Origin of the sequence: Granulicella sibirica (assembly GCF_004115155.1) — a bacterium.
In the GTDB taxonomy this organism is placed as follows: Bacteria; Acidobacteriota; Terriglobia; order Terriglobales; family Acidobacteriaceae; genus Edaphobacter; species Edaphobacter sibiricus.
Window position 1 is genome coordinate 1,088,306 of sequence record NZ_RDSM01000002.1, and the last position, 115,343, is coordinate 1,203,648.

The following is a 115,343-nucleotide window of genomic DNA, read 5'->3' on the forward strand; positions in this document are numbered from 1 at the left end:
TGCAAAGGCCGGCCACCTGAATAAACTCCCGCGCATGGGCGAGAAGTTCACCGCCAAGCTTCTCAAAGGCATCGAGGACCACCGCAAGAACTCCTCCCGATTCCGCATCGACCACGCCCGCGACTTCGCCGAGCGCATTGCCACTCTCATTCTTGCCTTCCCGGGGATCGAAACCGTCACGCCCGCTGGCAGCCTTCGCCGTGGCCGCGAGACGGTCGGCGACCTGGACCTCCTCGCAACCGGCCCGGCCTGCGAGCCGGACGTCGTCGCCGCCGCCGTCGAGTACGTCGCCACCCTTCCCCTCATCGATAAGCTCCACGCCCGGGGCCAGAACAAAGTCACCTTCACCCTCCGCAACAACCTCCAGGTCGACGTCCGCCTCCTACCCCGCGCCAGCTATGGAGCTGCCCTCCAGTACTTCAGCGGATCCAAGATGCACAATGTCGCTCTTCGCCAGCGCGCTATCAAACGGGGCCTGACGCTCAGTGAGTACGCCCTCCTCCGCCTGGAAGACAACGTCATCGTAGCCGCCGCCAGCGAAGCTGACATCTATAACGCCCTCGACCTCGACTACATCGCCCCCGAACTTCGCGAAAACTCAGGCGAACTCGAAGCCGCCGCCACCCACACCCTCCCGAATCTCATCACCCTCGCCGACATCCGCGGCGACGTCCACATGCACACCACCGAGACCGACGGCACCCGGACCATCCGCGAGATGGCCGAAGCTGCCATCGCCCGTGGCCTCCGCTACATCGCCATCACTGACCACTCCAAGAACCTCGCCATGACCAACGGCATGGACGACGCGAGGGCCTTAGCCCACGCAAAACGCGTCCGCGAGGTGAATGACCAGCTAGCCGAAGAGTTCGCCGCAGGCAAAGGCCCCCAATGGGCCGCCTGGGAATCCTACGAAAAGAGCCAGGGTGCCCCATCCTCACCGACTGGTTCACCGTCGGTTCGGGTGGGAACGTACGAAGCCGATCCCGGGGGCCCTTCACCCTCTAACCAAACCACCCACGACCCACGCATAGCCCTGCCACCCCACTACTCCCAACTCCCCTACCACCGCCCCATGGAGCCCTTCCGCATCTTCACCGGCATCGAGGTCGACATCCTCGCCGAGGGCCAGCTCGACCTCGAAGACGAAACCCTCGCCCAGCTCGACATTGTGATCGCCAGCGTCCACTCCCGTTTCGATCAGCCCGAAGCCCAGATCACTGAGCGCATCCTCCGCGCCATCGAGAACCCCTGGACCCGAGTCCTCGGCCACCCCACAGGCCGCAAGGTGCTGAAGCGCGACCCCTACGCCGTCAACGTCGACACTATCCTCCGCCGCGCAGCCGAGCTTAGCGTAGCCGTGGAACACAACGCCGCCCCGGCCCGCGCTGACCTCATGGACACCCACCTGAAACTAGCCAAGGAGCTTGGCTGCAAGATCTCCGTTAACACCGACGCCCACGCCATTGAAGAGCTCGACTACATGCAATATGGCATCACCCAACTCCGCCGCGCGTGGCTCACGGCCGGCGACATCCTGAACACCCTCGCCACTCCAGATGACTTCCTCGCCGCCCTCCGCCCCAAGCCATAATCTGGAACCAACCTGCCACGTGTAACGTACCTACGACCGGCGCCACCACCTTCTACCCAAAACCCGCGTCCAACCACAAGCAACGCCGAACCGAGGCAAACACATGACCGCGCAAGAACAGCAACTCCTCCAGGGTCTCACCGATCGCATCAGCAAGACCCCCCTCGACGAGAAGGATCCCGAAGCCGAGCAGTACCTTCAGCAGACCCTCGGCCGCAACCCGGATGCCCTCTACATCCTCGCCCAGACCGTCCTCGTCCAGCAGTACGCCCTCGACAACGCCCAGAAGCAACTCGCCGACCTCAAAACCCAACTCGAAGACACCCGGACTCAACTCGATGAAGCCCAGCAGCAGGCTCAGCGTGCCGTCCAGCAGCAGGTCCCGCAGCCGAAGCACACCAGCTTCCTCGGCAACCTGCTCGGCATGAAGGACGACGACGCTCTGCCCCCACCGCCGCAGACCCAGTACGCGCCGGTCCAGCAAGGTCCGCGCCCCGGCTCCTTCGCTTCCAACCAGCAGCAATACAGCGCCCCACCGCCTCCGCCCTACGCCCAGCCTCAGTACGCTCCCCAATATGGAGCTCCGCAGTATGCCCCGCCGCAATACGGAGCGCCGCAGTACGGAGCCCCACAGTACGCACCACCGTCACAGGGCGGAAGCTTCCTCCGCTCGGCCGCAACCACGGCTGCGGGCGTCGCTGCCGGAGCCATCGCCTTCGAAGGCATCGAGAGCCTCGTTCACGGCTTCGAGCACAACGGTGGGCAAAGCATGGGCAGCTTCGGAGGAAATCCGTCTCCCCGAGAAGAGATCATCAATAATTACTATGGCGACTCATCCCCGTCTGAGCATCACTCCGACCATCTGTCGCCGGACATCGAAGACCGCCGCAACGACACCCGCCAGTTTGCAGACTCCGGCGCCTCGAATAACACCCCGGTCCAGGACGACGACAACAACGACTTCTCTGACAACACACCCGCGCAGGACGACGATAACAACGACTTTGCCGACACGTCATCGAATGACGACTACTCCGGCAACGATGATGACAACAACGACTTCAACAGCTAAAGAAAATAACCAGAATCACCATGCCTCATGCTTCGCAAGTCGATGCGTGAGGCATTCCTTTTGCCCGTCACGCGGCTAAATACCAGTCCCGGCCCTCAATCCCGCCCACAGGAATTCAGTAAGAAAGCGCGTGTCTTCCTCCGCCCCGCGCCCCTCGGAGAAGACCCTCCGCTCATTGACCCCGCGAATCGCATCCATGACCGCCCACGCCGCCGCGGCATAGTCCTGCTCCGGAATCTCCCCGGCCCGCGCCCCTTCCTCAAAGATCGAAGCTAGATAAACCACCACCACCCTCTGCCACCCGATGCTCCGCGCCCGATGCTCCCCATCCCGACTCGAGTTCAGGATGACTCGGTAAAGCGTCTGCTGCTCATCCCAAAACGCGATCCGCACTCGCACAAACGCCGCCAGCTTTCCCGCCACTGTCGATTCCCGCTCCACGTGTTCTGCCGTCAGCGCCGCCACCTCAGCCAGCGCACGCTCCACCGTCGTGACGTACACCTCGTCCTTTGACTCAAAGTAGAGGTAGAGAGTTCCCTTCGCGACCCCTGCCGCCGCCGCAATCTCTTCCATTTTCGTTGCTTCGAAGCCCTTTTCCCCAAAGACCCGCGTCGCCGCGGCCAGGATCTCGCCACGCCGAAACTCCACTACCATCTTCTGCTTCCTGTCCGGATCGATTGCGGTCGTCATCGACACAAGGATAAACTGCATCCAGATGACTCACCAGTCATCAAAGAGAACAGCAGGTCACAATACCCGCCCTGACACTATGACCACCGTACTCGAAGAACCCGCTCTCGTCCCCGCCGAGGATTCCCTGCGCGACATCGCGCCCCCGTTCGACAACGAGCGCACCCCCGAGCCGCGCGTCTTCAACCCCTGGATCGTCGCCCTCGTCGTCACCATCGGCACCTTCATGGAGGTCCTGGACACCTCCATCGCCAACGTCGCGCTCCCTCACATCTCCGGAAGCCTCTCCGCCTCGCAGGACGAGGGCGCCTGGGTCCTCACCAGCTATCTCGTCGCCAACGCCATCGTCCTCCCCATCAGCGGCTGGCTCTCCTCCCTCATGGGCCGCAAGAACTTCTACCTTATCTCCGTCTTCTTCTTCACCGTCTTCTCCGCCCTCTGCGGTCTCGCTCCCACCCTGGGCATGTTGATCCTCTTTCGTGTCGCCCAGGGTCTCGCCGGCGGTGGTCTCCAACCCTCCGTCCAGGCCATCCTCGCCGATACTTTCTCCCCCCAGAAACGCGGCATGGCCATGGCGCTCTACACCGTGGCCATCCTCGTAGCCCCCGTCCTCGGCCCCACCCTCGGCGGCTGGATCACCGACAACTACTCCTGGCGCTGGATCTTCTACATCAACATCCCCGTCGGCATGATCTGCGTCTTCCTCACGCGCATGGTCCTCGAAGATCCGCCCCACATGAAGGAAGCCAAGGCCAAGGCCCGCACCCAGAAGGTCGACTGGCCCGGTCTCGGCTTCATCGCCATCGGCCTTGCCACCCTCGAGATCATTCTCGACAAGGGCCAGGAGCTCGACTGGTTCGGCTCGCCCTTCATCGTCACCTTCGCCATCATCTGCGTCATCTCGCTCACCGGCTGCATCCTCTGGGAGCTCCACGTCAAGGCTCCCGTCGTCAACCTGCGCCTGCTCAAGGAGCGCAACTTCCTCTTCTGCTGTCTCATCATCCTCGGCCTCTACGCGGTCCTCTACGCGACGACTTACCTCCTGCCCCTCTACATGCAGCAGATGATGGGCTACGACGCCACCACCTCCGGCCTCGCGCTCTCACCCTCCGGCCTCTTCACCATGCTCGAAGTCCCGATCGTCGGCTACGTCCTGACGAAGGGCTACGACCCACGCAAGATGGTCTTCTCCGGCATGATCCTCATCGCCTCCTCCTGCTGGTGGATGTCGTCGATGAACCTGGACGTCGCCGAGATGAACCTGATCGTCCCCCGCATCGTGCAGGTCCTCGGCCTCGGACTCATCACCGTCCCGGTCAGCACTATGGTCTTCCGCTTCATCCCCAAAACCGAAAGCTCGCAGGGCGCAGGCCTCTACGCCCTCGTCCGCAACGAAGGCGGAAGCCTCGGCATCGCGCTCGTCAGCACCATGCTCCAGCGCCGCGCGCAGCTCTTCCAGCAGACCATAGGCCGCAACTTGACCTCATCGAGCGGAGCCGTCCAGCAGTTCGTCGCCGCGCAGGTGGCAGCCCCCGGAGCCGCCGCCGACAACCGCTACCACGCCCTCGCCCTCCTCTACACCCAGATGCAGCGCCAGGCCCTTCTCCTCGCCTATATGGACCAGTTCCGCATGCTCTGCGGCATCATGCTCTGCATGCTCCCGCTGGTCTTCTTCCTCAAGCGCCCACCAGTGCAGAAGCACATCGAGCTCGAAGCGCACTAAGCTTCTCGCCGCTGCACTTCTAGAAGGGCTGCTTGCGGTTAGACTCTTTATGGCATGACCAAATCGACGTTTTACGATCTTTTTCTGCTCTTCCTTTTTGCATTGATGCTGCCCTTTGAAGCGAGAGCCGAAGCAGATCCGAATATCCCTGTCGCGTCCGGATACGTGACGTGGCTCGATGCCTCTGGTGCGTTCGCGGTTAACGGATACAAGGTCCAGCTCGGCCCGAGCACCGTCTTTAACCGAGTCTTCGGCCCGAATTTACAGATGGTGACGCGGACGAATCCTTACCCTCCATACCTCGGAGAGAGGATCGACGTATTCGGTAAGCTGGGTAAGAAGCATAGTGTCCTCGCCGAACGAATCGTCCTTCAGGCCGGAAACTCCGACGTGAGCGGTCGAGCGATCATCGATCGTCTCCCGCAGGGAAAGGAGGCAGATGGCGCCGGAGTCCGGATAGTGCGTGCGGATGGCTACCTGCTTCGGTTGACGAACAAGACCAAACTGACGTTCAGCCCTCCATTAGCTTCAATCGGCGACCTCGACACAAATCTCTGGATCGAATATCACGGCGCACGGGATAAGTCCGGGCAAGTCATTGTGGACCACGCGCTATTGAGCACGAACTTAATCAACGCATCGGAAGACAAACTTCGGGAGAAGAACGAATACGACCCGGCAGAGATCGACGACGGTGACAGGCAGGGTTTCTTGAGTAAACACGTGCTTGGGATGGACCCGCGGCGCATTCCGGCCTATGTGGACAAACCGATGCAGGAGAGGATTGATCGGATTGGCAAGAGTCTGATTCCCGCGTACCAGCGATCGCTGCCAGCAAGCGATGAGACGAAGATAGAGTTTCGCTTTCAATTGATCGACGATCATGGTTCGTTCTCAGGTATCACACTCCCAAGCGGAGTGATCCTCATTCAGAGGACGGCAGTCGAACGGCTGACAGACGACTCGCAGCTTGCGGCAGTGATCGCCGACTACATGGCTGGAGCCATTGAGAAGGGCGAGTTCCGCTTTGCGCCTGCGAAGCAGAAGTTGCTCGCCGCAGATGCAGTGGGTGCCGGGGCCGGACTCCTCATCCCTGGGTTCTCGCTGGCAACGACCCTTACTACCGCACAAGTTGGAGCCCATCTTCTGCTTCTTCAGCAGAGACAAAGGAGCCGGGTAAGTTTGTTCCTGATGGAGGACGCCGGTTACGACAAGAGCCAGGCTCCAATCGCCTGGTGGCTCCTTGCGTCAAAAAAGACGAAGCCAATTGACGAAATCAACGTACCGGAGCGGTCCAAGACACTGTACGAGGCGCTGGGAACGACCTTTCATCCACAGACGTAGGAGGGACGATTAGTTGGAGTAAGTAACGTATATCCGCGTCCACCATAAGCAACTCGGTCTAAACCCGCGACGTCGTTACCTATCAAGATGTCTTACTCCCCCGCCGTGTTTTCCTTCGTCTCCCGAATCTTAATATTCCGGAACCAAACCGGAAACCCATGGTCCTGCAGCAGGAGGTATCCACTCGCCGACTGACCGTAGCTCGGGAAAACGTGGTATTTGCTCTCCGCAAGGATCGCCTTGAACTCCGGCGAGTCGCGGTCGTACTCCAGCACCTTCGCCCCGTTCAGCCAGTGCTCGCCATGCTTCCCGCGCACCACGATCCGGGCCGTGTTCCACTCGCCGACAGGCTTGATCGGCTTGTCGGCAGCGGCCGGAATCATGTCATACAGCGAAGCAACGGTGCGGTCACCATTCTTGCCTCGCTTCGCATCCGGGTGCAGCGCGTCGTCCAGTATCTGGTACTCGAACCCAATGGGGGAGCCGTGGCCATTCTTCCACGGCATCAGGTCCAGGTCGACGAAGTACATGATCCCCGAGTTCGCTCCCGGAGACGTCTTGAAATCCACCGACAACTCAAAGTCCGAGTAGACCCGCGTCGTCACAATGTCGCCGCCGTTGCCCGACTCTTCCCCACCCGTCTCCGTCACCGTGATGGTGCCGTCCTTCACCGCCCAACCGGTTGTCGGAAAGCCACCCCCACGCGCACTCCTCCAGCCGTCGGTCGTCTTTCCGTCGAAGAGCAGTCGCCAGCCATCAGCCTTTTCCTTCGGCGTGAGCGTGTTCGCCGTCTGTGCGGAAGCGAAAGACACGAAGAGAGAGAAACCCAGGGCAGCGAGAACAAAGGCCTTTTTCATACGCAACAGCATAGCTGTTCTTCGTTGTGCGCAGAACCTTGCTCCGCAAATCGCCTTCGGCCTACTCTTCGGCCCTACCCAAATCCTGCCCCTCAAGCGCCGCGCCCATCACGACATCCTTACCAATCCACCGCCGGTACATCCCCTCCAGATCTTCGCTATTCCCCCGCGAAAGAACCATCTCCCGCAGTCTCTGCCCGTTCTCCCGCGTCAAGCCGCCATGCTCCTCGAACCACTGAAACGCATTCATCTCAAGCGACTCGCTCCACAGATACGCATAGTACCCAGCCGCATAGCCCCCACCCCATATATGCGCGAAGTAGCTCGACCGATACCGCGGCGGAATCTCCTTCAGCGCCAGCGTCTTCTTCTCGAGCGCCATCCGCTCAAATCCACCCGGATCCTCGACCCCAACCCCCGCCGCCAGCGTGTGCCACTGCATGTCGAGCTGCGCCGCCGCCAGCACTTCGGTCTGCTGATACCCTTTGTTGAAAGCTTCCGCCTCCCGGAGCTTCCGCGCCATCTCTTCCGGCATCGCCGCGCCCGTCTCGTAGTGTCGCGCATAGTTCGCGAACACCTCCGGATACAGCGCCCAATGCTCGTTGAACTGAGAAGGAAACTCGACGAAGTCCCGAGGCACCGACGTCCCCGCCAGACTCGGATACATTACGTTCGACAGAATCCCATGCAGCCCGTGCCCGAACTCATGGAACATCGTGATCACATCATCGAAGCTGATCAGCCCGGGATCTCCCGGAGCAGGTTTCGGATAGTTGCAGACGTTATAGACCACCGGAATCGTCCCAAGCAGCTTCGACTGCCCGACGAACTCGCTCATCCATGCCCCGCCCCGCTTGTTATCCCGCTTGAAGAAGTCGACGTAGAACAGCGCCAGCGTCTTGCCCGCGTCGTCGAAAACCTCAAACACCCGCATATCCGGGTGATACAAAGGGAGGTCCTTCCGCTCCTCGAAGCGAAGCCCGTAGAGCCCCGAAGCCGCGAAGAACACCCCATCCTCGAGCACGCGGTACGCCTCGAAATAAGGCTTCACCTCCGCCTCATCGAGATCGAAGCGGGCCTTCCTCACCTGCTCGGCATAGAACTCCCAATCCCAGGGCTCAAGCTCAAATCCACCACCCTGCGCATCGATCAGAGCTTGAATCTCCGCCGCCTCGCTCCGTGCCTTCCCGGTCGCCTCGGCCACAAGTCCGTCCAGGAATTTGCCCGCCGCCCCCGGGGCCTTGGCCATCTGGTTCTCAAGCTTCCACTCCGCGTAGCTCGCCTTGCCAAGCAATGCCGCCTTCTCCGCTCGCAGCGCCGCCAGCCGGGTCACGATCGCTCGCGTGTCCGTCTCACCACCCCGCTCCGTCCGGTTCCACGCCTGCTCGAAGACTGCCCGCCGCGTCTCCCGGTTCGTCAGGTCCGCAAGAACCGGCTGCTGCGTCGTGTTGTGCAGCACAAGCACATACCCCTCGACCCCACGTTCCTTCGCAACCTCGGCGGCTCTGGCGATCTGTGCCTCACTCAACCCCGCCAGCACCTCGCGATTGAGCGTATGGAACGCACCTTCTTTATTCGCCGCCAGAAGCTTCGTCGCAAATGCATTCTGCAGCGTCGACTCCTCCTCATTCAGCTTCGTGATCCGAGCCTTCTGGTCGTCCGTCAACTTCGCGCCAGCATGAACGAAGTCCTCATGCGTCACCTCCAGCAGGCGCAGCGATTCTGCATCCAGCCCAAGCGACGCCCGCTGCGCAAACACCGCATCCACACGCGCAAACAGCTTCGCATCGAGATAAATGGCATCCCCATGCGCCGCCAGCTTCGGAGCGATCTCTTCCTGCACGGCTTGAATCAGGTCGTTGGTATTCGCCCCGGCAACCGCGCCAAACACCGACATCACCCGGGCAAACAGTCGCCCGGTCCGCTCCATCGCAACAATCGTATTCTCGAACGTAGGCGAATCGGAGCTTTCGGAGATAGCCCGAATCTCTCGCCTCTGCTCCTCCATCCCAGCCTCGATCGCCGGGAGGTAGTCCTCGTCCTTGATCCGGTCGAAGGCCGGAGCCTGAAACGGCAGCGCACTCGGCGCGGAAAACGGGTTACTCGGTTCAAACTCCACACTCTGCATCGCGCCCAAATCTCCCATCATCACCAGGTACCCTCTTCGCAAACCTCTCAGCAGACGCGATATTCAAGACTAAGCCCTTCCAGCCTCGGTAAAACCGAACATTGGTAACCGGACGAACGAGTCTGCCCGAACGCCCGCAGCATCAACGCCGCAGAAGCCAAACGCGCGTTATCCTAGAAGCCTGTGGCCATCTCCGCGACAACCGATCAGATCCTCGCGAAGCCGCACACCCTCGCAGCGGACTACGTTGCCCTGCTGAAGCCGCGCGTATCCACAATGGTCGTCATCACCGCCGGAGCCGGTTTCTACCTCGGCAGCCTCCGCAGCGGTATTTCGCCCTTCCACGCAGGCCTCATCCAGGCTCTCGCCGGTATCGCGATCGTCACCGCCGGCTCGAGCATCCTCAACCAGGCCCTCGAGCGCCGCACCGACGGCCTCATGCGCCGCACCGCCGACCGCCCCATGGCCGCCGGACGCATCGGCCTCGCCCACGGACTCATCCTCGGCTTCCTCGCCGTCTTCCTCGGCTCCCTCTATCTCGCCCTCGAAACCAACCCCATCACCGGCATGCTGACGCTCCTCACGGCCATCAGCTACGTCGCCATCTACACCCCCCTCAAGCGCGTGACGGTCATCAACACCTTCATCGGAGCCTTCCCCGGAGCCCTCCCACCCCTCATCGGCTGGACCGCCGTCCGCGGCGTCATCGAGTGGCCCGCCGTCGCCCTTTTCGCCATCCTCTTCGTCTGGCAGTTCCCCCACTTCATGGCCATCGGCTGGATGTACCGCGACGACTACCGATCCGCCGGCGTCCGCCTCACTCCCACCCTGCCCAACATTCGATGGGCCGCCCGCTCCACCGTCATCCAGGCCCTCTTCTACGCCGTCATCATGATCCCCGTTTCCCTCTGGCCCACCGCCCTGGGCATCACCGGCATCCCCTACGCCATCGCCGCGACCATCCTCTCCATCGGCTACCTCGTCTACACCGTTCGCTTTGCCCGTATCACCCGCAGCCCCGAGCTTCCCTCCTCGCGCGTCCCTGCCCGCGAACTCCTCCGCTTCTCCGTCATCTATTTACCCCTGCTCCTGGCCGCCATGATGCTCAACGCCCAGGGCCGCCTGCTGTTTTAGAGAACCACGCCAGAAAGATCTCATGCCCACCCAAAGCCTCCCCATCACGCCTTCCCGCACCCCTCTCTCGATCGTCGTCGGGATCGTCGGCGTAAGCGCGATCGCAAGCCTTTTCCTCGCCTGGCTCGTCTACTACCACCAGCCGTCCGACGTCGCCGGAACCCAGCTTGCCTTCCTTCCCGCGCTCAACGCCGTCCTCAACACCTGCTGCACCGTGGCCCTGCTCTTCGGCCTGTCCTTCATCCGCCGCCGCGCCATCACCCTGCACCGCAACAGCATGTTCGTGGCATTCGTCTTCTCGTCCCTCTTCCTCGTCTCCTACATCACCAACCACGCCCTGCACGGCGACGCCCACTTCCACGGCACCGGCCCCATCCGCCCCTTCTACTTCGCCCTCCTCATATCGCATATCCTCCTGTCCGTCATCGCTCTCCCGATGATCCTCATCACCTTCTTCTTCTCGCTGACAGGTCGTTTCCCACTGCATAGAAAAATCGCCCGCTACACCTACCCCATCTGGCTCTATGTCTCCGTCACCGGTGTCATCGTGTATGCCATGCTCGCGAGCTACCGATAGATGCCGTTACGCTCCGACACCCGCATCCTCCTCCGTACCGGCCTCTGGATCTTCGGCACCGGAGTCGTCTCCGCCGCGCTGATGCTCTTCGCCTTCGGAGGCGTCACCCGTCAGGGCCCGCATACGAATCCCGGCTGGCTCTGCCTGATGGTCGCGATGGGCTGTCTTCCCACCGGTACCCTCACCCTCGCCCTGGCAGCACTGAAGTTCGTCGGCGACCGCCACCGCGAAGACTAAGTTAGTAGATCTGATACCGCCTCGTCTGCGGAGTGGCAATCAACTTGGCCGTGTTGAAGCCTTCCGCCAAAGCCTTCCCCTCGATATTCGCCAGCAAACCGGTATCCATGGTCCCCGCCCGCGCCAGAACCCAAAGCTCCTTGTGATTCGGGCTCCCCACCAGCGCCCAGTCATAGTTCGGATCCACCGCAAGCACCCAATACTTCCGCGAGAAAGGCCAAAGAGTCGTCACTTTCAACTTGCCGCTTCCCGTCTTCTCTGCGGGCTTGCCACTCTCGTTCCGCACCTGCGTGAAGCCCTTCTTTGTCTGGCACGCAATCACAAACTGGAGGCTGTCTTTCTTGTCCCCAAGCGCAACCAGCACCACCGAGTCGTGGTCGCACACCTTGTCCCGCTTGGTTTGAAGACGCGCAATCTCGTACCAGTTCCCCGTGAACTTGGTCAGGTCCAGCATGGGCACAGCCGTCACGGTCTGACCATGCGATACCTGCCCCAAGGCCAGCAATACTATCAAGCCCAACATCGTCCCGAGCCGCGTCGACATCCGCACCACCCTCCGCTTCACCATTCGATGCACCCAGCACCGCATCCTCTGCCCCAAAAGAAAATGGCTCCCCGGAAGCCACTCCCGGGGAGCCAGAATGCCTGACCGTTACTGATCGTGTTTCCTGCTGAATGCCCGTGAGATGTCGTTATCGAACTCACGCAGCGCATAGCTCGCGGCATCGATCCCCAGGTTGAGCGCATACTGCTGGAGAACACTGCCCGCGTCCCTCTGGCTCACCGGGTAATAACGTGAGGACACCCCCGCCGCTAGTCCCGCGCCAAGAAGTTCGCTCAGGTTGACCGTTTCTTTGCCGGAGTCCGCGCGCGTGATAAAGATCCGCGTCAAGGAGTACTCGAGGCGCTTCTTCTTTCCGCCCGTGCCGAGTGTGTAGTACCGCGTGTCCTCGTGGGTCAGAGCCGGCACGAGGAACTCGACCGACATATTCTCAATCGACTGATCGGCAAGCGAGTGCCAGAAGTAGCGGCCATAAGCAACCGCGCCACCGTGGAACTCTGGCGTGGCGGCCCGGGCATCGTTATATCCCGCAAGAAGCGCTGCCAGCGCAAACGCCGACGGATCAATCGTGTCAGACGCCGCGGTTGTGAACTTATTACGAATCGTCTGTGGAGGAAGCTGAGCCCCAACTCCCACCGAGCGATAGTTCGGAATGATCCCAAGAACACGCTTCGAAGGCGTGTTTGAGACCGGCGGAGCCGTTGCGCCTTGGCCCGTCGGCCCCTGATCGATCAGCCCCGCATCCGGCGAGTCGGGAAGGCTCGAACTAACGTCGTTGGTCGCAACCAGCGTTTCGCTTTCGCCCTTGGCCCCGGTTTGAGCGCCTGCACACGCGCCGAGTGAAGTCAACATCAGCCCGATCGCCAGCAGACTGGAGAACCGGGGCACACGGGGAACGCTGAAATCTGAAGAAGTGGTCATAAGTATTTTCTGTTTTCCTTCCGATTGGACGCAGCAAAGCCCGCCTTCGACGCAGAACGTTCTCTATTCTGCACCTGCATTGCAAACGCAGGACTACTTTTGCATCTTTCAGACAAGAAAACGTTTCGCTCGCAGCATTGGATGTAGTGTGCGGGAAGCTGCCGGTTCGTTACACATTTCCGTTCTGCTGATCAGCAGATAATCTAACGCCAACGATGAAACCCAATCGCCTCGCCCTCAGCGTCCTCCTGATCCTATCCCTCGCCGCAACCAAAGCCCACTCGCAGGCGCCGCCCGACAGCCATCTCCTTTTCCAGACCGATCACCCCTGGTCTCCCCGCACGAACATCAACGCCGACACCGTCATGGTCTACGGCATCGATGACACCACAGCCTCCCGCATCAAGTCCTGGCGAGACCACGGCTATCACGTCACCGTTATGACCGGCGTCGCCTGGGGTCGCTACGCCCCCTATCTGCGCGGCGACTTCGACGGCAAGGAGCACTGGAACGAGACCCAGCAGGAGAAGTCCGGCAAGCTCATCCTCCACAGCGGCCGCGAAGTTCCCTACATCTCCCCGACGATCTCCTACGGAAACTACCTGGCAAAGGGAGTGGAAGCCGCCCTCGACGCCGGGGCCGAGGCCATCTATCTTGAGGAACCCGAGTTCTGGGCCCGCGCCGGCTGGAGCGACGCCTTCAAGAACGAGTGGCAGCGGTATTACCACGAACCCTGGCAAGCTCCCGACGCCTCCGCGGACGCACAGTACCGCGCCTCCAAACTTAAATACTTCCTCTACCAGCGAGCCCTCGCCCAGGTCTTCGCCTCCGTCAGGATCTACGCCGCAGCCAATCACCGCCGCATTCACTGCTACGTCGCCACCCACTCCCTCATCAACTACGCCCAGTGGCAGATCGTCAGCCCCGAGTCTTCCCTCCTCAACGTTGGTGCCGACGGCTACATCGCCCAGGTTTGGACCGGAACCTCCCGCGCCGTCAACACTTACCAGGGCGTCACGAAAGAGCGCACCTTCGAAACCGCCTTTCTCGAATACGGCGCATTGCAGAACATCGCTCGCTCTTCCGGCAAGCCAATCTGGTACCTCAACGATCCTATCGAGGACAATCCCAACCACTCCTGGGTCGACTATCGACGCAACTGGGAGAGCACCCTCACCGCCTCTCTGCTCCAACCCGTCGTCTCACGCTACGAGGTTCTCCCCTGGCCCGACCGCATCTTTGGCCCCAAGGGCTTCCACCTCATGTCCGACGACGCCACCGAAAAGTCCCTCATCCCCAGGTCCTACGAAACCGAACTTCAGACCGTATTCCACGCCCTCGGCCACATGGACCAGCCCGCAGACGCCATCCACTGGGAGTCCGCCGGAACCCAGGGAATCGGCATCCTCGTCTCCGACACCCTCATGTTCCAGCGTGCCGCCCCCACTCCATCCGACGAGAACCTCGGAAACTTCTACGGCCTCGCTCTCCCTCTGATCATGCGCGGTATGCCTGTGGAGCCCGTGCAGATAGAAAGCGCTACATCAACAACATCCAGCAACTTTCTCAAGCCATACAAGATCCTTCTCCTCACCTACGAGGGCCAGAAGCCGCCAACTCCCGCCTTCCACACTGCTCTGGCCGCATGGGTCCGAGCCGGAGGAGCCCTCATCGTCCTCGACGACGACAAGGATCCCTATAACCTCGCCCATGATTGGTGGAACGCTGCCCCCAACCACTTCGCCACTCCGCGCGAGCATCTTTTCCGAACCCTGGGCCTGAGCCCCAACGCCGAGGGCCTTCACCGCGCAGGCAAAGGTTACGTCCTCTTCTCCGCCCAGAGCCCCACCGCTCTCGCACACTCTCCCTCCGGCCCTGGGACCATCAACATCCTCCTCCAGCAGGCCGCCAAACCCATCCACCTCACCCTGAAGCAAACCAACGCTCTCGTCCTGCGCCGAGGCCCCTACGTCATCGCCGCCGGCCTCGAAGACGAAGCCGTCACCCCAGTCACCGTAACCGGCAACCTCATCAACCTCTTCGACCCCAATCTCGCCGAGTCCCCCTCGCTGTCCATACATCCCGGAACCCGCGCCCTCCTCCTCGACACAAATCAAATCAAGCCTTCAGCCCCCAGGGTCCTGGTCGCCTCCGCCAAGATCACCCACGAGCAGTCCACCCCCTCAAGCCTCACCTTCGACGCAGAGGGCATCGACTCGACCGAAGCCGTAGCCCGCATCTTCTCGACCAGCCCCGTCAAGGAGATCACCCTCAATGGCACCCCCATCGCCTCCGGCCAGTACCAGCAAAGCCCCCAGACCCTGCTCCTCCACTTTCCCAACAGCGCAACTCCTCAGCAAATTCATATCGTCTACCAGTAATTCCACCCCCATTCCCACATCCCGCCGTCTGCTATCCTCAACCTCTCAGACGAAACACGGAGCGAAGCAATGGCAAAAGGCGTCAACAAAGTAATCCTCCTCGGCAACGTCGGCAAAGATCCCGAGATCCGCGCCACGGCCGGCGGCATGCAGGTCGCGAGCTTCACCCTCGCCACCGCCGACCGCCAGAAAGACGCTCAGGGCAACTGGACCGACAAGACCGAATGGCACAACCTCGTCGCCTTCCAGCGCACCGCCGAGATCGTTCGCGACTACGTCAAAAAGGGCACACAGCTCTACATCGAGGGTAAAATCCAGACCCGCTCCTGGGACGACAAGGAGTCCGGCCAGAAGAAGTACCGTACCGAGATCCTCGTCAACGACCTCCAACTCCTCGGCAGCAAGGGTGGCGGAGCCTCCGAAGGAGGAAGCTACGGAGGCGAGACCCGCAACAGCTACTCCAAGCCAAGCTCCACCAGCTACGATCAGCGCCAGCCAGCCACCACCCCCGACTATGGTGATACCGGCATCACCGACGACGACATTCCCTTCTAGACCATTTCCCAATATGGTTCAAACAACGAAAGCCGCACGCTAAAGTGCGGCTTTCGTTGTAGTCAGAGCCCTTTGCGAATGACATTTGCCGATTACACTCTGCATAGCTCCGAACGGTGCAAGGGAGTAGCGCGATGGAAGGCTCTGAATTCGGCGGTCGGCGACACGTTCGGGTTGGCTACAGCGGTGGAACCGTGACGGTACGCTGCAACCTCTCAGGCCCATTCCTGCCCGGTTCCCTCATCGATATCAGCATCAGCGGCTGCCTCATCCTGATGCAGGATCCTCTGCCGGTCACACCATCGCAGGTCATCGAGCTCCACTTCGATCTCAACAGCCTCGCCTTTCGTGTCCTCGGCTTCGTTCGCCACGCCCGCAAGCCAAGACAGATCGGCGTCGAGTTCCATCACCTATCCGAACAGGCCAGGAGCGATCTCGAAGGCTTCATCGACTACTTCGCCCCTGCCGGCGTCAACGTGCTCCAGCCTTAGTTCGCCGAAGGTGCGTCGATATGGTCGACAACGAGCACTGGCACCGGCTCCTTGGCCGCATCGAGCTTCAGTCCAAGCTGCTCCTGGATCGCCGTAAACAATGGCGGTGGTGAATCCTCCCCTGCCATCGCGCTATCCGGCGTCCAATCCAGCTTCACGTCGTAGCGCTCTGACAGCCCCGTCTTATCAACCACGACGCGCCCCGCAATCTGTGAAAGCTGCTCCGCAATCAACGTCACCGTCAGCCCCTGCCCATGGAAGTACGTCCGGCCCGTCCCGATCGTCTTTCCGTCGGACTTCGTCAGCGGCAACTTCGAACCGCCCTTCGCCACCACCAGGTCATACGCCGGCAACACCCGAGTCTCCGTGTGCACCTTCATCTCATACCTTTCCTCAAGCAGCGCCCGCACCATTCCCCGTTTGATCTCTCGCCCTTCCTCACCGCTTCCCTTCCGAATTCTGCCATCCGTCTCTTCGTCGGACTTCGCCTCGATATCGAACCGCGTCGACCCCAGCCACCCCGGGCCGTCCAGGATCTGCCGCGACGGCATCCCATACGCCCACTCCATGAGCGCCACCAGCGTAATGTTGATCGCACTGAACCGCCCGTCCGGCGGATAAATGATGTGTGTATGCCCGTCAGGCGAAGGCGCCGCCGGCTTGATCGTTGCCACCTCGAACGCAGGCCCCGCCTGCGCTAAAACCATCGGCCTTACCCCTATCAGGAGTCCGGCCAGCATGAGAAATCGCCAACCCACCCGAGCCATCTGCATACCTCCAACCATAATCGTGGCCGTCCTTGAACACGACTATATTTGAGTCATCCGGATACCTGCATCTGCAGAACGTCTCGCCATCAAGGCTGCATCTCGTATGCCCGTGCTATCATGCGGCTTCCCAGGAGTCAGCCATGTTTGAATCCTCTCCCACCCCGGGCAAGCCTTCCAGGCGCGGGAAGCTGCGTTCTCAGCAAGTGGGAGACTACGCCCGGCTCAACCGCGAATATAAAACCTATCAAATCGAGCTCGATCTGCTCGCCAACCGCACATTAGCAAAAATACGCCAGCGATCGGGCGGCGCAACCACTCCCCAGGCTGAAACCAGCAGTCCAGCACAAGACATGGAGTGGCTGGCCGCCGCCAAAGCGCAGCTGGACGAAGTCTCCTACTTCCTCGATAAGGAGCACATAGACCTCGAGGGCGGCTGGGTCTGTCTTCACGCCGCGAGACGCCATGCCGTCTACGGCCTCGACTCCGACGAACTGCCTATCCAGGCGTTCGTCGTAAAAGCCGAAGCCAGGAAACTTGTCTCCTGGCGAGCCGACGCCATCGCAAATCTCCTCGACGTCAAGCACGAGCCCTTGACCGCTGAACGCATCATCCAGGCCATGGCCCTGCGGGATGAGTACTTCTCAAACCAGTACCACAAGATTTGGATGGTCGGCGAGCAGCTTGACCACCTTCTCTGGACATGCGCCTACGCGCTGGTTCTTCTTCTCCCGCTTATCTTCTTTGGCTCCAAGCATCCCTGCGACACTCCATCACCCTGGAGCCCACAGATGATAGGCGCGGTCTTCTTCTTCGGTCTCTTGGGAGCGGCCATCAGCACGGCAGGCTCCCTGATGGACGCCAATAGTAATAGCAAAATTCCGGAACGCGTAGCCAACCAGTTCGTTACCAACGCTCGTTCGCTCTTCGGAGCAGGCATCGGACTCGCCGGCTACGTCTTCTATCAGGCAAAGTTTGTGGAAATCCACCTGGTCTCAGGCGTCGGGCAGGCAGACTCTCTGACTGTCGCCTTCGCGTTCGGCTTCTTGGGTGAAAAACTTATCAGCAATGTCCTTGGTTCGCTAAGCGGAAACAAGTAACAGGATTCACCTTACATACGAGAAAGTCCCGCAAAGGTTAGTCGAATCCGCGATCGCCTCCGGAGTAAACACAGGCATCTTCGCCCCGGAAAAGAACGCAAGCTGCATGCTCTTGCCGACAACATAGGTCGCGAACCACTGCGTATCGTCATGCCCACACAGCGTGTTCTTATGCAGAAATGCCTTCGCCGCGGGAATGGTATTCAGCCGGTAAAGGTTCCCCACCCCATCTGCGCCGCCTTCGCCGTTAAACAGCGCCGTCACCTCCGGCCCTTCCAGCGTGCGAATCTGCGCAAACACAAACGGCGTGAAGTTGATCACGAGTTTCTCGTTCCAGAACGCAAGATCGCCTGTAATGCTCTTAGCCGTCGTACTCGACGCCCGCCAAATCCCCTTCTCCTGCGCCATCCCTGAGGAGCACATCATTCCCAGTATCAGGCTCACGGAGAGCAGCATCGATCGTGTCATCCCCCAAGCATGACACTCTTCGAGACACTTGATCAACTAGCGGCGGCCGTTAAGATCGATGGGCGAATGCGGAAGACGGACCAGCGCTCGAATCGGCCTCGTCCCCAAGATCCATCGCCGCGATAAGCCCCTTGCCGATAGTGAACAGGTGAACGACCTCGCTGTCCGAAAGCACATCCCCTTGAAGGCTCTTCACAAGTTGGTGCACCCTGACGCGGGTCTTGCCTCCTTCTTCGTCGCTTAGAGCAAGCGGTTCAACATGGGGATCGAACTCGCCCCATTGCCGCGTCCAATACGCCCGGATCTCTTCCTTGCCGACAACCTTCCCACCCTCCGATGCCTTCGGCCAGGTCACGTCTTCCGTCATCAGTGCCAATGCCCCGTCGATATCCCGAGCGTTAAAGGCGGCGTATGCCTGGGCGATAAGTATTTGTGTCTGCGTCATAGACCCCTCCGAGAGACATTATGTGTACTATACACATGAATGGGCCAAGTGCCTCGGCGACCTGTGAACTAAAAGAAAACGCGTGTATGGTACATACGTTGAGCAAGGCCTGCGTCATGCCAAAGAAAGCATCGTTCGATCCGCATATCCGGTCGTCGTTACCGGACCTGCACCGCTCGGTCCTCGACATCGTCGGCATCTTCAACAGTCCCGAGCGCGACGCGGCCATGCTCGAGAGCGCGGGCCTGACCCTCGAACGAGCCCTGTTCCCGCTTCTCGTGCTCATCAGCAAGTACGGCCCCATAGGCGTTGTCGACGTAGCCACGCGCGTCGGACGCGATTACACCACTGTCAGTCGCCAGGTAGCGCGTCTCGAAGAGCTCGGCCTCGTCGCCCGTCGCGCCGCTTCATCCGATCGCCGCACCCGCGAAGCGACCGTGACTCCACAGGGCAGGGCGGCGACAGACGCCGTCGATGCCGCGCGAGAGCGTCTCGCGTTGCGAATGTTCCGCAACTGGTGCCGCGCCGACTACGACCAGCTTCTTCGGCTCACCCGCATGTTGGCGGATGGCCTGGATGAGACCCCCGCGCCCGGATCGAAGCTGGCCGAGGCCATGGCTCGACGCAAACGGACTCCTTCCCCGGACACAAAGAGATAAAGTGAATCGGATATCCCGCTCCCTTCTGGAAGAACTACGAGGAGAGTCCCGGACTGTCTTTAGGAAAGATAGGGCCAGGAAGCCCCTTGCAAGACGGTACGCTTCGTCCGAAGAGAGACGTCCGTCCGGCGGGAGATAGCCGACATGATCGCCATGAAGGAAGCGGCTCGCTGAGATACGGCGCGACGCCATAAATCGCACCCGCATCGACAATCATCATGTTGCCCTCGGGCAGGATCAGGAGTGTACTGTTGCCGCGATTCGTGGCGATCTGGTGGATTTCAAGGACTCGCGGTCTCCATGCCGGGAGGGCTATCCAACCGGGCGCCGCAGCGCGGAGAAGGTTTGCAGGAAGGCTTTCAAACGCCGCAGGAGCAAGCGAACTCAGTAAGAAGCGGCGACGTGGAAACATGCGATATGGTACGACACCATTCCAACTCCTTCGTATGTGGCTGCAGGGCTACGTCGATTGGGTTGCGGGTGGTTCGGCTGGGTAGTAGAAGGCGTGGATTGCTTTAATCTTGCCGTCAACAATGTGGATTTGGTCGCAGACGTGATCGATTCCGCTAACTGTCTCCATGTCGAAGATGGTGGCGACGTAGTCTCCTTCGACGATGTTCCTCTTAAGCTGAACGCTCTTGACCATCGGTAGAATGTGGGTGAGGAACCCTTGGACCATGGAGCGCCCGGTTAGCTTTGGCATGCGCGGGCCCTCAAAGGTGACGTCTTCCGCGAAGGGGAGGTTGGACGGATCTTTGGTCGTAAAGCACTCCAGATAGGCTTCGACTGCAGCGATGCTTTGTTCTCGTGACATGAGTTATCTCCACTAGACGTGATCTTAGACGCAACAGCTTAATGCCGATCGTCCGCATGTCGAACAACGGACCGGATGAATGAGAGCTTCGCGATCTACCTTTGTGAGCCATGTCACCGGCCCCTGCCGCTTTGTACCGCCTCCAGATCGGCCTCTACCTTCGTCCGCAGCTCTTCCGGGCCAATCACGTAAGCCCGCGGGCCATATCCAAGCGTCACGAAGTGAGCCTGCGCGAAGCTCTCGAAGACTACGTCAACCACTTCGAATCCGTCTGAAATTAGAGTTCCATCCGGCAGTGCTGCGGTCGTGATCGAACACCATCGCCGGAGGTGCAAGGCCGCTGCAACCTCCATCGCAAGCCGCGCCGTATACCTCTGCTCAGTTGGATCCAGCCGCACCATGGAGTTCTTCCAATAGCGTCCAAGATCAAAGTCCGCCGGCCGCTCGAACGTCAGCGGAAGCGCCACCGCGTCCCGCATCCGCCCCACCCGGTACGTCCGCAACCCTGCGGATGCCCGAGCCACCAGGTACCAGACCCCCTGCTTGCACACGATCCCAAGCGGATCCACCGTACGCGGCCCGGTCGTTCCGTCTGCCTTCGTATAGAGGAAGGTCATCTTCGCATCTGCCGCCACCGCATCCTGTACCGCCGGCAGCGACGATAGATCCTCCGAGTGCGGGCGCCATCCGCTCGAATCGATATGCAGCCTCGCCTGGATCGAAGCCGCCCGCATCCGCATCGCTCCCGGCATCGCCGCCAGCAGCTTCGAGTAGGCCCGCTCGGCCGCCGCCACCATCTGCGGATCTCCAAGCGTGTTCGGCTGCGCCATCAGCAAGGCCCGCAGCTCGTGCTCGTCCAGCCCCGGAACCTTCGTCCGCCATCCCCGCTCCAGCTCCCACCCGCCCTTGTACCCGCGCATCGCCGACACCGGAATCCCAGCCACGCACAGCGCCTCCATATCCCGGTGCGCCGTCCGCACCGAGATCTCCAGCCGCTCCGCAAGCTCCCTCGACGAGAGCCGTCCGTGAGCCTGCAGAAGCATCAGCGCTGAAAGAAGTCGATCGGCTTTCATACCGCTAGTTTCTTTTGAGGAATAGGACACACTGTGGCATATTAGCGCTCTTACCTTGGAACTCGTGAGGCAAAAGCCTCCGACCAAGAAGGAGACCCAATGGAAGTGAAAGAACTCTTGCTCAAGCTGTTGGACCGCGAAGCCGTAGCCTCGCGCAAAGCCATCGAACGTCTTCCCGAAGGAAACAACACCTGGAAGCCCCACGAGCGTTCCATGGAGCTTGGCAGTCTCGCCTCTCTCTCCGCGACGATGCCCGGCTGGATCGCCCTTATGATTGAGACCGACGAACTCGATATCGGCACGCCAGACAACGGAGGCCTGCGCACGCACTCCGACATCACCCGCGCCGGCCTTCTTGAGCAACTCGAAGAAGGCCTCGCAAAGTCCCGCGCCGCGCTCATCGCCACCACCGACGATCATCTGATGAAGACCTGGCGCATCACCATGGGCGAACAGGTCCTCGCCGAAGACCCACGCTACATGGCGATCGCCGACAACTGCCTGTGCCACCTCGCTCACCACCGCGGTCAGCTCACCGTCTTCTACCGCCTCCTCGAAGCAAAGGTTCCCGCCCTCTACGGACCAAGCGCCGATGAAGCCCTCTAAAAACTTGTCAAGCCCCCAAAAGGCCTAACTCACTCAAAACAAAGAGAAAAATCGATGTCCTTTTAGTTATGGTGAACCAGATAGAATTAAAGAAGATCAGAAAGAGCCCGCGACCACTGTCGCGGGTTTTGTCTCTTTCAGGAAGCTAAACTCTTTCTTTACCAATATTTGCGTCTAAGTCTTTTGTTTAGAGTAATTTACAGTGGCAGGATGCGTCTAAGTCAAAGCAAACAAAAGACTTGGACGCGGGCAATGGGAGGGGGGGGTGCGCCCGGATAAGACCGCAACGAAATCGCCGCGCTAAACTAAGCCAATGATCGACGAGTCCACATTCCGCCGCGAGTCCGACCGCGCCCTCGAGTCCCTCAAGCAGTCCCTCATCACCGCCGGAGACGAGTCCGGAGTCTTCGAGTTCGAAGACAACAACGGAGTCATGAACATCATCTTCGAGGATGGATCGCCCAAGTTCGTCGTCACCCCGAACACGCCGATCCGTCAGGTCTGGATCTCCGCGCAGGCGACCAGCTACAAGCTCGAGTTTGAGGAAGCAACCACCAACTTCGTCTTGCCCAAGACCGGAGAAGCCCTTAAACCCCTAACCCAGCGCCTCCTCCGCGAACACCTCAAGGACGCAACGATCACCCTTCCCTAACCCGAAAAAAGACGCCGATCAGGAGGCCACCCGCCATGCGCCCGACTGTCTCCGTCGCGATCATCACCTGCAACGAAGAGCAGAATCTTCCGCGAACCCTTGCAAGCGTTCAGTTCGCCGACCAGATCGTAGTCGTCGACTCCGGTTCCGCTGACCGAACCGTGAAAATCGCCGAAGCCTTCAATGCAACCGTCATCCATCAAAACTGGCTCGGCTTCGCCGCCCAGAAGAACCTCGCCATCTCTCACTGCACCGGAGATTGGATCCTCTCGCTTGACGCCGACGAGGAACTCTCACCCGAACTCCAGGATCAAATCACCACCCTGATTCCTTCAAACCCTCCAGCAGACGCTTATTTCCTCAAGCGCCGCAACCTTTTCCTGGGCAAATGGATTCGCTTCGGAGGCTTTTACCCCGACCCGAAACTCCGCCTCTTTCGCCGCAACACCGCAGGCTTCACCCAAACCCCTCAGTTCGAGGATCGACTCGTCCACGAGACCATCGCCTTCGACGGCCATTCCTCAACCCTCGACTTCGACCTCATCCATCACGCCTATCCAACGCTTGAAGCCTACATCGAGCACATGGACCGCTACAGCACACTCGGAGCGAAACACCTGCTTCGCAGCAATCGCGACAGTCGCTCAACTCTCGCCTTCGTCGCCAACGTCCTCATCATCCCGTATCTGACCTTCCTCTGGAACTACATCTTCCGACTAGGCTTCCTCGACGGACGCGAAGGCCTCCTGCTGCACCTCTATCAATCCACTTACACAAGCTGGAAGTACGCAAAAGCTTGGCAAACCGCACGGAGAAAGTAATTCCACCGATCCATACAATATTCCGCTGTCTCGTCCGTTAACACCTTCATGAGGAGCGGAATGGCAATCCCGGAATGGACGATCGCGGAGCAGGACCAGTTCATTGCCGACGCATTGCGCCGCGACGAACCTCGCCTGCGAAGCTTCATCCGCAAACGCGTCCTCGACACCGGCGATGCCGAAGACGTCCTTCAGGACGTCTTCTACGAACTCATCCAGGCTTATCGCGTGGTAAAGCCAGTCGAACAGGTCACAGCCTGGCTTTATCGCGTAGCACGCAACCGAATTACAGATCTCTTCCGCAGACAGAAGTCCGTCTCGCTGAACGACACCATTTCCAGCGACGAGGATTCGCAGGCACTTGAGGATCTGATTCCATCGCAGGACGCAGGTCCGGATGCTGTCTACGCTCGAACGCTGATCTTTGACGCGCTCGACGAAGCGCTGGACGAGCTTCCCGACAACCAGCGTGAAGTCTTCATCGCCCACGAATTGATGGGACGAAGCTTCAAGGACATCTCTGACGAGACCGGCGTGAGTGTGAACACGCTTCTCTCGCGCAAACGCTATGCCGTTCTCCACTTGCGGGAGCGTCTGGCGGACATGAACGAACGATTTGATGCGAAGTGAGGTAAGAACCATGAGGCAGTACAAGCTATTCAAAGCAGGAAAGATCCTGATAATGGTCGCGGTCGCAAGTGCCGTCTTCGGCTACGTGATCATGCACCTCTGGAACTGGCTGATGCCAGTCATCTTCGGCCTGAAGCCAGTAACGTTCGCCCAGGCACTGGGCCTTTTCATCCTCGGCAAGCTCCTCTTCGGAGGCTTCCATCGTCACTCTGGAGGACGCGGATGGAAACGTCACATGGAGGCACGCTGGGAACAGATGACCCCCGAAGAGCGCGAGCGCTTTCGCGCTGGAATGCGCAGCCACCGCGGGTGTTGGAAGAGGCCATCGCCAGAAAATCCCCAGCAGGAGACCGCTGTCTAGCACTTCGCTGTAAGGTCTAACGCATCAAGAACCTCAGAGAAGGATTCGCTGTTATGCATGACAACGAACGCACGACGTATAAAGCAGGCCCAAGGCTGGTCCACAGTTCACCGTCAGCCGCTCATCAGGATTCACCGGATCTTCCGTACAAGACCTGGCCCGCGTCCGCCGTGGAGAATCGCATTCTTCAACTGGAGTTTGAGAACTCACGCCTGCAGCGTCTCGTGCTTGAGTTACTTGCGAAGAACCAGCTACTCCGGGCTGGTTCTTAGCGAGCTTTCCTTTGCGGAATCGTTACAGTTAGGGTTGCTGCCTGGGTGAGTGTGGCGCTTCTCGCTGTGATCGCGAGCGGATAGATCCTGAAACTTGCGAGTCACGACCTAGGCACACGCGGGACACCACCCGCGTGTGGGCGCGCAACCCGAAGCGCTCCCGCAGCCGAAGCCAGAAATCATTGGACCAAACCCAATTGTTGTGTTTTGATCAATCGTATATTCCCTATTTTGGCTGGCGTTTGTAGCCGGACGCAAAGCGATCAGGGCAACAGCCCTGCATAACGCAGTGCGTTCAAAACTTGTCTAACTTCGAATTGCTTGATCGCGGTCCACCTCATGGACCCGTCAGATTGACGTTCCTCGTTGGTATTTAAAGGCTCCACATGAGCCGTTCCTCAGTCTCGAACGCGCATTCTGAACTGCTTTGCTCCACACTCCCTTTTTTGAGCAATGGAATCGATTTTGAAAGGCTCTCCCTGATGACCAATTCGCATCATAAGACACCGATCTTCGCCCGTAACCTTCGGCAGATCCTGATTCAGTCCTTCGCATTGCTCCTTGTGCTGTGTTACTCCTGGTCAGAGGCAAGCGCCCAATCCCTCGCCGGACTTGGCGCCCTGAGCGGTACCGTGCACGATCCGTCGGGCGCCACAGTCGCCAAGGCGGAAGTCACTATCTCGAACACATCGATCGGCATCATCAGAACTACGCTCTCATCGTCCGACGGTGTCTTCCAGACCTCCTCCCTGCCCCCCGCGGACGGGTACGTCGTTGTCGTGAAAGTCTCTGGCTTCTCCCCCTCTACGACAACCGGAATCGTGGTTCACGTCGGTGAAATCATCAACATCCCAGTGACGCTCGCTCTCGCCGGTGTCGCGAATGATGTGACGGTCGTAGGCAATGCGGTGGACATCAACACGACCGATCCCGGTGTGTCGGCGCTTGTCTCGCAACAGGAGATCAACGACCTGCCCATCAACGGCCGTCGCGCCGACCAGTTTGTCCTTCTGACTCCCGGGGTTACGACCGACGGAGCCGGCGGTGAGGTCACCTTCCGCGGCGTACCAGGCAATAATCTCTTCCTTCAGGACGGCATGGATGTCACCCAGCAGTGGGGACAGGACAACGCAGGGAGCACAAGTGCGTTCTCCCCCCTTAGCCAGGACGCTGTGCAGGAATTCCAGGTTCTCACCTCGGGATATACCGCCGAGTTCGGCCACGCTGCCGGTGGCATCGTCAACACGCTCACAAAGAGCGGTACGAACAACTTCCACGGATCGGCCTTCGAGTTCTTCAAGAATCGTACGCTCAACGCCACGGATCCTTACTCAATCGGCACCAATGGCGAGGCATTCAACCCGCCAAACTGGCGTCATCAGTTCGGCGGAAGCGTCGGCGGCCCGGTTATCAAGGAAAAGCTCTTCTTCTTTGCCAACACCGAAGAGACCCGCGAGAGCCGTCCTCTTGTCTCGTCCTACAGTGACGCGCACCTCAATGCGAACGGAAGTCTGGTCGCGGGAGCGTGCGACACGAATACTGCCGACGCAGATCACGCTACCTCTGCCCAGTGCGCCGCGGCACAGGCCTACATCCAGCGGACCTTCGCCCTTCTTGCCCGCAAGCTCAACGAGAACATCGGCTTCCTCAAGCTCGACTACAGGCCTACCGACCGCGACAGTGTCAGCGCGAACTTCAACCTCATGCAGTTCGCCTCGCCCAACGGAACGGTCAGTGCCAGTGCTCTCAACGACGGCTCAGGCTACTACCCGAACGGCAACCAGATTGACCTTACCCGCTGGGCTCGCTTCTCCTATACGCACGTCGTTTCGAACACGGCCGTCAACGAGTTCCGCTTCGGATGGTTCAAGGACACTCGGAAGCAGTCGGTAAACCCATCCCTCGCTCCCTCTGACGGCCTCGTCTCCGGCCTCTCGGTCTCGAGCCTTGCGAACTTGGGCCTCTCGGTCAACATTCCAAACTCTCAGCCATCGGAGGACCGCTTTCTCTTCGTTGACAATTACTCAACGACCGTCAGGAAGCACCAGTTGAAGTTTGGCGCCGAAACGAACTACATGCGCGACGTTGAGAACGCGCTCTTCTACGCCAAAGGAGAGTACTTCTACGGCTCCATTACCGACTGGGCTCAGGATCTCGTCCCCAGCAACACCGATCCGCTCGCAGGAAAGCACTATTCCGGCTTTCTCCAGGCGTTCGGCCCGCTGCTCACCAGGGCGATCGTTCGCGACTACAACTTCTACGGGCAGGACCAGTGGCAGGTCAATCACAAGCTCACCCTGAACATCGGCCTGCGGTACGAGTTCAACCGCTTCACCCAGCCTCCACTCAATCCTGATTATCCGGCGACCGCGAAGCTCAACGAGCCTAAGAACAACTTCGCTCCGCGTGTTGGCTTCGCCTACTCGATGAACGAGGGAGCGACGGTCGTGCGTGGGGGCTTCGGCATCTCGTATGCGCGTCTCCCGTCCGCCAGCGTGATCCGTCTGCAGCAGAGAAACGGAGTTATCCAGAAGACGATCTTCTTCACCACGGGTACGCCAGGTGCGCCAACCTTCCCCGGCTATCTGCTTGCAACGAACATCTCCGGCAGCGGCAGCAACGTTACGTATGCTGATCCAAACCTGAAGACGCCCTATACCGAGCAGGGTGACTTCACGATCGAGCAGAAGATGGACAACAAGACGACCCTCGAAGCTTCTTATCTGTGGAACGATGGCGTCGGCTTCCTCACACGCAAGGACGATAACGTCAAAGCTCCGACGAGTACCTATACCTACAGGATCCTCAACAACGCCGGCGCACAGACAGGAACGTACACCACGCCGATCTACACCGACAACGTCAACGATCCGCGTTACGGTGTTCTCAACCACATCTACAACGGCGGCCGTCTCTACTACGATGGCCTCGCGCTCACCGTGCATCGCCGCCAGTCGCGTTACACCGAGGCCTCGCTCGCCTACACATGGTCAAAGGCGATCGATCTCGGCCAGGGAGCTGGCGCAGACAACATCTACTACACCGATCCGCCGATCTCGGTCTTCAACGGCAATCCGCGGTTTGAAAAAGGCCGTTCGCCACTCGATCAGCGCCATCGTCTCGTATTCAATGGTCTTGTCTCCGTCCCGAAGCACAGCTACGGATCTAAGCTGATGAACATCGCCGCAAACGGCTGGCAGTTCTCCGGTATCGAAACCTACGCGACGCCACAAGGTGTCGATCCGCAGGCTGTTATCAACGGCCTGCCGTTCGCCAATCCCTACTCCACCTCTACGCTCGATGGCATCGGCATCGGGTTCGCAGCAACGCAGCGGGTTCCCTTCCTGCCACGCAGCAGCGTCAACCTCGGCACGACGATCCGTACCGATGCCCGCCTGACAAAGGTCTTCGGGCTACCCAAAGAGCAGAGCGTGACCCTCAACTTCGAGGTCTTCAATGCCTTCAACTACAGCACCATCACTTCCGTCCAGACGACGGCCGCGTTCGTCAACGCCGACGGCACTATTACACCGTATGACGCCAGCGGCGGCGGCCACATTCTCGCAACCCCCGGTGTCGGCACGGCATCGGCAGGCTTCCCGGACGGCACAAACGCACGGCGTGCCCAGGTATCAGCTCGCTACACCTTCTAATTCGATCGAACGTTTTAAACTCCGCAAGACGAGGGCCTGGCAGCTTCCACTGCCAGGCCCTCACTTCTTCGGCATGAAGGCCACAACGACCCCGAAGGCCATCCACACCACGCCCAAGGCATACGCAAGCTTCTCATCCAGCGCCAGCCAATCCCGGTAGACGTTGGCGGAGGACCGAGCCGCCTCGAGTCTCTTTCTCGCAGCGGCAACCCGGTCATCTTCTGCCGCCGAAGCCAGCGCCTGCTGTTCTCTCAGGGTCGCCTGCAATTCTGACTGTTTCCTCTGATCCGCACTCAGTCGTCGTTCAGCCTCATCAACGCCGGTACCCTGAAGACGAGCGCTTTCGATCGCGACTTCGTCGTTTCGAACGTCAAAGCGGATCTTCTCAGCCTGTGACTCTGTCTTCATCGCGTCCATCCGTACAGTCTCCTGCCAACTACGAATATCGTCGCGCGCCTTCGCGGAAGCCACTACGGCTTCCTGCAGGCCGTCCCTCGCCGCAAACCAGTTCACACCGAGTGGGCAGGATCCAATCAAAGCCGTCAAGCCCAACACCCAGGCCAGAATTTTCATGGTCGCAACAGAGTACCCCAGAAATGGAGGTCGAGACGTCGGGTATGGCCGCCCCAAGAGAACGGAGGCAGCCACCCGGGCACGAGTCCTGAAATGCTGCGATGACTTGGAGGCAATAAGTGCCTTATTTGGGTTGGTGCCCGGAGGGGGACTTGAACCCCCACGGAGGGTTATCTCCTGCGGATTTTAAGTCCGCTGTGTCTGCCGATTTCACCATCCGGGCCCGTACTTCAGTCTACCTTCTAGTGCACAGGATAGAGCGCCCGGTACATCTCACGATTTCGCAGAATTGCCTGCACGTACTCCCGCGTCTCTGAATATGGAATCGACTCGACGTACTCCGCGACATCCTTGTAGTCGTTCGTTGATAGCCAGCGGCGAACAGGCGTGTCGCCCGCGTTGTAGGCTGCCAACGCGTATTCCGCCTGGCCGCCGAAGCGATCCAGCACCTCGCGCAGATTAGTCGTCCCCAGCAGCAGATTCGTCGATGGATTGAAGAGCTGCCGGGCGTCAAACCCACGCAGACCATTTTTCTTCGCAGCGGCTTTCCCGACGGATGGGAGCAATTGCATCAGTCCGTAGGCGTTTGCCGGACTGATTGCTCCAGCATTAAACTCGGACTCCTGCCGGATCAGAGACGCGACGAGGTGTGGATCAAGTCCGTTCCTTTGTGAGTCAGCGACCAGGTCGCTCCAATACGGTTGCGGGAAGAGGAGCCGCCAATAAATCGAAGGAACCTGGCTCATCGGGATCGAGAAGAACGAGATGCCGCTATGCTTCATCGACTGGAGCGCGCGCGTGTACTCGCCGAACGACGCGTAGATCTCCGCCTGCGCGAGCGCACCCCACTGCCCCGAGGTCGCACTCGCCTGGATCTCCGGACCGATGTACTCATTGAGCGCCGCATTGGCAAGCAGGCGAGCCTTGATTAAGTGCGGATCGTTCTCAGGCAACTCTCCCGTCAACTCCGGAACAGTTGGGGTCCTCACCGACGCGAGAGGCGCTGCCGCCGAAACGGTCACGGCCTTAGCCCCAATCACGGCGAGCCTCTGCCGAGCGAGCACGGCGTAGTAGAAGTTCACATAGTTGGTCGTCAGTGATCGGTAATAGTTCGCCGCCTGGCCGAAGTCCCCACCCTCATCCTCGTAGAGCCGCCCTCGCCAATACAACGCGCTAGGGGCCTCGATTCCTGCTGGATACATCGTGATCTGCTCATCCATCAACCGAGCCGCATCGGTATAGCGACGCAACCGGTAGCTCATCCATGCCGCCCGCCAATGAGCTGATGGCGCGTAAGTACTCTTCGGGAACAGACGCACCAGCGTCTGGTAGTTCGAGATCGCCTCCACCTGCTCGTGCTTCAGCAGGTGCATATTCCCGCCCGAATAGAGACCCTCTTCGGTCCACCGGCTCGCGGGGAACCGGCTCACCAACTCGGCTACCTGCCGATCGTTTCCCGTCACGTCATTCTCGTTACGAGCAAGCTCTGAAAGCAGATATAGCTTGAGCGCCGCGCTGTCATCATCCGTCTGCGGAAGCTTCTCCACGTCGTGACGGCTCAGGCGCTTCAGCTTCAAGTCGCAAACCGCAGCGTAGATCTCCAGTGCATCCTTGTCCCCCTGGCTCAGCCCTGGATCATTCTTTTCAAGTGCGTGATACTCCTGGCTTGCCTCTCCGTAGCGCTTTGCGTTGTAGAGCGCGTCCGCATGGATCTTTCGTTCGCCCGCAGTCAATGGCACATTCATGGCAGCAAGCTGGGTTCTGGCTTGTGACGCTTCAGCGGTCAGAGGCTGGCTCAGAAAGATGGTGCGAAAGACCGGCGTCGCACGAGCGGTATCGCCGTTCATCTGGTACGCGCGCCCGAGCGCATAGCGAAAGTCGGAGTGAACGGACTGCGGAGAACCATCAATCGGCGTGAGTACATTCAACGCGCCCTGGGGGTTGTTCTGCTGAAGATACAGATTGGCCAGAAGAACCGGGGCATTTGCCACGAAGATGCTTCCCGGATGCCTCTCGTCGAAGTGATCAAGCAGTCCATAGGCATCGGCTCCATGCCCGGCGGCGAGCGCGGCCTGCGCTCCCAGATAATCCGCATAATCGCTCAGCGCGTCGCCACTCGCACCCGCCTGCCGGTACGTGTTGGCAGCCTCTGGATATCGCTTATCGAGCATGTATGCATGGCCCAGAGCGAGAAACGCCGTCGCCGCCCCGTCGCCCGGATGCCCCTTTGCGTAGCTCGAGACCCCGTCGTAGGCGGCAGCCGATCGAGTCGACGCAAGTTGCTGCGCCATCGGACGAAGCTGCGACGAGGCCAGAAACGCGCTCGTCAGACGAATACTCTGCGCGGTGGCCACCGGCGCGGCGACAGGGTCTGCATGTCCAGCCAACCGTGGATGCTTGGTCGCCACACTCTTCCCTCCCTTCGTTGCGTGTTCTTTGGCGCCCGCCTTCGTAGGGCCTTTCTTTGGAGTTGAGGTCTTAGTTCCTGTCTTTGCCGTCTTCGCCTTGGAATGGGCGTGCACCGGTTTCTTGACCTCGGTGATTCCCATTGCCGGAAACGCCAGAAAAGAGATCAGCAGGGCCCCCGCCCGCATCCCAAGCCAACTTCCCAACCCAATCCTCTGCTTTCCAGCACACTGCATGATCATGACTCTAGCTGTTCTTATCGCACCGTGCGTCAACGGAACCCGTGCACGAACCACAACGGATACGCAATCCGCACGCGCATTGTCCCAGCCTACACCGGCGTTACCGTTTCGGAGCCTCCCGCGTTGCCCTAGAAGCGGTAGCCATTTAGTATGGCCTTTGAGCGATGTAATCGGTTCGGCTTTCCAGCCGCTCTCGCCAGATCCCTCTCAGTGCCACTCATGTCAGCAGCCTCGCCCACCATTCCGGTAGATACGCTCGTCCCGGTAGAGATTCATCCGGACGTCGCCCTCGTTGCGCGCGCCAAAGAAGGCGACACCGCAGCCTTCGAGCAACTCGTCCGCCAGTACGACCGTCAGGTCTTCCGCGTCGCCCAGCACATCACCCAGAACCGCGAAGACGCTGAAGACATCACGCAGGATGCCTTCCTCAAAGCCTACGAGAAGCTCGACCAGTTCCAAGGGAACTCCAAGTTTTCCACATGGCTCGTCCGCATCGCCGTAAACGAGAGCCTGATGCGCCTGCGCAAGCGTAAGACGAGCAAGACCGTCTCAATGGACGAAAATGTTCAGACCGATGAGGGTTCCATCCCGCGCGACTTTGCCGATTGGAGCCCAAATCCGGAGCAGCAATTCGGGACTTCCGAGCTCGGTGACATCCTCCGGAAGACAATTCAGGGGTTACCGCCAGGTTTTCGAACCGTTTTCACTCTCCGCGACATCGAAAACCTGTCGACCGAAGAGACCGCCGAAGCCCTTGGCCTCAGCGTTCCCGCCGTCAAGTCGAGACTTCTGAGAGCGCGTTTACAATTACGCGAACGTCTCAGCCGTTATTTCCGGCAGACTAAGACCGAGGGCCCCAAGCCGTGACCTGCACTGATTTTCTCAGCCAGCTTACCGACTACTTCGACGGACAGATTGATGCCGAGCTCCTCGCGGAAGTGCAAGGACACATCGCCGAGTGCCATCACTGTCATGTAGTCCTCGACACGACCAAGCAGACGATCGAAGTGTATCGGGATAACGAGATCTACGACTTCTCTCCCGAACTGCAGAGCCGCCTGCACGCCACGATCATGTCTCGCTGTCGCGAAGTAAAAGTTCGATAAGGCGCTCGGCCCCCTTCCTCCACGAGGAAAGAATCTGAACGAGGAGTTCTTTCGGCCAGAATCTTTAAGCCCGGACCCCAGCCCTCTTCGGCTAGGATCCGGGCTCAACTTTTTACAGCACTGACACCACAAGGACGTTGGTCGATCCGGAGATAGCGCCGGACGTCGCCGTCACTGTGCCCAGGCCGACTCCGATTGGAGAGAACGTCCCGGTCTGTGTGATCGATCCGACCACGATCCCGGTAATCGCCCAGTGCACGCTGTTCGTGATGTTCTGCATGCTTCCATCGCTGTACTGTCCCGTTGCGGTGTACTGCACGCTATTTTGAAGCAGATTGACGACCGGCTGATTCGCCGGAGTAACGACGATCGATTGCAGAACCGCGCTCGTGATCGTTACCGAGACGCTGCCAGTCACCGCTCCCTTCGTCGCCTTCGCCAGGAACGACCCGGTCGTAACACCAGTCGCTACACCGGTCGAGCTGACGACGCCGACAGCCGGTGTCTGCGAGGACCACGTCACCATCGAAGTGATGTCCTGCGTAGTCCCGTCCGTGTAGGTCCCGATCGCCTGCATCTGCTGCGACAGGCCAAGCGGAATGCTGGTACCCACCGGCAGGACCGCGATGCTCTGGAGCGCCGCCGCCGTGACCGTCGCCGGAACAGATTGGCTGATACCGTTGAGTGCAGCCGCGACCGTGGACGAGCCCGTCGCGACGCTGGTCAGCAGCCCCGTACTGCTGATCGTCGCCACAGAAGGTGCAGACGAGGTCCACTGCACCTGGGAGCTGATGTTGGCCGTACTGCCGTCGGTGTACGTTCCCGTCGCGGTCAATTGTGTGTGCAGACCAAGCGCAAGGCTCGGCGCCGCGGGCGTAATGGCGATAGAGCTGAGCACCGCCGCTGTCACCGTCACCGGTACCGCAGCCGATACCCCCTGAACCGTGGCCGTAACAGTCGTCGACCCAGCCGATACGCCCTGAACGACTCCACTTCCACTCACCGCCGCAGTCGAAGGGCTCGCGCTTGTGAAGGTGGTCGAGACCGTCAGGTTCGCCGTGCTTCCGTCGGTATAGACGCCGGTCACAGTAAGCGCCTGCGTCGTTCCTGCAGGAAGTGAGATCGACTCCGGCCTGATCGTCAGTGAACTAAGCTGCGCAGGCTGAATCGTAACCGTAGCCGACCCGGTCACTCCACCGGAGGTGGCCTGCACCGTGATCGTTCCCGCCGCACTCGACGTCAGGAAGCCCTTGCTCGCGCCCGAGTCGCCGACCGTCGCTTTGGCCGGGTTCGAAACACTCCAGTGCGCCGAGGCCGTGATCGTTTGCTGCGTGCTGTCGCTCAAGGTCGCGGTCGCGGCAAACTGCTGCGTCTGCCCGGCAGCGAGGGTCACGGATACCGGACTCACGGAGATCGATGTCACCACCGCGCTTGTTCCCGTGACCATGACCGTACCGTTAGCACCTCCGCTGGCAGCCGTAATCGTGGCGTTACCGGCCTGCGCTTGGATCACATTCCCCGTAGAGCTGACCGAGGCCGTCGCCGGAGCCGAACTGCTCCAGGTCGCGGTGTTCGTTAGATCTTCCGTGCTTCCGTCCGAGAACGTTCCGGTAGCCGTAAGCTGCTGACTTGTACCAGCCGCGAGACTGACCGGAGAAGGCGTGATCGCAATCGAGGTCAGCACCGCATTGCTGATAGTCGCGGTCAGCGTAGCCGAGGCAGACCCAAGTGTCGCCGTGATCGTCGCCATGCCCGCTCCCGCCGCGGTCAACTTCCCATTCACATCGACGGTGGCCACACCCGCATTCGACGTCGAGTAGGTCGCGCTCGTGGTCACATCCTGCGAGCTGCCATCGGTGAAGGTCGCCGTCGCCATGAGCTGCTGCACCCCACCAGCCGCCAGAGACACCGAAGACGGCGTAAGCTGCACGCTGACCACGGTCGCCGCGGTGACGTTCAGGGCAGCCGTGTTGCTCACCGTGCCCGATTGCGCCATGATCGTCGAAGAACCAACGCTCGTCGTCGAAGCCAGACCGGAAGCGCTGATCGTAGCCGCCGCCGTATTGCTCGAGGACCACGTGACCGACGTCGTCAGATCCTGCGTCGAGCCATCGCTTAGGGTTCCAACCGCGCGATACTGCTGCCCGGTACCAGCCGCCACACTCACCGAGGCTGGCGTCACGGCAAGCGACACAAGCGTAGCCGGGCTGACCGTCAGAGTCACCATCGTACTCTGCCCGAGGTAGGTGGCCGTGATTTGCGTGTTCCCCGCCCCGGTTCCCATAGCCGAGCCGCTGCTGTTGATGCTCGCCACGGAACCGGCCGACGAAGACCAGGTGACCTGTGTCGTAAGGTTCTGCGTGGAGGCATCCGAGTACGTTCCCGTGGCCGTGAACTGCTGTGCTGTCCCCTTCGCAATCGAAGCCGAAGCCGGCGTGATCGCGAGACTCACCAGCGTTACCGGGGCAGTCGTGACCGTAAGTCCGGTCGAACCGCTGATCAATCCCGAGGTAGCCTGAATCGTCGTCGTCCCGACGGCGATCCCCGTAGCCAGCCCAGCGGCGTTGATCGTGGCAGCGGCAGGCGTCGAACTCGACCAGGTCACCGATCCCGTCACGTCAGCCGTGCTCGTATCGGAGTACGTGCCAGTCGCATGGAACTGTAGATTCGTGGTCGCCGCAACGCTTCCGTTCGCAGGGGTCACCGCGACCGACAGAAGCGTCGGCGCAAAGACCAGCGTCACCGTAAGCACTGTGGAACTCGAGAAACTCCCGGATACCGCTTGAATCGTTGTTGTCCCGGGCGCAAGCGCCTGAGCAAGCCCACTCGCGTTGACGGTGGCGACGGTCGTATTGCTGGAACTCCATGTACTTGTTCCGGTAACATCCGCCGTCGTTCCGTCGGTGTAGGTCGCCGTCGCAGTGAACTGTTGGCTCGCGATGCTCGTGATACTCGGATTACGAGGCGACACGGAGATCGAAGCCACCACCGCCGGAGTCACCGACACGCTCGGTGTCGTGGCGCTCCGACCCTGGTAGGTAGCCGTCAACTGCGCGGAGCCAACACCCGCACCCGTCGCCAGCCCATGGCTATCGACCGTGATCGCCGAAGCGTTCGAGGTCGTCCAGGTCGCCGACGAGGAGAGATTCTGCGTCGTTCCGTCCGAGTAGGTTCCGGTCGCGGTGAACTGCTGCGTGGTCCCCTTCGCAAAGGATGCGGGAGTCCCCGGCGTAATCGCAATCGAGACAAGGGTAGCGGTCGTCACATTCACCGTGAACGTGCTCGTCATCCCACCGGCCGTAACCGTCACCACGCTCGTGCCCGGAGCGACGCCGCTCACCAGGCCCGTCGCGCTGACCGTGGCCACCGTCGGGTCGGAAGAGCTATAGGTAGCGCTCCCGGAAAGATCCTGCGTGCTTCCATCCGAGAAGTTTCCCGTCGTCGTCACCTGCGCCGTTGTTCCCGCCGCGACACTCGGAGTTGCCGGGCTGAACGCGATCGAGACCAGCGTCGCCGGTGTCACAGTAAAGCTACTCGTGGACGCAGTCTGTCCCTGATAACTCGCCGTGAGTTGCGCTGCACCCGTCCCCTCTCCAGTCGCCAGGCCGTTCGCGTTGATCGCAACGATGGCCCCGTTCGAGCTCGTCCAGGCCACGTTTGTCGATAGGTTCTGCGTCGACCCGTCGCTGAAGGTTCCCGTCGCGGTGAACTGCCGTGTGGTGCCCTTCGCAACCTGGGCATTCGCCGGGGAGATCGCAAGGCTGGTCAACGTCGCCGCTGTAATCGACACCGTTCCACTCGTAGCCGTCACGCCGTTCAGCATTGCGGAGACCGATCCGCTTCCCGTCCCGTCGCTGTCCGCAAGACCGTTCTGATCGATAGTCAGAATCTGCGGGTTGCTCGACGTCCAGGTCGCCTGCGTGGTCACATCCTGCGTCGTCCCATCCGAGAAGGTCGCAATCGCCGTGAACTGTGCAGTCGTACCATTCGCAAGGCTCGGGCTCGCCGGAGTGATCGCGATCGAGACGAGCGTCGCCGGCGTCACGGTGACCGACGGCGTCGTAACACTCTGCCCATCCACCGTAGCCGTAATCTGGCTTGAGCCCGGCGCGACCCCGCGCGCGACCCCGCTCGCCGACACATCAAGAATCGAGACATTTGAACTCGCGAAGGTAGCAAGGTCGGTGAGATCGTGCGTCGATCCGTCCGAGAACGTGCCGATGACCTCGAACTGCTGGCTCGTTCCCGCCGCAAAGCTCGGACTCCCCGGAACGATGGAGATCGAAGTCAGCGAAGCCGGCGTTACCTGCACAGCGGCCGTTGTCGCGCTCTGCCCCATATAGGTCGCAGTGAACTGAACGGCTCCGGGGGCCACTCCGACCGCAAGCCCTGTCGAGGAGATAAAGGCTACGCCTGACGCCGAACTGCTCCAGGTGGCCGATGAGCTCAGATCCTGCGTGCTTCCGTCCGAGAACGTACCCTTAAGGGTGAACTGCTGCGTCACTCCTGCCGCAAAGCTCGCTCCGCTCGGGCTGATAGCCACCGAAGTAAGCACAGCGGCGGTCACATGGACCACCCCGCTATACTGCACGGTGCCCATCTGAGCCTCGATATCCACTAGCGCTGGCAGCAGGCCGGTCACAAGTCCCGTGCTGCTGACCGTCGCGTTCGCCGTATTCGCCGATGTCCACGTAACCGTCGCCGAGAGGTCCTTGCTGCTTCCATCCGAGTAGGTGCCAATCGCGGTCAACTGCTCCGTCGTTCCCGTAGCAACATGGCTGCTTGTCGGCTTGACCACGATCGAGTTCAGCGTGGGATTACCAGAGCCTATCGGCTGCACCGTCACCGTGTCGGTCGAGACAGTCGAACCCAATTGAGCCGTGATGGTCGCCGTCGCGATGGTAGCGGTCGTATGAGCCGTGGCAAGACCAGAGCTATCGATGCTCAACAGGGCAGCGTTGCTCGAACTCCAGGAAACGGTGTTCGAGATATCCTGCGTCGTCCCATCGGTATAGGTCGCGGTCGCGGTAAACTGCTGCGTCCCTCCCGCCGTTAAGCTCGGAGACGGTGGGGTGATCGCAATCGACGCCACCGCCGCAGGAGTCACCTGGAAAGTAGACGTAGTCGCGGTCTGCCCCTGATAGGTAGCCGTCAAGTGCGCCGAACCAACACCCGTCGCGGTCGCCAGCCCATTCATGTCGACGGTGAATACTGTTGGATCTGAACTGATCCATACCACTCCAGTCGAAAGGGTCTGCGTCGACCCATCGGAGAAAGTTCCGGTAGCGGCGAACTGCTGCGTCGTCCCTTTGGCAAAGGCAGCCGGGCTGGAAGGAGCGATTGCAACCGAAACCAGGGTCACGACCCTTGCTGTTGCCGTGAACGTGCTCGTTACACCATCGACCTGCACGGTAATCGTACTTGTCCCCGAACTCACTCCAGAGATGAGTCCCGTCGGGCTCACGGTGACCGCCGTTGGATTCGAAGAGCTATAGGCCGAGATGCTTGAGAGATCCTGCGTGCTCCCATCCGAGAACGTTCCGGTCACCGTAACCTGCGTGGTGCTTCCCACCGCAACGGTCGGGTTCGCAGGACTAAACGCCACCGAAACAAGCGTCGCCGGCGTAACCAAGAACGCCGTCGTCGACGCGCTCATACCCTGGTAGCTCGCCGTGACCTGCGCCGAGCCCACGCCCGTGCCCGTAGCCAGGCCGGCAGCGTTGATCATGACGACGCCGCCGTTCGAACTCGTCCAGGTCACGCTTGTCGAAAGGTTCTGTCTCGTACCATCGGCGAAGGTCCCGGTCGCGGTAAACTGCTGCGTCGTTCCCTTCGCAATCTGCACAGTCGTCGGAGAGATGGTCAGATTCGTCAGCGTGGTCGAGGTCACCGTGACCGCTCCGGTAGTGCCTGTCACCCCGTTGAACGTCGCCGTAACCTGCGCGCTCCCCACACCACGAGCAGTCGCCAGACCGTTCGTATCGATGGTCAATACTTGCGGATTGTTCGAGGTCCAAAGGGTCTGCGTGCTGAGGTCTTGCGTGGAACCGTCCGAAAAAGTTCCAGTCGCAGTGAATTGCAGCGTCGTTCCATTCGCGAAACTGGGGCTGTTCGGGGTAATCGCAATCGAGGCAAGCGTGGCCGCAGTCACCGTCACAGACTGGGTCGTCGCGGCGAGGCCACTGGCCGAGGCAGTGATCCGCACGTTCCCAGGTGCCACCCCAGTCGCCAGTCCGCTCCCGGAGACCACGACAACGGCCGGATTAGAACTGACAAAAGTCGCGTTTTCCGTGAGGTCCCGCGTCGTGCTATCGCTATACGTTCCCGTCAGCTTGAACTGCTGCTGCGTGCCCCTCGCGAAAGTCGGGTTCGAGGGCGTGAGAGCAACCGAAACTAGCGCTGCCGAACTCACCTGCACCGGAGTCGTCGTTGCTGTCTTCCCACCATACGACCCGGTAAATTGCACCGACCCCGTACTCACGCCCGTAGCGAGCCCCGTGTTTGAGATCGTCGCCACCGCAGGCGCGGAACTCGTCCAAGCCGCAAACGCGCTTAGATTCTGCATGCTTCCGTCGGAGAACGTTCCAGTCAGGGTGAACTGCTGCGGGCTTCCAATCGCCAGGTTCGCGCCGCTCGAGCTAATCGCGACCGAGGTGAGCGTCGCATTCGTCACCTGCACGAACGCCGTGGCCTGCACCCCTCCCACCTGCGCCTGAACGCTCACGAGACCAGCCGCCTTGCCGGTCACCAGGCCCGTCGAGCTCACTGTGGCGAGGGTCGCATTGGAAGTCGTCCACGTTGCGGTGGCGCTCAGGTTCTGCAAGCTTCCATCCGAGTAGGTTCCGAAAGCCGTCAACTGCACTGGCGTTCCGAAGGCGATCTGGCTGCTCGTGGGGCTCACGCTGATCTGCGTAAGCGTCGGACCCGTCGGCGGAACCGCTGCGGGTTGCACGGTCACCGTTGCGGCTGACGTCGTCGCCCCGGAGACACCGGTGATCGTCACCGTCAGCGCGCTGCTCACGCTCTGAGCCGTGGCAAGGCCCGTGGAGTCGATGCTGAGCACAGCGGGGTTGCTGGACGTCCATGTAGTCGAAGAAGAAACATCGTCGGTAGTGCCGTCGTCGTACGTGATGATGTCACTGAACTTCTGGGTCGTCCCGGCAGTGATAGTCGGATTAGCAGGCGTGACGCCCTGCGAGGTGACGACGTTGCTCTCAACCCGGAAGGTCGAGGAGGCTGCCAGGCCCTGGAAGGCAGCCGTGACGGTCGCGGTGCCGACTCCCACACCGTAGATGGGAGGAACACCGATGACGGCCGCCACCTGCGGATTGTCGACGGAGAAGAAGCCGTTGAAAACAGTCAGGTCTTGAACGTGTCCGTCGCTGAAGGTGCCGAGCAGCGTTATGGCCTTATTCTGGAGCTTGCGGATGGTGTTGCTCGCGGGTGTAAGCACGAGCGAACTCACCCTGGCGTTCGTGACGGTAATGTTCGTGGCCCCGCTGAACAGCCCACGTTGCGCCTGGACGAAGCCCGCCCCGGGGCTCACCCCCGCGACCTGGCCGTTCAGGATGACGTTGACGATGGAGGGTGTGGGCGTGGACCAGACCGCATCCGCGCTGAGATCCTGCGTCGTTCCGTCCGAAAAGGTTCCCATCAGCTTCATCGCCAGGTTGACGCCTACCGGCAGCTCGCTATCCGCAGGCGTCACGGAGACTGACGAGAGCGTGGCGTTCGTGGACGTGAGCGGGGCGGTGACAGTCTGTCCAAAGATGCTTGCCGATACCTGAACGGCACCCGCCTTCAGCCCAGTCACTGTGCCATCATTATCCGCAGTGGCGACCGTCGGGTCGGAAATAGAATAGATGGCATCGGGTGATAAATCCTGGATCGTCCCATCGCTAAAGAAACCCGTCACGGTGTACTGCTGAGCGGTCTGGGCAGCGATCTGCGCCGTGCTGGGGGAGATCGCAAGGGTCTGCAGTGTGGCGGCAGAGACGGTAACTGGCACGCTAACCTGCGAGATTCCGAGAAGCGTCGCCGTGACCGTGGTGGTGCCCAGTTTTCCGCTCTTCGCTCTGCCATTTCCATCAATCGTCAAAACCGCCGGATCGCTCGAGGTCCAGACCACCACGGGGCTGATATCGCCCTGAACGCCGCTGGAGAAGTTGCCAATCGCGATAAAGTCCATCGTGGTCCCAAGAGCGAAGCTGAAGTTCGCAGGCAGGACGATGATCGAGTTGAGTGTGAGCGGGACCCCGGAGACGCTTCTCACGGCTGTCTTACCGAAAACAGTTGCCGAAATCTGTGTTGACCCCAGGCTTAGTGCTTGCGCCGCCCCAGTGGAGCTGACGTAAAACACGGACGGATCGTCCGAGACCCACGTCGCGAGCGTGGTCAGATCCTGAATCGTACCGTCCGAGTAGTTCCCGATAAGGCGTGCATGCTGCGGGATGCCCACAACGGCCGCCGCGTCGTCCATATCGATGATGGTCGAGATAAGCGTAGGAGGAAGAACTTGGAACACCGGAGATATTGCCGTCAGGCCGCCGAAACTCGCCGTGAAGTGCACGGCGCCTGCCGCAATGCCCAGCGCCCAGCCTGTACCGCTGTCGATCGTCGCAACAGAGGGATCGGAGCTCTGCCAGTTGCCGGACAGACTGAGATCCTGCGTAGTTCCATCGGAGAATTTCCCGATCAGCATGACCTGCTGCTTGGACCCGATGGGAAAGAGAGCGTCCGAGGACTGAATGCCCAGAGAAGAGATCGTCGCGGGGGTGACAATCACGACGCTCGCAGACTGAACCGGCCCCATCGACGCCGTGACCTGCGTCGTCCCCGGGGAGAGTGCCTGGTCGATGCCCGCCTGATCGACGCTGGCGACGGAATCACTGTCCACCGCACCTCGAACACTGCGCCCATGTGCTCCCAAGCCGCCGGCCACGTTGCTTGTAGCATTGACCGTCCCCGAGACACCCCAGGTAACCAGGGAGCTGACATCCTGCTGGCTCCCGTCGGAGTAGATGGCGGTCGCGGTGTGCTGCTCGGCAGATCCCTGCGCAATGCTGCTGCTTGTTGGATTGACGTAGAGCGAAGTAACGGTGGCCGCCGGAGTCACCTGCACGGGGACGTTCGACGTGATGGAGCCGAGCGTCGCGGTCAGGGTGACTGTCCCGGAGGTCGTGACTGCGGCGGCCGTGGCGAGGCCCGTGGAGGTGATGGTCAGCAGGGAGGGGTTGCTCGAGCTCCACGTGACGCTCCCGCTAAGGTCGATCATGCTGCCGTCGGCATACCTTCCAGTGGCAGTAAACTGTTGCGTCTTTCCCCCCGCGACGCTCGCCGTAACGGGAGTAATCGCGATGGATGAGGGGAGGGCGGTGTTCACCGTTCCAGGCGCAGTCGCGGTCTGCCCCCCGGCTACGCAAGTGACGTTGTAGGAGCCGTTCGCAACAGCCGTCAGTAATCCTGTGGTCGCGTTGATGGTAGCGACGCTTGTTGGAGAGACGCTCCATGTAGCTCCGGAAGGTGCTCCGGTGGTCTTGTCCGTGTAGCTGGCGCTTGCGGTGTACGCCTGGGTTTGCCCTGCGGAGAGCGCGGCATTCTGCGGACTAACGGTAAGAGCGGTCACAGTGGCAGCTCCCACCGAGACGCCGAAGGTCCCTTTATCACTGGAGACAACAGCGGTAATCGTGACGCTTCCGGAAGCCACGCCCGTCAGGAGACCCGTGCTGCTTACCGTGGCCACGGCAGGGCTTGACGAGGTCCAGGTCGCCGTCCCCGTTACATCGGATGTCTGTTTCGAAAAGCTCGTGTCGATCGCGTGCAGCTGCATCGTAGTTCCGGCCACCACGAACTACCGCTGCCCGTAATCGTTACATACCCCGGATCAGTCCGCGGACCACACCCAAGGACGAGCACACCAAGAAGCAGCGCCACGAGAGACAAATAAACGCGTGAGACGGTGTGCCGCTGGACCATAAGGAGCCTCCAGCGCGTTCATCGGATCAGGCAGGTAATACTTTAGAAGCAGCCCGTGGAACCTTTAGTCACCCTTTTTGGAACGGTAACTCTCGTCCCGGGTGCCAATTTAGGAATCGCGAGGACACGGCAGGTGTGCGCGATGGCAAGCCTTGCCATCGCATCAGACGTTCCTGCGCCATGTCCTCCATTCCCGTATCGGCAGAGCTTGCAAATACATCAGCAAACCAAACATCCAGAGACCGCACGATTGCGTAAACCGTCCCGCTACTGCTTCGAGACACGAACTTCGGTGCCATTCGTCAGCGAATCCGACGGATTCACGATCACCTGGTCACTCGCTCGCAGGCCGGCTATCACCTCGACCGTTGAGCCAAAATCACGGCCAATCGTAATCGGGATCAGAGCCGCCTTCCCATCCCTCACCACGCCAACTCGAAGCCCCTCTGACCGGAATAGAAGTGTATTTGCGGGCACCACAAGCGCTTCAGCTGCAGTCGGCGCAACGCGCGGCATCTTTAGATGTACAAAGGCATAAGCCCCTGTCTTCACCCGGCCATTTCCGTTGTTCAGGTCCACCTCAACATTCAACGTACGAGACGCCGGATCGATCGAATCCGAATCCCGCACAATCGTCCCTTCGAACGTCTCACCCGGAAACTCATCGAACGTCAGCGTAGCCTTTGCGCCCGTCTCGGCAGCGCGGCTGTCAACCTCTGGAACCGCGACATAGACGCGAAGCCTGTCCGTCGCCGATATATGAAACAGCTCTTTCGGAGCCGAAGCCGAACCCGCATCGATCAGCGCCCCGATGTCCGTGTTACGCGCCGTAATTACACCCGTAAATGGCGCATATACCTTTTCAAAAGATTGAAGTTGCTGAATGCGATCGACGTTAGCCTTCATCGAAGCCACCGTGGCCTGCCTGGCACTCAGTTCGTGCACGTACTGATCCGTCTCCTGTTTCGACACGGAGTTCGTCTTCAGCAATCCGTTCCAGCGGTCAGCCGTGATCTGCGCAAGCTCTTCCGTCGTTTGCGCGTTCTTCAAATCCGATTTTGCCTGCTCCAGCTGCTGATCCACCTCAGGACTATCGATCACAGCAAGCAGTTGCCCCTGCTTCACATGCGCGCCAATATCGAAGTACCACTTCTTGAGATATCCATTAGTCCGCGCATAAATCGCCGCATCGTTGAGTGGTTGCGTGTTGCCCGGCAGAACGACCTCCTCCGCGGAGGTATTCGACTTCGGCTGAATCACGCTCACGATCGGCACCGCGGACGACTCTGTTTCGCTCCCAAGCTCACTCGCCGCAGCCGACCGGCTATGAATGCCGAGGAAGATGACCACGAAAAGCGCTACTGCTGCGATCGCAGCAAGAACAAGAAACCCCCGTGGTCTTGCCGGAGGTGCCTGCGTGGGCGCCGTCTCTTTCGCTCTTTGATCCTGCTTACCGTCTTCGATCACGCTCATGCTCATCACTCCATCTGTCTGCTCGGTCATCATGCGTGCCGAGATACTTCCATCTGGTCTGTCGTGGTCTGCCCATCCGCCATAGGACGTAGGTACTTGCGATGCAGAAGGCTGAACACCGAAGGCACGAAGAACAAGGTCGCAACGGTGGCGCACATCAAGCCGCCGATCACAGCGCGCCCAAGCGGCGCATTCTGCTCACCGCCATCCCCGAGTCCAAGTGCCATCGGAATCATGCCAATGATCATCGCCAGCGCGGTCATCACAACCGGCCGGAAACGAGTCGTTCCGGCCTCAATCGCGGCGCTCACCGAATCGCCATGATGCTCCAGCCTCTCCTTGGCGAAGGACACCACAAGAATACTATTTGCCGTCGCGACGCCCATGCACATGATCGCGCCCATCAGCGCCGGAACGCTCAATGTCGTATGCGTGATGAAGAGAAACAGCACGATACCCGCGAGCGCCGCCGGCAGCGCTGTCACGATAATGAACGGATCGAGCCACGACTGGAAGTTCACCACGATCAGCATGTACACCAGAACAATCGCGAAACCCAGTCCGCCGATCAGCCCGATGTAGGAGCTCCGCATCGTCCCATACTGCCCGCGCAGCGTGATGAAGCTTCCACGCGGCAGAAGTTTACGGTTTTCATCAATGATCCGGTTCACATCTCGCCCAACAGACCCAAGGTCGCGGTCCTGCACCGCACCATAGATGTCGACGGTACGCCGGATATTGTAGTGATTGATGGACGCCATCTCGTCGTTTCTCTGGATGGAGGCAATATCGTCCAGGATCTCCGTTTTCTTCGCGGTCGGCCCGCTAATGGTCATGTTTTTCAGATCGGCCGATGACTGCATGTCGTACTGCGGTGTCTGCGTCACAAGGTTGTAGTTCACGCCGTTCTTCGTATTCAGGTAGAACATTGGCGTCACCTGAAAACTTCCGCTCAGCGAAATCAGCATGCTGTTCGCCACGTCGCGCTCGGTGAACCCGGCCTGCGCCGCCTTCGTTCGATCCACCGCGATATGCAGCTTCGGATAATCGAACTGCTGCTGAATCCTGAGATCCGCAAGCCCCGGAACATGTCGCAGCTCACTCAGCATCTTCTCCGCGACTTTGTGGTTCCCTTCCACATCCGCCCCATCGATCTGCACATCGATCGGCGCTGGCAGACCAAAGTTCAACGTCTGCGTCACGATGTCTGCCGGCAAGAAATAGAACGTAACTCCGGGATACTTCGAAGCGAGGCCATTCCGCAGGCGGCGCACGTAGTCTGCGGTCGCGTGGTGCTTCTCCTTCAACGAAACAAGCACATCCGCATCCGCCGCGCCCGTCAGTCCCGAACGGCTGTAGATGTAGTTGATCGAGCTGAACGGAAGCCCTATGTTATCCAATACATTCTCAAGCTCCCCAGCCGGAATCACCTGCCGGATCGAACCTTCTACCTCATCCGCAAGCCGCGCTGTCTCCTCGATACGTGTACCAGTCTTCGCCCGAATATGAAGGATGAATTGCCCGCTATCGGTATCGGGAAAGAAGTCCTGTCCAAGCCATGGAACAAGCAGAAACGCACAGAGACATACTCCAAGAAAGCCCGGGATGAACACTACGCGCATCGATACAAGCCATCGCAGAAGCCGCTCATACGAAAGCCTTGTAGCTTCAAAAACACGCTCAAACCCACGCTGAAAGCGTGTAAACGGATTCCGTGTCTCCTTCGGAGCTTCGTGCTTCGCCTTCAACAGGTACATCGCAAGTGTTGGCACAAGCGTACGCGAAAGCAGGTACGACGCAATCATCGCGAACACAACCGCCTCGGCCAGAGGCACGAACAGATAACGCGCCACACCCGACAGAAAAAACATCGGCAGGAAGACGATGCAGATACACAGCGTCGAAACAAGCGCAGGCACCGCAATCTGCGCGGCTCCTTCAAAAATCCCCTCTCGCAGCGGCGCCCCATCCTCCAAATGCCGTTCAATGTTCTCGATCGTCACCGTCGCATCGTCGACCAGGATGCCCACGGCCAAGGCAAGCCCGCCCAGCGTCATGATGTTGATCGTCTCGTGCAAAAAGCTCAGCACCATCACCGACGTGAGGATCGAAAGCGGAATCGAAACCGCAATAATGATCGTGCTGCGCCAGCTACCCAGGAACAGCAGAATCATGATCCCCGTGAGCGCCGCCGCAATAATCGCCTCGCGCACCACACCGGAGACTGCCCCACGCACAAATACTGACTGGTCCGACAGAGGCTGAATCTTCAGATCCGGCGGGAGAGTCTGCGCGACCCTCGGCAGAATTGCCCGAATCCCTTTCACCACATCGATTGTCGAAGCATCGCCGGCCTTGAAGATCGTTACCAACCCACCGCGATTCCCATCCTGACGCACCACGTTGGTCTGCGGTGCGAACCCATCACTCACCGTCGCCACATCCCGCACATACACCGTCGACGACCCCGTCGTCTTCAGCGGGATATCGTTCAACTCTTGCACCGTCTTCGCGTCCGCGTTCAGATCGACGTCATACTCAAACTGCCCGATCTTCGCCGTGCCGCCCGGCAGGATAAGGTTCTGCTGCCCAATCACGTTCAGCACATCCGTCGGTGAAAGCCCCTTCGCCTGCAGCAAATGCGGATTGAGATTCACCATCACCTGCCGCGTCCGACCGCCAAACGGATACGGCACCGCCGCCCCCGGAACTGTCACTAACTGCGTACGCAAGAAGTTCAACGCGAGGTCGTTGAGCTGCGACTCCGTAAGGTTCTTCCCCGAAAGCCCAAGCTGCAGAATCGGCACCGTCGACGCGTTGTAGTTAATGATCAGCGGAGGCAGGGATCCCGGTGGCATCTGCCGCAAAATCAACTGCGACACAGCCGTGATCTGCGCGTTCGCCCGGTCGATACTCGCCTTCGGCTGAAGGAAGACCTTCACGATCGACGTCCCGTTAATCGTCGTCGACTCGATGTGCTCGATGTTATCGACCGTGGTCGTCAACACCCGCTCATAGACCGTCGTAACGCGCCCTTCCATCTGCTCCGGGCTCAACCCCGTGTACGTCCAGGCCACCGCGATGACGGGAATATTGATGCTCGGAAAAATGTCCGTTGGTGTCCCCAGAATCACCACGGGGCTGAGGATCAGGATCAGCAGCGCCAACACGATGAAGGTGTAGGGTCGGTCGAGCGCGATCTTGACAATCCACATACGGGCAAGTCCTCTTGATCAAGTGTCGGATGGTTTCCTGGGTCGTGCGGCGATCAGGAGTTGTCTGATACCCATTGTAAGGTTTCGCGAGCAAAGGCAGGCAGACACACACGACCTCAGGACCTTTGCCCTTCGCTCGCGCGACCGCACATTTCTGATGCTCCACCACACCCGCGGGTCGCAGAAACGACCATCTATCGCCGTCCATGCGCCCCAGGAAACCAAAGAAGAGGCTGCCGCACCGGATAGTTCCGGATCACCTCCGCATCCGTCGGATCAGCGTTCATGCCCTTCCAAAGCTGCACATAGTCCTCGCGACTGCACGCAATTCCCGCGAACAGCAGCCCCGGCGATCGCACAGGAAGCGCGTCGAAGTGCTCCACGTCCTTCGCATAGGGCCACGCGTCTTTATCCTTCAAATAGGGATACAGAAACGCCGCTCCCTTGCAGATGCCGCGTCCGTCAGCCGTTACAAATCCAAACAGATCGTTCCCGCCATCCGCCAGCGATTGACAAATCATCGCCATCACATCGAAGTTGAAGATCGAATAGCTGTAGGGCTTCGTCCGAACCAGTTCCTTCGGAAAGCTCCCATCCTGCCCCATCTGGTCCGGTAGCAGAACCCGCTCATATTGCTCCCGCGCCTCACCCCGAGTCGTACCGTCCCCGATCAGCCGCGCGAACTCCGCGACCTGCAGCGCCCAGCAGGCCGCGTGGTTATTGAGCGCCTTGCCCTCGGTCTTCCCCTTCTCACTCGTCTTCAGCCAGTGGAGATAGTCTCGAAACCATCCATGCAGCGCAGTCTGCTCGGCCGGTGTCATCATGACCGGAGCAACATGACTCGCTGCCCGCGCCACCTCCACAAGATGGAGCGTATCGATGATCCCGTACGACCTCCCCGTCGACACGCCGTGCACGCCCTGCGAATACTCAAGGTTCGGCGTCATCCGCGTAGCCTCGGTCACAAACCATGCCCTCAGATGATCCGCAGCAGCCGCTCCATACCTCCGTTCGCCAGTCAAGACCCAACCCGCCGTCAATGCTGGCATCTGGATCGACAGGGCAATCATCGCCTTCCGATGGCCGCTAAAGTTATCCGGATTGCTCTGCCCATCCCGATTGACATAAGGTCCGTCCGGATGCGCAGGATCCGGCCAGAAGTAGTCCGCCTGCGAAAAGAAGTCGTGCGGACCACCCGGACTCTTCGGCGAAGGGAAATCCGTCAACGTCTTCGGCTTCTCCAAAACATACCTGTTCGCAGCCGCAAGAATCCTCCCACGATCCATCTTCGCGACCAACGCATATCCACTGCGCTCCCCACCCGGTAGAGCCCACCCATGCCCCCCCGAACTCAGGAGCACAGCGCCCGCCCCAGCGCAAAACGTCCTCCGCGAAACCCCCTGCCACTTCTCCGGCATACCTTGCTCCCAGAGCGATCTTAACCGCCGATCATCACAATACTCGGCACCAGCCTAAACAAGGAAGCAACGCTGAAAACAGAAAGCCCCCACTCTCATCGAGAGTGGGGGCTCTGGAACGGCCGAAACGTGAAGCTTACTTACCCGCTTCTACGTCGATCGTAAACTGGACATCATCGCCAAGCACCGGTGCGGTGAACTTCTGTCCGAAGCCGAAGTCGCTCCGCTTGATCTGCCCCGTCACGGAGAGTCCGGTTACTACCTTGCCGTTCTGACCAGGCTGCGGAGCCGACGGTCCATCCACCTCAAGCGTCGTGCTCTTCGTCACACCGCCAAGCGTTAGATCGCCAATCACCTTCAGCTTGCCACCCTCGCTGAAGACCTTGGTCGACTTGAAGGTCAGCGTTGGGGACTTCTCCACGTTGAAAAAGTCAGGCGACTTCAGGTGCGCATCGCGCTTCTCGTTGTTCGTCGTTACCGTCGAGGTCGTGGCGGTCGCGGTCACACTGTCCTTCGAAGGATCCTTCTCGTCCCACACGATCTCACCGGTTACGCCGCTGATCGAGCCGCGAACGTTGCTCACGCCCATGTGGCGGATCTGGAAGTTGATCTGTGAGTGGTTCTTGTCGATGGTCCAGGTAGAACTCTGCGCAAAAGCGCTCGTTCCCGAAAGCAGAAGAGCAGCGAAGGTAGCGGTAAAAAGGCGGCGGTTCATTGGTATTTCTCCTTGCATGGTTGATCGTCGAAATGGTTTGGGTGTCGATCCACTATAGCTCCGGCACCAATGAATATTGGTAACAAGTGACAACAAAATGACATTCGTTCTCAGCCGCTTCCCGTTGGAGCTAAGCAACCTGTTTCTTCTCCGGAGGGTTCCCGGCATCTTTCGCAAGATGCCCCATCGTCCTCAGCCCCTCATACATCATGGTCCGCTGCTCTTCGGAAAAGCTCTTCATCAGAAACTCAAGATCCTTCTCATGACGAGCGAACAGCTTCGTGATCAACCTGCGTCCCTGCGGCGTCAGAGACACCAGCCGAGCCCGCCTGTCTTCCTTGCTGTCCTTGCGCACCACGAACCCAAGCTTCTCCAGCCCATCGATCGCCGACGTCATCGAAGCACTTGCAAGCGACACCTTCTCCCCGATCGTGGAAATCGGCAGCGGCCCCTTGTGCAGCAGAACCTCGAGTATCATGAATTTGCTGAAACAGAGCCCATACTCCGTGATTGAGCGCTCGAGATACGGGACGATCGCCGCGTGAGCCCGGGTCATCACGAGCCACAGGCGAGCATCCGGGATTTCCTTTTCCTTCATCACATCCGAACTCCTGACCACTACGACATAAGATATCTCGACACCGAAAGAAGATCCAGAAATTTTGGAATAAACTTCGAGCCAAAGTATTTCGATACCGAAGTACTTTCCGTTGCATCTCAACAGATGCGAATTGATCGCAGGAGGAACACCCATGAAAGTCGTACTCTACGGAGCTACCGGAAAGTCCGGAGCCGTTATCCTCAAGGAACTCGTTGACCGTGGTCACACCGTCGTAGCCGCGGCCCGCAAGCCGGAAAATGTCGACAAACTCCCCAACGTCACCGCGGTTCAGGACGATCTCACGGACCTCGCCACCACCACCTCTATCATCCAGGGAGCAGACGCCGTTGTCTCCGCCCTTGGCCCTCCGCCCGAAAATACAGACGCCCTTCTCGCTCCCAGCGCCCTTCTCGTTAGCGCCATCGAGCAGGCAGGCGGCCCCCGCCTCATCGTCGTCGGCGGAGCAGGCAGCCTTTTCGTCGCCCCCGGTGTCACCCTGCATGAGTCCGGCTACCTGCCCGCTCCCTACCTGCCCATCAGCGCCACCCATGTCCAACTCCTTGAATCCATCAAGAAGAGCAGCATCGACTGGACCTACTTCAGCCCTGCGGGCTTCTTCGAGCCAGGCGAGCGCACCGGCAAGTTCCGCCTCGGCAAGGATGACCTCATCGCCGACGCCACCGGCACAAGCCGCATCTCGTTCGAGGACTACGCCATCGCCCTGGTCGACGAACTCGAAAAGCCGCGGCACCACAAAGCCCGCTTCACCATCGGCTATTAACACGCTTGCGCCTCACGACTTTCCAGCAGCGTGAGGCGCAACCCCTTCACATGGAGGCGACCATTAATCCGCATCTCACCCGATAGGTATAGCGTCGAAGGAAGAAGACCTCCAGGCACACGCTTCTCCCAAAGGACGGCAGGATGCACATACTGGTCGTAAACAGCGGATCGTCCTCGATCAAGTTCTCGATGTTCGAAACCTCGAGCCGCGAGCCGCAAACACTCTATGACGGTGAGATCAGCGGCATTGGCACACCGGCGGCCCACCTCGCCATCCACGGTATCGATCACCCTGTACCCTCGGACCCTAGCGCCGCCGATCCAATCGCCGCCACCCGCATCATCCTCGACACTGTATCCGCCCCTCGCATGCCCCCGGTCGAAGCCGTAGGCTATCGGGTCGTCCACCCCGGCCCCAAACTCAGCGACCACCAGAAGATAACCCCGGAGGTCCTCCACGACCTCGCGGAGGCAGTCTCCTTCGCGCCACTCCACGACCCCGCCGTCCTCGACGTCATCCGCGAGGGCCAGAAGCACTTCCCCGAAGTCTCCCACTACGCGTGCTTCGACACCGTCTTTCACCTCACCATGCCCGAGGAAGCAACCACATACCCCATCCCAAAGTCCTATCGCGATCAAGGTGTCCGCCGCTACGGCTTCCACGGCCTGAGCTGCGAGTCCATCGTCCGCCAGCTCCGCGCCTCGAATCTTCCCTTCCCAAAGCGCATGGTCATCTGTCATCTCGGCAGCGGATGCAGCGTCACCGCCCTCATAGACGGCCAGTCCGTCGACACTTCCATGGGCCTCACACCCACCGGGGGCGTCGTCATGGGAACCCGTCCCGGCGACCTTGATCCCGGCCTCCTCCTCTATCTCCTCCGTCAGCAACAGGGAGACCGCGAATCCGCAACCGCCGCAGTTGAAAAGCTTCTCAATCACGACGCCGGAATGATCGCCCTCACCAGCATGCCCAACGACGTAAAAGCCATCCGTGAGGCTTCGGCGAAGGGCAACAAAGAAGCCACCCTCGCCCTGAAGGTCTTTACCCGAAGCCTCACCAAAGCCATCGGCGGCTTCTCCTGGCTCTTAGGTGGTCTAGACGCCATCGTCTTCGCCGGAGGCATCGGAGAACACGACCCACTCACCCGCTACGAAACTCTCGCCTGCCTTGAGCCCCTAGGGGTTGCCATCAATTCTGCATTAAATCAGCAGAAAACGAATGGCGTGCGCGCCATCAGCGCATCAGACTGTAGGACAACCGTTTTTGTCATTCCGGCACAGGAAGATCTCACGATCGCCATGCACGTCGATCGCCTGGCCCGTTCCAACCAGTAAACATTCGACCGAACGCCACACTCACGGTACCGCACGAGGTAACGAATGAGCACCATGACCGCCCCCGCCCCATCCTCCTCCTCCAAAAACGTCGAAACCACTCCCCTGACCGCCGAAGAAGCACGAAAAATGAACGCCTACTGGCGCGCGTGCAACTACCTCTGCGCCGGCATGATCTATCTCCGCGACAACCCTCTTCTCCGCGAGCCGCTCAAGGTTGAGCACATCAAGAACCGCCTCCTCGGCCACTGGGGTTCCGATCCAGGCCAGACCTTCACCTGGGTCCACCTGAACCGCCTGATCAAAAAGTACGATCTCGAACTCATGTACATCGCCGGCCCCGGTCACGGCGCACCAGCAACCCTTTCCAACTCCTACCTCGAAGGTGTCTATTCCGAGGTCTACCCCGCGATGAGCCAGGACATCACGGGCATGCAGAAGTTCTTCAAGCAGTTCTCCTTCCCCGGCGGCATCGGAAGCCACTGCACTCCCGAAACCCCAGGCTCGATCCACGAGGGCGGCGAACTCGGCTACAGCATCTCCCACGCCTTCGGAGCAGCCTTCGACAACCCGAACCTCATCGTCGCCTGCATGGTCGGCGACGGCGAAGCCGAAACCGGCCCGCTTGCCACATCCTGGCACTCCAACAAATTTCTCAACCCCATCTACGACGGCGCCGTCCTTCCGATCCTTCACCTCAACGGCTACAAGATCGCGAACCCCACCATCCTCGCCCGCATCTCGCCCGAGGAACTCGAAAGCCTCCTCAAGGGCTACGGCTGGACCCCATACTTTGTCGAGGGCAGCGATCCCGACACCATGCACCAGAAGATGGCCGGCATCCTCGAGCACGTCATCCTCGACATTCGCGCAATTCAGCAAAAGGCCCGCTCCGCGGCTCCCGGCACCCCCACCGAGCGTCCCCGTTGGCCCATGATCGTTCTGCGCACTCCCAAGGGCTGGACAGACCCCACCGAGATCGACGGCCACAAGCTCGAAGGCTCCTGGCGCTCCCACCAGGTTCCCATCACCGACCCCCTCACCAACCCCGCGCACCTCGCTCTCGTCGAGGCTTGGCTCCGCAGCTACAAGCCCGAGGAACTCTTCGACGAGTCCGGCGCCCTCATCCCCGAGTTACAGGAACTCCCCCCCAAAGGCACAAGCCGCATCAGCGGAAGTCCCCACGCCAACGGCGGTGCCCTTCGTAAGCCTCTCCACATGCCGGACTTCCGCGACTACGCCGAGACGTTCGAACTTCCCGGCCAGCTCGAAGTCTCCTCCACCGAGCGCCTCGGCGCATTCCTTCGTGACGTCATGCGCGCCAACATGACCAACTTTCGCGTCTTCGGTCCCGACGAAACCGCCTCCAACAAGCTCCAGGTCATCTACGAAGCCAGCGGCAAAACCTGGATGAACGCGATGCTCCCCGAAGATGCGGACGGCGGCGATCTCTCCACCTCCGGCCGTGTCATGGAGATGCTCAGCGAACACACTCTCGAAGGCTGGTTCGAAGGCTACGTCCTCACCGGACGTCACGGCTTCTTCTCCAGCTACGAGGCCTTCGTCCACATCATCGACTCCATGTTCAACCAGCACGCCAAGTGGCTCGAAAAGAGCAAGCTCGAACTCCGCTGGCGCGCCCCCGTCTCTTCCATCAACCTGCTCATCACGTCGCTCGTCTGGCGTCAGGACCACAACGGCTTCACCCACCAGGATCCCGGCTTCCTGGACATCGTCACCAACAAGAGCCCCGAGATCACTCGCATCTACCTCCCGCCAGACGCCAACTGCCTCCTCAGCGTCGCCGACCACTGCCTCCGCTCCGTCGACTACGTCAACGTGATCGTCGCCGACAAAGCCGCCCACCTCCAGTACCTCAACATGGATGACGCCGTCCGACACTGCACCAAGGGCATCGGCATATGGGATTTCGCCAGTAACGACACCGGCCAGGAACCAGACGTCGTCATGGCCTGTGCCGGAGACATTCCCACCTCGGAGTCTCTGGCCGCAGTAGCCATCCTGCGCGAAAAATGCCCGTCGCTGAAGATCCGCTTCATCAACGTGGTCGATCTCTTCCGCCTGATGCCCGAACGCGAACACCCTCACGGCCTCTCGGAACGAGAGTTCGACTCCCTCTTCACCGTCGACAAGCCGGTCATCTTCAACTTCCACGCCTACGCATCACTCATCCACAAGCTGACGTACAAGCGCACCAACCACGATAACTTCCACGTTCGCGGCTACAAGGAGAAGGGCAACATCAACACGCCCCTGGAGCTAGCCATCCTCAATCAGGTCGATCGCTTCAACCTCGCCATCGACGTCATCGACCGTGTTCCGTCACTGCAAGTCACAGCCGCCCACACGAAGGAATGGCTGAAGGATCAGATCACCGACTCCATCAGCTACTCCCACGACAACGGCATCGACCGGCCCGAAATTCGCAACTGGAAGTGGCCCATCGCCTGAAGCTAGAGTGTCGCGGCTAGGATCGCCGCGACACTTTAGTTGTCATTCCCGAAGGGAATCTGCGTTTCTGTTCTTGCTCCCGTTAACTGTCCGAAGTAACTCCCGACACATCTCCCACCGAATCATCCCCCCTCAACCAAGGCATCCGCGATCGAGAGATGCCGATCCAGCGCGTCTATCCCAAAATCAATCTGTACCTTCGTGATGATGAGCGGCGGCGCAATGATGAAGTGCGACACCCACGCTTGGATCGTCACTCCGTCCGCTAGGATCTTCCCCGCAATCTGATCGACAAGAAGTGGCCGTCCCGCGACCTTGTCCGAGTAAGTCCCAAACGGCTCCTTCGTCGTCCGATTCTTGACAAGATCGACAGCCCAGAAAAGCCCCTTGCCCCGCACATCCCCCACGCTGGGATGCTTCGCCTTTAGCTCCTCGAGCTTACCCCGCAGATAAGGCTCAAGCCCCTTCGCCCGCGCCACCAGATCCATCCTCTGCATCTCTCTAATCGCAGCTACTGCAGGCGCCAGCGTCATCGGATGCGCCTCATAGGTATGCCCATGTGCGAAGTAATGGTCCTCAAAGAAATCCGCGATCTTTCCACTCGTAGCGCATAGCCCAAGCGGCACATAAGCCCCCGTGATGCCTTTTGCCGTCGTAAGAATGTCCGGCACCACACCCCAGTGATTCATCGCGAACCACTCGCCCGTTCTGCCCCATCCACTCATCACCTCATCCGCGATCAGCAACACGCCATACTCATCGCAGATCTTCCGCAGCTTCGGCATGTACTCATCCGGCGGGACAAGCACGCCGTTCGTCCCAACCACCGGCTCAATAAGCACAGCCGCCACATCCGACTCGTTCCGGATCATGTGCTCGAGATAGTCCGCACACGCAATCCCGCAACCGGGATATGTGTGCCTAATCGGACACTTATAGCAGTTAACTTCAGGCCCGAAGATCACTCCCGGCCCTTTTCCCCCAGGCTCCATCGCCCATCGGCGAGGATCCCCCGTAGCCGCAATCGATCCCGTCGTCGACCCATGGTACGACCTGTACCGCGCAATGATCTTCGTCTTCCCCGTATACATCCGGGCGATCTTGAACGCGGCTTCATTGGCCTCCGTCCCCGAGGTCGTAAAGAAGAACTTGCTCAACCCTGCCGGCAGCACCTCCACCAGCAGCTTGGATAACTCGGCCCGCACCTCCGTCGCATATCCAGGCATTGCATAGCTCAACTGCTGCGCCTGCTTCGCGATCGCATCGATCACCACCTGGTTCTTATGCCCCAGGTTCGAGCACATCAACTGCGCGGAAAAATCGAGATACCGCTTGCCCTTCCCATCGACGATGTAGCACCCTTCCGCGTCGACGATATGCATCGGGTTCCAACCCTTCTGGAACCGCCACGTACCGTAGTTATGCTTCCGCGTCAGCTCGACGATCTGCTCACTCGTCAACGTTTCGCTCTTCTCCAACATCATCTCGTTCGGGCTCATGAGGGCGATCCAATCTCTTCTGGACTTACATCGTCATTCGTTAACACCATGCCTGTTCTCACTGCAGCATCGGCACGATAACCAAGCATCAGCACGTAGTACATCGCCGCTGAAAGAAAGAAACCGGCGAACCACGCATAGTCATAAAGAAACCGCACCGAGGGCACCACGAGGCCAATCAGCGCGATCACCACACCCACCACAAGCGCAACAATCGCCCGCGGATTGATTCCCTTCGAGTACTCATACTCCCCACCGCGATGGTAGAGCGAGACAACATTCAGCTTAGTCCCGCGAATCAGAAAGTAATCCGCCACCATGATGCCAGCCACCGGCCCAAGCAGTCCCGAATACCCCACAAGCCATCCAAAGATATAACTCCCAAAGGTAGCCATCAGCTTCCACGGCATCATCGCCAAGCCAAGAAAGCCAGTAATCAACCCACCCGTGCGAAAGCTGATCAGTCGAGGATTCAGATTGGAGAAATCGTTCGAAGGCGAAACGACATTTGCCCCGATATTCACATTTAACGTAGCAATCAGCACCGTAATCAAAGCCAGAAATGCCACACCCGGCTGATGAAATCTTCCGAGCAACGTAATCGGCGACCACACCGGCTCCCCAAAGATCACCACCGAAGCCGAAGTGCAGGCGATCCCGATAAACGAATAAAGCGTCATCGCCACCGGAAGCCCAAACGCCTGTCCCACAACCTGCGAATCCTGCGACTTCGCATACCGAGTAAAGTCAGGAATATTCAGCGACAACGTCGCCCAGTACCCAACCATCGCGGTAAGTGAAGGAAAGAAGAAGTGCAGAAAACTCCCGGTCGAGGTGAACTTACTTGGCGCTGAGAGCATAGGCCCAAACCCACCCGCCTTATGCACCATCCAGAATAGAAGAGTCAGCGACATCACTAGCATGAACGGAGCCGAGAACCCCTGCAAGAAACGTATTGACTCCACACCACGCCAAACCACCGCCATGTTAAGCAGCCAGAACCCAAGGAAGCTCGCCCACAACACTGAAGGCATCGCCGCCGTATGCGGCCAAAGCACAGCAATCATCGCTGCGATCGCCTGCCCACCAAGCCACGACTGAATCCCGAACCATCCACAAGCCACCAGCGCCCGCAGGATAGCCGGAAGATTCGCCCCTCGCGTCCCAAAACTCGCCCGCACAAACACAGGAAACGGAATCCCGTACTTCGCCCCCGCATGAGCATTCAAAATCATCGGAACCAACACAATCAGGTTACCAAGTAGGATCGTAAACACCGCCTGTTTCCAGTTCATCCCACCCGCGATCAACGATGAAGCCAGCATGTACGTCGTCACCTCCATCGACATCGAGAACCACAACGCAATGTAGTTGTAAGTCCCCCACGTTCGATGAGCCGATGTCGTCGGAGCAAGATCCTCGTTATAAAGCCGCGGATCGTGCTCGATCACCGCCACATCCCCACCGGCCTTGGCAGGCGTCAGCATCAGGCATACCCTCCCGCATTCGCTTTCCGCTTCACAAAGCGGCCCCGCCCGGTCTCACCCACCCACGTGCCATCCTCAACCACTAACTCCCCCCGCGAGAAGACATGCTTGACATTCCCCTTCACCGTCCAACCTTCGAACATCGAGTAGTCCGTCGCCATGCACTGCGTCGCCGCCGAAATCGTATAGTCCTTCGCAGGATCCCACAGCAGCACATCCGCATCTTTCCCCACCGCGATTTCGCCCTTATTCGCCATGCCAAAGATCCGCGCCGGAGCCGTGCAACTCAACTCCACAAATCTCTCCGGAGTTATCCGTCCGCTGTTGACTCCAAAATGCCACAAAATTTGTAGCCTGTTCTCAACCCCCGGACCACCATTCGGAATCTTCCGGAAATCATCCTTCCCCAGCGACTTCTGATCCGCGAACCGGAATGGGCAATGATCTGTCGAGACCACGGCCAACGACCCATCCTCAAGCGCTCCCCAAAGCGGCTCCTGGTTCTTCTTCTCCCTCAGCGGAGGAGTAAACACATACTTCGCCTCCTCCCAACTCTTGCCCGGCATCTGCTCTTCAATCGACAGCACAAGATACTGCGTGCAAGTCTCCGCGATCGCTCGCAGCCCACGCTCCTGCGCATGCTTCAACTCGCGCAGCGCATCCTCATTCGAAAGGTGAACGATGTAAACCGTAGCCCCCGCCATCTCCGCCAGCGCAATCGACCGATGCGTCGCCTCCGCCTCAGCCTTGGTAGACCGGCTCAGCGCATGGTAGTGCGGCGCAGTCTTACCCTCGGCGACCATCTGCTCGACAACAATGTCGATCGCGCTTCCATTCTCCGCATGGATACAGCACAGCGCATTCAGCGCTCCCGCCTTCTGCATCACCCGAAACATCAACCCATCGTCGATCATCAGCACATTGGGATAAGCCATGAAGAGCTTGAACGAAGAGATCCCCTCGCTCACCATCTCCTCCATCTCCTTCAGCCCCGAATGCCCATCGCCCGGCCCAAGATCCGTAATCGCCATATGCAGCGAGTAATCGATACAAGCCTTCCCACGCGACTTCGCAAGCCATATATCCAAAGCCTCGCGCATCGAATGACCCTTCGCCTGCAGCGCAAAGTCGATCACGGTCGTCGTCCCACCAACCGCAGCCGCGATCGTGCCCGTCCGATAGTCATCCGCCGAAACAGTTCCCCCAAACGGCATATCGAGATGCGTATGCACATCGATGCCACCCGGCATCACAAGCAGTCCAGTCGCATCGACAACGCTATGCCCCGCCGCCTCGAGCCCCAGCCCCACAGCGGCGATGCTCTCCCCTTCCAGCAGCACATCCGCCTTCACCGCGCCGGTAGCATGCACCACGGTCCCATGCTGAATCAAAACTCCCATAAGCAACTCCCAAAATTACACATTCGGATTGATAACCTCCGAAGCCGCACCCTCCGCCACAAGCCCCGCAGCCGACCGCTCCGCCCACGTCTCCGGTGCCAATCCATTCTCAATCCGCTCCATCGTGATGCACCCATCTACCGGGCACACCAGGGAGCAAAGATTGCAACCCACGCAATGATGCTCATCCACCCGAGGCACACGCTCCAGCGGAGTCACCTTGCTCGACCTTCCCAGTCCACCCGCATCCAGCTTCGGGATCGGAGTCGTCGAAATCTTCCGCGCACTCTCCGCCGTCACCATATCCGGAGTCCGAGTAATATCCTGCACCGCCGCCGTCCGGTCAAGATGAATGCACTGATGCGCCCCATCCCAGCAAGCCGTATAGCAAAGCTGGCACCCGATACATAGATCCTCATGGATCCGCGCCACCACCTGGTAGTTCAGGTTGAGGTTCTTCCACTCCCTCACATTCGGCAGCGACAGCCCCAAAAAGTCATCGATAGTCCGATAGCCCTTCGTGCCCATCCACTCCAGCAACCCATCCTGCAGGTCTTCGATAATCCGATACCCGTAGTGCATCACCGCCGTACAAACCTGCACCGTTCCACACCCAAGCAGGATGAACTCGGCCGCATCCCGCCAGTTCCCCACCCCGCCAATCCCCGAAAGCGGCAGCGTCGAAGCCGCATCCGATTGCACCTGCTGCACCATGTTCAGCGCAATCGGTTTCACCGCAGGCCCGCAGTACCCCCCATGCGAGCTCTTCCCATCCACATTCGGCCTAGGCTCCAGCGTATCCAGGTCGATCCCCGTGATCGAGTTGATCGTATTGATCGCCGACAGCGCATCCGCCCCCGCTCTCTTCGCCGCCCGCGCCGGCATCCGAATATCCGAGATATTCGGCGTCAGCTTCACGATCACCGGAGTCCGAGCCTTCTCCTTCACCCACCCCGTAATCTGCTCGCAGTACTCTGGCACCTGCCCCACCGCCGACCCCATACCCCGCTCGCTCATCCCATGCGGACACCCGAAGTTCAGCTCAAGCCCATCCGCCCCGGCATCTTCCACCTTCTGCACAATGTCGTGCCACGTCTCCCGCTTGCTCTCCACCATCAGCGAGGCAATCACCACATGCTTCGGATACCGCCTCTTCACCTCGGCGATCTCGCGTAGATTCACCTCGGTCGGCCGATCCGAAATCAGCTCAATATTATTGAGCCCCATCATCCGACGCCCATCCCAGTCGATAGACGAGTACCGCGAGCTCACGTTTGTAATCGGGGCCCCGATCGTCTTCCACACCGCCCCACCCCATCCCGCATCGAACGCCCGCATAATCTGCTCGCCGCAGTTCGTCGGCGGAGCCGAAGCCAGCCAGAAGGGATTGATACACGGAATCCCGCAAAAGTTCGTCTCAAGCGTCGGAGTCACCTTAGCCATGCTGTCCCTCCAGCCAGGCCGCAATCCCCAGCCCTGCCCGTTTTCCATCGGCGACGGCGTCCACGACCTCTCGCCCTCCGTTTGTACAATCCCCACCCGCAAAATACTTCGCATGCGATGTCTGCCCCGTAACCCGGTCGATCAAAACGCGCCCCCGCTCCAACTCCACCTTGGCCCCCGCAAGAAATCCCGTATGTGTCCCCTGCCCGATCGCCATCACTACCATCTCCACCGGCACCGAAAACTCCGATCCGGCAACGGGCAGCAACGACCCGTCCTCCGAAGTCTCCAACTGCCCTAACCTCAACCCCTCGACTGCCTCATCTCCAACAAGCCCCACCGGCTGCACATACCAAAGGAACCGCACGCCCTCGGCCTTGGCATGCTCATATTCAAACCCGAACGCGGACATCTGCTCCACCCCACGCCGGTACACCATCGTGACTTCCTGAGCCCCAAGCCGCACAGCCGCAATCGCCGCGTCGATCGCCGTATTCCCCGCCCCGATCACCGCGACCCTCGCCGGAACACTCGTAATCGATCCCGACTTATACCCCTCGATCAGGTCGAGTGCATTCGTCACCCCGGCCATCTCTTCCCCGGCAATCCCCAACCGGTGAATTGCCCCGAGCCCCATCCCAAGAAACACCGCATCGGACCCGGCCTCGATCTCCGCAAGCTGAGCCGCATCCACCGTCACCCCGAAGCGGAACTCCACCCCCATCCCAGCCACCAACTCAATCTCTCGCAAGCTCTCCAGCAAAGGCAGCTTGTACTCCGCGATCCCGTACGTGTTCAACCCACCCGGCAGCTTGCGGGCGTCGTAGATCGTCGCCCGAATCCCCCGCTTGCGAAGCTCCACCGCGCAAGCCAGCGAAGCCGGCCCAGCCCCGATCAGCGCAACAGACTTACCCGTCTCCGCCCCAACCTCGAACGGCAGTCCAGCCCCCGTCGCATGAAACGCATCCATCGCAAACCGCTGCAGCCGCCCAATCTCGATCGGCTGCCGGTTGTACCGGTGCATCACGCAGGCCCCCTCGCACAGCACCTCCACCGGACAAGCCCGCGAGCAGCTAGCCCCAAGTACATTCGCCTCAAGAATTGTCTTCGCCGACCCCGAAAGATTCCCACTCGCAATCTTCTTGATGAACTTCGGCACATCGATATGCGTCGGGCAAGCCCCCGTGCACGGCGCATCGAAGCAGAACAGACACCGGTTCGCCTCCGGCACAGCCGCCTGCAAATCAAACGCAGGATGCAGATCGCCAAACCGCGCCACAATCTCAGGCTGAACCTGAACCTGCTCAAAAAAAGAAACTCGCTCACTCATCCGGACAGTCCCGCCTCCAGCGTGATCAAAATGGAGTACAAATCCACCCTGTCATCTCCCAGGGCAGCAGAACCAGCTTTTCTCTTCAATCGGAGAGTTGATTATGCACCATCGCGCCGCAAAAGTGGTTGCCGCCTGCGAGTCCCTACGCCTCTACCACCCACGCCATCGTCTTCCCGGCCAGCCGTCCAAACGCTTCACAAGCCATCCCCAGATCTTCCTTCCGCGTATCCTCCGCGCTGTTATGGCTCAACCCAGCCAGCGACTGCACAAACATCATCACCGTAGGAATCCCCGCCCGCGCCACCTCCGCCGCGTCATGCAACGGACCCGAAGGCAACCGGTGCGACACCCCCGCGACCTCCCGCACCGCCTCATCACACATCTCGACCAGCCGCGCATCGAATGGAATCGGCTCAATACTCCAGATCCTCGACCACTCGACCGTACATCCTTCCTCCCCCGCGAACTTCCGGCTCGCCCCATCCGCCCGTGCCAGCATCTCAGCCAGCACCTCCGCATCGAGATCCCGCATATCCAGCGTCGTCTCGCATCGCCCGACAACAGCAGTCACGATCCCCGGAAATGTCTTTACGCTCCCCATCGTCGCCACCGCATCCGCATGCTTCTTCGCAATCGGCCGAATCTCGAGCGCAAGCTTCGCAGCCGCAGCCAGCGCGTCTCGCCTCACCCCCATCGGGGTCGATCCCGAATGCGCCTCCTGCCCATAAAACGTGATCGCATGCCGCTCCACGCCTTTGGTTCCCGTCACCGCGCCAAGCGGAAGCCCCATCGCCTCCAGCACCGGCCCCTGCTCGATATGCAATTCAAGATAGGCCACCGCCCCAGCCTTCTCGACCGCAGCATCGCCAATCCGCTCGATATCGATCCCACACTCCCGCAGCGCATCCTCGAGCTTCACCCCATCCCGATCCGTCCGTACCCGATCCGCCGCGACCGTATGCGTCCCAGCGAACGCCGAAGACCCAAACAGGCTCCGCCCAAACCGGGCCCCTTCCTCATCCGCCCAATCCACCACCCGAACCGTAACCGGAGGGCGCCCGCCGTACTCCTCGTTTAAACTCCGCACAACCTCCAGCGAAGCCAGCACCCCAAGGCATCCATCCAGCCACCCACCGTTCGGCACCGAATCCAGATGCCCCCCAAGCAGCAGCACCTTCTCCGATTCACCCGCCAGCGTAGACCACGAGTTCCCCGCCGCATCCAGGTGATGCTCGAGCCCAAGCGCCTTCACCTTGTCCTGAAACCACCCTCGCGCCTTCAGCCACACCGGCGTCCACGCCACCCTCTGCGCCCCACGCGCATCCGCCGTCAAAGCCTTCAGTTCCTCTAAATCCGCAATCATCCTTCGTGCATCAAGCGCCAAGGTGTCCTCCGAAAAGAAGCTGGCTCGAAAGGACAGACTACTTTACCCGGCACATTCCACAAACCCGCCTAGCTGAGTTCGAGCACTTCCCGCACCTTGAGGCATAAGGCCATCGGTGTATACGGCTTTTCCAGAAACCGCATATCCTCCTCACGCCGAAGCACCTCCAGCATCTCCAGCGTCTCCATCGATCCTGACACCAGCAGAACCTTGATCCCGCGCCGCCAGCCCAGCACCTTCAGCGCCAGCTCCTGACCATTGATCCCCGGCATATTCATGTCCGTGATCAAAAGGTCGAAATCATCCGGCCGTTCCTGAATCCAATGCAGCGCCTCATCCCCATCACATACAGCGAGGACCGTATACCCCTTCTTCTCAAGGATCGTGGCGGTCAACATCCTCACCGCTCTATCGTCGTCCGCCAGCAGAATCGTCTCCGTCCCGCACGGTACGCTCGTCCAATCCACTGCCCGTTTGTTTTCTGAAACAACACCAGCCTGGTCTAATCCCAAAGACTTACCTTCCATCCTCGCTCCTCGAACGTTTTAGCGGAACTCTGACGTTTCCTCCATCGTTCACATCACATCGTGCCTGCCCGGGATACGCGAGAGCATACTCGCCTCGCGCCAAACCTGCCAACTTTTACCCCTATCCGATTGACCCTGACTCTCGCGTCGCGGTATCGTTACGACATAATCTTGGCGATGGGGTTCGCCGACGACGCTCGCCCTCCAAGGTGAAGCTGATGACTCCTACTTACGATAGGAGTCCCGTGCCCGAAACCTCTTCGACCTCGCACAAGTCCGCTACTCACAGCCTCACTATCGGCAGCTCTACAACTTTTGTGCAGCTTTTGCGGTGGATTCCCCTTGCGACCCTCGCTGGAATCCTCGCTGGCACCGCCTCCGCTCTCCTCCTCGTCTCGCTCAACCTAGCCACCACCCTGCGCGAGAATCATCCGTGGCTCCTCTATCTCCTCGCGCCAGCGGGGTTGGTCGTTGGCCTCCTGTATCGACACTTCGGAGCCTCCGTCGAGGCAGGCAGCAATCTCATCATCGACGAGATCCACAACCCCCAGGCAGTCATTCCCCTCCGCATGACGCCTCTCATCCTCCTTGGGACCTTCATCACCCACCTCTTCGGTGGCTCCGCTGGCCGTGAAGGCACCGCCATACAAACCGGAGCTTCCCTCGCCGACCAACTCTCCATCCCCCTTCGTCTCGCCCCCGCCAACCGCCGCATCCTCCTCATGGCCGGAGTCAGTGCAGGCTTCGCCTCCGTCTTCGGAACCCCGCTCGCCGGAGCCGTCTTCGGCCTCGAGGTCCTCGCCATCGGTTCCCTCAGCTACGAAGCCCTCTTCCCCTGCTTCATCGCCGCCTTCGCCGGAGACCTCACCACCCGCGCCTGGCACGTCCACCACACTCTCTACCAAGTCTCCTCCGTGCCCGCCGTCGACGTGCGCGGCATCCTCTCCTCCATCGCCGCCGGAATCGTCTTCGGCCTCATCGCAATGGCCTTCGCCCGAACAACTCACGCCGTCTCCGCCTTCGCCAAACGCCATATCGCCTACGCGCCTTTACGCCCGTTCGCCGGAGGCATCCTCGTCACTTTGGCCGTGCTCGCCATCGGCACGACCAGGTACATCGGCCTCGGCATTCCCACCATCGTCGCCTCCTTCCAAACCCGCCTCCCCATCTATGACTTCGCGGCTAAGTTCCTCTTCACCGCCCTCACCCTCGGCACGGGATTCAAAGGTGGAGAAGTAACCCCCCTCTTCTTCATCGGCTCAACCCTCGGCAACGCCCTCTCGAACCTCCTCCCGCTTCCTCCATCGCTGCTCGCCGGAATGGGCTTCGTAGCTGTCTTCGCCGGAGCCGCCAATACCCCGATAGCCTCCACCCTCATGGCGGTAGAGCTCTTCGGAGCCGAAGCCGGAGCCTACGCCGGCATAGCCTGCGTCGTCAGCTACCTCTTTTCGGGCCACTCCGGCATCTACCACGCCCAACGCATCGGCAACTCCAAATACCCGCAGCAGAACCTCCCCGCTGCTCTCGAAGCAAAACTCCCCGAATAGCCCGAACCCGCCCCCAAGTCTGCTATCCCCGCCGTTGCCTTCTGGCTGTCGTTCCCGGAGGGAACCTGCGTCTGCGGTTGCCCGTCCCACCCGCACCAAAAAAATAAACCGCCCCAACCTAACCGCTCGCCCAACCCATTGTCTAATCGGGCGAATGGAACTTACGGACCAAAATGCGATCGACCAAGTCCTCTCCGGCGACCGTGACGCCTACCGCACGCTCATGGATCGCCACTTCCAATACGTCTTCCGGATCGCCTTCCGCATCACCGGCAACGAGTCCGACGCGGAAGACGTCGCCCAGGAATCCTTCCTCCGCGCCTACAACAAGCTCTCCACCTTCCGCCACGACGCCACCTTCTCCACTTGGATCAGCCGAATCGCCATGAACACCGCCATTAACCTCATCGAACGCCGCAAACGCGACCTCACCGAGCGCGCCGACCGCATCGCCGACGAGCCCACCCCCGAAGAACAGACCCGCCAGATACCCGACCACAAAGCCGGCCCTGAGCGCCTCCTTCTCGACAGCGAATCCACCACCATCCGCCAAGCCGCCATGGACTCTCTCACCCCAATGGAGCGCACCGCCTTCACCCTCCGCCACATGGAAGAACTTCCCATCGCCGAGATCGCCACCGCCCTCAACATCCCGGCCAACTCCGCCAAGCAGGCCGTCTTCCGCGCCGTCGGCAAGCTCCGCCGCGCCCTCGCCCCAACCCTTCGCCCGCTCACGCCCCGCCCGCTGACACAAGGAGGCACCCGATGACGCACCCCACCGAAGAACACCTCATCGCCTATCACCTGCACGAGGCCGCCGACGAACACGTAATCCGCCAGCATCTCGAGTCCTGCGACCCCTGCGCCGTGCTCTCCGAGTCCATCGCCGAGACCCTCCGCGTCTTCTCCGCCGAGCCCGTCCCCGAGGCCAACCTCGAGCGCAACTGGCACCGCCTCCGTATCAACCTTCCCGCGATCACTCCCGCGCGGAAACGCAGCCTCATCTCGTGGCGCCGGATGGTCCCCTCTGCTGCCTTCGCCGTGGCCACCCTTGTCCTCGTTACCTTCCTCGGACTCCACACCAAGCAAGTCAAACCAGCTCTTCGCCCCAACCTGGCCATCAACGGCCACGGCCCCCTCACCACCGAGCCCGTAGATCCCGCTATCGCCAACCACCTCGACACCGCCGAGCGTCTGCTCACCGAGGTAAATCACACCTCTGGTCCGCTTGACGCCGCCACCCGCATGGAAACCCGCGATCTTCTCCTCAAGAACGCCGTCTACGTCAAGACCGCTCGCCAGAGCGGCAACATCTCCGAAGCCGCTGTCCTCGAAAATCTCGGCCGCGTCCTCACCACCCTCGACCACGAGCCCGAGCACGAGGTCGACGCCGGCAACTGGCAGCTTCGCTTCGCCCTCAACACCGACGGCCTCCTCCTCGACATCCGCATTCTTCGCCAGAACGACCAACGCCAGTAACCAGTCAAGCAAAGGACCCCAGCCATGAACCCCACCCGCAAGCCAATCCTTACCACCGCCGTTCTTCTCCTCCTCGCCGCTGCCCCCATCGCCCGCGCCGAGTTCCTCCCCAACCCCGCGGCCAACGACAAGACCGCATACGCCGCCGGCACTCGCGCCATGAACGACCACCGCTGGCAGGACGCCGTCGCCTCCTTCGACCAGGTCGTCAACGCCCACGGCAAGCAGGTCGACGCCGCCCTCTATTGGAAGGCGTACTCCCTCAACAAGATGGGTAACAGGCCCCTGGCCCTGGCCACCTGCTTCCAGCTCCGCTCCCAGTACACCTCCAGCTCCTGGAATAAGGACTGCGACGCCCTCTCCATCGACCTGAACCCGCAGGAGGCAGTCGGCCCTGTCGGGCCTGTGGGACCAGTCGGTCCCGTTGGACCTGTTGGGCCTGTTGGTCCAATAGGCCCCATCAATGTTCACATCGACGGCCCCCGTCCCGGCTCGGACGAAGATCTCAAGCTTCTCGCCCTCAACTCCCTCCTCAACCAGGATCCCGCCAGGGCAATCCCGCTACTCCGCGGGATCCTAGCCGGTAACCAGCCTGACAGCGTCAAGAAGCACGCCATCTTTGTCCTCGCCCAGAGCAAGTCCCCCGAAGCTCAGTCCATCCTCAACGACGCCGTAACCGGCAAGATGAGTCCCGAGCTCCAACGCCAGGCCATCCAGATGATGGCCGTCTTCGAAGGCAAGCGCGCCAACGACAGCCTCGCACGCGTCTACAGCTCCACTGGCGACCGGCAGATCAAGAAATCCATCATCAGCGCCTTCTTTATCACCCAGGACGCACCCCGCATGGTCGACCTTGCCCGCAATGAGAAGGACCTCGACCTCAAGCGATCGATCGTCTCCCAGCTTGCCCTCATGCACGATAAAGCCGCCGAAGACTACATGCTCGAACTCCTCAAGTAAGTCCCCCAAACATCCCAGCGCACTGCCCAAGGAGAGCACCCATGCCCCGCCTGACGCCCCTTCTCGCCCTCACGACATTCCTTCTCGCAGCCGCCGCGCTGCAAGCCCAGCAGCCCACCATCGTCCACGCTCAGCTCACAACCGAACCCGTAGGAACAAGTCTCGCCACGCGCCTCGACGAACTCAGGCACTCGTCAACCCCCGTCTGGGTCGGCTACTCCATCCCCGTAGCCCCCGGCTTCGACAAGAGCAACGAAAGCGACCAGACGTCGTTCCTCGAGGGCGACCACGAAAGCCATACCTACCGCAACGACGACAGTCACCCGGGTCAGTCGATCGACCACGAGACCGTCCTCCTGCGCCTGGCCAACAACGCTATCGAGAAGGTCCGCCTCGAACGCCCAGCCCGCACCCTCGATGCCGGGAACCAGCGTTTCGTCTGGCTCACCGGCGTCTCCGAAACCGACAGCATCCATACCTTCGCAGCCCTAGCCCACGAACCAGCAATGGAAGGTATCGCCTCGACCGCCATCTTCATCATCGCCGTACACCGCTCGCCCGAAGCGACCATAAGCCTCATCGGTCTGGCCGCCCCCGCAAGCCCACTTGCCATACGCGAGAAAGCGGCTTTCTGGTTGGCGAATCAGCGCGGCAAGGAAGGCTTCGAAGCCATCCAACGTCTCGCCCGCGAGGACGCCGACCCAAAGTTCCGCCAAAAGCTCACCTTCGATCTCACCCTCACCAGGGAACCCGGCGGCCTCGACGAAATCATCCGCATGGCCCACTCCGACAGCTCGCCAGAGGTCCGCAAACAAGCCCAGTTCTGGATGGCCGTCAAAGGTGGCAAGAAGGTATCCGGTGATCTCCGCAACCTCGCCGAGAACGACCCCGACGACCAGATACGCAAATCCGCCGTCTTCGCTCTAAGCCGCCTGCCCAGCGAAGAAGCCGCCACCCAACTCATCCAGGTAGCGAGCAGCAGCAAAGACCCCGCCGTCCGCAAGCAAGCCGTCTTCTGGCTGGGAGAGTCCAAAGATCCCCGCGCCCTCGACTACCTCACCGCCCTCCTCAGGCAATAGCACTCCGACAACAGGGTCCCCACCTTCGCCGCAGCTTCATCGCCGCTAAGGTGGGAACCCATACCGCCCACGTGCCGCCTGCCTTTGCCGTTGTCGTTGACGTTGCTTATTTGGACGTCCTTCCCGAAGGGAACTGCGTGTGCACTTGTCATCGCCTTCCAGCTAAACATCTCCAGCCCTTTTAGGACTCCACTTTTTCCGCGCCGGGGCCGCCGGACCAGCAGGGTCCACCTCAACGACCGGAGCCACCACGGCCTCATCAACCAAAACCTCAGCAACCTTCCCCTTAGGCTCCCACTTCTTACGCACCGGCGGCTCCACTGATTCCGCCGCACTCTCCTGGACAATCGGCAACCTGGCTTCCACCTCAACCAACTTCTTAGACTCCCACTTCTTCCTCTCCGAAAACACAACCACGTCAGGAGAAGTCGCTTCCATCAAAGGCGTCACCACCTCCGGCACAACCACCGGCAGTTCGACCGGCGCGACAACCTCAGCAACCACCCTCACAGGCGGCTCAACAACCCCACCCCCACCCCGCAAAACCCCCTCCCAAAGCAACTCCGCCACATCCTTCACAACAACATCCTCCCCCTTCCCGGGAGTACTCCCAAGCATGCTCTTACAAAACGGACACCCAACCGCCAGCACCTTCTCCCCCTCACCCTCTCCGAGCACCCCCCGAGCCTCCCGCACCCGGTTCTCCGAGATCCTCTCCTCCCCCGCCTCCTCTTCCTTCCAGAACTGAGCCCCACCCGCCCCGCAGCAAAACGAGCCCTCCCGCGACCGCCCCATCTCCACCACATCGTTCGAAAGCACCTTCAGCAGATTCCGCGGCGCGTCATACACCCCGTTGTGCCGCCCCAGGTAGCAAGGATCGTGATACGTCACCTTCGCCCCCGAAGACACCGCCTCCAGCTTCCCCGCCGTCACTAGGGTCTCCAGATACTCCGTATGGTGAACGACCCGGAACTCCCCCCCGATCTGCCCATACTCCTTCCCAATCGCATTCATGCAATGCGGACAACTAGCCACAATCAGCTTCGGCTTCACGTCATGGAGCGTGGCGACATTCTCATCCGCAAGCTGCCGATACAGAAGCTCATTCCCCGCCCGCCGCGCGCTATCCCCCGTGCAGCACTCCCGCTTCCCAAGCACCGCATAGTCCACGCCCGCATGATCGAGCAACTGCACAAATGCCCGCGCCGTCTTCTGCGCCGAAGGATCATAGCTAGCCGCGCACCCCACCCAGTACAAGACCTCCGGCTCCGGATTCTCCTCCGTCGTCCGAACCTTCAACCCCTCCGCCCAATCCAGCCTCTTCCCCCGGTTGATCCCCCACGGATTCTGCGCCCTCTCCATCCCTCGAAACGCCGTCTGCAACTGCTGCGGAAACTCCCCTTCGATCAACACCTGATTCCGCCGGATATCGAGGATATCGAGCATCTGCTCATCCCCCACCGGGCAAACCTCGACGCATGCCCCACACGTCGTACAAGCCCACGCCGCCTCCGGCGAAATCGCAAATTGCAGCAACCCTCGCGGGCTATCCCCACCCAGTTCAAACGCCGTCCCCAGCCGGTTCAACTCCATCCGCTTATTGATCTCGAGCGCCGCGGGACTCAGCGCCTTCCCCGTAGCCGCCGCCGGACAAACATCCTGGCACCGGTTGCATTGGATACATGCATACGCATCCAGCATCCTCGGCCAAGCCAGGTCCTCGAGCTTCGCCGCCCCAACAACCCCACCCTCCTCCAGGTTCAACTCCAACGGGGGCATAACCCCAGAAGAAGCCTTCCGCTCCACCACATACTTCAACGGAGCCATGAATAAATGAACATGCTTCGTATAGGGAAAGTAAGCCAGAAACAGAAGCACGCTCCCCAGCGCTCCCCAATAACCAAACACCATGACAACCTGCGCATGCGCCGCCGGAACCAACCCAGCTAGCAACGAAGCAAACGGCTGATACCGATCCGGGCCATCTACGACGATCTTCGCTGCAGCCCCCAGAGCCCGGCTCCCCACATGAAACAGGATGAACCCCGACACAATCACCGAGTCCCGCGAGATCCTCCCGCGCCTCACATCCTCATGCAGCAGTGTCCGCTCATGGAACTGAAAGTCCCTCCGGCTCGGCAGCAGAAATCTCCTCGCAACGAGCGCCACCACGCCCACCAGCACCAGAAAACTGAACACATCCGCCAGCAAAAGGTAACCCGCAGTGAATACATTCGCAGGCCGCAGATCCAGCGAATAAAACCCCTCAACTGCATCCACCAGGTTCACCAGCCCATACAGCACGAACCCATAGAAAATGAACGAGTGAAACACCCCCACCACCGGTCGCCTCTTGAACGTCCGGCTCTGTGCCAGCGTCGTAACCAGCGCAGCCCCAACCCGGCCCGCCAGCCCATCGAAGCGCGCCTCGGTATCCCGCCGCCCCCGCCTGATCTTCCGATACAGCCGGTAAAACCCCCACAGCCCCCAGGCCCCGGTCATCACCGCAAAGACAACAAACCCGACCTTGCTTGAGAGTGGAAGCATAGCGAACGCAAACTCCGTGACGCGACCAGCTTACTTCGTCAACTCATCCAGAATCGCCGGAAGCACTGCACCTACATCACCAACAATCCCATAATCCGCCACCTTGAAGATCGGAGCCTCGGCGTCCTTATTGATCGCCACGATCAACTTACTCTTATTCATCCCCGAAAGGTGCTGCACCGCCCCGGAGATCCCCACCGCCACATACACCTTCGGCTGCACCGTCTTCCCTGTCTGCCCTACCTGCTCCGCATAGGGCCGCCACCCGGCATCGACAACCGCCCGCGTAGCCCCTACCGCCGCCCCAAGCTTATCCGCCAGCGGCTCGATCAGCTTCGCGAACCCCTCCGCCGTCCCCACCCCGCGCCCACCGGCCACAACAATATCCGCCTCGGTCAGCGAAACCCGTTCCGTTTTCTCCGAGATCTTACCCGTCACTACCACTCGCGCCTTCGGCAGACTCAGATCAACATCGAACTGCTCCGCAGCGACAGCCAGCGGAGCAGCCGCCCCATAGGCCCCCGGCTTGACCGTCACCACAACAACCGGCCCCTTCGCCTCAATCGTCTCCGTCACCCTAGCCAGAAACGTATACCTCTGCGCCGCCAGCGCCCCACCCTCATCCTTCAGCGAGATCACATCCTCGAGCAGCGGCGCGTCCAGCTTCACCGCAACACGGGGACTATACTCCCGCCCACTCCGGCTCCCCCCAATCAGAACCGTATGCGCCTCCCCTTCGGTAGCAATCTGCGCCACCGCCGCCGCCCAGACCTCCGGATCATATTGCGCCAACTCCGGCACATCCCCCACCAGCACCTGGTCCACATACCGAGCCACATCCACCGCCACGGCGGCCACGCCGCTCCCAAGCACAAGCGCCGTCACCCCACCCGCACGCCCTGTCTCCCGAGCCGCCGCCACCATCTCCAGCGTGCTCTTCGCGACCTTTCCCCCACCGTGCTCGACGAGCACCAGGATCATGCGATCACCCGCGCTTCATGCCGCAGCAGATCCACAAGCTGCGCCGCCGCCCCCTGCGCATCCTTGCCATCGAGAATCTTCCCCAGCCGACTCTTCACCTGTATCTCCGCACCCTGGAACACCACCGCCGGAGCCACGCCAAACCTCTCCAGCGTCTCCTTCCGCGTCTCTTTCTTCTTCGCCTTCATAATCCCCGGCAGCGTCGGATACCGTGGCTCATTCAACCCCTGCTGCGTCGTCACCACCGCCGGCAGCGCAACCGAAAACGACTCGCTCCCCGCATCCACATCATGCTTCCCCGTCAGCGTCCCTTCAGCCAGTTCAAGCCCATTTACCCACGTCACCTGAGCCCACCCGAGCCTCTCCGCCGTAGCCGCCCCAAGCGCGTGACTATCCCAATCCGCCTGCTGCCCACCCGACAAAATCAACTCCGCTCCCTCTTCCGTCGCGATCGCAGCCACCACCCGGCTCAGCGCCATCGCGTCCAGCACCACATCTGTCTCCACATGGATAGCCCGATCCGCCCCCATCGCCAGCGCCGTCCTCAGCGCATCCTGCATCCTCGCTGGCCCCACCGCCACCGCCACAATCTCCGCGTCCGCCCCACGCTCCCGCAGCCGCAACGCCTCTTCGACCCCATATTCATCCATGGTGTCCATCACCAGCTTGCTCGCCCCCAAAGCGACCGCGCCACCCTCCACCCGCACACTCTCCTCGGCATCCAGCACCTGCCGAATCAAAGTCAAAACCCGCATCCGCCCAGCTCCAATCCACGTCCGGCGATCCTGCCCGTAGATCGCCATACGGAGCATACTGAATGACCATTCATTCCGTCAACGAATCAAGCCGTCCTCAAGCTATCCTAAAGCCGCCCACCCCGAGGAACATCCCGATCCGACCGCGCAGGCATACTGACAATCAGCGCCGTTGCAGACACCTCGCCCGAACACCGAAAGCTCCGTGTCGTCTCCGCATCCAGGAACGCCACATCCCCGCCCTCAAGCCGTTCGTTCCGGCTCCCGAAAACCACATCCAGAGCACCCGAGATCATGTAAACCATCTCGTGCCCTTGATAAATCCTCGGCTGAAACGGCGGAGTATCCGTGTTCGGGAAAAACTCCGCAAGACAAGGCCCTAGACTCCGATCCGGAACCAGGATGCCGAAGCTCTCCGCGATGTGCGACGGGTTTGTCGGCCGAGGCTGCGGCAGACGGATTCTGTCCTTCCGTCTCTGGATTCGAAAGAAACTATGTTTCTCCGGCTGAAAAAAGTATGAAAGGTCCTTGCCGAAGGCCAGCCCAAGCCGAGCCAAATTCCGCAGAGTAGGAACCACCCGGCCCGTCTCCAACTGCGAAAGAAAGCTGGCGGAAAGCCCCGTGGCCTGGCCCAACTCCACAAGGCCCATAGAGCGCTTGAGACGTAACTGCTTAATGCGGCTGCCGATCTGACTCTCCGCAAGAATCAGTTCCACTGCATTCGGGTCAACTTCGTCGAAATCAATAGCCGGAGTATCCATGATTCCTTGGATGCCACCTCCGGGCTTGAAGGAAGCCGCAGCGTCTCGCGCCTAGCCCGCTTCCAGCATCATCCCTTCCGTTGCCGCGCAGGTATTCGGAAAATAAGTTCGCGCCCGTTCAACGATCTCATCCATATGCTCGTCATCATGACCCGGGTCATGATGAAACAGCACAAGCTGCTTTACCCCCGCCCGTTTCGCCACGTTCACGGCTTCGAGCCACGTACCATGCCCCCACCCCGCATGGGTCGGATACTCCTCCGGAGTAAACTGCGCGTCATAGATCAGCACCTCGGCGCCTTTCGCAGCTTCCAGAAGCCTTTCGTCCGCCGCATCAATCCCGTGCTCGTGGTCCGTCGCGTATACCACCGTCTTGCCGCCGATCGACACCTTGTACCCGTTCGCGCCCTCAGGATGCGTCAGCGCAAACGAAGAGATATGCACTCCTTCCTCGAAGGACGTCCCCTTTCCTGTAATCTGCGCGAACTGCATCTCTGCCGCAAGCAGGTCGAAATGAACGGGAAAGTAGGGCGTGGCCATCTGCCCCCGCAGGATCTCCCGCAACTGCGCAACCGGACGAGCCGAGTGGAAGGTAATCGTGTTCGCCTTCGCATACAGCGGAAGAAAGAACGGCAGCCCCTGCAGATGGTCCCAGTGGAAGTGCGTGAGAAAGATGTTCACGTTCTCGCACGGCCGGCGATTCTTCAGAAGGTCGATCCCCAGGTTCCGTATCCCGGTCCCAGCGTCGAAAATAAAGCATTCGCCGGTTGAAAGTGCGATCTCAACACACGGCGTGTTGCCGCCATACCCGAGGTTTCCGGGGGTCGGGGTTGGTATCGAGCCGCGTACACCCCAAAACCGCACCTGCATCGAAGGGGCAGGAGGTGCTCCCCCGGAATCCTGCATGAGTTTCTTCTCCAAAGATCTAGTGCTGCGCCTTGCTCATATCCGCATCCGCCAGCGGTTGCGTCTGCTGGAACTGGTCATACAGTTCCGCACGACCTTTGTAATACTCCCCATGACTCGGATCGCTCGCAATGAGCGAGCTATACGTCGCAACCGCGTCGTACCAAAGTCTCTTGTCCACGTACACCTTGGCATCCGCGGCGGTCATCCCCGGCTTTCCATGCAGCGCCGCGTCCACCGCTTCGCGCTCCGCACCACCCACGATCAGAATATTGGCCGAAGCGGGTCCACCAAACATATCGTTGGCTGGCGTCACCTGCCACACATAAGTCGCACCCGGCATCAATGCCGGGGCGTCCGCCGGATACATGAACGTCCCACCCATCACCTTCGTCTCGAACATCTGTCCCTGCCCGGCCGATAGCACCGACAGCCGAAACGTGTATTCTGCCGTCGCATCGTCCGCGCTCCACATGAACGTCGGCGTCAGCGTATACGCCTTGCCCATCTTCGGCGCATAGAGCGTCAATCCGCCGATTCCACGCGAAGCCCCGCCAATCTGGTTCGGTGCCTTCCCCGACTTCGGTTCGATGTCAAAGCCATCCAGCTTCGCTCGAACCCGAACCGGTTTCTGAGCACCAGGCGCCTGCGCACAAGCGGTAAACGAAGAGGAGGATAGACCGAAACTAAGACAAAACGTCAGAACACAAACCGAAGGCACTTTCAGGATCGACACGGAAATTCCTTTCACAACACAACTCAAAGCGGTTGTAAGGTTTACGTCATGCTAGCTCACGCGGATTAGTCTACGGCAAAAAAATCCCTTGTCTACAGTAACGACGCCTTGATGGTGAAAACCGGAATCGGCTGATGGAAACCTGCAACTTTCGCGTCACCAAGGCTCTCGAACCCGGTAAAATCCGCAGCCAGAATGTCATGCGTCGCTTGGCTCATCAGGATCTCGGTCTTGTACTGCTTGTTCAAACTCTCCAGCCGCGAAGCCAGGTTCACCGTCTCGCCAATCACCGAATACTCCTGCCGGTTCGCTGATCCGATACTCCCCGCCATCAACGATCCCGTGTGAATCCCCACCCCGATCCGCAACTGCGGCCTCTCCGGATACTTCGCATTCTCCTGGTTCAGCTCGTCGACTCGACGCAGCATCGCCTGTGCCGCATGCAGCCCGCGCCCCGCATCCTGCCTCACTCCATGGCTCAGCGGCAGCCCGAAGATGATCATCAGGCCATCCCCGATGAACTTGTTCAAGAAGCCGCCGTGCAGCCGGATAACCTCATCCATCGCCGTCATGTACTGGTTCAGCCACTTCAACACCTGCGCCGGAGGCTTGCCCGCGCTCAAAGCCGTAAAGCTTCGGATATCCGTAAACATGACCGTGGCAATCCGCTCCTCACCCGTCAGCGAAACCTCGTCCCTCCGATCCCAGATCGTCCCCGCCACCAGAGGATCGACGTAGCTCGAGAACAGAGTCATCAACTGCATCCTCTGTTGCCGCGCCTCCTGCGCCAACACCCGCTCCGAGAGGAACTGCACGAACAACGTAATCGGCAGCGTGATCACAAGCCCAAGCTCCTGCCCAAGGAACGGCATCCAGAACCGCACCTTGTGAAACAACACAAGCGACACCAGGCAAGGAATCGTCACAATGACTGCGGTCGCCGTCACCGCCATCTTCGTCCGCAACCAGAGAATCATGAACGAAGAAATCCAACATATAACCGCCACGAGAGTCCACCGCAGCCACTGCGGACACGGCCTCACCACCGTCCCCTCCAGCAGACTCCGGATCGCTGCCGCGTGGACCTGCGTCCCACCCATGCTCAACCGGCTCCCATCCGGCTGCGCGTACCGAAACAGCGGAGTGAAGTGCCGATCACGCGCCGCATCACTCGACTGCCCCATCAGCACCAGCTTGTCTGTGAATGCGTTCGACGGAAACCCCGGCTCGAGCACCTTCCAGGCCGGCACCGTCGATACCGGCTCCCGCCCCCACGATCCCACCAGGATCTCTTTTTCATCGGGGTTCGAGTAATAAAGCGTCTTCCCCAGGAAGCTGAACCGCTCATGGTCCACCGACTTCACCGCCTCGCCCGTGTACTGCTCCGCCAGCTTCAGCGCAAAGCCCTCCGACGGAACCGCGCCACCGTAAAACATGTTGGCCTGTCGAACGAACCCATCCACGTCCCGTGGCAGGTCGATCGCGACATACCCCAGCGCACCCGGCTGCCCTTCCTTGCAGAACCCGCTCGCAGCCCGCGTATCCTCCGGCTGGCAGAACATCGGCAACGGATCCTCGGTCGGGATATCCTCAACCCCCTCCTGCCGCGCCAGCATGAACACACTCGCCCCCGTGAGCGCGTCCTGCATCGCCTTGTCTTCCGCCTCGGTCCGCGTCTCCGAAAGCAGAATATCCATGCCCGCCACCCGCGGCCTCTGCTTCCCGACCTCGGTCACCACCCGCGCGATATAGTCCCGAGGAATCGGATACTTCTTCACCTTCGCAAACGTCTCGTCGTCGAAGTCCACAAGCACGATCTGCTGGCTCGGAGGCGTCAGACCCGCGTGCACGACCACGAAGTCGTACGTCCACATATAAAAGTCTTCAAATGGAGTCGTCTTCGAAGCTCCATACACAAGCGCCCCAGCCGCAAGCGCGATCAGGGCCGACTGCCACACATATCGAAAGATCAAACCGGATTGAGAACCTTCGAACCGTAGTACACGCATTGCTGGCCCAATGGTATAGCGAAAAGTCACCCGCTGGAGAGAAGTTGCGTTAAGCTTGGTGCGAGAGTCCAAACAGCCAAGCCAGACGTACCAGATACGAACTGTTCGCAACCGATGAGACGGACTCTGAAAGATCGAGGAGTGTCGATGTTGAGGTGGCTCTTACCCCGTACTGCACGCACGCCGAACAGCCCTGCGAGCACCATCACCAGAGCCTCCGCCCGGCTTCTGTGCGGCACCATCCTCCTCCTCACTCTCGCCTCCTGTGGCAGCAGCGTGAACACCGCAGCAGTTCCTGTCACTACGCCAAACGACGACAGCAACATCCTCACCCAGTCCGACGTCATCAACATCGTGAGCGTCGCCGCGGCGTCAGTAAACACTCCCATGGTTATCGCCGTCAGCGATCGCCGGGGCGTCATCCTCGCTGTCTATAAGAAGGCCAGCGCACCAGTCACCACGCTCGCCAACTTCAAGCTCGTCGCCCCATCCGACGAGGTCGCCGCAGCCCTCGCCCGCACCGCCGCCTTCTTCTCCAACGATCAGGCTCCCATCGGGAGCCGCACCGTCCGCTTCATCTCCGGCATCCACTTCCCCCCCGGCGTCATCAACACCGAGTCCGCCCCCCTCTACGGCATCGAAAACACCAACCGAGGCTGCGGATTCAACACCAACTACCTTCCCGGCCAGAGCTTCGCCTCCACCACGCTCCTGCACAGCACTGCCCCCGGCCTCGGCATCATCACCGGCAAAGGCGACATCTACGATTCCGATCCAAACGCAGTGAACCCCGGCGGTGTCCCCATCTTTAAGAACAACCGGGTAGCCGGAGCGATCGGCGTCGTCGCCGACCCCAGCATCCCCAATTACAACGGCGTTGTCGAGTACGCCGCCGTCGCCGGCACCGTCCTCAACGGCTTCGCCCCCGTCGTGCCCTATCCCGGGGCCGTCGTCGTCAACGGCATCACCCTGCCCTTCGTCAATCAGACCACGATACCCACCGGCTACTCACTCGGTATCTCCGACGGCAGCTACACCCTCGGACCCTTCGCCGGCTCTGGCGCCGCACCCGAGGGCGACCTCATTCAGGAACACGCCAGCTCCCTCGGCGGACTCACCCTCGCCCAGGTCAACCAGATCGTCCAGAACGCCGTCGCCACCGGCAACACCACCCGCGCCGCCATCCGTCTCCCCGTCGGAGCCCGCGCCCGCTTCGTCATCGCCGTCGCCGACCTCGACGGCAGCCTCCTAGCCCTCTACCGCATGCCCGACGCCACCATCTTTTCCGTCGACGTCGCCGTCGCCAAATCCCGCAACGTCATCTACTTCAGCGGGACCCCCAACCCCGCCGACCTTCCCGGCGTCCCCACCGGAACCGCCGTCACCAATCGCACCCTCGACTTCGCCTCCCAACCCCTCTACCCCGAGGGCATCGACTTCACCAGCCCCGGCCCCTTCTTCACCCCGCTCTTTCTCAAGGACCTCCACAATCCCTGCACCCAGGGCTCTCAGCCGAAAAACGCGAACCAGAACGGCATCGTCTTCTTCCCCGGAAGCGTACCCCTCTACCTCAACGGCAAACTCGTCGGCGGTCTGGGTGTCTCCGGAGACGGCGTCGATCAGGACGACTACGCCACGGCAGGCGGAGCCGTCGGCTTCGAAGCTCCCACCGCCATCCGCGCCGACAACTACTTCGACCAGGGCGTCCGCCTCACCTACCAGAAGTTCCCACCGAACCCCACGGACTAACCCACAACCACTCTCCGGTAAGCCAGCCCATCCATTCCCGCCCCATAAAACCCAGGAACCAGCCCCACCAGCTCGAACCCGCAACTCTCATAGAACCGAACAGCCTCAAGATTCTCCGCGAACACATGGAGTTCCCAGATCTCCGCCCCGCCTTGCTCTTCGAGCCACCGCAGCATTCGCCGCGCGATCCCCAGCCGCCGCCGATCCGGATCCACATCGAGAGTAATGAGGTAAGCCGTCCCGCCTTCGACCTCGGCAATGGCAAATCCCACCATCGCCCCGTCTATCTCGGCGACCACCGAAACCGAAAAGTCACCCTCGGCAAAGTCCCGCATCGAATGCAGACTGAAGCGGAACCGCCGGTCGAAGCACCTCTGGTCCATCAGGAACATCGGGAGCTCATCTCCCTCCTGATACGCCCGAAGCGTCACCCCATCAGACCGCAACCGTGAACGAGTCCTCGCTCCGCGTTACCGCCCGATACATCGTGTCCCGCTCCACCGGAACGCGCCCCGCCTCGGTAATCAGCCGGACCAGGTCCGCCCGCCTCATCCCCTGCGGAGTCGTGGCACCCGCATCGTGGTAGATCTTCTCTTCAACGACAGTGCCGTCGATATCGTCGGCACCGAAGCGGAGCGAGATCTGCGCCATCTTCGGCGTCACCATCTGCCAGTAGCTCTTGATGTGGCTGAAGTTATCCAGCATCAGCCGGCCAACCGCAATCTGTCGCATATCCAGCATGCCCGTCGACTTCGGAATATGCGCAAGCGCCGTATGATCCGGATGAAACGACAGCGGGATGAACGTCTGAAACCCGCCCGTCTCATCCTGAACCTCGCGCAGCTTCACCAGGTGGTCAACGCGATCCTCATCGTTCTCGACGTGCCCGTAAAGCATCGTCGCATTCGAACGAAAACCCATCTTGTGCGCCAGCCGAGCCGTCTCGAGCCACTCGCTTCCGTCAATCTTGTGGTCGCAGATGATGTGCCGAACGCGATCCGCGAAGATCTCCGCTCCGCCACCCGGCATCGAGTCCACCCCGGCAACCTTCATCCGCTCCAGCGCTTCGGGAATCGTCATCTTTCCCCGCTTCGCAAGGAACGCGACCTCGACCATCGTGAACGCCTTGATGTGAACCTTGGGAAACCGCTCCTTCAGCCCGCTCACGAGATCCATGAAGTATTCGAACGGTAGATCCGGATGAAGTCCGCCCACGATATGGAATTCGGTCACAGCCTCCGAGTACCCCGAAGCTGCGGTCTCGTAGGCCTCTTCGAGCGCCATCGTATACGTCCCGGCCTCACCCTTCTTTCGCCCGAACGCACACAACCGGCACGAAGCCACACACACATTCGTCGGATTGATATGCCGATTGACGTTGAAGTACGCCAGATCCCCATGCAGCCGTTCCCGGACAAGGTTCGCCAGCCAGCCGACCGCCAGAATGTCTCCGCTCCGGTACAGCGCCACCCCATCATCGAAGCTCAGCCGCTCGCCCGCCTGCACCTTCTCAGCAATCGGAAGGAGTGCACTGTCATCAGTCTGGAAAGAATGCCGGGGGCGCGAGGAAGCGGACGTATAGCTCATATACCCTAAATTCTAGTCCTCTTCCTCACCCCAGCCAACATCAACGCGCCGCTGACTCAACCATCCGTGGCTGAATCACCACCCCGTCATAAAGCGTAGCTCCTAGCAGATGATCCCCGACGGGGCGCACGAACCGCAGCGTCCATCCCGTATCCCAGAAGCTCACCTTCCGGTCAGACACCTTGACGGCGAACGCAATCGTCGCCTCGCCATTAGCTGTCACCAGCACCTGATCCGCCTGCCTGTCGTAGTACAGGCTATCAACGTCGCGGACGTAAAGGTTCCTCAGCGTCTGCCAGCTCGATCCCTTGTCGCTCGAGAGATAAACTCCCTCTCGGCCGCCAACCCAGATCTCACCCCGCCCATCGACCGCAAGCGCACTCACCTGCGTGACGGCCGACGGAGTTGTCACCTGCGTCCATGTCTCCCCGCCATCAGTCGACAACATGATCCGCGCGAGCCCTGCAGCCACGATTGTCTGCTTCTCCGCCGCAACGAACCGCAACTCATCCTTACCCAGCGCCGGAACCGTCATCCATGTCCGCCCCGAGTCCACGCTCAGGAGCATTCCCGAGGATGTCCCGGCAAACATCTTGTCCCCAACCGTTGCAATGCCGTAGACACGCCCATCCAGCTCATCCGGAGAGTATGTCGGCTTCGCGATAACTTTCCGAACAGTAGGCTTCGCGGGAGTAGCACCCTTGCGCACACCCTTCTTCGCAACCACCTTCACCGGAACTTCCACTTCAATCGGCGTCTCCTTCACCGAAGCCTTCGTCCAGGCTCCAGCCTGGTAGAACAGCCCATGCCCCGTGCCCGCGACGATCGTGCCATCTGCCGCCTGCCCAAGGCCGAACACATCTCGTCCACCCAGCCCATCGCTCCGCTGCGCCCAGGAAAGCCCGCCATCCTGGCTCATGAAAACCCCACCCCACTCCTTGTCGTTCACGACGCCCGCGTAGAGAACCCCGGACTTTTGCCCATCTTCCTGGAATGCAGTAATCTGCCGGGCGGAGAAGCCGGTATTCGATGCCGCAAAGCTGTTCCCGCCATCCTCGCTGATCAGAACCCCGCCCCGGTCCGTCGCAAGCATCACGTGCTTCGTGTCCGTCGGATCAACGAACACATCATTGATGATGACCTCAGGCCCGGTTGTCCGGATCCATGTCTTGCCCGAATCCATCGTCCGAAACAACCCCTCCGTCGTCCCAGCGAACACCGTGTCAAGATGCCCCGGGTCCTGCATCAACACACGCGTCCTCCGCGCCGTCGAAGGAATTCCCTGAACCTTGTGGAACATCTCTCCACCGTTATCGCTCTTGTAGATTCCCGAGCAAGCGCTGGCAAACATCGTCTTCGGCGTCTTTGGATCGACGATGATCGAGAATACATCCGAGTCCTCGATAATCCCCTGCTTCATGTTCGTCCAATTCGCCCCACCGTCGAGTGACCTCCAGGGCAGATGCCACGTCCCGATATAGATCACGTCCGGGTTCACCGGATCGATCGCGACCGACTCCACCTCGTGGATCTCCCTGTTCTCCGGAGGGCTGATCAGGTCCCAGTGCTGCCCGGAATCCTTCGTCCGAAAAACGCCTTTCAACGTCCCAGCGATCACCAGCTTCGGGTTCGAAGGCGCAGCTGTCAGCGAACGAATCGACTGCCCTTTCATCTGCTCCTGCTCGGCCCAATGAGCTCCACCATCCTGGCTCTGAAACAGTCCCCCGCCATCCTGTCCAAGCACCCACGCGCCCACCATCACATGCTTCGGATTCGAGGCATCCACAACGATGTTGTCGAGAACGAGATCATCACGCATCCCTACCCGAGCCAGCCGCCTCCATCTCTTACCCGAGTCGAACGACTCATACACCCAGCCATTCACTGCACCGAGATAGAGATGAGCATGGTTGCTCGGATCCATCGCAAATGCACGCGCATCGCCTCCATCCGGACCATAAGGAAGCCAATTCACAGCCATCGCCGGAATCGTGAAAAGGAGAGAAAGAAGGCAGGAAAGGCTAACGGAGCGACGCAGAGAAAAAGTTGACATTGTTTCCAGTCTGACACCAGGACTCATCATCGTTACTCACACGTCACTACTTGGTAACGCAGAGTGTTCAGGGTTTCACTGGCTTGGCGATGAAGCCGTTTCGTATTGCGTGTGGCAGTCAGCACAAAGGCTGACTGGAAACATCCCAGTCAGCCTCTGTACCGTTACAGGGTGCGTACTACTTCTTGTGGTGCTTCTTCTTCTTTGGTTCCGGTGCGGTTACCGCCGACTCGTCAACCGCGGTGGTTCCGGTCGAATCCATCGTGGCGCCCGTCGGGATCAACGTGGTGGCAACCGACTTGGCATCCTGCGTTCCGGTGTAGACCGAGATGCGGCTTCCATCGACGCCCTTCTCCTTCACCAGGTAAGCCTTCGTGTTGACAGCGCGCTCAGCAGCCTTCTTCGGAGCCATCTTCTCGGTGCTGGCTGCGTTGCCCACGAGAGCGAGCTTCGCATCCGGCGTGCGCTGCAGGTTGAGTGCGACGTCATCGAGGCAGGCCTTCGCTTCGTTGTCGACGCGGGTAGGACGCTTTGCATCGCGATCGAAGCTGACCGAGCAGAGGCTGGTCGTCTTCGGAGCCGGAGGCGCAGGAGGAGCAGCGACGGTGACGGTGGTCATCTGCGAGGCAGTCTGGCCCTTATCGTCAACAACGTTGCAGGTTACAGTGATCGTGCCAGGAGCCACACCGGTCGTCGACAGGGTCGCCGTCGAGGTGCTTCCACTTACCGAACCAGCCGTCGAGCTGTAGCTGTAGGTCAGAGGACGGTTCTGCGGGCTGACGCCGCTTGCGGTGATCGTGGACGAATCGCCCGGGTTCACCGTGGACGGGTTAGCCGAGCAGCCGATGGTCGGCGGCTCGAAGGCCTTGACCGTGAACTGCGCAGAGCAGTCTGCCATCTGGCCAGGCTTGTTGCCTTCCGTGACATGACCCTTCACAGTGAACGTTCCAGCAGAGAGAGTCTTGGTGTCGATATTGGCAACGTTCGAAGTGCCGGTGATCGTGCCGCCATCTGAAGTCCAGGTGTAGGTTGCGGTCTTCTTCGGATCCAGGTTCGACGCTGTTCCAGTCGCCGTGACAGGGTCACCCGGGAAGATCGTCGTCGGAGCAACGACGCAGGCGTAGGTAACAGGAGGAGGAGGAATGATGTGGCCGAAGTGCGTCACGATACCCGTGCTGAGATCCACACCGCTCAGGTTCGCGCGACCGCCGGTGACGCCGAAGCTCGCGGGACCGAAGTCGACGTGAACATAGCGGTAGTCAGCCTCGAACAAGCGAAGCGAGAAGCGGTTGTTGAAGAACGGAAGATCGTAGTCCATGCCACCACCGACCGTGAGGGTCGGGCCCCAGGTGTAGGGGTTGTGATAATTCGGAGTCGCGGTGCTGCTGTTCGGACCAACCAGCTTCGCACCGCCGGCCAGGCCGTGAGCGAAGAGCGTGAAGTTCTGCATCGGAGCGCGGAAGATCGGACCGGCCGAAGCGGAGTACAGGCCATCGTTGTTACCGTCCGGGTGTGCCACAAAATTGATCTCGCCGCCGACGTACTTGCTGAAGTAGTACGCGCCGCTCCCAATGGCTCCCTCGTCGATCGACGAGTACTGGATGCCGACAGGCTTATCCTGCCCGTGGGCGCCAAAATAGGAATAGCCCGTGAAAACGTCAATGCGCGACGGGTTGGGCCCAAGGGGGGCTGTGGTGCTGGGTGCAGTCTGTGCACCCAGGCTTGCGACCCCAAGACTGACTGCACATGCAGCCAGTGCGAACCGGCCAAGACTGCGAAACGGGCGATAAACCATTCGACTTCCTCCGCGGAAAATTCAAGCTTGGTGAAACTTCGGATATAGGTGAATCCGGGTTACTTTTATCTGGACTAACGAAGTTTACCGCAGTTGCCGAACGTGTCGAGAACAAAATCACTGCGGTGCCGATTTGAGAGAAATCTAACAGCAATCCTGAACAATCTCTGAGAGAATCGCCGCCGAACCTGTGAAGTAACCAAACCCTGTCTGCCCTAAGACAGGTTCAACGTCTTACGCATCGTTCCGCGCTCCTGCTGAATCTTCTCCTGCAAAAGAGTAATCGCGTATAAAAGCTGCTCTGGCCGTGGAGGGCATCCCGGAACATAGATGTCCACCGGAATGATTTGGTTGACACCCTGCAGCAACGCATAGTTATTGAAGACGCCGCCCGATGTAGCGCAAGCACCCATTGAGATCACCCACTTGGGCTCTGGCATCTGCTCATAAAGCCTGCGAATCACCGGCGCCATCTTCTGCGACACCCGCCCGGCGATAATCATCAGGTCACTCTGCCGTGGAGAGGGTCGAAACACCTCGGCGCCAAAACGGGCAATGTCGTACCGCGATCCGCCCATGGACATCATCTCGATGGCGCAGCAGGCCAGGCCAAAGGTCATCGGCCAGATCGAGTTCTTGCGTACCCAGTTGATCGCCGCATCCATCGACGCCAGTACGATCCCCTCCGGCTGCTCATACCCCCAACTCACCTCGCGCAGCTTCTCATTGTTCTTGCCGGAGCTGTCGAGCGATCCGAAAAAATAACGGTCGTCTCTCTGGGGCGTCGCGGTCGGGCGCCCATTGCTTGTCGTCTGGTTTGGGTCGGAGCTCATAAAGTCAGTATACGGTCGCACCGGAAACACATTTTGTAAAGACGCCGGATATTGCGATGGATGCACCGTTAGTTCAAGGAGTTGGCTATCGTGTCTGGCACGCGACAGAATCAACGGTCGAAACGCCAGCCAGGAACAAACGCAGTGGCAATCCAGCACGAACCGGAGGCGCATTCCCCTCGCGTACGCTCCACCGGTCGTCCACTTGCTCCACTGGGTGCGTTGTTGTCGTCGAAGTCATTACCTTGGCATGGACGCACAGGCAGGCTTTGCCTCAATCGCGAGTCGACATCGCCTTCCCCAAGCCCTACGCACGGGCCAGGTAGGACCGCAGTTCCTCGGCGTGATAGCTATGCGCCATCGCCGTATCCCTCGAGATTCTACGGGCATGTACAAGATCGGCAAGCGACTGATCCATCGTCATCATGCCCTCCCGTTTACCCGTCGAGATCTCCGAACGCAACAGGTGGTCCTGCCCGGTCCGGATCAGGTTCCTCACCGCCATTGTCGCGACCATCACCTCCACCGCCGGATACACCCCCGCGTGATCCATCGCCGAAACAAGCTGCTGCGCCACCACCGCAAGCAGCGCCAGCGAAAGCTGCTGCCGGATCTGCGATTGCCGATTCGAAGGAAAGCTGTCTACCAGCCGGGACATCGTCTGCGCCGCATCGTTCGTATGCAGCGACGAGAGCACCAGGTGCCCCGTCTCGGCAGCCGTCAGCGCAGCCGCCATGGTCTCCTGGTCGCGCATCTCTCCAACCAGGATCACATCCGGGTTCTGTCGCAGCACAGCCCGCACCGCATGGGCAAAGCTCGGCGTATCATGGCCCACCTCGATCTGTTCCACAATCGAGTACCGATTCGGATGCTGGTACTCGACAGGATCTTCAATCGTGATGATGTGATCCCGCCGCTTCGAGTTGATCAGGTCGACGAACGCCGCCATCGTCGACGTCTTCCCGGATCCCGTCGGCCCGGTCAGCAACACAAGCCCCTGCCGCCTCTCCATCAGCCGCGCCAGAACCGGGGGCAGATGCAGCGACTCAATCGTAGGCACCTGCGAGGGCAGCAACCGTATGCTCGCCGCAAGCGTCCCCCGCTGATAGTGAAGGTTGGCGCGGAACCTCCCGATCGATCCATGCGCGAAGCAGAAGTCCAACGATCGGTTGCTCTCCAACTCCTTCGACTGATCGCTCGTCAGCAGCGGCTGAAGCGCCTTGCGCAGATCGTCCGAAGACATCGGCCTTCCAATCCCAGCCGTGAGCGATCCGTTGATCCGAAACGTAACCGCTGACCCGGCGATCAGGATGATATCCGTCGCTCGTTGCTCCACCGCGGCAGCCAGAAGCGCATCAAGTGAGGAGCTCCGTTCCCTCTTCGCAACCGCGGTTGACGAGTTCAGCTCATAGACCAGCTCCGACAGGTCGTTCTCATAGGCTGCCATGCAGTCTCCAGTTCGTATCAAGCATAAGACTCCCCTGCCGCCGGATCGTGTGCGGCAGGCAAGCCCTACCTAGCGCGCATTCTCCTCCATCGCCGCCAGCAGGTCCGTCCCAAGCTTCTTCTGCTCCGCCCGATCGAGCTTCGCGCCATCCTTCGTCAGGTAGAAAACGTCAATTGCCATCTCTCCTTCGGTATCCACCAGCGCAACCTCGACATTGCATCCATGGCCAGCCAGGGTGAGACTCAACGCCCGCAACAACCCCGGCGTATCCTGTGCGACGACCTGCAGCAGCGTGCTCTGCGATGACGCATTCGCATCGAAATCAACCCGCGCACTCACTACCACCTTAGGAGCCTTGCGCCGTCCCCTGCGCCTCGCCGCCAGCAGCTTCTCCACCGACTGCTCTCCCGTCAGCACCGCATGCACGCTTGCCACAAACGTTCCCCGCTCTGACTCATTCATCTCGAGCGTCTTGAACCCATCCGTAAAGCGAAAGCTGTCGACCACCACACCCTGCTTGTTCGAGAACGCATCCGCCGTCACGATGTTCATCCCCCAGGCCGCCAGCACCCCCGCCATGGTCGCGAACAGCAACTCCCGGTCCCGCGTCACTAGCGTAATCTCGCTGGCCTCAGCCGCATACCGGAAGTCCAACTGCACCGGATCCAACCCGAACCGCGTCGACATCTCGAACTGCGTCCGAATCTGTTCCGGCGTCCTCGTCCTCAGATATCGCTCCGGGAACCCCTCAAGGTAAGCCTCGACCTCACCGCGCCGCCCAGGCGCAAACGCCACCACGCGATGAACAAGCTCGTTTCCTCCGCCGGTACTTACCCTGTCCTCATCCACACTGCGGTCAAGGTAGTTGGCCGTGGCAATGTACAAGCGCCAGAGGTTCTCCGCCTTCCACGGAGTCAATGCATCCGGATGCACCGCGTTGATGTCCGCATACGTAAACAGCGTCAACATACGCAAAGCCTCCGGCGTCCCCACCTTCGCCGCAAATGCCCTTACCGTCTCCGCATCGAAGATATCCCGCCTCAGCGCAGCCGACATCTCCAGGTGATGCCGGATCAGCCCAGCCACCAGCTCCGTCTCATGAACATCGACCTCCAGCCGCGCAAGCACGCTCCTTGCCATGCGCTCGCTCTCCACTGCATGCACCTCCGCGCTCCGGCCCTTGCCCGTGTCGTGCATCAGCGCCGCAAGATAAAGCAACTCCGGATGTGGCAAATCCTTTAGGATCTGCGCGAACTTCGCCGCCCACTCCCCCGTCTGCTTGCCCAGGTTATGCAGCGTATCGATCACCACGAACGTATGCTCATCGACCGTATACCGGTGATACGCATCCCGCACCACCAGCGCATCGATCCCATGGAACTCCGGAATCAGCAGTTCCAGCAAACCCAGCGCATGCATCGCCCTGAGCGCATCCCCGGCGAACGCACCCGTCAGAACCTCCCGCAACAAATGCCAGAGCGCTGGCCCCTCTTCAAGTTGCGACGACATCGCCGGAAGCGCATTTGAAAGCCGGTCCTCCGTCTCCCGCGTCAGCACAAACCCGAACCGCGCCATCTCGGCAAACAGCCGAAGCACCACGTGCGGTTCCCCAGCCGGGTCCCCGTTCGGCCCCATCGGATCATCCAGGATCGCCCGCCCGTTCTCAACCTGGAACCCCTCAACCTCCGGCTCAACCGCCTTACGCAGCCGAGGCAGACGAAGCCCCTTCGGCGCCGGCACCTCGCTCAACGCCTGCAGAGCCCGCCGGTTCACAATCCGCGCATGCCGAAAGTAGATCCGCATCCAGTACGAAGCATCTCCCGTCACCGCCGGGCGCCACCCACTCCCCACTCCAATTCCAACCCCACGCCCCGCCGCCTCATCCTGCGCCTGCCAGTCGAGCGTATTGTCATCCCGCTCCCGTCGGTAGTGCAGAAAGCAACGCACCGTCGCCAGGAATGCAAATGCCTCCTGAAACTCCTCATCCGCCTCCGCAACCTGCGTCTTCCCAACCGCCGCCTGCAGCCGCGCCATCCACCCGCACACGTGCACATCCCGCAGCCCACCGGGACAGTCCTTGATATTTGGCTCCAGGTGAAACAGCGTCCCGCCATACTTCGCATAGCGAGCCCGCACCAGCTCCGCCACCTTCGCCATCATGACCCGGCCGTCTTTCGAAGCATGCTTCGCCGCGAGCGCCGTCTTCAGCCTCCCAAACAGCCCCGCATCCCCGCAAATAATCCGCGCGTCCATCAGCGCCAGCGCCGACTCCACGTTCTCCGGATCCAGCCGCTCGCACTCCGCCAGCCCACGCGTCACCGGAGCCGCCCGCGCTCCCGTATCCCAAAGCCTCTGGCTCACCCGCCGGATCGCATCCTTCGCATCCCGCTCCGCCAGCTTCCCATCCAGAAGAAACAGCAGGTCTACATCGGAAGACGGAAACAACTCCCGCCGCCCATACCCACCCACGGCAACCACCGAAACCTGTTTCGCCAGTCGGGCATCCAACGCCGTTTCGATCTCCCAGAAACTGGCAATCAGCGCATCCATTGCGTCCGAGCGAGCCGCAATCGCAGCCGCGCCCGCGCCGAGCGTTCCCGCCGAAGCCTCGAAGCCCCCACGAATCCTAAGCAGTCCGCGCTGATACTCGCCGCGCGCAGAATCTCCCCGATCCCCGCTGCCTTCGCCTTCCGCCGGTGCTTTCGTCAGCTCTTTACCCACCTGATCGCTCCCTCTAAGGGACGCCCAAAGCGATCCTATAGCGCAATCTCCCCACGCTCGTCGTTACGAATCCGGATCGCTTCATCGATCTTCGACACGAAGATCTTGCCATCTCCAATCGTCCCCGTACGCGCCGCCGTCATGATCGCCTGGATCGTCTTCTCGACCATCTCATCCCGCGTCACAATCTCGATCTTCACCTTCGGCAGAAGGTCGACCGAATACTCCCGGCCCCGGTAGAACTCTGTATGTCCCTTCTGCCGTCCATGCCCTCGCGCCTCGAGGATCGTGATCCCTTCGATCCCGATCTCGACCAGCGCATCCTTCACCGCATCCAGCTTCGAGGGCTGAATAATCGCTTCAATCTTCTGCATCCCGCCAACCTTTCGCCATCTACTCCCTACACCCTATTCCCTGCTCCCTGTCTCTAGTGAGCCCAGTGTCTCTAGTGAGCCCAGTCGTAACCCTCTTCTCCATGCTGAGACAAGTCAAGTCCGATCCGCTCGGATTCTTCATCTACACGCAGCCCAATCGTCTTATCGACCAGGAAGAGAATGATCAACGTCCCGATAATCGAGATCGTCCACGCAATCGCAACGCCCGTAAGCTGGTTCAGCAACTGGTGCGCATTCCCTTCGAGCAGCCCGGTCGCGTTGCCCGCTCCAAAGATCGGGTTGATCGCACTGTTCGCAAACACACCCGTAAGAATCGCCCCAAGCGTCCCGCCCGCGCCATGCACACCGAACGCGTCGAGCGAGTCATCATACCCGAACGTAGCCTTCACCTTCACGACCATGAAGTAGCAGAACACCCCCACGATCAGTCCAAGCCAGAGCGCGCTCATCGGCGACACGAACCCAGCCGCCGGCGTAATTCCCACCAGCCCAGCCACCGCTCCCGAAATAGCACCCAGCGCCGACACCTTACCCTGCCGCAGCCACTCCGCCGCGCTCCAGCCAATCGCCGCCGCCGCCGCGCCAAAATGCGTCGCCACGAATGCCGAAGTAGCCAGCGTACCGGCCGCCAGCGCACTGCCAGCATTGAATCCAAACCAGCCTACCCAGAGCAGGCAAGCCCCGATAAAGCTCAACACCACCGAGTGCGGAGGCATCGGAACCTTCGGATACCCAAGCCGCTTGCCCAGGTAGAGCGCCGTCACCAGCGCCGAAACTCCCGAAGTCACATGCACCACCGTCCCACCCGCAAAATCAAGGCACGGGAACCGTCCACCCAGCGAAGCGTTCAACAGTCCACCCTTACCCCAAACCATGTGCGCCATCGGGCTATACACAAACAGCGCCCACAGCACCATGAAGATGAGCATCGCCGAAAACTTCATCCTCTCCGCAAACGCGCCCGTAATCAGCGCCGGAGTAATGATCGCAAACATCAGTTGATACACCATGAACGTCTGCAGCGGAATCGTCGCCGCATACTTGATATCCGGAGCCAGCCCAACCCCACGCAGAAACACGTTATGCAGCCCACCGATAAACGCATTCCCCTCGCCGAACGCAAGCGAGTAGCTCACTAGCGCCCAAAGCACCGTGATCACCGCCATCATCGCGAACGTCTGCATCATCGTCCCGAGGATGTTCTTCTTCCGCACCAGACCGCCGTAGAACAGCGCCAGACCCGGCCCGCTCATCATCAACACAAGCGCCGCCGAAACGAGCATCCAGCCATTGTCGCCCGCGGTCTGCGCGGCAGCAATCGCGGCAACATTATCCGCGTTCTGCTTCTCAAGCGCAGCAATGCGGTCCGCCTGCGACCCCGCGCTCGCCGGAGCCGTCACAGGGGCTGTCTGCGCAAGCGCCTGCCTCCCACCCGGAACACCAAACATGGAAACGAAAAGAAGCAGGACTACTCGAACAGCTGAAAAACGCATAGCGCAATCACCCTCAATTTTCGGCAACGTTCTGCAAACGATACGGTTATTCCCACCCGTGCATGGAGCGGTTGCGGCTTCGACCAGCGACTCCGGGCAGCGGCTGGCCCGGCTCAAAATTCAGTCTCGATGCGCTTACTCTACACAAGCGCCGCCCCCCACACAAAGCGGGAAATTCACAGTCGCCTCACGCCCCGCTCAACATTGCCGCCAATCTACGTCACTCATCCCGTAGTCGCAGCGGTTGTCTGATGTCCGTCTGTCGGTCGTCCTTGCCGTTGCTTTTCTGGTTGTCATTCCCGAAGGGAATCTGCGTCTGCCGTTTCCGTCGCTCGTTATGCCCAGCGGAACAAGTTATCACCGCCCCAGCAACTCCCCCACGATCCCTTCCCACTCCTCCCGCAACCCACCCGTCGCCGTCGGCCGTCTCGCCTGCCGATACCAATACCCCGCATTCCCGATATCGCCTTCCCGTCGATGCAGGTAAGCATGCACCCAAGCCCCATCCGGCCCATCCACATCCTGCGCGATCATATGCGCCTTCTCCCAATCACCCTTCCCATCCCACCAAAGCGCAAGCAGCAGCCCGCTCAACCCATCCGGCCCCGCCTCCTGAAACTCCTCAATCGTCATAGCCCTCTACTCCCTATTCCCCAATCCCTACTCACTGCCCTTACCCATATACCCACGCGCCCTCATCCACGTCGCCAGCAAATCCGGCCAGACCTTCAAATCCGGATACCCCTGAGCCAGCCCCGTCCCGTGCGGACCGTTCTGAAAGATATGCATCTCCGCCGGAACCCCCGCCTTCACCAGCGCGGTGTAAAACATCACGCTGTTCAGAACCGGCACCGTCTTGTCATCCGTCGTCGAATAAAGAAACGAGGGCGGCGTATCCCTCGTCACCTGTTGATCGGCCGAAAGCTCCGCCACCAGCGCCGGATCTGGATGCTCCCCCAATAGATACTTCCTCGATCCCGTGTGCCCGTAGGGATCTTCAAACGTAATCACCGGATAACTCAATACCAGGAAGTCGGGCCGGCTACTCTGCCGTTCAATCGGATCCGGATCTCCCGCCTTCCCCGCGTCAAACTTCGTACCAGCGGTAGCCGCCAAATGCCCACCCGCCGAGAATCCCCACATCCCAAGATGATCCGAGCTAATTCCGTACTCCGAAGCTCGCGCTCTCACGGTCCGGATCGCCCTCTGCGCGTCCCCAATCTCGATCGGATGGTGGTAAGTCGGCCCCAGCCGGTACACCAGCACAAACGCCGCCACCCCACGCGCATTCAACCACAGCGCGACGTCCTCCCCTTCCTTCTTCATCGAGAGGTGCTGATACCCGCCGCCCGGCGCAACGATCACCCCGGTCTTCGTCGCGTTCTCCCCCTTCGGCAGATACACATACAGCAGCGGCCGATCGATCGCCTCATTGCCAACCGCGCCCGGAGCCCCGTTCCCGCCGCGCGGCTTATCCGGCCACAGCAGCATCTTCTTCCCACCCGTCAGCACGTCCACCACGTACGGCGCAGCCGGAGTCTGCCCCGGAACACTTACCGCCGGCAACCCCGCGGTCAAACCAAGAACCATCCCCAACCAGAACTTCATCGAGCCTCCAGGACCATGCAAATTCCCGTCCGCAACATATTAAGCCTTCTCAAGTAAGATGGACGGGCTTGGAAGATTCTGAAACAATCCACCTGTTCGTTCCGGACCCCAGGGTCCGCGTCATCCCCAACTAACGATCCCTCGGAGTCACCATGAGCACTGTGAAGATTGGCAACAAATCGGTAGGTCCCGGCCATCCCTGCTACATCATCGCGGAGATCGGTATCAACCACAACGGTGACGTCGATCTCGCCAAGCGCCTCATCAGCGTGGCCGTCGCCGCCGGGTGCGATGCCGTCAAGTTCCAGAAGCGCACCGTTGATGTCGTCTACACCGCAAAGGAGCTCGCGACGCCCCGTGAGAACCCGTTCGGCACCACGAACGGCGACCTGAAATACGGTCTCGAATTCGAAGCCGAGGATTACGAAGAGATCGCAGCCTTCTGCAAGTCCGTCAAGATTCCCTGGTTCGTCTCCCCCTGGGATGAAGGTGCCGTCGACTTCATGGAGCGGTTCGACACCCCCGTCTACAAGATCGCGTCCGCCTCCCTTACCGACGACAATCTCCTCCGTCATCTCCGCAAGACCGGCAAGCCCATCATCGCCTCTACCGGCATGAGCACCTACGAGGAGATCGACCACGCCGTCGGTGTCCTCGGCAAGGAAGACCTCATCCTCATGCACACCACGAGCACCTACCCGGCCAAGTACGAGCAGCTTAATCTCCGTGCCATCCCCACCATGGCCGACCGCTACGGCGTCCCCGTCGGCTACTCCGGACACGAAACCGGCATCCCTACCTCCGTCGCGGCCTCCGTCCTCGGAGCCTGCTGCGTCGAGCGCCACATCACCATGGACCGCGCCATGTGGGGCTCGGACCAGTCCGCATCCCTCGAGCCCAACGGCATCAGCCGCCTCGTCCGCGACATCCGCCTCTGCGAGCAGTCCATGGGAGACGGCATCAAGCGCGTCTACGACGAGGAAGTCCCAGTCATGAAGAAGCTCCGCCGCGTAGGCGCAGCCGTCTAACGCCCCTCTTCGTGCGCTCCTCTCACTGATCATCCTGAGCGGAGCGCAGAGGAGTTCAGGGACCTGCCGTTGCCGTTGCATTTGCTCCTCTGGTTGTCATTCCCGAAGGGAATCTGCGTTTGCCGTTGCCGTTGTATTTGCCATTTCCCGTTCTTACCCGTCTTTCCAACCGAAGCGTATCCGCTCGTTCCACCTGTCTCTGCCCCTCAAGCAACCCCATGCATTTCGACCTGAAAATCCTCCAGACCATCCAGGCCATCGCCCTCGATGTTGACGGCGTTCTCACGGACGGGACCCTCACCTGGTCCCAGTCTGGCGAAGAGTCGAAGACGTTTTCCTTCACTGACATCATGGGCCTCTCCCTCGCCCGCCGTCTCGGCCTCACCATGGCCCTTATCTCCGGCGAGAACTCTCCCCTTGTCGATCGCTACGCCAAAAAGCTCCATATTCCCTTCGTCGTCAAGGGCACCCGCGACAAGGCCACCGCCCTGGGCGACTTCGCCGCGCAATTTAAAATCCCCTTCCACAACATCGCCTTCTTCGGCGACGATCTCAACGACCTCCCTGCCATGCAGATCGCCGGCCTGCCCTGCTGCCCCTCGAACGCTGCCTCTGACGTCATCGCCTACGTTCAGAAGCGCGGCTTCGTCGCCGGACGCCCTGGAGGCAGCGGCGCCGTGCGCGATCTCGTCGATCTCATCCTCAAAGAGCGCGATCTTGACGGCCTGGAAGTCTTCCACCGCAAGCCGCCCGAGTAGCAACGACCGCTCCCCACCATCCGCTACCATAGGACCTGATGAAGCTCTCCGATTACGTCGTTAAGTTTGTTGCAGACCTCGGCATTACCAACGTCTTCCTCGTCACCGGCGGCGGTGCCATGCACCTCAACCAGTCTCTCGGCGCCGAAAAACGCATCCACGCCATCTGCAACTCGCACGAGCAGGCTTCCGCCATCTGCGCCGAGGGCTACGCCAAGGCCTCGAACGGCCTCGGCGTCTGCATGGTCACCACCGGCCCCGGAGGCACCAACGCCGTCACCGGCGTCGCGGGAGCCTGGTGCGACTCCACCCCGGTTCTCTTTATCTCCGGCCAGGTCAAGCGTCCCGACCGCATGTTCGCCCCCGACGGCTCTCCCCTTGGCATGCGTCAGCTTGGCGTTCAGGAGGTCGACATTACCTCCATCGTCAAACCCATCACCAAGTACGCCGTAACCATCCTCGAACCGCTCGACATCCGCTACCACATGGAAAAAGCCGTCTGGCTCGCCCTCAATGGCCGTCCCGGCCCCGTCTGGATCGACATCCCCCTTGACGTCCAGGCCACCCCTCTCACCAACACCGACAGCCTCCGCAGCTTCGACCCCGAAAGCCCCGCCGAGCAGGCCCACAGGGCCAAGGGCTCCGACGTCCCCGCCGAAGTAGCGAACTTCATCGAAAAGTTCAACGCCTCCGAGCGCCCCCTCCTCTTCGCCGGTAACGGCATTCGCCTCGCCCGCGCCGAAAAAGAGTTCGAAGAGCTCCGCCAGCTTCTAAGCGTCCCAACCGTAGCCACCTGGTGCGCCGCCGACCTCGTCCCGTCCGAAGACGAAACCTACGTCGGACGCCCCGGCTCCGTCGCCGCCCGAGGCGCAAACTTCGCTCTCCAGAACTCCGACCTTCTCCTCGCCATCGGCGTCCGTCTCGACTTCGCCATCACCGGCTACGCCCCCCACAACCTGGCCCGCGAAGCCCACAAAGCCGCCGTAGACATCGATGCCGCCGAATTAGCCAAGCTCCACCCCTACCTCCAGCAGCCGATCCAATCCGACGCCAAAGTCTTCCTCGCCGAAATCCTCAAGCAAAAACACCTCCTCAAGCCCAAGGACCACACCCCCTGGCTCGAACGCTGCGCCGACTGGAAGACCCGCTACCCCGTCGTCACCGACGAGCACCGCAAGCCCGAGGGCCTCGTTTCGATCTTCAATCTCGCCGAAGTCCTCGGCAACGAGGTCAGCCCCAACGACCGCCTCGTCGTCGGCAACTCCGGCTCCGGAATCGAGATCTACCTCCTCGCCTGCCCCACCCTCCACTCGCAGCGCCTCTACCACACCGCCGGCCTCGGCTCCATGGGCTACGCCATCCCCATGGCCATAGCCGTCGCCATCGCCAACCCCGGTCGCGAGGTCATCGCCGTCGACGGAGACGGCGGCTTCCAGTTCAACATCCAGGAACTCGAAACCATCCACCGCCTCCAGCTTCCCATCAAGTTCTTCGTCCTCAACAACGACGGCTACTCCTCCATCCGCGCCAGCCAGAAAGCCTACTTCGGCGACGCCACGATCGGAGCCGACCGCAACACCGGCCTCACCATCCCCAACCTCTCCAAGGTCGGAGCCTCTTACGGCCTGGGAACCCACATCATCCACGACCAGACCAACCTCAGCGCCGAAGTCCGCAAGGTCCTCGACATGCCCGGCCCCGTCCTCTGCGACGTCAACGTCCTCCCCGACGAAGTCCGCGCCCCCCGCCTCCAGTCCTATCAAAAAGAGGACGGCTCCTTCATCTCCAAGCCCCTCGAAGACCTCTTCCCCTTCCTCCCCCGCGAAGAGTTCCTCGCCAACATGATCATCAAACCCCTTCCCGAATAAGCCCATGCCCAAGACCTACGGCATCATGCAGGGCCGCCTCGCTCCCCCGGAAGACAACCGCTTCCAATCCTTCCCCCGCAACAGTTGGCGCGAAGAGATCCCCCGCGCCCGCGAAGCCGGCCTCGACTACATCGAGTGGATCCACGACGCCTACGGCGAATCCGCCAACCCCATCTTCACCTCCGAAGGAAGAGCCGAACTAGCCGCACTGAAAGCCAAGAACAACATAGCCACCCCAGCCCTCTGCGGCGACTGGTTCATGGACAACCCATTCCTCCGCTGCACCCCCGAAGAGCGCGAACACCGCGAGCAGCACCTCCACGCCCTCCTCCCCCTCGCCGCCGCCATCGGAGCCAACCGCATGGTCATCCCCATCGTAGACAACTCAAGAATGCAGTCCGAAGCCGACAAACAAACCATCCTGGAAGTCCTCCGCCGAGCCCTCCCCCAAGCCGAGCAAGCCAACGTAGAACTCCACCTCGAAACCGACCTAAACTCACAGGACTTCGCCGCCTTCCTGTCCCACATCGAACACCCCATGCTCCGCATCAACTGGGACTCCGGCAACTCCAGCGGCCTCGGCTACATAGCCCACGAAGAGTTCGCCGCCTACGGCCCCCGCATCGGCTCCATCCACATCAAGGACCGCTACCGCAAGCCCGAAGGCGGCATCGAAACCCGCCCCCTCGGCACCGGCTCCGCCGACTTCGACGACGTCTTCCAATCCATCCGCGCCATCGACTACCAGGGCGGCCTAACCCTCCAGGTAGCCCGTGGCACACCCAACGAAGAAGTCCCCTTCATCAAAACCCAAATCGCCTACGTCAAGCGATACTGGTCCTAGAGCCGCGCCGAGACACGAGGTAAGCGCGCCTTGCTTTACGGCACGGCTTCAGCCGTGCCGTAAACAACCGCAGCAAACACGCGGCTTCAGCCGCTGAGGTACGTCCTCCTTCAACCGCCACGGAGCCCAATGCCCCTGACAGCCGCCGACCTAAGCCTCCCCACCCTCTTCAACCTAGAAGGCAAAACCGCCGTCCTCACCGGGGCATCCGGCTTCCTGGGCCGCACCTTCGCCTTGGCCTTGTTAGCCAACGGAGCAAGAGTAGTAGCCCTGGGCCGCAGCGACCGCCTCCAGTCCGAAGCCGTCACCTGGGCCAACGAATTCGGCTCCGACAAAATCGCCGTCCACCAGATCGACATGTACGACACGGAAGCCCTCAACACCCTCTGCGACCAGATAGCCGCCGAAGAGAAATCCCTCGACATCCTCATCAACAACGCCCACGAACTAGGCCCCAACACCGGCTTCAACATCCCCGAGGGCTCCCTCGAAAACGCATCCCAGCAGAATCTAGACCAGTGGATGAAAAACCTCCAGGGCGGGGTCTTGTGGGCCGTCCAGACCACCCAGCGCCTCGGCATTCGCATGAAGCAACAGCACCACGGCTCCATCATCAACATAGCGACGATGTACGCGACGGTAGCCCCCCGCCCCCAACTCTACGAAGGCACCACATCCCTCAACCCACCCGGCTACTCCGCCTCGAAAGCCGCGTTAGCCGCCTTCACCCGCTACACCGCCAGCTTCTGGGGACGCGACAACGTCCGCGCCAACTGCATCTCGCCCGGCCCCTTCTCCAACACCGAAGACTCCGCCGGTCAGAACTCCGTGCAGGAAGACTCCCCCTTCGTCCAGCGCCTCAAGGGCTACACCGTCCTCAACCGCATCGGCCGCCCCATCGAACTCTGCGGCGCCCTCCTCTTCCTCGCCTCCGACGCCAGCACCTACGTCACCGGCCAGAACCTCATCGTCGACGGCGGCTGGACCAGCGTCTAGCTCACCCTCTACTTCGACAAGCTCCCCCGCAGACTCATCAGGTCTCTCGGGTGCACCCGGATCAACCCGCCTCGCGGGCTGTCGATATCCGCAATCAGGAACATCGCCACGCTCACCAGCACCGGAAGCACCACAAGCAAGAGCGTCCCGGAACGCGTCTGCCGCGTCCCATACCCCACCAGCACATTGGCAATGCACGCAATGATGATCAATAGTGCCCAAGCGGGAGTCGGAATCCGATTCCACCATGCCGACTGCGTATACCCCTCGCTGTTGAGCACATCGTTCATCCCGTTCACCACAAGCGCCGAAATTGGCGTCGGCTGCGCGGCCGCGGTTGGCACCACCGAAAGCCAAAGCTCCTGCTGCAGTGCAGCCGAACTCGCCCTGACCGCATCCAGCGTATCGCCATAGTCGCTGTCGTAAAACGCGATCCTCGCATCGAGATACCGAAGCAGAAGCGCACGCGTCTTCGCCCCATCGCTCGGCGGCATCAGGTCGCATCGCACCCACTCCGTCCCAAGAGCGTTCGCCTCGCCCTCCTCATACTGCCTGCGCAGGTCATACCGGGTCGTAGCCATCGAGAACGTAAATCCAATGATCAACCCGAGCAGCGTCAGCGCAGCCGAGATCACCAGCGCCGTATCGTCCATGTCTTCCCCATTCGACGGCCGATAGAGCGTCCGCAGCCAGGTGCCAAGCAGGGACATCCCCCACAGGATCAAGAGCAGAACAACAGCGAGAACGCGCGGATGGTTAACCATGTAGGAGATCATTCTCAATCATTCTCCCATCTAGGAAGCGATCGATCGGGAGTGGCCACAAGCAGAGAGGCCGCCCATGCAAAAGCATAAGCGGCCCCATCAAATCAGCGACCACAGCGAGCCCTAAGCGATACCCATGCCGCCCGTCACGCCATAGATCTCACCGGTGATGTAACTCCCCTCCTGCGAGGCAAGCAGCACATACACCGGTGCCAGTTCCACCGGCTGCCCAGGCCTCTTGTACGGCGTATTCTGCCCAAGCTTCTTCAGCTTGTCCTTGTCCCCATCCGCCTCCTGCAGCGGTGTCCAGATCGGCCCCGGCGCAACAGCATTGATGCGTATCCCCTGTTTCTCCATCAACGGTTCACTCAGTCCTTTGGTAAAGTTCGCGATCGCCGCCTTCGTCATCGCATAATCGAAGACACCCGGCGAAGGATCATAACCCTGCACGCTCGTCGTGTTGATGATCGAAGCACCCGGCTTCATGTGCGCCACCGCCGCCTTCGTGATCCAGAACATGGAATAAAGATTCGTCTTCATCAGCGTGTCGAAGCGCTCCGTCGACGTCTCCAGGATTCCCGCCGTCTTCCCCATCCGCCCGGCATTGTTCACCAGGATGTCCAGCCCGCCAAGCTGATCAATCGCATCGGCAACCAGCCTCTGACAAAATCCCTCGTGCGAGACATCTCCCGGCAGAAGCACCGCCTTCCGTCCCGCCTCGCGAATATACCCAGCCACCTCTTCAGCATCCGCCTGCTCCTCTGGCAGGTAACAGATGGCGACATCCGCGCCCTCACGAGCAAACGCAATCGCCGCTGCCCGCCCAATGCCGGAGTCCGCTCCGGTCAGCAGAGCCTTGCGCCCCGCAAGACGCCCGGAGCCTTTGTACGAACCTTCGCCGCAATCCGGCTTTTCCGTCATTGCCTGCTGCGTGGCAGGCGCGGACTGGATCTCGATGCTGGAAGGCGTCCCCGCATACTGCGAACGCGGGTCCTGCATGGTAACGACTTCGGGAATTTCAAGAACGGTGGACATGGATACTCCTTGGAAACGTACTCGGGATAGCGTGCTCTCTCACCGTAAGATGCAGCATCGCCCCGATATCCTGCTTGCCGTTGCATCTGTCCTTCCCCGAAGGAATCCACGTCTCCCCCTGCCTTTCATCTCACCCAGCCATAAGGGCCGGGTGCCCACCTTCGCCGACAGCATCATCGCCGGCTAAGGTGGGAATCAGGGAAGCCGGCCCCGCCACCTTCGAAATGTCAATCCAGAAGGCAATCCGCGTCTGCAGTTGCCCTTGCCCTTCTGGTTGTCATTCCCGAAGGGAATCTGCGTCTGCAGTAGAAGTTGCCGTTGCCCTCCTGCTTTCCTTCCAAAGCAAATCCAATTTGTCATCGCCGTGACAGTCGCAGTCGTAGTTCTCCTCAAGCCCTTCCTCCCTCAGACCCTCAAAAACACCAGCAAAATAGCTTGTCAAGCCCCAAAAACACCTAAGCACAACAAACAGAGGCACTTAGCAATGTCCTTTTAGTTATGGTGGTCAATTTATACTGGAGGAAGAGTCAAAAAGGAGACAAAATTCCTGTTTTCGATCACGAGAAGGGATCTAAGTCCTTTCATATCTAATATTTAGCATGCAAGTCCTTTGGAAAGAGCAACTTATGGGAGACGCCTCCGCATATCTTGCTCATTCCAAAGAAGTTGGACCCCGACAGTGGGGAGGGGGGGGGGTACACCCTCCTCCGGCGACAAAAGGCGTAGAAATACATGGACCTGCAACTCCAAAACTCGGTCTGCTTCGTAGCAGGATCCTCCCGTGGCATCGGACGCGCCATCGCGACAACCCTCCTCGCCGAGGGCGCAAGCATCGTTCTCACCGGCCGCAATCAGGACTCCCTCGACCGCACCCACGCCGATCTTGCAACGCCCGAGACCCAAACCCGCATCCTCTCCATCCCTGCCGACTTCACCGATCCCCGAGCCATCCAGACCGCCTTCGATCGCACCATCCAGCATTTCGGCCACATCGACCACCTCATCGCCAACCTCGGCACCGGCGCCGGCACTCCCGGTCCAACGCCCCCACCCGAAGACTGGACCCGCCTCTTCGATCAGAACTTCTTCGCCTCGGTCCGCCTCACCGAAGCCTGCCTTCCACACTTACGCGTAAATGGCGGCTCCATTCTCTATATCTCGTCCATCGTCGCCCTCGAAGCCACCCCCGCTCCTCTTCCCTACTCCGCCGCCAAGGCCGCCCTCACCAACTACGCCAAAAATCTCAGCCGCCACCTCGCCGCCGACAAGATCCGCATCAACACCATCGCTCCCGGAAACATCTTCTTTCCCGGCGGCTCCTGGGAGCGCCATCTGGCCAACCGCCGCGAAGCCGTCGAAGCCATGCTCAAGACCGAAGTTCCCCAGAACCGCTTCGGAACCCCCGAAGAGATAGCCTCCCTCGCCGCCTGGCTCTGTTCCCCACTCGCCGCCTTCTCGACCGGAAGCACCTACGTCGTCGACGGCGGCCAAACCCGTTCCATCTAACAAAAAACCATCTGAGATACTGAGTCCGCATGCGAGCCGATCCAAACCAGCGCGTCAAAGACCTCTTCGACCTCACCGGACGCGTAGCCATCATCACCGGAGGTGCCGGTCTCCTCGGCTACCATCACGGAGCCATCCTCGCCGCCGCCGGAGCCAGCGTCGTTCTCCTCGACCTCGCTCACGCCAATCCCGCCCTCCGCGCCGAACAGCTCCAACTCGCCCACGGCCCCGAGTGCCTCGGACTCTCAGCCGACATTACCAGCGAACAATCCCTCGCCGAAGCCCGCGACCAGATCCTCGAGAAGTTCGGACGCATCGACATCCTCATCAACAACGCCGCGAACAACCCCAAGGTCGAGACCAAGGATGGAGCCACCAGCCAGGCTTGGTCCCGTCTCGAGAACCTCCCCCTCCACATCTGGAACGAAGACATCAACGTCGGTCTCACCGGAGCATTCCTCTGCGCTCGCACCTTCGGAGCCCAGATGGTCAGGCAGAACTCCGGAGTCATCGTCAACGTAGCCAGCGACCTCGCCCTCATCGCTCCCGACCAGCGCCTCTACCGCAAGGAAGGTCTACCGGAAGATCTGCAGCCGGTAAAGCCAGTCACCTACTCGGTCGTCAAAACCGCACTCATCGGCCTCACCCGCTATCTCGCCACCTACTGGACAGCCCACAACATCCGCGTCAACGCCATCTCCCCGGGAGGTGTCTCGGCCGGACAGCCCGAAGACTTCACCGCGAAGCTCCACCAACTCATCCCACTCGGCCGCATGGCCCACAAGGACGAGTACCAGGGAGCCATCCTCTTCCTCTGCTCCGACGCAAGCTCCTACATGACCGGCGCCAACCTCGTCATCGACGGAGGTCGATCCTGCCTCTAACGCCCCAGGCCGAGGTCAGACCGGGCGACGTCCCCGTCGTGCCCATTTCACAGGACCCGTTTCTTCCAAAAAGCCGGCTCCAGCGCCTCGTCGGCCTTTTCCCCAAAGGCCAGTTCATCCGCTATCTCTGCGTCGGAGTCTTCAACACCCTCTTCGGCTACGGAACCTTCGTTATCACCCTTGCGCTCCTGAATGCCTTCGTTCCCGCACCGTTCCTTCCCCTCACCGTCGTCCTCGCATCCATCATCTCCACACCCTTCAACATTACCGTCGCTTACTTCGGCTACAAGCTCTTCGTCTTCCGTACCAAGGGCAATCACCTCATCGAGTGGCTCCGCTGCTTCGCCGTCTACGGTACCGGCATGATTCCCGGCCTGCTCGCTCTCTCCGCCCTTACCCGCTTCTTTCAAACCAGCATCGATGCTCACCACACACTTCTTGCGTCTGCTCTCCATCACACCGAGGCCATCCTCCATCTCGGCAGCAAATCCCCCATCCTGCAAAAGTTCATATCCGGGAAAACCGCACCGGGTAACATAGCGGGAGCAATCGTCACAGGTTTTAGCACGATCTACAGCTTTGTCGGTCACAAGAAGTTCTCGTTCAAACCCGCAAAAGCTCGAACCCTCAAGCACCCATGATTCAGGCCACGTCCGACAAAACCATCTCGATCGTTACCCCCTGCTACAACGAGCAGGACAACGTCCGCAACCTCTACACCCAGGTTCGCGACGTGATGGTTTCCATCGGCAAGTATCGCTACGAACACATATTCATCGATAACTCCTCAAAAGACGCGACTGTCGCGATCCTGAAGCAGATCGCCGCCGAAGACCCGAACGTCAAGATCATTGTCAACTCCCGCAACTTCGGCCATATCCGCTCCCCCATTCATGCCCTCTTCCAGGCCCGCGGAGACGCCGTCCTCGGCATCGTCGCCGACCTTCAGGATCCGCCGCCGATGATCCGCGATCTCATCCGTGAGTGGGAGAACGGAGCCTATTGCGTTCTCGGCATCAAACGCACGAGCGAAGAAGCCTCGCTCATGTTCTGGCTGCGCAAGGAGTATTACAAGCTCGCCGAGCGCCTTTCCTCCATCGAGACCATCCAGAACTACACCGGATTTGGCCTCTACGACCGCAAGGTAGTAGACCTCGTCCGTTCCTTCGACGATCCATATCCTTACTTCCGCGGGATGATCGCCGAGATCGGCCTCCCCACCGTCAAGCTCCTTTACGATCAGCCAGCCCGCAAGTTCGGCTTTACCAAGAACAATTGGTATACGCTCTACGACATCGGCATGCTCGGGATTATCAACCACTCGAAGGTCCCCCTTCGTCTTGCCACCTTCGCCGGCTTCATCGGTGCGGGCGTCTCCTTCCTGATCGCCCTCAGCTACCTCGTCCTCAAGATCCTCTTCTGGTCGACCTTCACCTTCGGCTTAGCGCCGATGCTTATCGGCGTCTTCTTCATCTCCTCCCTGCAACTTGTCTTCCTCGGTATCATGGGCGAGTATGTTGGAGCCATCTACACCCAGGTTCAGAAGCGTCCTTACGCCGTCGAACTTGAACGCATCAACTTCGAGTACCCACCAGCGCTTCCCAAGTCCGAGCGTCCACCAGACCTGCTGGCGACACAAGCATCGTAGTCACCATCATTCTCCTATGAAAAAGAGACGATTTCTCGCCGAAGCAGTCTAGACGCGATTTCTTGCGACTTCAAGAGCCAGAATGACCGTTCAATTTTCTAAGGCAGACCTGGCTGACGAATCACCCACATCCTTGCGCTTGTACAACACGTAGGGACCGAAGCACTTCACAGCCGTCCAGCGATCTCCCAAATTCCTCGCGAACTCCGCGCCAGGGTAATACGGAATTGGATTCCGCTCTCGAAAGTGCTTTGGGATCCCCTGAAAGATGCCTGATTCCGACGGCATCTGCTGCCCTCCTTCCTTGAAATCGGAGGGAAGAAGGAGCCACCTGTTCGCGTTGACTTCACTGATCGAGCGGCGCTCAGCAGTCGGATTCATCATGTCTACCCAGAACGCGTAGTAACTCGGAGCGTAATGATGTGTCTCGACAAGCTGACTCTCTACGGTCGGACTTATCTCGAGCGGAGTTGTGACGAGTTCATCGCCAACCAGCCGCTCAAGCGCGTCTGTGTCCAGCCGGTAGTCCGGTTCGGGATTACTCATCAGAACGCCAGTAAGGTACCCATGTCCTCGCCCAACCGCCAGCACAACCGCCTTGTGAATCGGTCTAGGAAGGCGGTACATTACCGTCTGTCTCAGCACAAATGCCGTCCGCATTTCGAATAATCGCTCATTCACAAAATGATTCCAAAGTACGACCATCAAAATACACGAGAGCCATCCCGCCCTGACCGCCCGAGAACTACGGCTCACGGCAACAAGTGAGAGTACGAGCACGCCGGCTCCATTGAAGATGACGTGCAACGGATCGCATCTTCCCATCGCTGCGGGCATCAAGGCGAGACTCACGGCATAGAAAGCAAGCAACCGTGCGCTCGCAGACTCCCGCAAACAAACGATCCTTCCCAATCCAAGTGGCGCAAGCCAAACCAGAGCAATTAGAAGCACAACGATGTGGGGATAAATGCCGAGCGGAAGACTCAACGCACCTCGAGAGAAAGACGCCGCCATCGTCAGGTAGGATCTGCCAAGCGTCAACAGCAAGGAAGCAAGCACCAAAAGCGGCACAAACGCGGCAAGCAGCCATCGCCGCCCGTCCTGCCACGCGCGAAGGAGACCGAAGGTCATTACCCCAATCGACATTGCCAGACCGAGTTCCGGCGAAATCATCAGTTCCAGTGCCTCACCGATCGAAAGCAGCAACGTGCATCGCCAGACAGACCGCGCCCTCGTTGCGTACAGGAGAACCGCTAGAGGACTCGCAAATCGAAAGAAGGTGTAATTGAGGCCAAGGTGCGGGGTAATCGCGGCAGCCGCAAGCAGAGCAAGCGCCACCTTCCGCAAACCACATTTCATCGGCAGTGCGTTCAGCACATAGGCAACCATCAGCAGGCCGAGCGAGCTCTCGATTACGAGAGTAAGGTAGTAAGCCTTTGTCATGCTGCAACGCAGCAGCTTGCTCAACCATATTACGGGAAGCAACAGGAGAGGCCCATAGGCAAACTCCAATTGCGTGTAGAGCGCTCGCCCAGTGTCGCGATGCACTGTCGCCTGCTCGATGATGTAACCAGCGTCCCCAAGATAGCGAAGACGCGAAGAGGCTGCCATCCAACTGAAGAAGGAAAGAATGAACGCCGATAGCGAGACAATAGCGGCGATGAACCCTGCGCTTAACTTCGGCTCCTTCCTAATGTCCGATGCCGCAGATGCGTTACCTCGTTGCGACCAGAGCGAGAAAAGAAGAACGAGCACACTCAGCCCAACTGCCGCATCGGTCGCAACACTGTTGTTGAACCCTGCGATATAGGAGGCCGAAACGGTCTGTGCATACTTCAGCGGGACATGGTATGGGAGACGAAAAACTAACAACACAGTCGCCACCAGCGTGGCACATCCCGCAAGCCAGATGCCCCGAGGCCCAGCTCCATACCGTGCGACTGCACCTTCTAACTTCATTCCGATGTCAGCGCTCCTAGTCCGCACTACGAAAGTATGCTGAAGGCCCTTCTGTATGACGCTACCGGTCACGACGGCCCCGGCGGTTAACTCGACACACTTAATCTTGTAGAGTCTTCTAGGGGAACTTAGGCCTCAGACAATAAAGGACAAGACTACCGTGAGGAGAAAGGCGACTACGGAGATAATCGTCTCGCAGACAGACCAGGTTTGAATCGTCTCCGTAATCGTCATATCGAAGTACTCCTTGACAAGCCAGAACCCGCCATCGTTCACGTGCGAGAAAATCAACGATCCAGCCCCGGTGGCGATGGCAAGCAACTCCGGACGCACTCCAGTAGAAGCTGTCAACGCAATCGGCGCCACAATCCCCGCTGCCGTCGTCATTGCCACCGTCGCGGACCCTGTAGCCAGCCGCATCAACGCTGCAAGCAGCCATGCGAGCAGAAGAAGTGGGACATGCGTACGCAGCGCAACCAGGATGATCGCGTTAGACACGCCACTATCGATGAGGATCCGCCCAAATCCGGCGCCCGCCCCAACCAGGAGCGTGATCGACGCAGTAGGCGCGATGCATTCGTTACTGAAATGCAGGATCGTCTTCCTTGAGAAGCCCCGCATCGTGCCTAATGTGACGAAGCTAAAAAGGGTCCCGATAAGAAGCGCCATATCGTCGTTGCCGACAAAGTGCAGCGTCTCATTCAGCTTTCCTCCCGGCGTCGAAAAAGCGTTAGCCCCGCTTCCCACCAGCATCAGCACGACCGGCAGCAGGATCGTCAGCAGGGTAAGGGCGAAGTTTGGCAGACTGCGTTCCGAGCCGTGATCAACGAACTCCGCCGCCATCCGGTTATCGGCCGAGAGATGCACATGCGGGGCAATGAGCTTCGCGTAGAGCGGACCGGCGATGATGGCCGTGGGAATCCCAACGATTAATGCATAGAAGATCGTGCGCCCCACATCCGCCTTGAAGATCGTCACCGCCATTAGCGCAGCCGGATGCGGAGGCACAAGCCCATGCACAACGGACAAACCCGCCACCATCGGCAAGCCCACAAGAATGAGAGACGTGCCGGTCCTCCTCGCCACCGTAAACGCGACCGGGACCAGAAGGACGAAACCGACTTCAAAGAATGCCGGCAGCCCAATCAGAAGGCCGATCACCATCATGGCCCACGGGATATTCTTCTCGCCGAAGAACCGGATCAGTGTGAATGCGATCTGATCCGCCCCACCCGATTCCGCCATCATCTTGCCCAGCATCGTGCCAAGCGCAACCACGATCGCGATATGTCCCAGCGCCCCGCCAACTCCCGTCTCAAACGACTTGACGATCCCCGCCGCAGGCATCCCGGTTACTACCGCAAGGGCTAAGGCAGTCAGGAAGAGAGTAATGAATGGGTTCAGCTTGAAGACAGCAATCAGCAGCACCAGGGCGATCACGGAGATCATCGCCGAGACCAGCAGGAAGATACTGTGATGATCGATCACGCGCGCCCGTCGATCATGCCGATGGAGCCTTGTAGGCTACGCAGTCGATCTCTACCTTGCAATCGACGACCATGCTATTGACAACACACGCTCGCGCTGGAGGATTCTCTCCAAATATCTCCCGGAATACACCGTTGAACGATTGGAAGTCGCGCGCATCATCCAACCACACACCGCAACGCACAACGTGCTCGGTGCCGTAGCCTGCCTCTTTTAAGATGGCCAGGAGATTGGCGATAGCCTGCCGAGACTGCGGAATGATTCCCCCAGGCACGACCTCGCCATCCACCATCGAGACCTGACCTGAGACGTACAGCCATCCGTCCGCCTCGACTGCTCTTGCAAAAGGAAGGTGCTGCCCGCCCGTCCCCTTACCGCCTTCAACTCCATACCGCTTAATGCTCATGCACAACTCCTGACCTTACTGAATCCATTCGGTCTTACCGCGAGCCAGAAACCGTCCGCCCCGATCTCCCGTCGCTCCTTGTGTTGTATACGAAAGAACGCCATTCACCCAAACGTCGGATATCCCCGCAGACGCCTGCACCGGATCGGCAAACGTAGCCAGATCGATAATCCTCTCCGCATCGAAAAGAACCAGGTCGGCGAAAGAGCCTTCGCGGATCACACCGCGCTCTGCCAGCCCAAAGCGCTGCGCCGCCATCTGTGTCATCTTGTGAATCGCATCGGGCAGAGTCAGCAGCTTCTCTTCCCGGCTATACCGTCCCAACACCCGCGGAAACGTCCCCCACAGACGTGGGTGAGGCCGTGGATCATTCGGCAGTCCGTCCGATCCGATCATCGTCGCCGGGTGACTCAGGATCTTCCGCATATCCGCTTCTGAGATGCTGTGATAAATCGCCCCCGCAGGCTGAAGCCGGCGCGCCGCATCCATCTGCGACACATCCCAGCCAACGGCGATCGCGGCCAGCGACTGCCCCGCGACCTCCGGATGATGTGTACTCCACGTAATCGTAATCTCCACCCGCTCGTCAACCTGCCTCAGATCGAGCGTGCTCGAGCCAGCCGCATACGGATAGCAGTCGCATCCGACCTCCTGCGTCTCGCGAACCGCCTCGAGCGCCTCGAGGACCTCCCCGCTGCGTCCCCAGTTCACAATACCCGCGCACTTCAGGTGCGAGACGATAACGGGCACGCGGTTCTCCCGGCCAATCGCAAAAGCTTCATTCATCGCGTCAAGAATCGTCTCTGTCTCGGACCGCATATGCGTCGTGTAAACAGCTCCCGCAGCCGCGAGCGGGCGCGCCAAGGCCAGCACCTCTTCCGTTGAGGCCGAGTAGGCCGAAAGATACGCTAGCCCCGAACTCAGGCCAAGCGCTCCACCATCCAGCGCCTCCTGCAGTTGAGCCCGCATTCCGGCAATCTCATCGTCCGTAGCGACGCGGTCCAACCGGTCCATGTGGTTGTTGCGCAGCGAAGTATGCCCAATCAAAGCACCGACATTTACGGAAGGCCGCGCGCGATCTACCGCCGTGACATAATCCGCGAACGTCGGATAGCGAAAGACCTCCGAATCTCCCAGCAGGTTCATCGGATCAGGCAATTCCCCACGCAGGCGGACCGGCGACGCACTGATCCCGCAATTCCCCACAATCACCGTTGTCACGCCCTGCGAGAGCTTCGGCAACATCGCCGGTGCAAGCAACACGCTCGTGTCGTCATGCGTATGCACGTCAATGAAACCTGGCGAAAGCGTCAGCCCCTCAGCCTCCACAGTCCGGATGGCGTCGTATGCAAGAGATCGTCCAATCTCAAGAATGCGATCGCCAGAAATGGCGACATCCAGCAACTCGGGATCGGCTCCGGTCCCGTCCAACAGGCTGGCATTTCGAATCAAGGCATCGCAGCGTTCCATATCGTTCCTAAGATCATAGCCTGACGAATTGTGTAATCCTTAGGGTCACGCTCAACCAAGTCCCGGAGGCTCCCTTCCTTGAAAGATTGCCCGCTATCTTCCCTCAACAAAGGGGTAGGTCACCTTGAGCAACCCGCTCCCTCCGGAGACATCACGTCGTTCGGATGGAACCTCCTCCACGAGGACCTCAGCCTACCCACAGCCGTCCTGTACGAAGACCGCCTGAAACATAACGCCGATTGGATGCAGAGCTTCATCGCCGCCTACGGCGTCAAGCTCGCCCCCCACGGCAAAACCACGATGTCCCCAAAGCTCTTCGATCTGCAACTCAAGACCGGAGCATGGGGGATCACGCTCGCGACCCCGCATCAAACGCTCGTTGCCTACGAGCACGGCGTACGCCGCATCCTCATGGCGAACCAACTCATCGGCAAAGAGAACATGGCGATCATCAGCCGCCTCCTGCAGGATCCAGCCTTCGAATTTTTCTGCCTCGTCGATTCCGTAGCGCAAATCGAACAGCTCGGCACCCTTTTCTCACGGAAGAACCAACGCCTCAAAGTTCTCATCGAACTCGGAGTCACGGGTGGACGCACCGGTGTTCGCGACGAGGCCCAACTCCAGTCCGTCCTCGAAGCCCTCACCACATGGACCTCGTCCCTCGCGCTCTGCGGAGTTGAAATGTACGAGGGCGTTCTCAAAGAGGAAGACGCCATTCGCGATTTCCTCAAGAGAGCGGCAAGCGTCACCCAAACGCTCATGGAACAAGGCCGTTTCGTGCGTACCCCCGCCATCCTCTCCGGAGCTGGCTCAGCCTGGTACGACGTCGTAGCCGAAGTCTTTTCCAGCGCGGGCTTCGGCGAAAGCGTCGACATCATCCTTCGTCCGGGTTGCTATCTCACCCACGATATCGGCGTCTACCGAGATGCTCAAACCAAGATCGAGCAGCGCAACCCCATCGCGCACAGCATGCGCTCCGGGCTTCTGCCCGCCCTTCAGGTTTGGGCCTACGTGCAATCCATTCCTGAGCCCGAGAAGGCCATCATCGCCCTCGGCAAGCGCGATGCCGCCTTCGATCTAGGCCTCCCTCTGCCCACCCTGCACTTCCGTCCCGGCGCATCAGAACCATCACCCGCATCCGGGCACTGGACTCTTACCAACATGATGGATCAGCACGCCTACATGACCATCAGCGAGGGCGACGACCTCCACGTCGGAGACATGATCGGCTTCGATATCTCGCACCCATGCCTCACCTTTGACAAGTGGCGCTCGCTCCTCGTGCTCAACGCCAAGTACCAGGTAATCGACGCTATCCAAACCTTCTTCTAACGGCGCATGCGAACCTAAACGAACCCACCATCGATAACATAGCTCTGATTCGTGATGGCCGCGCTGTCATCCGCAGCCAGAAACAAGACCAGCCTCGCGACCTCCTCAGGCAGAATCATGCGCTTGAGCGCCTGCCTGCTAAGAATCTCAGTCTTGTAAGTCTCCGTCAGCCAAAGCCTAACCTGCCGTTCCGTCTGGATCGCCCCGGGCATCACGGAGTTCACCCGAATGTTATCGCCGCCAAGCTCATGAGCCAGCGTGCGCGTCATCCCCACAACCGCCGCCTTCGCCGTGACATAGACCGGATTGTTGATCGAAGGGATCACCCATCCGATCGAACTCATGTTGATGATCGACCCGAACTTCGCCTTCTGCATAGCCGGTATCACGCTCTGCACCGTAAAGAACTGCGCTTTCAGATTGATAGCCATCCCCCGGTCCCACGAAGCCGAGGTCACATCAGCCACCGAGTGCCGCGTATCATTCCCCGCATTGTTCACCAGCACATCGACCGTGCCGAACTGACTTACAATCCCCCGCATCACAGCCTGCAGCGCATCCACATCCGTAAGATCGCACCGAAAGTAAGTCGGCGTAACACACCCCACGCCCTCCAGCCGTCGTATCAGTTGTTCAGCAGCCTGATCCTGAATGTCAAGAAACGCAACCGTCGCGCCCTGCATGGCAAACGCCTCGACGAGCGCCTCCCCGATCCCGCTCGCGCCACCCGTCACCACAACGACGCGCCCTCGCAAACTCGGATACTGTGCGTAGTTCGTCTCCCCCATCGCAACCCTCCCTGGCCTCAAACTCTCACTCAGTTCCCGCTACAGCATACAGAGAGAAGTAAATCTCAGTCCTCACAACGCATCGCAACAAACGTTTCCCCATCCTTCGAACCCTCAGGTATCGTTTTGCCATGACTTCCGCTTCGCCGTTCCAGATCCTCACCGACAGGCCCTCCAATCTCCACCAGCACCCCCACGAGGGCTTCTCGGATGCCGCCCGCCTCGAAGCGAGACTCCGGCAGACGGTCAAAGGAGAGGTAAGGTTCGACGACGCATCCCGCGCACTCTATGCGACCGACGCCTCCAACTATCGGCAGGTTCCTATCGGGCTCGTCGTCCCAAAGACCATCGAAGATGTCATCGCCACTATCGCTGCCTGTCGCGAGTTCGGGGCACCCATCCTCTCCCGCGGCGGAGGCACAAGCCTAGCCGGCCAATGCTGCAACGTCGCCGTCATCATCGACTTCTCGAAGTACCTTCGCGCCATCGTGGCCCTGGATCCCACCGCCCGCATCGCTCGCGTCGAGCCTGGCATCGTTCTCGATGCCTTGCGCCTCGAAGCCGAACGCTTCGAACTCACCTTCGCCCCAGACCCCGCGACCCACAGCCGCTGCACCCTGGGCGGGATGATCGGCAATAACTCCTGTGGTGTCCACGCGCTCATGGGCGGTAAAACCGTCGACAACATCGAAGAACTCGACATCCTCCTCTACGACGGAACCCGCATGCGCGTCGGTCGCACCAGCGAAGAGGAGCTCTCGGCGATCATCGCCGCCGGCGGAGCAAAGGGCCGAATCTACGCCGCTCTCAAACGCCTTCGTGACACCTACTCCACCCTCGTCCGGGAGCGCTTCCCTGACATCCCACGACGCGTCTCCGGTTACAATCTCGACCAACTCCTCCCCGAGAACGGCTTCAACGTAGCCCGTGCCTTGGTTGGCAGCGAAGGCACCTGCGTCACGATCCTCGAAGCAGTCTGCGAGCTGAAACCAAGCCCGCAACATCGCCGCCTCGTCGCCCTTGGATTTGCCGATCCCTTCATCGCAGCCGACCACGTCCCGTCCGTCCTCACCTTTAAACCGATCGGTCTCGAAGGCTTCGACGGCCTCCTCGTCGACTACATGCTCCGCAAGAACCTCGTCGTCGACGACGTCAAACTCCTCCCGCAGGGACGAGGCTTCCTCCTCTGCGAGTTCGGTGCCGACACCCCCGAAGACGTCGACCGCATGGTCACCGATCTCCTCGCCGGCGTTCCCTCCTTCGACCAGCGCCCCGTCGTCGCCCAATACACAGCCGAAGAAGCCGCCCGCGTCTGGAAGGTCCGCGAATCCGGCCTCGGTGCCAGCGTCTTCGTCCCCGGCGAAGAGAACTGCTGGGAAGGCTGGGAAGACTCCGCCGTTCCACCCGCGCAGCTAGGCAACTACCTTCGCGAGCTCTTCACTCTCATCGAAGCCTACGGCTACAAGACACCAATGTATGGCCATTTCGGCCAGGGCTGCGTCCATCTCCGCATCACCTTCGACCTCAAGACAGACGCAGGCGCAAAGAAGTACCGCCGTTTCATCGACGAAGCCGCGGACATCGTCCTGAAGTACGGAGGCTCGTTCTCCGGCGAACACGGCGACGGACAAGCCCGTGCCGCCCTGCTCCCCAAGATGTTCGGCCCCGAGCTCATGCAGGCCTTCGCTGAATTCAAAGCCCTCTGGGACCCGTTGAACCGCATGAACCCCGGTAAGCTCATCGACCCCATCGCCGTCTACGATCCCATCGAGAACCTCCGCATAGGTCCCGGATATGAGACCACCAAAGTGGAGACATGGTTTCAGTACCCCGGCGACCACGGCTCCTTCAGCGACGCGACCACCCGCTGCGTTGGCGTCGGCGCATGCCGCAAGCACGACCACGGAACGATGTGCCCAAGCTACATGGCAACGCGCGAGGAGAAGCACTCCACCCGCGGCCGCGCCCATCTTCTCTGGGAGATGATGCAGGGCAACGTCATCAAGGACGGCTGGCGCAGTAACGAGGTCAAAGACGCTCTCGACCTGTGCCTCTCCTGCAAGGCCTGTAAGACCGAATGCCCCGTCAACGTCGACATGGCCACATGGAAGTCCGAGTTCCTGGCCCACCACTACGAAGGCCGATTCCACCCGCTCTATCACTATGCCTTCGGCTTCATGGACCGCTTCGCCAACCTCGCATCCCTCGCCCCGTCATTAGCCAATCTTCCGATGCGCATACCCGGAATCGAAGCGATGATCAAGCAAAGTCTCGGCATCGCGCCTCAGCGAACCATCCCACGCTTCGCACCGAGCAGCTTCACCTCAACCTTCAGATACACACCATCATCAGGCAGCCAAGCGAGTAAAGACGTCCTACTCTGGCCCGACACCTGGAATAACTACTTTCATCCCGAGGCCCTCGCTGCGGCGTCTGAAGTCCTTCACGCCTCAGGCCACACGGTCACCACGGCCAGAAAGCACATCTGCTGCGGACGTCCCCTCTATGACTTCGGCTTCCTTGACGAAGCCCGCAGCTATCTCCGTCGCATCCTCGAAGAGTTCGCCCCGCAAATCGACGCAGGCATCCCTGTCGTTATGTTGGAGCCAAGCTGCGCCAGCGTCTTCCAAGACGAGCTCATCAACTTCTTCCCCAAAGACGAGCGCGCCATCCGCCTCAGCAAGCAGACCGTCATGTTGAGCCAGATCGTCGCGAACAGCTCCTCCAACTGGCACCCACCTCAGCTAAGCGGCCGCCGCATCGTCGTCCAGGGACACTGCCATCAAAAGGCCCTCATGACGATGAAGGATGACGTCCGCCTCCTCAAAGCCACCGGTGCAGAGATCGACATGCTCGACAGCGGATGCTGCGGCATGGCCGGACCGTTCGGCTTCGAAGCGGATAAGTACGAGGTCTCGCAGACACTCGCTGAGCGTGTTCTCCTTCCAGCCGTACGAGCCGCCGCAAAAGAAGACATCCTAGTCAGCAACGGCTTCAGTTGCCGCGAGCAGATAAGCCAGAACACCGACCGTCGCGCAGTTCACCTGGCGGAGGTCCTCGCCGGCCGATGCTAAGCGCCAATGACTACTGTTCGCGAAGCAGTGCGGACGATATCTCTTCAATACCCTGCATGGTCCATCTCCATCCAGCCGAC

General features: G+C 60.3%; 90 protein-coding genes, 1 tRNA gene and 1 riboswitch (1 of these 92 cut by a window edge). Of the genes, 40 read left to right on the top strand and 51 right to left on the bottom strand.

Features of this window, described 5'->3' with window-relative positions:
• Positions 1–1,594, top strand: the 3' portion of a protein-coding gene (locus GRAN_RS26335; RefSeq protein WP_241654668.1) for a PHP domain-containing protein. The gene continues 377 nt to the left of window position 1, outside the view; 1,594 of the gene's 1,971 nt are visible here — the last part of the coding sequence; its start codon lies off the left edge, out of view; its stop codon occupies positions 1,592–1,594.
• 103 nt (positions 1,595–1,697) lie between these two features.
• Positions 1,698–2,666 (top strand): DUF2076 domain-containing protein, encoded by a 969-nt coding sequence (locus GRAN_RS15440; RefSeq protein WP_128913876.1) that lies wholly within the window; start codon positions 1,698–1,700, stop codon positions 2,664–2,666.
• 75 nt (positions 2,667–2,741) lie between these two features.
• Here the strand turns inward: GRAN_RS15440 and GRAN_RS15445 are convergent, their stop codons facing one another.
• Complete coding sequence (locus GRAN_RS15445; protein WP_161570995.1) at positions 2,742–3,377, bottom strand: TetR/AcrR family transcriptional regulator; 636 nt, start codon at positions 3,375–3,377, stop codon at positions 2,742–2,744.
• A gap of 58 nt (positions 3,378–3,435) precedes the next feature.
• Here GRAN_RS15445 and GRAN_RS15450 point away from each other — a divergent pair, with 58 nt between their 5' ends.
• Together GRAN_RS15450 and GRAN_RS15455 are read left to right on the top strand one after the other, a co-directional pair.
• Positions 3,436–5,079, top strand: coding sequence for a DHA2 family efflux MFS transporter permease subunit (locus GRAN_RS15450; RefSeq protein WP_161570996.1), 1,644 nt, complete (start codon positions 3,436–3,438; stop codon positions 5,077–5,079).
• A gap of 54 nt (positions 5,080–5,133) precedes the next feature.
• A complete protein-coding gene (locus GRAN_RS15455) occupies positions 5,134–6,423 on the top strand; it encodes a hypothetical protein (RefSeq protein WP_128913878.1) in 1,290 nt (429 codons plus the stop codon).
• Between the two features lie 92 nt (positions 6,424–6,515).
• Here GRAN_RS15455 and GRAN_RS15460 read toward each other — a convergent pair whose 3' ends face one another.
• Both GRAN_RS15460 and GRAN_RS15465 read right to left on the bottom strand, forming a co-directional pair.
• Entirely contained in the window at positions 6,516–7,292 is a 777-nt protein-coding gene (locus tag GRAN_RS15460; RefSeq protein WP_128913879.1) for a 3-keto-disaccharide hydrolase, read from the bottom strand.
• A gap of 49 nt (positions 7,293–7,341) precedes the next feature.
• Entirely contained in the window at positions 7,342–9,429 is a 2,088-nt protein-coding gene (locus GRAN_RS15465; RefSeq protein WP_128913880.1) for a M3 family metallopeptidase, read from the bottom strand.
• A gap of 162 nt (positions 9,430–9,591) precedes the next feature.
• Between GRAN_RS15465 and cyoE the strand changes: the two genes are divergently transcribed.
• From cyoE to GRAN_RS15480, 3 genes are read left to right on the top strand one after another with little or no spacing between them, the layout of a single operon-like run.
• Positions 9,592–10,542 carry a heme o synthase gene (cyoE, locus tag GRAN_RS15470; RefSeq protein ID WP_128913881.1) on the top strand — a complete coding sequence of 317 codons (951 nt, stop codon included), beginning with the start codon at positions 9,592–9,594 and terminating at the stop codon, positions 10,540–10,542.
• Between the two features lie 22 nt (positions 10,543–10,564).
• On the top strand, positions 10,565–11,119 hold the full coding sequence (locus GRAN_RS15475) for a DUF420 domain-containing protein (RefSeq protein ID WP_128913882.1): 555 nt from the start codon (positions 10,565–10,567) through the stop codon (positions 11,117–11,119).
• The gene (locus GRAN_RS15480) at positions 11,120–11,356 is read left to right on the top strand and encodes a hypothetical protein (protein WP_128913883.1); all 237 of its coding nucleotides are present in this window, start codon (positions 11,120–11,122) and stop codon (positions 11,354–11,356) included.
• A 1-nt stretch (position 11,357) separates the two neighbouring features.
• Here the strand turns inward: GRAN_RS15480 and GRAN_RS15485 are convergent, their stop codons facing one another.
• On the bottom strand, positions 11,358–11,900 hold the full coding sequence (locus tag GRAN_RS15485) for a lipocalin family protein (protein ID WP_161570997.1): 543 nt from the start codon (positions 11,898–11,900) through the stop codon (positions 11,358–11,360).
• A 108-nt stretch (positions 11,901–12,008) separates the two neighbouring features.
• The gene (locus GRAN_RS15490) at positions 12,009–12,839 is read right to left on the bottom strand and encodes a hypothetical protein (RefSeq protein WP_128913885.1); all 831 of its coding nucleotides are present in this window, start codon (positions 12,837–12,839) and stop codon (positions 12,009–12,011) included.
• A gap of 215 nt (positions 12,840–13,054) precedes the next feature.
• Here GRAN_RS15490 and GRAN_RS15495 point away from each other — a divergent pair, with 215 nt between their 5' ends.
• The 3 genes from GRAN_RS15495 to GRAN_RS15505 all read left to right on the top strand — a co-directional run bounded on the left by GRAN_RS15495 (position 13,055) and on the right by GRAN_RS15505 (position 16,266).
• Positions 13,055–15,220, top strand: coding sequence for a hypothetical protein (locus GRAN_RS15495; protein WP_192898021.1), 2,166 nt, complete (start codon positions 13,055–13,057; stop codon positions 15,218–15,220).
• Between the two features lie 69 nt (positions 15,221–15,289).
• The gene (locus GRAN_RS15500) at positions 15,290–15,775 is read left to right on the top strand and encodes a single-stranded DNA-binding protein (protein ID WP_128913886.1); all 486 of its coding nucleotides are present in this window, start codon (positions 15,290–15,292) and stop codon (positions 15,773–15,775) included.
• 134 nt (positions 15,776–15,909) lie between these two features.
• Positions 15,910–16,266 carry a PilZ domain-containing protein gene (locus GRAN_RS15505; RefSeq protein ID WP_128913887.1) on the top strand — a complete coding sequence of 119 codons (357 nt, stop codon included), beginning with the start codon at positions 15,910–15,912 and terminating at the stop codon, positions 16,264–16,266.
• On the opposite strand, the gene GRAN_RS15510 is transcribed toward GRAN_RS15505, so the two are convergent.
• The gene (locus GRAN_RS15510; protein WP_161570998.1) at positions 16,263–17,039 is read right to left on the bottom strand and encodes a TIGR03435 family protein; all 777 of its coding nucleotides are present in this window, start codon (positions 17,037–17,039) and stop codon (positions 16,263–16,265) included. The two genes, GRAN_RS15505 and GRAN_RS15510, sit on opposite strands and share 4 nt — an antisense overlap.
• 137 nt (positions 17,040–17,176) lie before the next feature.
• Here GRAN_RS15510 and GRAN_RS15515 point away from each other — a divergent pair, with 137 nt between their 5' ends.
• Positions 17,177–18,133 carry a hypothetical protein gene (locus GRAN_RS15515; protein ID WP_128913889.1) on the top strand — a complete coding sequence of 319 codons (957 nt, stop codon included), beginning with the start codon at positions 17,177–17,179 and terminating at the stop codon, positions 18,131–18,133.
• A 6-nt stretch (positions 18,134–18,139) separates the two neighbouring features.
• Here the strand turns inward: GRAN_RS15515 and GRAN_RS15520 are convergent, their stop codons facing one another.
• Both GRAN_RS15520 and GRAN_RS15525 read right to left on the bottom strand, forming a co-directional pair.
• A complete protein-coding gene (locus tag GRAN_RS15520) occupies positions 18,140–18,601 on the bottom strand; it encodes a hypothetical protein (protein WP_128913890.1) in 462 nt (153 codons plus the stop codon).
• Between the two features lie 49 nt (positions 18,602–18,650).
• On the bottom strand, positions 18,651–19,046 hold the full coding sequence (locus tag GRAN_RS15525) for a nuclear transport factor 2 family protein (RefSeq protein ID WP_128913891.1): 396 nt from the start codon (positions 19,044–19,046) through the stop codon (positions 18,651–18,653).
• 116 nt (positions 19,047–19,162) lie between these two features.
• Here GRAN_RS15525 and GRAN_RS15530 point away from each other — a divergent pair, with 116 nt between their 5' ends.
• Positions 19,163–19,705: a MarR family winged helix-turn-helix transcriptional regulator gene (locus GRAN_RS15530; RefSeq protein WP_128913892.1), complete on the top strand. Its 543-nt coding sequence runs from the start codon at positions 19,163–19,165 to the stop codon at positions 19,703–19,705.
• 460 nt (positions 19,706–20,165) lie between these two features.
• Here GRAN_RS15530 and GRAN_RS15535 read toward each other — a convergent pair whose 3' ends face one another.
• Together GRAN_RS15535 and GRAN_RS15540 are read right to left on the bottom strand one after the other, a co-directional pair.
• Positions 20,166–20,519 (bottom strand): nuclear transport factor 2 family protein, encoded by a 354-nt coding sequence (locus GRAN_RS15535; protein ID WP_128913893.1) that lies wholly within the window; start codon positions 20,517–20,519, stop codon positions 20,166–20,168.
• Positions 20,520–20,632: 113 nt separating this feature from the next.
• Entirely contained in the window at positions 20,633–21,592 is a 960-nt protein-coding gene (locus tag GRAN_RS15540) for a helix-turn-helix transcriptional regulator (RefSeq protein ID WP_128913894.1), read from the bottom strand.
• Between the two features lie 99 nt (positions 21,593–21,691).
• Here GRAN_RS15540 and GRAN_RS15545 point away from each other — a divergent pair, with 99 nt between their 5' ends.
• The 6 genes from GRAN_RS15545 (at position 21,692) to GRAN_RS15570 (ending at position 28,587) form a co-directional block, all read left to right on the top strand.
• Positions 21,692–22,198 carry a DinB family protein gene (locus GRAN_RS15545; protein ID WP_128913895.1) on the top strand — a complete coding sequence of 169 codons (507 nt, stop codon included), beginning with the start codon at positions 21,692–21,694 and terminating at the stop codon, positions 22,196–22,198.
• A gap of 313 nt (positions 22,199–22,511) precedes the next feature.
• On the top strand, positions 22,512–22,850 hold the full coding sequence (cyaY, locus tag GRAN_RS15550) for an iron donor protein CyaY (RefSeq protein ID WP_128913896.1): 339 nt from the start codon (positions 22,512–22,514) through the stop codon (positions 22,848–22,850).
• 35 nt (positions 22,851–22,885) lie between these two features.
• Positions 22,886–23,671 (top strand): glycosyltransferase family 2 protein, encoded by a 786-nt coding sequence (locus GRAN_RS15555; protein ID WP_128913897.1) that lies wholly within the window; start codon positions 22,886–22,888, stop codon positions 23,669–23,671.
• Positions 23,672–23,731: 60 nt separating this feature from the next.
• The gene (locus GRAN_RS15560) at positions 23,732–24,301 is read left to right on the top strand and encodes an RNA polymerase sigma factor (RefSeq protein WP_128913898.1); all 570 of its coding nucleotides are present in this window, start codon (positions 23,732–23,734) and stop codon (positions 24,299–24,301) included.
• Positions 24,302–24,311: 10 nt separating this feature from the next.
• A complete protein-coding gene (locus GRAN_RS15565; RefSeq protein ID WP_128913899.1) occupies positions 24,312–24,662 on the top strand; it encodes a periplasmic heavy metal sensor in 351 nt (116 codons plus the stop codon).
• Positions 24,663–25,416: 754 nt separating this feature from the next.
• Positions 25,417–28,587 (top strand): TonB-dependent receptor, encoded by a 3,171-nt coding sequence (locus GRAN_RS15570; protein ID WP_161570999.1) that lies wholly within the window; start codon positions 25,417–25,419, stop codon positions 28,585–28,587.
• A 60-nt stretch (positions 28,588–28,647) separates the two neighbouring features.
• Here GRAN_RS15570 and GRAN_RS15575 read toward each other — a convergent pair whose 3' ends face one another.
• The 3 genes from GRAN_RS15575 to GRAN_RS15585 all read right to left on the bottom strand — a co-directional run bounded on the left by GRAN_RS15575 (position 28,648) and on the right by GRAN_RS15585 (position 31,808).
• Positions 28,648–29,160 carry a hypothetical protein gene (locus GRAN_RS15575; protein WP_128913901.1) on the bottom strand — a complete coding sequence of 171 codons (513 nt, stop codon included), beginning with the start codon at positions 29,158–29,160 and terminating at the stop codon, positions 28,648–28,650.
• Between the two features lie 134 nt (positions 29,161–29,294).
• Positions 29,295–29,383: transfer RNA gene (locus tag GRAN_RS15580), tRNA-Leu, on the bottom strand.
• 19 nt (positions 29,384–29,402) lie between these two features.
• Complete coding sequence (locus GRAN_RS15585; RefSeq protein WP_241654671.1) at positions 29,403–31,808, bottom strand: lytic transglycosylase domain-containing protein; 2,406 nt, start codon at positions 31,806–31,808, stop codon at positions 29,403–29,405.
• 219 nt (positions 31,809–32,027) lie between these two features.
• Here GRAN_RS15585 and GRAN_RS15590 point away from each other — a divergent pair, with 219 nt between their 5' ends.
• A complete protein-coding gene (locus GRAN_RS15590; protein ID WP_128913902.1) occupies positions 32,028–32,675 on the top strand; it encodes a sigma-70 family RNA polymerase sigma factor in 648 nt (215 codons plus the stop codon).
• Positions 32,672–32,914: an anti-sigma factor family protein gene (locus GRAN_RS15595; protein WP_128913903.1), complete on the top strand. Its 243-nt coding sequence runs from the start codon at positions 32,672–32,674 to the stop codon at positions 32,912–32,914. Before GRAN_RS15590 ends, GRAN_RS15595 begins: the two co-directional genes overlap by 4 nt.
• A 112-nt stretch (positions 32,915–33,026) precedes the next feature.
• On the opposite strand, the gene GRAN_RS15600 is transcribed toward GRAN_RS15595, so the two are convergent.
• The 6 genes from GRAN_RS15600 to GRAN_RS15625 form a co-directional block, all read right to left on the bottom strand.
• Positions 33,027–42,761 (bottom strand): Ig-like domain-containing protein, encoded by a 9,735-nt coding sequence (locus GRAN_RS15600; RefSeq protein WP_338323444.1) that lies wholly within the window; start codon positions 42,759–42,761, stop codon positions 33,027–33,029.
• A gap of 395 nt (positions 42,762–43,156) precedes the next feature.
• Positions 43,157–44,362, bottom strand: coding sequence for an efflux RND transporter periplasmic adaptor subunit (locus GRAN_RS15605; protein ID WP_192898022.1), 1,206 nt, complete (start codon positions 44,360–44,362; stop codon positions 43,157–43,159).
• A 29-nt stretch (positions 44,363–44,391) separates the two neighbouring features.
• Positions 44,392–47,577, bottom strand: coding sequence for an efflux RND transporter permease subunit (locus GRAN_RS15610; protein ID WP_128913905.1), 3,186 nt, complete (start codon positions 47,575–47,577; stop codon positions 44,392–44,394).
• A gap of 194 nt (positions 47,578–47,771) precedes the next feature.
• On the bottom strand, positions 47,772–48,995 hold the full coding sequence (locus tag GRAN_RS15615) for an alginate lyase family protein (RefSeq protein WP_128913906.1): 1,224 nt from the start codon (positions 48,993–48,995) through the stop codon (positions 47,772–47,774).
• A 136-nt stretch (positions 48,996–49,131) separates the two neighbouring features.
• A complete protein-coding gene (locus tag GRAN_RS15620; RefSeq protein ID WP_128913907.1) occupies positions 49,132–49,710 on the bottom strand; it encodes a YceI family protein in 579 nt (192 codons plus the stop codon).
• A 130-nt stretch (positions 49,711–49,840) separates the two neighbouring features.
• Positions 49,841–50,308: a MarR family winged helix-turn-helix transcriptional regulator gene (locus tag GRAN_RS15625; RefSeq protein ID WP_241654674.1), complete on the bottom strand. Its 468-nt coding sequence runs from the start codon at positions 50,306–50,308 to the stop codon at positions 49,841–49,843.
• Positions 50,309–50,462: 154 nt separating this feature from the next.
• Between GRAN_RS15625 and GRAN_RS15630 the strand changes: the two genes are divergently transcribed.
• The 3 genes from GRAN_RS15630 to GRAN_RS15640 all read left to right on the top strand — a co-directional run bounded on the left by GRAN_RS15630 (position 50,463) and on the right by GRAN_RS15640 (position 54,901).
• Positions 50,463–51,092 (top strand): NAD(P)-dependent oxidoreductase, encoded by a 630-nt coding sequence (locus GRAN_RS15630; RefSeq protein WP_128913908.1) that lies wholly within the window; start codon positions 50,463–50,465, stop codon positions 51,090–51,092.
• Positions 51,093–51,235: 143 nt separating this feature from the next.
• Positions 51,236–52,429, top strand: a complete 1,194-nt coding sequence (locus tag GRAN_RS15635; protein ID WP_128913909.1) for an acetate/propionate family kinase — start codon at positions 51,236–51,238, stop codon at positions 52,427–52,429.
• Between the two features lie 45 nt (positions 52,430–52,474).
• Positions 52,475–54,901: a phosphoketolase family protein gene (locus tag GRAN_RS15640; RefSeq protein ID WP_128913910.1), complete on the top strand. Its 2,427-nt coding sequence runs from the start codon at positions 52,475–52,477 to the stop codon at positions 54,899–54,901.
• 122 nt (positions 54,902–55,023) lie between these two features.
• Here the strand turns inward: GRAN_RS15640 and GRAN_RS15645 are convergent, their stop codons facing one another.
• The 7 genes from GRAN_RS15645 to GRAN_RS15675 form a co-directional block, all read right to left on the bottom strand.
• Entirely contained in the window at positions 55,024–56,400 is a 1,377-nt protein-coding gene (locus GRAN_RS15645) for an aminotransferase family protein (RefSeq protein WP_241654675.1), read from the bottom strand.
• Positions 56,397–57,887, bottom strand: coding sequence for an NCS1 family nucleobase:cation symporter-1 (locus GRAN_RS15650; protein WP_128913911.1), 1,491 nt, complete (start codon positions 57,885–57,887; stop codon positions 56,397–56,399). The genes GRAN_RS15645 and GRAN_RS15650 overlap by 4 nt, the downstream gene beginning before the upstream one ends.
• A complete protein-coding gene (gene hydA, locus GRAN_RS15655) occupies positions 57,887–59,287 on the bottom strand; it encodes a dihydropyrimidinase (protein WP_128913912.1) in 1,401 nt (466 codons plus the stop codon). The genes GRAN_RS15650 and hydA overlap by 1 nt, the downstream gene beginning before the upstream one ends.
• A gap of 15 nt (positions 59,288–59,302) precedes the next feature.
• On the bottom strand, positions 59,303–60,730 hold the full coding sequence (gene preA / locus GRAN_RS15660) for an NAD-dependent dihydropyrimidine dehydrogenase subunit PreA (RefSeq protein WP_128913913.1): 1,428 nt from the start codon (positions 60,728–60,730) through the stop codon (positions 59,303–59,305).
• On the bottom strand, positions 60,723–62,060 hold the full coding sequence (locus GRAN_RS15665) for an NAD(P)-dependent oxidoreductase (RefSeq protein ID WP_128913914.1): 1,338 nt from the start codon (positions 62,058–62,060) through the stop codon (positions 60,723–60,725). Before GRAN_RS15665 ends, preA begins: the two co-directional genes overlap by 8 nt.
• Positions 62,061–62,205: 145 nt before the next feature.
• Complete coding sequence (locus GRAN_RS15670; RefSeq protein ID WP_241654678.1) at positions 62,206–63,447, bottom strand: Zn-dependent hydrolase; 1,242 nt, start codon at positions 63,445–63,447, stop codon at positions 62,206–62,208.
• 68 nt (positions 63,448–63,515) lie between these two features.
• Complete coding sequence (locus tag GRAN_RS15675) at positions 63,516–63,974, bottom strand: response regulator (protein ID WP_128913915.1); 459 nt, start codon at positions 63,972–63,974, stop codon at positions 63,516–63,518.
• Between the two features lie 164 nt (positions 63,975–64,138).
• Positions 64,139–64,209, top strand: a riboswitch (Fluoride riboswitch).
• 10 nt (positions 64,210–64,219) lie between these two features.
• Between GRAN_RS15675 and GRAN_RS15680 the strand changes: the two genes are divergently transcribed.
• The 5 genes from GRAN_RS15680 to GRAN_RS15700 all read left to right on the top strand — a co-directional run bounded on the left by GRAN_RS15680 (position 64,220) and on the right by GRAN_RS15700 (position 69,039).
• Positions 64,220–65,521, top strand: a complete 1,302-nt coding sequence (locus GRAN_RS15680) for a voltage-gated chloride channel family protein (protein WP_241654680.1) — start codon at positions 64,220–64,222, stop codon at positions 65,519–65,521.
• A 154-nt stretch (positions 65,522–65,675) separates the two neighbouring features.
• Complete coding sequence (locus GRAN_RS15685) at positions 65,676–66,290, top strand: RNA polymerase sigma factor (protein WP_128913917.1); 615 nt, start codon at positions 65,676–65,678, stop codon at positions 66,288–66,290.
• Complete coding sequence (locus GRAN_RS15690; RefSeq protein ID WP_128913918.1) at positions 66,287–67,000, top strand: hypothetical protein; 714 nt, start codon at positions 66,287–66,289, stop codon at positions 66,998–67,000. The genes GRAN_RS15685 and GRAN_RS15690 overlap by 4 nt, the downstream gene beginning before the upstream one ends.
• 24 nt (positions 67,001–67,024) lie before the next feature.
• Positions 67,025–67,960: a HEAT repeat domain-containing protein gene (locus GRAN_RS26735; RefSeq protein ID WP_128913919.1), complete on the top strand. Its 936-nt coding sequence runs from the start codon at positions 67,025–67,027 to the stop codon at positions 67,958–67,960.
• A gap of 41 nt (positions 67,961–68,001) precedes the next feature.
• Positions 68,002–69,039 carry a HEAT repeat domain-containing protein gene (locus GRAN_RS15700; protein ID WP_128913920.1) on the top strand — a complete coding sequence of 346 codons (1,038 nt, stop codon included), beginning with the start codon at positions 68,002–68,004 and terminating at the stop codon, positions 69,037–69,039.
• A 162-nt stretch (positions 69,040–69,201) separates the two neighbouring features.
• Here GRAN_RS15700 and GRAN_RS26740 read toward each other — a convergent pair whose 3' ends face one another.
• The 7 genes from GRAN_RS26740 to GRAN_RS15735 all read right to left on the bottom strand — a co-directional run bounded on the left by GRAN_RS26740 (position 69,202) and on the right by GRAN_RS15735 (position 77,698).
• Entirely contained in the window at positions 69,202–71,586 is a 2,385-nt protein-coding gene (locus tag GRAN_RS26740; protein WP_128913921.1) for a (Fe-S)-binding protein, read from the bottom strand.
• Between the two features lie 30 nt (positions 71,587–71,616).
• On the bottom strand, positions 71,617–72,567 hold the full coding sequence (locus tag GRAN_RS15710; protein WP_128913922.1) for an electron transfer flavoprotein subunit alpha/FixB family protein: 951 nt from the start codon (positions 72,565–72,567) through the stop codon (positions 71,617–71,619).
• Positions 72,564–73,322, bottom strand: a complete 759-nt coding sequence (locus GRAN_RS15715; RefSeq protein WP_128913923.1) for an electron transfer flavoprotein subunit beta/FixA family protein — start codon at positions 73,320–73,322, stop codon at positions 72,564–72,566. Before GRAN_RS15715 ends, GRAN_RS15710 begins: the two co-directional genes overlap by 4 nt.
• 107 nt (positions 73,323–73,429) lie before the next feature.
• Entirely contained in the window at positions 73,430–74,083 is a 654-nt protein-coding gene (locus GRAN_RS15720) for a helix-turn-helix domain-containing protein (protein ID WP_128913924.1), read from the bottom strand.
• Positions 74,084–74,134: 51 nt separating this feature from the next.
• The gene (locus GRAN_RS15725; RefSeq protein ID WP_128913925.1) at positions 74,135–74,989 is read right to left on the bottom strand and encodes an MBL fold metallo-hydrolase; all 855 of its coding nucleotides are present in this window, start codon (positions 74,987–74,989) and stop codon (positions 74,135–74,137) included.
• Between the two features lie 19 nt (positions 74,990–75,008).
• Positions 75,009–75,725, bottom strand: coding sequence for a DUF928 domain-containing protein (locus GRAN_RS15730; RefSeq protein ID WP_128913926.1), 717 nt, complete (start codon positions 75,723–75,725; stop codon positions 75,009–75,011).
• Positions 75,726–75,817: 92 nt separating this feature from the next.
• Complete coding sequence (locus GRAN_RS15735) at positions 75,818–77,698, bottom strand: adenylate/guanylate cyclase domain-containing protein (protein ID WP_161571000.1); 1,881 nt, start codon at positions 77,696–77,698, stop codon at positions 75,818–75,820.
• A gap of 183 nt (positions 77,699–77,881) precedes the next feature.
• On the opposite strand from GRAN_RS15735, the gene GRAN_RS15740 reads away from it, so the two are divergent.
• Entirely contained in the window at positions 77,882–79,483 is a 1,602-nt protein-coding gene (locus GRAN_RS15740; protein ID WP_128913928.1) for a GlcG/HbpS family heme-binding protein, read from the top strand.
• On the opposite strand, the gene GRAN_RS15745 is transcribed toward GRAN_RS15740, so the two are convergent.
• From GRAN_RS15745 to GRAN_RS15795, 11 genes are all read right to left on the bottom strand, one after another.
• Positions 79,480–79,875 carry a GNAT family N-acetyltransferase gene (locus GRAN_RS15745; RefSeq protein ID WP_128913929.1) on the bottom strand — a complete coding sequence of 132 codons (396 nt, stop codon included), beginning with the start codon at positions 79,873–79,875 and terminating at the stop codon, positions 79,480–79,482. The genes GRAN_RS15740 and GRAN_RS15745 overlap by 4 nt on opposite strands.
• Before the next feature lie 43 nt (positions 79,876–79,918).
• On the bottom strand, positions 79,919–81,070 hold the full coding sequence (gene mqnE, locus GRAN_RS15750) for an aminofutalosine synthase MqnE (protein WP_128913930.1): 1,152 nt from the start codon (positions 81,068–81,070) through the stop codon (positions 79,919–79,921).
• A 40-nt stretch (positions 81,071–81,110) separates the two neighbouring features.
• Positions 81,111–83,051, bottom strand: coding sequence for a WD40/YVTN/BNR-like repeat-containing protein (locus GRAN_RS15755; RefSeq protein ID WP_241654683.1), 1,941 nt, complete (start codon positions 83,049–83,051; stop codon positions 81,111–81,113).
• 250 nt (positions 83,052–83,301) lie between these two features.
• The gene (locus tag GRAN_RS15760) at positions 83,302–84,918 is read right to left on the bottom strand and encodes an OmpA family protein (RefSeq protein WP_128913932.1); all 1,617 of its coding nucleotides are present in this window, start codon (positions 84,916–84,918) and stop codon (positions 83,302–83,304) included.
• 215 nt (positions 84,919–85,133) lie between these two features.
• On the bottom strand, positions 85,134–85,751 hold the full coding sequence (locus tag GRAN_RS15765) for an NADH-quinone oxidoreductase subunit B (protein WP_128913933.1): 618 nt from the start codon (positions 85,749–85,751) through the stop codon (positions 85,134–85,136).
• A 307-nt stretch (positions 85,752–86,058) separates the two neighbouring features.
• Complete coding sequence (locus GRAN_RS15770; protein WP_128913934.1) at positions 86,059–87,198, bottom strand: type IV pilus twitching motility protein PilT; 1,140 nt, start codon at positions 87,196–87,198, stop codon at positions 86,059–86,061.
• A 69-nt stretch (positions 87,199–87,267) separates the two neighbouring features.
• Positions 87,268–89,919, bottom strand: a complete 2,652-nt coding sequence (gene glnD, locus GRAN_RS15775; RefSeq protein ID WP_241654684.1) for a [protein-PII] uridylyltransferase — start codon at positions 89,917–89,919, stop codon at positions 87,268–87,270.
• Between the two features lie 35 nt (positions 89,920–89,954).
• Complete coding sequence (locus GRAN_RS15780) at positions 89,955–90,293, bottom strand: P-II family nitrogen regulator (RefSeq protein ID WP_128913936.1); 339 nt, start codon at positions 90,291–90,293, stop codon at positions 89,955–89,957.
• Between the two features lie 71 nt (positions 90,294–90,364).
• Positions 90,365–91,807: an ammonium transporter gene (locus GRAN_RS15785; RefSeq protein WP_128913937.1), complete on the bottom strand. Its 1,443-nt coding sequence runs from the start codon at positions 91,805–91,807 to the stop codon at positions 90,365–90,367.
• Positions 91,808–92,164: 357 nt separating this feature from the next.
• Positions 92,165–92,440, bottom strand: a complete 276-nt coding sequence (locus GRAN_RS15790; protein WP_128913938.1) for a hypothetical protein — start codon at positions 92,438–92,440, stop codon at positions 92,165–92,167.
• A gap of 27 nt (positions 92,441–92,467) precedes the next feature.
• On the bottom strand, positions 92,468–93,415 hold the full coding sequence (locus GRAN_RS15795; protein ID WP_241654687.1) for an alpha/beta hydrolase: 948 nt from the start codon (positions 93,413–93,415) through the stop codon (positions 92,468–92,470).
• A 152-nt stretch (positions 93,416–93,567) separates the two neighbouring features.
• Here GRAN_RS15795 and GRAN_RS15800 point away from each other — a divergent pair, with 152 nt between their 5' ends.
• From GRAN_RS15800 to GRAN_RS15820, 5 genes are all read left to right on the top strand, one after another.
• On the top strand, positions 93,568–94,443 hold the full coding sequence (locus GRAN_RS15800) for an N-acetylneuraminate synthase family protein (RefSeq protein WP_128913939.1): 876 nt from the start codon (positions 93,568–93,570) through the stop codon (positions 94,441–94,443).
• Positions 94,444–94,661: 218 nt separating this feature from the next.
• The gene (locus GRAN_RS15805; RefSeq protein WP_128913940.1) at positions 94,662–95,201 is read left to right on the top strand and encodes a KdsC family phosphatase; all 540 of its coding nucleotides are present in this window, start codon (positions 94,662–94,664) and stop codon (positions 95,199–95,201) included.
• Positions 95,202–95,239: 38 nt separating this feature from the next.
• On the top strand, positions 95,240–97,069 hold the full coding sequence (locus GRAN_RS15810) for a thiamine pyrophosphate-binding protein (RefSeq protein ID WP_128913941.1): 1,830 nt from the start codon (positions 95,240–95,242) through the stop codon (positions 97,067–97,069).
• Positions 97,070–97,073: 4 nt separating this feature from the next.
• Positions 97,074–97,913: a sugar phosphate isomerase/epimerase family protein gene (locus tag GRAN_RS15815; RefSeq protein WP_128913942.1), complete on the top strand. Its 840-nt coding sequence runs from the start codon at positions 97,074–97,076 to the stop codon at positions 97,911–97,913.
• Between the two features lie 129 nt (positions 97,914–98,042).
• Positions 98,043–98,909 (top strand): SDR family oxidoreductase, encoded by an 867-nt coding sequence (locus GRAN_RS15820; protein ID WP_128913943.1) that lies wholly within the window; start codon positions 98,043–98,045, stop codon positions 98,907–98,909.
• An 8-nt stretch (positions 98,910–98,917) separates the two neighbouring features.
• Here the strand turns inward: GRAN_RS15820 and GRAN_RS15825 are convergent, their stop codons facing one another.
• A complete protein-coding gene (locus tag GRAN_RS15825; RefSeq protein ID WP_241654689.1) occupies positions 98,918–99,685 on the bottom strand; it encodes a bestrophin-like domain in 768 nt (255 codons plus the stop codon).
• Between the two features lie 111 nt (positions 99,686–99,796).
• On the bottom strand, positions 99,797–100,708 hold the full coding sequence (locus GRAN_RS15830; protein ID WP_128913944.1) for an SDR family oxidoreductase: 912 nt from the start codon (positions 100,706–100,708) through the stop codon (positions 99,797–99,799).
• Positions 100,709–101,440: 732 nt separating this feature from the next.
• On the opposite strand from GRAN_RS15830, the gene GRAN_RS15835 reads away from it, so the two are divergent.
• From GRAN_RS15835 to GRAN_RS15850, 4 genes are read left to right on the top strand one after another with little or no spacing between them, the layout of a single operon-like run.
• A complete protein-coding gene (locus tag GRAN_RS15835) occupies positions 101,441–102,214 on the top strand; it encodes an SDR family NAD(P)-dependent oxidoreductase (RefSeq protein WP_128913945.1) in 774 nt (257 codons plus the stop codon).
• A gap of 29 nt (positions 102,215–102,243) precedes the next feature.
• Complete coding sequence (locus tag GRAN_RS15840; RefSeq protein ID WP_128913946.1) at positions 102,244–103,098, top strand: SDR family oxidoreductase; 855 nt, start codon at positions 102,244–102,246, stop codon at positions 103,096–103,098.
• Positions 103,099–103,136: 38 nt separating this feature from the next.
• Positions 103,137–103,739, top strand: coding sequence for a GtrA family protein (locus GRAN_RS15845; RefSeq protein WP_161571001.1), 603 nt, complete (start codon positions 103,137–103,139; stop codon positions 103,737–103,739).
• Positions 103,736–104,746: a glycosyltransferase family 2 protein gene (locus tag GRAN_RS15850; protein ID WP_128913947.1), complete on the top strand. Its 1,011-nt coding sequence runs from the start codon at positions 103,736–103,738 to the stop codon at positions 104,744–104,746. Before GRAN_RS15845 ends, GRAN_RS15850 begins: the two co-directional genes overlap by 4 nt.
• Before the next feature lie 90 nt (positions 104,747–104,836).
• Here the strand turns inward: GRAN_RS15850 and GRAN_RS15855 are convergent, their stop codons facing one another.
• The 4 genes from GRAN_RS15855 to GRAN_RS15870 all read right to left on the bottom strand — a co-directional run bounded on the left by GRAN_RS15855 (position 104,837) and on the right by GRAN_RS15870 (position 110,069).
• A complete protein-coding gene (locus tag GRAN_RS15855; RefSeq protein ID WP_128913948.1) occupies positions 104,837–106,705 on the bottom strand; it encodes a hypothetical protein in 1,869 nt (622 codons plus the stop codon).
• Between the two features lie 135 nt (positions 106,706–106,840).
• A complete protein-coding gene (locus GRAN_RS15860; protein WP_206662777.1) occupies positions 106,841–108,193 on the bottom strand; it encodes a GntT/GntP/DsdX family permease in 1,353 nt (450 codons plus the stop codon).
• 13 nt (positions 108,194–108,206) lie between these two features.
• Positions 108,207–108,599, bottom strand: a complete 393-nt coding sequence (locus tag GRAN_RS15865; protein WP_128913949.1) for a RidA family protein — start codon at positions 108,597–108,599, stop codon at positions 108,207–108,209.
• Positions 108,600–108,614: 15 nt separating this feature from the next.
• Entirely contained in the window at positions 108,615–110,069 is a 1,455-nt protein-coding gene (locus GRAN_RS15870) for an N-acyl-D-amino-acid deacylase family protein (protein ID WP_128913950.1), read from the bottom strand.
• Between the two features lie 78 nt (positions 110,070–110,147).
• Between GRAN_RS15870 and GRAN_RS15875 the strand changes: the two genes are divergently transcribed.
• Positions 110,148–111,401: an amino acid deaminase gene (locus GRAN_RS15875; protein ID WP_128913951.1), complete on the top strand. Its 1,254-nt coding sequence runs from the start codon at positions 110,148–110,150 to the stop codon at positions 111,399–111,401.
• 14 nt (positions 111,402–111,415) lie between these two features.
• Here the strand turns inward: GRAN_RS15875 and GRAN_RS15880 are convergent, their stop codons facing one another.
• Positions 111,416–112,189, bottom strand: a complete 774-nt coding sequence (locus tag GRAN_RS15880) for an SDR family NAD(P)-dependent oxidoreductase (protein WP_128913952.1) — start codon at positions 112,187–112,189, stop codon at positions 111,416–111,418.
• 131 nt (positions 112,190–112,320) lie between these two features.
• Here GRAN_RS15880 and GRAN_RS15885 point away from each other — a divergent pair, with 131 nt between their 5' ends.
• The gene (locus GRAN_RS15885; protein ID WP_128913953.1) at positions 112,321–115,263 is read left to right on the top strand and encodes an FAD-binding and (Fe-S)-binding domain-containing protein; all 2,943 of its coding nucleotides are present in this window, start codon (positions 112,321–112,323) and stop codon (positions 115,261–115,263) included.
• The last annotated feature ends 80 nt before the right edge of the window (positions 115,264–115,343 follow it).

Coding starts and splice junctions, on each gene's coding strand:
- GRAN_RS15440 (WP_128913876.1), top strand. CDS start 1,698: ATGACCGCGCAAGAACAGCAACTCCTCCAGGGTCTCACCGATCGCATC.
- GRAN_RS15445 (WP_161570995.1), bottom strand. CDS start 3,377: ATGCAGTTTATCCTTGTGTCGATGACGACCGCAATCGATCCGGACAGG.
- GRAN_RS15450 (WP_161570996.1), top strand. CDS start 3,436: ATGACCACCGTACTCGAAGAACCCGCTCTCGTCCCCGCCGAGGATTCC.
- GRAN_RS15455 (WP_128913878.1), top strand. CDS start 5,134: ATGACCAAATCGACGTTTTACGATCTTTTTCTGCTCTTCCTTTTTGCA.
- GRAN_RS15460 (WP_128913879.1), bottom strand. CDS start 7,292: ATGCTGTTGCGTATGAAAAAGGCCTTTGTTCTCGCTGCCCTGGGTTTC.
- GRAN_RS15465 (WP_128913880.1), bottom strand. CDS start 9,429: ATGATGGGAGATTTGGGCGCGATGCAGAGTGTGGAGTTTGAACCGAGT.
- GRAN_RS15475 (WP_128913882.1), top strand. CDS start 10,565: ATGCCCACCCAAAGCCTCCCCATCACGCCTTCCCGCACCCCTCTCTCG.
- GRAN_RS15480 (WP_128913883.1), top strand. CDS start 11,120: ATGCCGTTACGCTCCGACACCCGCATCCTCCTCCGTACCGGCCTCTGG.
- GRAN_RS15485 (WP_161570997.1), bottom strand. CDS start 11,900: ATGTCGACGCGGCTCGGGACGATGTTGGGCTTGATAGTATTGCTGGCC.
- GRAN_RS15490 (WP_128913885.1), bottom strand. CDS start 12,839: ATGACCACTTCTTCAGATTTCAGCGTTCCCCGTGTGCCCCGGTTCTCC.
- GRAN_RS15495 (WP_192898021.1), top strand. CDS start 13,055: ATGAAACCCAATCGCCTCGCCCTCAGCGTCCTCCTGATCCTATCCCTC.
- GRAN_RS15500 (WP_128913886.1), top strand. CDS start 15,290: ATGGCAAAAGGCGTCAACAAAGTAATCCTCCTCGGCAACGTCGGCAAA.
- GRAN_RS15505 (WP_128913887.1), top strand. CDS start 15,910: ATGGAAGGCTCTGAATTCGGCGGTCGGCGACACGTTCGGGTTGGCTAC.
- GRAN_RS15510 (WP_161570998.1), bottom strand. CDS start 17,039: ATGCAGATGGCTCGGGTGGGTTGGCGATTTCTCATGCTGGCCGGACTC.
- GRAN_RS15515 (WP_128913889.1), top strand. CDS start 17,177: ATGTTTGAATCCTCTCCCACCCCGGGCAAGCCTTCCAGGCGCGGGAAG.
- GRAN_RS15520 (WP_128913890.1), bottom strand. CDS start 18,601: ATGACACGATCGATGCTGCTCTCCGTGAGCCTGATACTGGGAATGATG.
- GRAN_RS15525 (WP_128913891.1), bottom strand. CDS start 19,046: ATGACGCAGACACAAATACTTATCGCCCAGGCATACGCCGCCTTTAAC.
- GRAN_RS15530 (WP_128913892.1), top strand. CDS start 19,163: ATGCCAAAGAAAGCATCGTTCGATCCGCATATCCGGTCGTCGTTACCG.
- GRAN_RS15535 (WP_128913893.1), bottom strand. CDS start 20,519: ATGTCACGAGAACAAAGCATCGCTGCAGTCGAAGCCTATCTGGAGTGC.
- GRAN_RS15540 (WP_128913894.1), bottom strand. CDS start 21,592: ATGAAAGCCGATCGACTTCTTTCAGCGCTGATGCTTCTGCAGGCTCAC.
- GRAN_RS15545 (WP_128913895.1), top strand. CDS start 21,692: ATGGAAGTGAAAGAACTCTTGCTCAAGCTGTTGGACCGCGAAGCCGTA.
- cyaY (WP_128913896.1), top strand. CDS start 22,512: ATGATCGACGAGTCCACATTCCGCCGCGAGTCCGACCGCGCCCTCGAG.
- GRAN_RS15555 (WP_128913897.1), top strand. CDS start 22,886: ATGCGCCCGACTGTCTCCGTCGCGATCATCACCTGCAACGAAGAGCAG.
- GRAN_RS15560 (WP_128913898.1), top strand. CDS start 23,732: ATGGCAATCCCGGAATGGACGATCGCGGAGCAGGACCAGTTCATTGCC.
- GRAN_RS15565 (WP_128913899.1), top strand. CDS start 24,312: ATGAGGCAGTACAAGCTATTCAAAGCAGGAAAGATCCTGATAATGGTC.
- GRAN_RS15570 (WP_161570999.1), top strand. CDS start 25,417: ATGACCAATTCGCATCATAAGACACCGATCTTCGCCCGTAACCTTCGG.
- GRAN_RS15575 (WP_128913901.1), bottom strand. CDS start 29,160: ATGAAAATTCTGGCCTGGGTGTTGGGCTTGACGGCTTTGATTGGATCC.
- GRAN_RS15585 (WP_241654671.1), bottom strand. CDS start 31,808: ATGATCATGCAGTGTGCTGGAAAGCAGAGGATTGGGTTGGGAAGTTGG.
- GRAN_RS15590 (WP_128913902.1), top strand. CDS start 32,028: ATGTCAGCAGCCTCGCCCACCATTCCGGTAGATACGCTCGTCCCGGTA.
- GRAN_RS15605 (WP_192898022.1), bottom strand. CDS start 44,362: ATGAGCGTGATCGAAGACGGTAAGCAGGATCAAAGAGCGAAAGAGACG.
- GRAN_RS15610 (WP_128913905.1), bottom strand. CDS start 47,577: ATGTGGATTGTCAAGATCGCGCTCGACCGACCCTACACCTTCATCGTG.
- GRAN_RS15615 (WP_128913906.1), bottom strand. CDS start 48,995: ATGCCGGAGAAGTGGCAGGGGGTTTCGCGGAGGACGTTTTGCGCTGGG.
- GRAN_RS15620 (WP_128913907.1), bottom strand. CDS start 49,710: ATGAACCGCCGCCTTTTTACCGCTACCTTCGCTGCTCTTCTGCTTTCG.
- GRAN_RS15625 (WP_241654674.1), bottom strand. CDS start 50,308: ATGAAGGAAAAGGAAATCCCGGATGCTCGCCTGTGGCTCGTGATGACC.
- GRAN_RS15630 (WP_128913908.1), top strand. CDS start 50,463: ATGAAAGTCGTACTCTACGGAGCTACCGGAAAGTCCGGAGCCGTTATC.
- GRAN_RS15635 (WP_128913909.1), top strand. CDS start 51,236: ATGCACATACTGGTCGTAAACAGCGGATCGTCCTCGATCAAGTTCTCG.
- GRAN_RS15640 (WP_128913910.1), top strand. CDS start 52,475: ATGAGCACCATGACCGCCCCCGCCCCATCCTCCTCCTCCAAAAACGTC.
- GRAN_RS15645 (WP_241654675.1), bottom strand. CDS start 56,400: ATGAGCCCGAACGAGATGATGTTGGAGAAGAGCGAAACGTTGACGAGT.
- GRAN_RS15650 (WP_128913911.1), bottom strand. CDS start 57,887: ATGCTGACGCCTGCCAAGGCCGGTGGGGATGTGGCGGTGATCGAGCAC.
- hydA (WP_128913912.1), bottom strand. CDS start 59,287: ATGGGAGTTTTGATTCAGCATGGGACCGTGGTGCATGCTACCGGCGCG.
- preA (WP_128913913.1), bottom strand. CDS start 60,730: ATGGCTAAGGTGACTCCGACGCTTGAGACGAACTTTTGCGGGATTCCG.
- GRAN_RS15665 (WP_128913914.1), bottom strand. CDS start 62,060: ATGAGTGAGCGAGTTTCTTTTTTTGAGCAGGTTCAGGTTCAGCCTGAG.
- GRAN_RS15675 (WP_128913915.1), bottom strand. CDS start 63,974: ATGGAAGGTAAGTCTTTGGGATTAGACCAGGCTGGTGTTGTTTCAGAA.
- GRAN_RS15685 (WP_128913917.1), top strand. CDS start 65,676: ATGGAACTTACGGACCAAAATGCGATCGACCAAGTCCTCTCCGGCGAC.
- GRAN_RS15690 (WP_128913918.1), top strand. CDS start 66,287: ATGACGCACCCCACCGAAGAACACCTCATCGCCTATCACCTGCACGAG.
- GRAN_RS26735 (WP_128913919.1), top strand. CDS start 67,025: ATGAACCCCACCCGCAAGCCAATCCTTACCACCGCCGTTCTTCTCCTC.
- GRAN_RS15700 (WP_128913920.1), top strand. CDS start 68,002: ATGCCCCGCCTGACGCCCCTTCTCGCCCTCACGACATTCCTTCTCGCA.
- GRAN_RS26740 (WP_128913921.1), bottom strand. CDS start 71,586: ATGCTTCCACTCTCAAGCAAGGTCGGGTTTGTTGTCTTTGCGGTGATG.
- GRAN_RS15710 (WP_128913922.1), bottom strand. CDS start 72,567: ATGATCCTGGTGCTCGTCGAGCACGGTGGGGGAAAGGTCGCGAAGAGC.
- GRAN_RS15715 (WP_128913923.1), bottom strand. CDS start 73,322: ATGCGGGTTTTGACTTTGATTCGGCAGGTGCTGGATGCCGAGGAGAGT.
- GRAN_RS15720 (WP_128913924.1), bottom strand. CDS start 74,083: ATGGATACTCCGGCTATTGATTTCGACGAAGTTGACCCGAATGCAGTG.
- GRAN_RS15725 (WP_128913925.1), bottom strand. CDS start 74,989: ATGCAGGATTCCGGGGGAGCACCTCCTGCCCCTTCGATGCAGGTGCGG.
- GRAN_RS15740 (WP_128913928.1), top strand. CDS start 77,882: ATGTTGAGGTGGCTCTTACCCCGTACTGCACGCACGCCGAACAGCCCT.
- GRAN_RS15745 (WP_128913929.1), bottom strand. CDS start 79,875: ATGTTCCTGATGGACCAGAGGTGCTTCGACCGGCGGTTCCGCTTCAGT.
- mqnE (WP_128913930.1), bottom strand. CDS start 81,070: ATGAGCTATACGTCCGCTTCCTCGCGCCCCCGGCATTCTTTCCAGACT.
- GRAN_RS15755 (WP_241654683.1), bottom strand. CDS start 83,051: ATGGCTGTGAATTGGCTTCCTTATGGTCCGGATGGAGGCGATGCGCGT.
- GRAN_RS15760 (WP_128913932.1), bottom strand. CDS start 84,918: ATGGTTTATCGCCCGTTTCGCAGTCTTGGCCGGTTCGCACTGGCTGCA.
- GRAN_RS15765 (WP_128913933.1), bottom strand. CDS start 85,751: ATGAGCTCCGACCCAAACCAGACGACAAGCAATGGGCGCCCGACCGCG.
- GRAN_RS15770 (WP_128913934.1), bottom strand. CDS start 87,198: ATGGCAGCCTATGAGAACGACCTGTCGGAGCTGGTCTATGAGCTGAAC.
- GRAN_RS15780 (WP_128913936.1), bottom strand. CDS start 90,293: ATGCAGAAGATTGAAGCGATTATTCAGCCCTCGAAGCTGGATGCGGTG.
- GRAN_RS15785 (WP_128913937.1), bottom strand. CDS start 91,807: ATGCGTTTTTCAGCTGTTCGAGTAGTCCTGCTTCTTTTCGTTTCCATG.
- GRAN_RS15790 (WP_128913938.1), bottom strand. CDS start 92,440: ATGACGATTGAGGAGTTTCAGGAGGCGGGGCCGGATGGGTTGAGCGGG.
- GRAN_RS15795 (WP_241654687.1), bottom strand. CDS start 93,415: ATGAAGTTCTGGTTGGGGATGGTTCTTGGTTTGACCGCGGGGTTGCCG.
- GRAN_RS15800 (WP_128913939.1), top strand. CDS start 93,568: ATGAGCACTGTGAAGATTGGCAACAAATCGGTAGGTCCCGGCCATCCC.
- GRAN_RS15805 (WP_128913940.1), top strand. CDS start 94,662: ATGCATTTCGACCTGAAAATCCTCCAGACCATCCAGGCCATCGCCCTC.
- GRAN_RS15810 (WP_128913941.1), top strand. CDS start 95,240: ATGAAGCTCTCCGATTACGTCGTTAAGTTTGTTGCAGACCTCGGCATT.
- GRAN_RS15815 (WP_128913942.1), top strand. CDS start 97,074: ATGCCCAAGACCTACGGCATCATGCAGGGCCGCCTCGCTCCCCCGGAA.
- GRAN_RS15820 (WP_128913943.1), top strand. CDS start 98,043: ATGCCCCTGACAGCCGCCGACCTAAGCCTCCCCACCCTCTTCAACCTA.
- GRAN_RS15825 (WP_241654689.1), bottom strand. CDS start 99,685: ATGATCTCCTACATGGTTAACCATCCGCGCGTTCTCGCTGTTGTTCTG.
- GRAN_RS15830 (WP_128913944.1), bottom strand. CDS start 100,708: ATGTCCACCGTTCTTGAAATTCCCGAAGTCGTTACCATGCAGGACCCG.
- GRAN_RS15835 (WP_128913945.1), top strand. CDS start 101,441: ATGGACCTGCAACTCCAAAACTCGGTCTGCTTCGTAGCAGGATCCTCC.
- GRAN_RS15840 (WP_128913946.1), top strand. CDS start 102,244: ATGCGAGCCGATCCAAACCAGCGCGTCAAAGACCTCTTCGACCTCACC.
- GRAN_RS15850 (WP_128913947.1), top strand. CDS start 103,736: ATGATTCAGGCCACGTCCGACAAAACCATCTCGATCGTTACCCCCTGC.
- GRAN_RS15855 (WP_128913948.1), bottom strand. CDS start 106,705: ATGAAGTTAGAAGGTGCAGTCGCACGGTATGGAGCTGGGCCTCGGGGC.
- GRAN_RS15865 (WP_128913949.1), bottom strand. CDS start 108,599: ATGAGCATTAAGCGGTATGGAGTTGAAGGCGGTAAGGGGACGGGCGGG.
- GRAN_RS15870 (WP_128913950.1), bottom strand. CDS start 110,069: ATGGAACGCTGCGATGCCTTGATTCGAAATGCCAGCCTGTTGGACGGG.
- GRAN_RS15880 (WP_128913952.1), bottom strand. CDS start 112,189: ATGGGGGAGACGAACTACGCACAGTATCCGAGTTTGCGAGGGCGCGTC.
- GRAN_RS15885 (WP_128913953.1), top strand. CDS start 112,321: ATGACTTCCGCTTCGCCGTTCCAGATCCTCACCGACAGGCCCTCCAAT.